This is a genomic window from Romboutsia faecis, from assembly GCF_014323405.1.
GTDB classification, from domain to species: Bacteria; Bacillota; Clostridia; order Peptostreptococcales; family Peptostreptococcaceae; genus Romboutsia_E; species Romboutsia_E faecis.
This window is the reverse complement of sequence record NZ_JACRWE010000006.1, coordinates 1-115,343: the sequence shown is the minus strand read 5'-3', so window position 1 is coordinate 115,343 and position 115,343 is coordinate 1. Positions and strand designations below refer to the sequence as shown.

At 26.7% G+C, this 115,343-nt stretch carries 109 protein-coding genes, 1 pseudogene, 1 CRISPR repeat array, 1 riboswitch and 2 other annotated features (1 of these 114 running past the window's edge); of the genes and pseudogenes, 87 read left to right on the top strand and 23 right to left on the bottom strand.

Going from position 1 to position 115,343, the window contains the following annotated elements:
• Nucleotides 1-633, top strand: partial view of a Nif3-like dinuclear metal center hexameric protein gene (locus H8923_RS13130; protein WP_153972344.1) — the 3' portion only. The gene continues 465 nt to the left of window position 1, outside the view; only the last 633 of its 1,098 coding nucleotides appear in the window; its start codon lies beyond the left edge, outside the window; it ends in the stop codon at nt 631-633.
• 220 nt (nt 634-853) lie between these two features.
• Nucleotides 854-2,794 (top strand): sensor histidine kinase, encoded by a 1,941-nt coding sequence (locus H8923_RS13125; protein ID WP_153972345.1) that lies wholly within the window; start codon nt 854-856, stop codon nt 2,792-2,794.
• Between the two features lie 173 nt (nt 2,795-2,967).
• Here H8923_RS13125 and H8923_RS13120 read toward each other — a convergent pair whose 3' ends face one another.
• Together H8923_RS13120 and H8923_RS13115 are read right to left on the bottom strand one after the other, a co-directional pair.
• On the bottom strand, nt 2,968-4,026 hold the full coding sequence (locus tag H8923_RS13120) for a uroporphyrinogen decarboxylase family protein (protein WP_147540211.1): 1,059 nt from the start codon (nt 4,024-4,026) through the stop codon (nt 2,968-2,970).
• A 28-nt stretch (nt 4,027-4,054) separates the two neighbouring features.
• A complete protein-coding gene (locus tag H8923_RS13115) occupies nt 4,055-5,554 on the bottom strand; it encodes a PucR family transcriptional regulator (protein ID WP_153972346.1) in 1,500 nt (499 codons plus the stop codon).
• Nucleotides 5,555-5,810: 256 nt separating this feature from the next.
• On the opposite strand from H8923_RS13115, the gene H8923_RS13110 reads away from it, so the two are divergent.
• From H8923_RS13110 to H8923_RS17390, 4 genes are all read left to right on the top strand, one after another.
• Nucleotides 5,811-6,860, top strand: a complete 1,050-nt coding sequence (locus H8923_RS13110) for a uroporphyrinogen decarboxylase family protein (protein ID WP_153972347.1) — start codon at nt 5,811-5,813, stop codon at nt 6,858-6,860.
• A gap of 138 nt (nt 6,861-6,998) precedes the next feature.
• Nucleotides 6,999-8,198, top strand: coding sequence for an MFS transporter (locus H8923_RS13105; RefSeq protein ID WP_153972348.1), 1,200 nt, complete (start codon nt 6,999-7,001; stop codon nt 8,196-8,198).
• Between the two features lie 27 nt (nt 8,199-8,225).
• Nucleotides 8,226-8,621, top strand: coding sequence for a uroporphyrinogen decarboxylase/cobalamine-independent methonine synthase family protein (locus H8923_RS17395; RefSeq protein ID WP_243139973.1), 396 nt, complete (start codon nt 8,226-8,228; stop codon nt 8,619-8,621).
• Between the two features lie 21 nt (nt 8,622-8,642).
• On the top strand, nt 8,643-9,215 hold the full coding sequence (locus tag H8923_RS17390; protein ID WP_243139974.1) for a uroporphyrinogen decarboxylase family protein: 573 nt from the start codon (nt 8,643-8,645) through the stop codon (nt 9,213-9,215).
• Nucleotides 9,216-9,309: 94 nt separating this feature from the next.
• On the opposite strand, the gene H8923_RS13095 is transcribed toward H8923_RS17390, so the two are convergent.
• Nucleotides 9,310-10,863: a PucR family transcriptional regulator gene (locus tag H8923_RS13095; RefSeq protein WP_147540215.1), complete on the bottom strand. Its 1,554-nt coding sequence runs from the start codon at nt 10,861-10,863 to the stop codon at nt 9,310-9,312.
• A 227-nt stretch (nt 10,864-11,090) separates the two neighbouring features.
• Between H8923_RS13095 and H8923_RS13090 the strand changes: the two genes are divergently transcribed.
• From H8923_RS13090 to H8923_RS13035, 12 genes are all read left to right on the top strand, one after another.
• Nucleotides 11,091-11,906, top strand: a complete 816-nt coding sequence (locus H8923_RS13090; protein ID WP_153972349.1) for a methyltetrahydrofolate cobalamin methyltransferase — start codon at nt 11,091-11,093, stop codon at nt 11,904-11,906.
• Between the two features lie 78 nt (nt 11,907-11,984).
• Nucleotides 11,985-12,638 (top strand): corrinoid protein, encoded by a 654-nt coding sequence (locus H8923_RS13085; RefSeq protein ID WP_153972350.1) that lies wholly within the window; start codon nt 11,985-11,987, stop codon nt 12,636-12,638.
• A gap of 151 nt (nt 12,639-12,789) precedes the next feature.
• On the top strand, nt 12,790-13,329 hold the full coding sequence (locus tag H8923_RS13080) for a DUF2284 domain-containing protein (protein WP_147540218.1): 540 nt from the start codon (nt 12,790-12,792) through the stop codon (nt 13,327-13,329).
• Between the two features lie 34 nt (nt 13,330-13,363).
• A complete protein-coding gene (locus H8923_RS13075) occupies nt 13,364-15,172 on the top strand; it encodes an ASKHA domain-containing protein (RefSeq protein ID WP_153972351.1) in 1,809 nt (602 codons plus the stop codon).
• Between the two features lie 250 nt (nt 15,173-15,422).
• Nucleotides 15,423-17,330 (top strand): endonuclease MutS2, encoded by a 1,908-nt coding sequence (locus H8923_RS13070; RefSeq protein WP_153972352.1) that lies wholly within the window; start codon nt 15,423-15,425, stop codon nt 17,328-17,330.
• 179 nt (nt 17,331-17,509) lie between these two features.
• On the top strand, nt 17,510-18,568 hold the full coding sequence (locus H8923_RS13065; RefSeq protein WP_153972353.1) for an ABC transporter substrate-binding protein: 1,059 nt from the start codon (nt 17,510-17,512) through the stop codon (nt 18,566-18,568).
• Between the two features lie 176 nt (nt 18,569-18,744).
• Complete coding sequence (locus tag H8923_RS13060) at nt 18,745-19,620, top strand: GNAT family N-acetyltransferase (protein ID WP_153972354.1); 876 nt, start codon at nt 18,745-18,747, stop codon at nt 19,618-19,620.
• 62 nt (nt 19,621-19,682) lie between these two features.
• Nucleotides 19,683-19,925, top strand: coding sequence for a hypothetical protein (locus H8923_RS13055; RefSeq protein ID WP_153972355.1), 243 nt, complete (start codon nt 19,683-19,685; stop codon nt 19,923-19,925).
• A gap of 237 nt (nt 19,926-20,162) precedes the next feature.
• Nucleotides 20,163-20,684, top strand: coding sequence for a sigma-70 family RNA polymerase sigma factor (locus H8923_RS13050; protein ID WP_153972356.1), 522 nt, complete (start codon nt 20,163-20,165; stop codon nt 20,682-20,684).
• A 9-nt stretch (nt 20,685-20,693) separates the two neighbouring features.
• On the top strand, nt 20,694-21,875 hold the full coding sequence (locus tag H8923_RS13045; protein WP_153972357.1) for a DUF4179 domain-containing protein: 1,182 nt from the start codon (nt 20,694-20,696) through the stop codon (nt 21,873-21,875).
• A 24-nt stretch (nt 21,876-21,899) separates the two neighbouring features.
• A complete protein-coding gene (locus tag H8923_RS13040) occupies nt 21,900-22,385 on the top strand; it encodes a VanZ family protein (protein WP_153972358.1) in 486 nt (161 codons plus the stop codon).
• Between the two features lie 151 nt (nt 22,386-22,536).
• The gene (locus H8923_RS13035; protein WP_153972359.1) at nt 22,537-23,004 is read left to right on the top strand and encodes a hypothetical protein; all 468 of its coding nucleotides are present in this window, start codon (nt 22,537-22,539) and stop codon (nt 23,002-23,004) included.
• A gap of 141 nt (nt 23,005-23,145) precedes the next feature.
• On the opposite strand, the gene H8923_RS13030 is transcribed toward H8923_RS13035, so the two are convergent.
• A complete protein-coding gene (locus H8923_RS13030; protein ID WP_153972360.1) occupies nt 23,146-24,342 on the bottom strand; it encodes a pyridoxal phosphate-dependent aminotransferase in 1,197 nt (398 codons plus the stop codon).
• A gap of 111 nt (nt 24,343-24,453) precedes the next feature.
• Between H8923_RS13030 and H8923_RS13025 the strand changes: the two genes are divergently transcribed.
• On the top strand, nt 24,454-25,290 hold the full coding sequence (locus tag H8923_RS13025; RefSeq protein WP_153972361.1) for a sulfurtransferase: 837 nt from the start codon (nt 24,454-24,456) through the stop codon (nt 25,288-25,290).
• Between the two features lie 228 nt (nt 25,291-25,518).
• A complete protein-coding gene (ilvA, locus tag H8923_RS13020; protein ID WP_153972362.1) occupies nt 25,519-26,727 on the top strand; it encodes a threonine ammonia-lyase in 1,209 nt (402 codons plus the stop codon).
• A gap of 613 nt (nt 26,728-27,340) precedes the next feature.
• Here the strand turns inward: ilvA and H8923_RS13015 are convergent.
• Nucleotides 27,341-27,748, bottom strand: a complete 408-nt coding sequence (locus tag H8923_RS13015) for a hypothetical protein (RefSeq protein ID WP_153972363.1) — start codon at nt 27,746-27,748, stop codon at nt 27,341-27,343.
• A gap of 185 nt (nt 27,749-27,933) precedes the next feature.
• Between H8923_RS13015 and H8923_RS13010 the strand changes: the two genes are divergently transcribed.
• The 7 genes and pseudogenes from H8923_RS13010 (at nt 27,934) to hcp (ending at nt 32,647) form a co-directional block, all read left to right on the top strand.
• Nucleotides 27,934-28,488: a sigma-70 family RNA polymerase sigma factor gene (locus tag H8923_RS13010; RefSeq protein ID WP_153972364.1), complete on the top strand. Its 555-nt coding sequence runs from the start codon at nt 27,934-27,936 to the stop codon at nt 28,486-28,488.
• Nucleotides 28,489-29,532, top strand: coding sequence for a DUF4179 domain-containing protein (locus H8923_RS13005; protein WP_153972365.1), 1,044 nt, complete (start codon nt 28,489-28,491; stop codon nt 29,530-29,532).
• 304 nt (nt 29,533-29,836) lie between these two features.
• Entirely contained in the window at nt 29,837-30,286 is a 450-nt protein-coding gene (locus H8923_RS13000; RefSeq protein WP_153972366.1) for a MarR family winged helix-turn-helix transcriptional regulator, read from the top strand.
• Nucleotides 30,287-30,299: 13 nt separating this feature from the next.
• Nucleotides 30,300-30,953, top strand: coding sequence for a YczE/YyaS/YitT family protein (locus H8923_RS12995; RefSeq protein WP_153972367.1), 654 nt, complete (start codon nt 30,300-30,302; stop codon nt 30,951-30,953).
• An 11-nt stretch (nt 30,954-30,964) separates the two neighbouring features.
• Nucleotides 30,965-31,468: a GNAT family N-acetyltransferase gene (locus H8923_RS12990; RefSeq protein ID WP_153972368.1), complete on the top strand. Its 504-nt coding sequence runs from the start codon at nt 30,965-30,967 to the stop codon at nt 31,466-31,468.
• 379 nt (nt 31,469-31,847) lie between these two features.
• Nucleotides 31,848-32,036, top strand: coding sequence for a hypothetical protein (locus H8923_RS17700; protein ID WP_334298849.1), 189 nt, complete (start codon nt 31,848-31,850; stop codon nt 32,034-32,036).
• Nucleotides 31,997-32,647: pseudogene (gene hcp / locus H8923_RS17765) on the top strand (hydroxylamine reductase). Before H8923_RS17700 ends, hcp begins: the two are co-directional and overlap by 40 nt.
• Here the strand turns inward: hcp and H8923_RS12980 are convergent.
• The gene (locus H8923_RS12980; protein ID WP_153972369.1) at nt 32,634-33,446 is read right to left on the bottom strand and encodes a delta-lactam-biosynthetic de-N-acetylase; all 813 of its coding nucleotides are present in this window, start codon (nt 33,444-33,446) and stop codon (nt 32,634-32,636) included. The pseudogene hcp and the gene H8923_RS12980 sit on opposite strands and share 14 nt — an antisense overlap.
• 263 nt (nt 33,447-33,709) lie before the next feature.
• Here H8923_RS12980 and H8923_RS12975 point away from each other — a divergent pair, with 263 nt between their 5' ends.
• The 12 genes from H8923_RS12975 to cas2 all read left to right on the top strand — a co-directional run bounded on the left by H8923_RS12975 (nt 33,710) and on the right by cas2 (nt 46,605).
• Entirely contained in the window at nt 33,710-35,314 is a 1,605-nt protein-coding gene (locus H8923_RS12975) for a VapE domain-containing protein (RefSeq protein ID WP_153972370.1), read from the top strand.
• A gap of 546 nt (nt 35,315-35,860) precedes the next feature.
• Nucleotides 35,861-36,037, top strand: coding sequence for a hypothetical protein (locus H8923_RS12970; protein ID WP_153972371.1), 177 nt, complete (start codon nt 35,861-35,863; stop codon nt 36,035-36,037).
• Between the two features lie 57 nt (nt 36,038-36,094).
• Complete coding sequence (locus tag H8923_RS12965; RefSeq protein WP_153972372.1) at nt 36,095-36,802, top strand: protein kinase domain-containing protein; 708 nt, start codon at nt 36,095-36,097, stop codon at nt 36,800-36,802.
• 184 nt (nt 36,803-36,986) lie between these two features.
• Entirely contained in the window at nt 36,987-37,454 is a 468-nt protein-coding gene (locus H8923_RS12960) for a hypothetical protein (RefSeq protein WP_243239225.1), read from the top strand.
• Nucleotides 37,455-38,041: 587 nt separating this feature from the next.
• Nucleotides 38,042-38,734 carry a CRISPR-associated endoribonuclease Cas6 gene (gene cas6, locus H8923_RS12955; protein ID WP_153972374.1) on the top strand — a complete coding sequence of 231 codons (693 nt, stop codon included), beginning with the start codon at nt 38,042-38,044 and terminating at the stop codon, nt 38,732-38,734.
• A 12-nt stretch (nt 38,735-38,746) separates the two neighbouring features.
• Nucleotides 38,747-40,486: a type I-B CRISPR-associated protein Cas8b/Csh1 gene (gene cas8b / locus H8923_RS12950; protein ID WP_187127946.1), complete on the top strand. Its 1,740-nt coding sequence runs from the start codon at nt 38,747-38,749 to the stop codon at nt 40,484-40,486.
• A 2-nt stretch (nt 40,487-40,488) separates the two neighbouring features.
• Complete coding sequence (locus tag H8923_RS12945; protein WP_153972375.1) at nt 40,489-41,427, top strand: type I CRISPR-associated protein Cas7; 939 nt, start codon at nt 40,489-40,491, stop codon at nt 41,425-41,427.
• Between the two features lie 3 nt (nt 41,428-41,430).
• On the top strand, nt 41,431-42,189 hold the full coding sequence (cas5b, locus tag H8923_RS12940; protein WP_153972376.1) for a type I-B CRISPR-associated protein Cas5b: 759 nt from the start codon (nt 41,431-41,433) through the stop codon (nt 42,187-42,189).
• A gap of 43 nt (nt 42,190-42,232) precedes the next feature.
• Nucleotides 42,233-44,812 (top strand): CRISPR-associated helicase Cas3', encoded by a 2,580-nt coding sequence (gene cas3, locus H8923_RS12935; RefSeq protein ID WP_153972377.1) that lies wholly within the window; start codon nt 42,233-42,235, stop codon nt 44,810-44,812.
• The gene (locus H8923_RS12930; RefSeq protein WP_187127945.1) at nt 44,812-45,306 is read left to right on the top strand and encodes a CRISPR-associated protein Cas4; all 495 of its coding nucleotides are present in this window, start codon (nt 44,812-44,814) and stop codon (nt 45,304-45,306) included. The genes cas3 and H8923_RS12930 overlap by 1 nt, the downstream gene beginning before the upstream one ends.
• A gap of 8 nt (nt 45,307-45,314) precedes the next feature.
• Nucleotides 45,315-46,313 (top strand): type I-B CRISPR-associated endonuclease Cas1b, encoded by a 999-nt coding sequence (gene cas1b, locus H8923_RS12925; protein ID WP_153972378.1) that lies wholly within the window; start codon nt 45,315-45,317, stop codon nt 46,311-46,313.
• A 1-nt stretch (nt 46,314) separates the two neighbouring features.
• A complete protein-coding gene (gene cas2, locus H8923_RS12920; RefSeq protein WP_153972379.1) occupies nt 46,315-46,605 on the top strand; it encodes a CRISPR-associated endonuclease Cas2 in 291 nt (96 codons plus the stop codon).
• A 174-nt stretch (nt 46,606-46,779) separates the two neighbouring features.
• Nucleotides 46,780-47,996: direct repeats of the CRISPR family, unit length 30 nt; unit sequence GATTAACAGTAACATGAGATGTATTTAAAT.
• Nucleotides 47,997-48,143: 147 nt separating this feature from the next.
• Here cas2 and H8923_RS12915 read toward each other — a convergent pair.
• Genes H8923_RS12915 through H8923_RS12905 form a run of 3 tightly spaced genes read right to left on the bottom strand, consistent with a single transcriptional unit; the run spans nt 48,144 to nt 48,777 of the window.
• Nucleotides 48,144-48,290, bottom strand: a complete 147-nt coding sequence (locus tag H8923_RS12915) for a YvrJ family protein (RefSeq protein WP_153972380.1) — start codon at nt 48,288-48,290, stop codon at nt 48,144-48,146.
• 11 nt (nt 48,291-48,301) lie between these two features.
• Nucleotides 48,302-48,529: a DUF2922 domain-containing protein gene (locus tag H8923_RS12910; RefSeq protein WP_153972381.1), complete on the bottom strand. Its 228-nt coding sequence runs from the start codon at nt 48,527-48,529 to the stop codon at nt 48,302-48,304.
• 32 nt (nt 48,530-48,561) lie between these two features.
• Nucleotides 48,562-48,777 carry a DUF1659 domain-containing protein gene (locus H8923_RS12905; RefSeq protein ID WP_153972382.1) on the bottom strand — a complete coding sequence of 72 codons (216 nt, stop codon included), beginning with the start codon at nt 48,775-48,777 and terminating at the stop codon, nt 48,562-48,564.
• Between the two features lie 273 nt (nt 48,778-49,050).
• Here H8923_RS12905 and H8923_RS12900 point away from each other — a divergent pair, with 273 nt between their 5' ends.
• The 5 genes from H8923_RS12900 to H8923_RS12880 all read left to right on the top strand — a co-directional run bounded on the left by H8923_RS12900 (nt 49,051) and on the right by H8923_RS12880 (nt 51,295).
• Nucleotides 49,051-49,275 (top strand): LexA family protein, encoded by a 225-nt coding sequence (locus tag H8923_RS12900; RefSeq protein ID WP_153972383.1) that lies wholly within the window; start codon nt 49,051-49,053, stop codon nt 49,273-49,275.
• Nucleotides 49,276-49,291: 16 nt separating this feature from the next.
• On the top strand, nt 49,292-49,681 hold the full coding sequence (locus tag H8923_RS12895; RefSeq protein WP_153972384.1) for a hypothetical protein: 390 nt from the start codon (nt 49,292-49,294) through the stop codon (nt 49,679-49,681).
• A 215-nt stretch (nt 49,682-49,896) separates the two neighbouring features.
• A complete protein-coding gene (locus H8923_RS12890) occupies nt 49,897-50,163 on the top strand; it encodes a Mor transcription activator family protein (protein ID WP_153972385.1) in 267 nt (88 codons plus the stop codon).
• 167 nt (nt 50,164-50,330) lie between these two features.
• A complete protein-coding gene (locus H8923_RS12885) occupies nt 50,331-50,966 on the top strand; it encodes a hypothetical protein (RefSeq protein WP_153972386.1) in 636 nt (211 codons plus the stop codon).
• Between the two features lie 32 nt (nt 50,967-50,998).
• The gene (locus H8923_RS12880; protein ID WP_153972387.1) at nt 50,999-51,295 is read left to right on the top strand and encodes a cupin domain-containing protein; all 297 of its coding nucleotides are present in this window, start codon (nt 50,999-51,001) and stop codon (nt 51,293-51,295) included.
• A 71-nt stretch (nt 51,296-51,366) separates the two neighbouring features.
• Here H8923_RS12880 and H8923_RS12875 read toward each other — a convergent pair whose 3' ends face one another.
• A complete protein-coding gene (locus H8923_RS12875) occupies nt 51,367-52,296 on the bottom strand; it encodes an ArsR/SmtB family transcription factor (protein WP_153972388.1) in 930 nt (309 codons plus the stop codon).
• A gap of 213 nt (nt 52,297-52,509) precedes the next feature.
• On the opposite strand from H8923_RS12875, the gene H8923_RS12870 reads away from it, so the two are divergent.
• The 3 genes from H8923_RS12870 to H8923_RS12860 all read left to right on the top strand — a co-directional run bounded on the left by H8923_RS12870 (nt 52,510) and on the right by H8923_RS12860 (nt 56,866).
• Nucleotides 52,510-54,327, top strand: coding sequence for a glycoside hydrolase family 2 protein (locus tag H8923_RS12870; RefSeq protein WP_153972389.1), 1,818 nt, complete (start codon nt 52,510-52,512; stop codon nt 54,325-54,327).
• Between the two features lie 48 nt (nt 54,328-54,375).
• Nucleotides 54,376-55,737: an MFS transporter gene (locus tag H8923_RS12865; RefSeq protein WP_153972390.1), complete on the top strand. Its 1,362-nt coding sequence runs from the start codon at nt 54,376-54,378 to the stop codon at nt 55,735-55,737.
• A 91-nt stretch (nt 55,738-55,828) separates the two neighbouring features.
• The gene (locus tag H8923_RS12860; protein ID WP_153972391.1) at nt 55,829-56,866 is read left to right on the top strand and encodes an aldose epimerase family protein; all 1,038 of its coding nucleotides are present in this window, start codon (nt 55,829-55,831) and stop codon (nt 56,864-56,866) included.
• 74 nt (nt 56,867-56,940) lie between these two features.
• Here H8923_RS12860 and H8923_RS12855 read toward each other — a convergent pair whose 3' ends face one another.
• Complete coding sequence (locus tag H8923_RS12855; protein ID WP_153972392.1) at nt 56,941-57,939, bottom strand: LacI family DNA-binding transcriptional regulator; 999 nt, start codon at nt 57,937-57,939, stop codon at nt 56,941-56,943.
• 315 nt (nt 57,940-58,254) lie between these two features.
• Between H8923_RS12855 and H8923_RS12850 the strand changes: the two genes are divergently transcribed.
• The 14 genes from H8923_RS12850 to H8923_RS12785 all read left to right on the top strand — a co-directional run bounded on the left by H8923_RS12850 (nt 58,255) and on the right by H8923_RS12785 (nt 73,322).
• A complete protein-coding gene (locus tag H8923_RS12850) occupies nt 58,255-59,526 on the top strand; it encodes a sugar ABC transporter substrate-binding protein (protein ID WP_153972393.1) in 1,272 nt (423 codons plus the stop codon).
• Between the two features lie 56 nt (nt 59,527-59,582).
• The gene (locus H8923_RS12845) at nt 59,583-60,893 is read left to right on the top strand and encodes a sugar ABC transporter permease (protein WP_207707766.1); all 1,311 of its coding nucleotides are present in this window, start codon (nt 59,583-59,585) and stop codon (nt 60,891-60,893) included.
• 1 nt (nt 60,894) lies between these two features.
• A complete protein-coding gene (locus H8923_RS12840; RefSeq protein WP_153972394.1) occupies nt 60,895-61,779 on the top strand; it encodes a sugar ABC transporter permease in 885 nt (294 codons plus the stop codon).
• A 15-nt stretch (nt 61,780-61,794) separates the two neighbouring features.
• On the top strand, nt 61,795-63,840 hold the full coding sequence (locus tag H8923_RS12835) for a beta-galactosidase (protein ID WP_153972395.1): 2,046 nt from the start codon (nt 61,795-61,797) through the stop codon (nt 63,838-63,840).
• Nucleotides 63,841-64,308: 468 nt separating this feature from the next.
• Entirely contained in the window at nt 64,309-64,608 is a 300-nt protein-coding gene (locus H8923_RS12830) for a hypothetical protein (RefSeq protein ID WP_153972396.1), read from the top strand.
• 148 nt (nt 64,609-64,756) lie between these two features.
• Nucleotides 64,757-65,074 (top strand): GNAT family N-acetyltransferase, encoded by a 318-nt coding sequence (locus H8923_RS12825; RefSeq protein ID WP_153972397.1) that lies wholly within the window; start codon nt 64,757-64,759, stop codon nt 65,072-65,074.
• A 301-nt stretch (nt 65,075-65,375) separates the two neighbouring features.
• Nucleotides 65,376-65,951, top strand: a complete 576-nt coding sequence (locus H8923_RS12820) for a helix-turn-helix domain-containing protein (RefSeq protein ID WP_153972398.1) — start codon at nt 65,376-65,378, stop codon at nt 65,949-65,951.
• A 494-nt stretch (nt 65,952-66,445) separates the two neighbouring features.
• Nucleotides 66,446-66,793 (top strand): PadR family transcriptional regulator, encoded by a 348-nt coding sequence (locus H8923_RS12815; protein ID WP_153972399.1) that lies wholly within the window; start codon nt 66,446-66,448, stop codon nt 66,791-66,793.
• A complete protein-coding gene (locus H8923_RS12810) occupies nt 66,777-67,568 on the top strand; it encodes a permease prefix domain 1-containing protein (protein WP_153972400.1) in 792 nt (263 codons plus the stop codon). The genes H8923_RS12815 and H8923_RS12810 overlap by 17 nt, the downstream gene beginning before the upstream one ends.
• A gap of 244 nt (nt 67,569-67,812) precedes the next feature.
• On the top strand, nt 67,813-68,328 hold the full coding sequence (locus H8923_RS12805) for a hypothetical protein (protein ID WP_153972401.1): 516 nt from the start codon (nt 67,813-67,815) through the stop codon (nt 68,326-68,328).
• A gap of 228 nt (nt 68,329-68,556) precedes the next feature.
• Nucleotides 68,557-69,489, top strand: coding sequence for a M14 family zinc carboxypeptidase (locus tag H8923_RS12800; protein WP_153972402.1), 933 nt, complete (start codon nt 68,557-68,559; stop codon nt 69,487-69,489).
• 70 nt (nt 69,490-69,559) lie between these two features.
• Nucleotides 69,560-69,767: a binding site (T-box leader), on the top strand.
• 254 nt (nt 69,768-70,021) lie between these two features.
• Entirely contained in the window at nt 70,022-71,560 is a 1,539-nt protein-coding gene (locus H8923_RS12795; protein ID WP_153972403.1) for a Na+/H+ antiporter NhaC family protein, read from the top strand.
• 14 nt (nt 71,561-71,574) lie between these two features.
• Nucleotides 71,575-72,891 carry an argininosuccinate lyase gene (gene argH, locus H8923_RS12790; protein ID WP_153972404.1) on the top strand — a complete coding sequence of 439 codons (1,317 nt, stop codon included), beginning with the start codon at nt 71,575-71,577 and terminating at the stop codon, nt 72,889-72,891.
• A gap of 155 nt (nt 72,892-73,046) precedes the next feature.
• A complete protein-coding gene (locus H8923_RS12785) occupies nt 73,047-73,322 on the top strand; it encodes a hypothetical protein (protein ID WP_153972405.1) in 276 nt (91 codons plus the stop codon).
• 163 nt (nt 73,323-73,485) lie between these two features.
• On the opposite strand, the gene H8923_RS12780 is transcribed toward H8923_RS12785, so the two are convergent.
• Nucleotides 73,486-73,740, bottom strand: a complete 255-nt coding sequence (locus H8923_RS12780) for a hypothetical protein (RefSeq protein ID WP_153972406.1) — start codon at nt 73,738-73,740, stop codon at nt 73,486-73,488.
• Nucleotides 73,741-73,945: 205 nt separating this feature from the next.
• Here H8923_RS12780 and H8923_RS12775 point away from each other — a divergent pair, with 205 nt between their 5' ends.
• From H8923_RS12775 to H8923_RS12740, 8 genes are all read left to right on the top strand, one after another.
• Nucleotides 73,946-74,275 carry a PadR family transcriptional regulator gene (locus H8923_RS12775; RefSeq protein ID WP_153972407.1) on the top strand — a complete coding sequence of 110 codons (330 nt, stop codon included), beginning with the start codon at nt 73,946-73,948 and terminating at the stop codon, nt 74,273-74,275.
• A gap of 10 nt (nt 74,276-74,285) precedes the next feature.
• On the top strand, nt 74,286-74,459 hold the full coding sequence (locus H8923_RS12770) for a hypothetical protein (RefSeq protein ID WP_153972408.1): 174 nt from the start codon (nt 74,286-74,288) through the stop codon (nt 74,457-74,459).
• Complete coding sequence (locus tag H8923_RS12765) at nt 74,441-75,265, top strand: pentapeptide repeat-containing protein (RefSeq protein WP_317982877.1); 825 nt, start codon at nt 74,441-74,443, stop codon at nt 75,263-75,265. The genes H8923_RS12770 and H8923_RS12765 overlap by 19 nt, the downstream gene beginning before the upstream one ends.
• Nucleotides 75,266-75,707: 442 nt before the next feature.
• Nucleotides 75,708-77,693, top strand: a complete 1,986-nt coding sequence (locus H8923_RS17645; RefSeq protein WP_172976741.1) for a glycosyl hydrolase 53 family protein — start codon at nt 75,708-75,710, stop codon at nt 77,691-77,693.
• Between the two features lie 127 nt (nt 77,694-77,820).
• Nucleotides 77,821-78,076 (top strand) — a binding site (T-box leader).
• A 146-nt stretch (nt 78,077-78,222) separates the two neighbouring features.
• On the top strand, nt 78,223-78,789 hold the full coding sequence (locus H8923_RS12755) for a tryptophan transporter (protein WP_153972410.1): 567 nt from the start codon (nt 78,223-78,225) through the stop codon (nt 78,787-78,789).
• A 117-nt stretch (nt 78,790-78,906) separates the two neighbouring features.
• A riboswitch (glycine riboswitch) is annotated at nt 78,907-79,012 on the top strand.
• Nucleotides 79,013-79,174: 162 nt separating this feature from the next.
• A complete protein-coding gene (gene gcvPA / locus H8923_RS17695; RefSeq protein ID WP_153972411.1) occupies nt 79,175-81,700 on the top strand; it encodes an aminomethyl-transferring glycine dehydrogenase subunit GcvPA in 2,526 nt (841 codons plus the stop codon).
• 19 nt (nt 81,701-81,719) lie between these two features.
• On the top strand, nt 81,720-83,180 hold the full coding sequence (gcvPB, locus tag H8923_RS12745; RefSeq protein ID WP_153972412.1) for an aminomethyl-transferring glycine dehydrogenase subunit GcvPB: 1,461 nt from the start codon (nt 81,720-81,722) through the stop codon (nt 83,178-83,180).
• A 166-nt stretch (nt 83,181-83,346) separates the two neighbouring features.
• Nucleotides 83,347-84,588, top strand: a complete 1,242-nt coding sequence (locus tag H8923_RS12740) for a hypothetical protein (protein ID WP_153972413.1) — start codon at nt 83,347-83,349, stop codon at nt 84,586-84,588.
• A 108-nt stretch (nt 84,589-84,696) separates the two neighbouring features.
• Here the strand turns inward: H8923_RS12740 and H8923_RS12735 are convergent, their stop codons facing one another.
• Nucleotides 84,697-85,950, bottom strand: coding sequence for a GntP family permease (locus tag H8923_RS12735; RefSeq protein ID WP_153972414.1), 1,254 nt, complete (start codon nt 85,948-85,950; stop codon nt 84,697-84,699).
• A 215-nt stretch (nt 85,951-86,165) separates the two neighbouring features.
• Here H8923_RS12735 and H8923_RS12730 point away from each other — a divergent pair, with 215 nt between their 5' ends.
• Both H8923_RS12730 and H8923_RS17365 read left to right on the top strand, forming a co-directional pair.
• A complete protein-coding gene (locus H8923_RS12730; protein WP_153972415.1) occupies nt 86,166-86,444 on the top strand; it encodes a MarR family transcriptional regulator in 279 nt (92 codons plus the stop codon).
• A gap of 216 nt (nt 86,445-86,660) precedes the next feature.
• Complete coding sequence (locus H8923_RS17365; protein WP_243139975.1) at nt 86,661-86,942, top strand: GNAT family N-acetyltransferase; 282 nt, start codon at nt 86,661-86,663, stop codon at nt 86,940-86,942.
• A gap of 227 nt (nt 86,943-87,169) precedes the next feature.
• Here H8923_RS17365 and H8923_RS12720 read toward each other — a convergent pair whose 3' ends face one another.
• The 3 genes from H8923_RS12720 to H8923_RS12710 all read right to left on the bottom strand — a co-directional run bounded on the left by H8923_RS12720 (nt 87,170) and on the right by H8923_RS12710 (nt 89,351).
• A complete protein-coding gene (locus H8923_RS12720) occupies nt 87,170-87,718 on the bottom strand; it encodes a cupin domain-containing protein (protein WP_153972416.1) in 549 nt (182 codons plus the stop codon).
• 144 nt (nt 87,719-87,862) lie between these two features.
• A complete protein-coding gene (locus H8923_RS12715; RefSeq protein ID WP_153972417.1) occupies nt 87,863-88,969 on the bottom strand; it encodes a DUF5808 domain-containing protein in 1,107 nt (368 codons plus the stop codon).
• Nucleotides 88,962-89,351 carry a GntR family transcriptional regulator gene (locus tag H8923_RS12710; protein ID WP_153972418.1) on the bottom strand — a complete coding sequence of 130 codons (390 nt, stop codon included), beginning with the start codon at nt 89,349-89,351 and terminating at the stop codon, nt 88,962-88,964. Before H8923_RS12710 ends, H8923_RS12715 begins: the two co-directional genes overlap by 8 nt.
• Nucleotides 89,352-89,531: 180 nt before the next feature.
• Between H8923_RS12710 and H8923_RS12705 the strand changes: the two genes are divergently transcribed.
• The 7 genes from H8923_RS12705 (at nt 89,532) to H8923_RS12675 (ending at nt 97,735) form a co-directional block, all read left to right on the top strand.
• A complete protein-coding gene (locus H8923_RS12705) occupies nt 89,532-91,175 on the top strand; it encodes a sensor histidine kinase (RefSeq protein ID WP_153972419.1) in 1,644 nt (547 codons plus the stop codon).
• Complete coding sequence (locus H8923_RS12700; protein ID WP_187127950.1) at nt 91,166-91,504, top strand: ATP-binding protein; 339 nt, start codon at nt 91,166-91,168, stop codon at nt 91,502-91,504. Before H8923_RS12705 ends, H8923_RS12700 begins: the two co-directional genes overlap by 10 nt.
• Nucleotides 91,505-91,645: 141 nt before the next feature.
• Nucleotides 91,646-92,092, top strand: a complete 447-nt coding sequence (locus H8923_RS12695) for a hypothetical protein (protein WP_153972421.1) — start codon at nt 91,646-91,648, stop codon at nt 92,090-92,092.
• A 334-nt stretch (nt 92,093-92,426) separates the two neighbouring features.
• Nucleotides 92,427-93,128 carry a response regulator transcription factor gene (locus H8923_RS12690; protein WP_153972422.1) on the top strand — a complete coding sequence of 234 codons (702 nt, stop codon included), beginning with the start codon at nt 92,427-92,429 and terminating at the stop codon, nt 93,126-93,128.
• Complete coding sequence (locus H8923_RS12685; RefSeq protein ID WP_243139976.1) at nt 93,100-94,356, top strand: sensor histidine kinase; 1,257 nt, start codon at nt 93,100-93,102, stop codon at nt 94,354-94,356. Before H8923_RS12690 ends, H8923_RS12685 begins: the two co-directional genes overlap by 29 nt.
• An 85-nt stretch (nt 94,357-94,441) precedes the next feature.
• Nucleotides 94,442-95,119 (top strand): ABC transporter ATP-binding protein, encoded by a 678-nt coding sequence (locus H8923_RS12680; RefSeq protein WP_153972423.1) that lies wholly within the window; start codon nt 94,442-94,444, stop codon nt 95,117-95,119.
• Nucleotides 95,120-97,735, top strand: a complete 2,616-nt coding sequence (locus H8923_RS12675; RefSeq protein ID WP_153972424.1) for an ABC transporter permease — start codon at nt 95,120-95,122, stop codon at nt 97,733-97,735.
• A gap of 128 nt (nt 97,736-97,863) precedes the next feature.
• On the opposite strand, the gene H8923_RS12670 is transcribed toward H8923_RS12675, so the two are convergent.
• From H8923_RS12670 to H8923_RS12660, 3 genes are all read right to left on the bottom strand, one after another.
• Nucleotides 97,864-98,382 (bottom strand): ECF transporter S component, encoded by a 519-nt coding sequence (locus tag H8923_RS12670; protein WP_153972425.1) that lies wholly within the window; start codon nt 98,380-98,382, stop codon nt 97,864-97,866.
• A 45-nt stretch (nt 98,383-98,427) separates the two neighbouring features.
• Nucleotides 98,428-99,018, bottom strand: a complete 591-nt coding sequence (locus H8923_RS12665) for a class I SAM-dependent methyltransferase (protein ID WP_172976742.1) — start codon at nt 99,016-99,018, stop codon at nt 98,428-98,430.
• 161 nt (nt 99,019-99,179) lie between these two features.
• Nucleotides 99,180-101,327, bottom strand: coding sequence for a YhgE/Pip domain-containing protein (locus tag H8923_RS12660; protein ID WP_153972427.1), 2,148 nt, complete (start codon nt 101,325-101,327; stop codon nt 99,180-99,182).
• Between the two features lie 360 nt (nt 101,328-101,687).
• Between H8923_RS12660 and H8923_RS12655 the strand changes: the two genes are divergently transcribed.
• From H8923_RS12655 to H8923_RS12635, 5 genes are all read left to right on the top strand, one after another.
• Nucleotides 101,688-102,389, top strand: coding sequence for an ABC transporter ATP-binding protein (locus H8923_RS12655; RefSeq protein ID WP_153972428.1), 702 nt, complete (start codon nt 101,688-101,690; stop codon nt 102,387-102,389).
• Nucleotides 102,380-104,836 carry an ABC transporter permease gene (locus tag H8923_RS12650; protein WP_153972429.1) on the top strand — a complete coding sequence of 819 codons (2,457 nt, stop codon included), beginning with the start codon at nt 102,380-102,382 and terminating at the stop codon, nt 104,834-104,836. Before H8923_RS12655 ends, H8923_RS12650 begins: the two co-directional genes overlap by 10 nt.
• A gap of 207 nt (nt 104,837-105,043) precedes the next feature.
• Nucleotides 105,044-107,449: a PAS domain S-box protein gene (locus H8923_RS12645; protein ID WP_153972430.1), complete on the top strand. Its 2,406-nt coding sequence runs from the start codon at nt 105,044-105,046 to the stop codon at nt 107,447-107,449.
• Between the two features lie 393 nt (nt 107,450-107,842).
• The gene (locus H8923_RS12640; protein WP_172976743.1) at nt 107,843-107,944 is read left to right on the top strand and encodes an ATP-binding protein; all 102 of its coding nucleotides are present in this window, start codon (nt 107,843-107,845) and stop codon (nt 107,942-107,944) included.
• Nucleotides 107,945-108,010: 66 nt separating this feature from the next.
• Nucleotides 108,011-108,463 carry a YhcH/YjgK/YiaL family protein gene (locus tag H8923_RS12635; RefSeq protein WP_153972431.1) on the top strand — a complete coding sequence of 151 codons (453 nt, stop codon included), beginning with the start codon at nt 108,011-108,013 and terminating at the stop codon, nt 108,461-108,463.
• A 310-nt stretch (nt 108,464-108,773) separates the two neighbouring features.
• Here the strand turns inward: H8923_RS12635 and H8923_RS12630 are convergent, their stop codons facing one another.
• Nucleotides 108,774-109,352 (bottom strand): manganese efflux pump MntP, encoded by a 579-nt coding sequence (locus tag H8923_RS12630; RefSeq protein WP_153972432.1) that lies wholly within the window; start codon nt 109,350-109,352, stop codon nt 108,774-108,776.
• Between the two features lie 230 nt (nt 109,353-109,582).
• On the opposite strand from H8923_RS12630, the gene H8923_RS12625 reads away from it, so the two are divergent.
• On the top strand, nt 109,583-110,134 hold the full coding sequence (locus H8923_RS12625) for an NADH peroxidase (RefSeq protein WP_153972433.1): 552 nt from the start codon (nt 109,583-109,585) through the stop codon (nt 110,132-110,134).
• A 98-nt stretch (nt 110,135-110,232) separates the two neighbouring features.
• Here the strand turns inward: H8923_RS12625 and H8923_RS12620 are convergent, their stop codons facing one another.
• From H8923_RS12620 to H8923_RS12610, 3 genes are all read right to left on the bottom strand, one after another.
• Nucleotides 110,233-111,000, bottom strand: coding sequence for a PucR family transcriptional regulator (locus H8923_RS12620; protein WP_153972434.1), 768 nt, complete (start codon nt 110,998-111,000; stop codon nt 110,233-110,235).
• 249 nt (nt 111,001-111,249) lie between these two features.
• Nucleotides 111,250-112,359 carry an ABC transporter ATP-binding protein gene (locus tag H8923_RS12615; RefSeq protein ID WP_153972435.1) on the bottom strand — a complete coding sequence of 370 codons (1,110 nt, stop codon included), beginning with the start codon at nt 112,357-112,359 and terminating at the stop codon, nt 111,250-111,252.
• Nucleotides 112,360-112,477: 118 nt separating this feature from the next.
• Complete coding sequence (locus H8923_RS12610; RefSeq protein WP_153972436.1) at nt 112,478-113,578, bottom strand: PQQ-dependent sugar dehydrogenase; 1,101 nt, start codon at nt 113,576-113,578, stop codon at nt 112,478-112,480.
• 258 nt (nt 113,579-113,836) lie between these two features.
• Here H8923_RS12610 and H8923_RS12605 point away from each other — a divergent pair, with 258 nt between their 5' ends.
• From H8923_RS12605 to H8923_RS12595, 3 genes are all read left to right on the top strand, one after another.
• Entirely contained in the window at nt 113,837-114,169 is a 333-nt protein-coding gene (locus tag H8923_RS12605) for a hypothetical protein (protein WP_153972437.1), read from the top strand.
• Between the two features lie 235 nt (nt 114,170-114,404).
• Nucleotides 114,405-114,950, top strand: coding sequence for an NADH peroxidase (locus H8923_RS12600; RefSeq protein WP_153972438.1), 546 nt, complete (start codon nt 114,405-114,407; stop codon nt 114,948-114,950).
• 193 nt (nt 114,951-115,143) lie between these two features.
• Nucleotides 115,144-115,343 (top strand): rubredoxin-like domain-containing protein (locus H8923_RS12595; protein WP_408639064.1); only part of this gene is annotated, 200 nt, incomplete at its 3' end.

The window sequence follows — 115,343 nt, the reverse complement described above, 5'->3', positions numbered from 1 at the left end:
GGAGCAGGTCATATAGGTAATTATAGTGACTGTACATTTAATACAGACGGAAAAGGAACGTTTAAACCTTTAGAAGGAACTAATCCATTTATAGGAGAACTTGATAAACTAGAAGTAGTTGATGAAGTAAAAATAGAAACAATAGTTCCACAAAGAATTTTAGGTGGAGTAATAAATTCTATGGTAAAAGCTCATCCATATGAAGAAGTTGCATATGATTTATATAAGCTTGAGAATAAAGGAAACTCAGTAGGTCTTGGAAGAATAGCATCACTTAAAGAAAGTATGAGTTTAAAAGAGCTTTCGATGATGATAAAAGAAAAGCTTAATATGGATGCTTTAAGAGTTGTAGGAAATTTAGATGCTAACATTAAGAAGGTTGCTGTAGTAACTGGTTCTGGTGCAGATCTGGCTAAGAAAGCTCAAAGGTCTGGAGCTGATGTGCTTATTACTGGAGATGTAAAATATCATGACGCACAAGATGCAGTAGATGCTGGTATGTGTATTATTGATTGCAATCATTTTGAAAGTGAAGATATATTTAAGGATGTTATGAAGAGATTCTTAGATGATATTGAAGATATTAGTGTAATAAAAAGTAGTCTTAATATAAATCCGTTTTCTATATTATAGATAAAAGAAGAACTTAATTTTTTATAAATGAAATTTCGCTTTATTAATTTAGGGCGAAGTTTTTTATTTCTCAAAATATAAAATTACATTAATCGAAACTCATATATAAAATTAACTAATAGAATTATGTATAAAATTAACTTACTTTGTCGAATGTCTAGAAAAAATAAATGTATATGCTATAATAGGCATATATTTTTCACATAGAAGGAGCATTAAAATGGGGAGCAAAAGTGAGCATAGCATAATTAAATTGATGCTTATATTATGTTTAGTTTTAATACCAAAAGAAGTATGGTCTGAGTCTGTAGACAAGAAGGATATACTATATATAAATTCATATAGTCCTAGATTTGAGTTTTTTGATGAACAGTTAAATGGTATAAAGAGTGTGTTAGGTGACAGTGTAGAGTTACAAGTAGAGTACTTAGACCAAGGGAATTTTTATGGTGTCAAAAATGAGCTGAATTTTTATAATTTAATAAAATATAAAATAAATAATTATAAGACATATGATGCTATATTAATAGGAGATGATCCAGCATTAAATTTTATAAGAAAACATAAAGAAGAGCTATTTAAAGGAATTCCCATAATTACATTTGGTGTAAATAATAAAACTAATATAGAATATATAAAAAATAATGATGATACATATGGTGTTGAAGAAGGAATATCTCTGAAGAAGAATTTAGATTTGATTAATAAATTATATAAAAATAAAAATGTAGTAGCTATAAACTTTAAGTCGAGGGAAAATAATATTGATTTAGATAATTTTTATAAATTAGAAAGTTATTATCCAGATTTAAATTTTAGCCATATTTCTTATGAAGAGGAAGATACAGTTGAAACAATTAAGAAGAAAATAGATAAAATAGATGAAAATAGTATTATTTTACTTACTTATATTTATAGTTATTCAAGTATATCATACAATGAGTTATTTGAACTTCAAGATTACCTTGATGCAGAAGTGGATTTACCTAAATTTAGTACATTAAAGCATGAATTATATTTTGATACAATTGGTGGATATATGACATCACACTATGAACAAGGGAAAATGGGTGCTGAAATTGCTATGGATATAATAAATGGTAATGAGCCGACGTCTAAGTTAGTAAGCTACGATGAAGTAAATAAATATATATTCAATTATGAGCATCTAAAAAAGCATAAGATCAAAGAAAAGTATTTGCCTAAAAACTCTAAGATAATAAATAAACCAGAGACATTTTGGAGTAAGCACAAACTTGTTATAATTCCTGCAGCGATTATAGTTGCTTGTTTAGTAGTTACAATTATAATATTTATAATAAATAATAAGAAAAGACGAATGTATTCAGAAGGTATATTTAAAGCTAAGGAAATTGCAGAAAGTTCAATTAAGGCACAAAATAATTTTATATCAAATATAAGTCATGAACTAAGGACACCAGTAGCAGTTATAATATCTGTAATTCAGTTATTAGAAAAACAAAATAAAGATAAAGAATTTGATTTAACATCAAGTATTAAAATTATTAAGCAAAATTGTTTAAGACTAACAAGACTTACAAATAATATAATAGATGTAGCAAAGATGGATTTAGGATTTATAGATATGAGACCTGTGAATATAGAAATAGTAAGTTTATTAGAAGATATAGTTTCATCAATAATTCCGTATGCTAAAAGTAAGAATATTAATGTGATTTTCGATACTGAAATAGAAGAACTTGTTATGTCAGTAGATCCTGATAAGATTGAAAGAATGATGTTAAACTTATTATCAAATAGTATAAAGTTTAATAAAAATGATGGTTCTATAATAACTATGGTAAAGGTTAATGATAGTTATTTAAATATAGAAGTTATCGATACTGGAATAGGTATATCTAAAGAATATATGTCAAAAATTTTTGATAAGTTTACTCAAGTTGAAGATATTATGATAAGGCAAAATGAGGGAAGCGGAATTGGTTTATCATTAGTTAAATATTTTACTGAGGCTCATGGAGGAACTATTAGTGTAGAATCAGAATTAAATAAAGGAAGTAGGTTTATTGTAAGAATACCTATGATTAAACAATCTGAATTATCGATGAGCTACTATGAGAAAAATCAAAATTATGTAGTTGTAGGAGCAGAGGTAGAGTTTTCGGATATATATGCATAAAGTTATATAATAATCTTAATTAATTATTTACTTGATAAAAATTAAAGTTAATTAAATATAAAAGAATAAACAATAAGAGGTTTATTTTTAATTGTATATACTAATTTAAAACAAAAGGAGTAATAGTTTATATACTAAACTATTACTCCTTTTGTATTATATAAATTTAATACTTATTTGCTATACATCTCACGACTTAGAGTATAAATTAATTCATCTCCATTAATCTTACGGTTAGGATTTAAATCGCTAAACCAAGTTATATATCGTCCAGTTTTTCCTACTGTATTAAGTTTTTCTTTTATGGCTTCTATCAATTCATCATCTGAAAGTGTAGGCTCAGGCATAAACATGCTTACTTGACCTAGTTTATCACCATATTGTTCCATCAAGGTAGACTTATCATTACAAGCGTCCTGACCTTCCCAAAAATCGAATCCAGCTTCACAGAAGTTTTCAACTTGGTTTGCAACACTACCACAAGAGTGGAAGTTTACGTAAAGTCCCATTTTATGAGCTTCATTATTTAATTTTTTGTAATGAGGTAGCATAATTTCTTTAAATGTGTCAGGAGAGAAGAATGAACTTCTTTGTGTACCCATATCATCATGGAATGTTATTATATCAGCTCCATAAATATCTTTAGCAATTTTGAATAATTCCAAATGCCAGTCAACTAATTTATCATAAAAAGCATGAAGTGCTTCTGGTTCCTCTAGTAAATAGCAGAAAGTATCTTCAAAGCTAGTTAAGTCTGCAGTACGCTCAAATAATCCATTAACTATAACAAACATAGTAGCACGATTTGGACTAAGAACATCTTTATAATTATCATCATAGTCTTTTTGCCAGTCTATTTCATTTAGATCAGGAAAGACTAGTTCATTTTCCCATTCAGTTATGTCGCTAAGTCTTCTAGTACCAGGCTTAACCATAGCAGCATTAGTTTGTGGTTCATATTCCCACTCAATGCCAAACCAGTCTACACCACCTTTCCATCTAGCTAAGGCATCAGGCATTACTAAAGGCTGAATTATATTTATATCATTTGCTATATTTGGAAGCCAAAGAGGTTTTTCTTTTCTACACATTCTAAGTACATTTTCTTTTGGAGTAATAGGAGTATTAAATTTTCTAGATGGAAAACTTGGCATACCATAAATTCCAGGAATTTGAGGATATGTACCTACATCTTTTAATTCTTCTTCTTTATTAAATGGATACTTACTCATTATAATTATTCCCCCTAATTAAATATTTTTATTTAACAACAGAATATGAATTCTGTGTTTTTTCTAAATTTAATTTATCTTTATATTTATTTTGATATAGTTTCAAAACCTTAATAGATAATATTATATAATCTCGGGTATATACATCATTAATATCGTATTCTAATAAATCTATTATTTTTTTTATTCTATATATCAATGTATTACGATGAAGGTACATTTCTTGAGCTGTATTAGTTATAGATCTTTCATTAGTTAGATATGAGTATAGGGTATCAATTTTATTACCAGAGGATCTTTCATCAATTTGCCATAAATTAAGAACATCAGGATGACAGGCATAAAGGATATTTATTGAAAAACTTGATTCAATTATATAATCCATAGCATAGTCATAAAAGTTTATTAAACAACTAGATGGATTGTATGATTGAGATGAATTAAAGGCATATAATGCTTGATTATAAAATATAGCAAGATTTTTTAAATCTTTTAGAGGTAGACTAATACTTAATTTCATATATGCTTCAATAGCAATATTTTTTAAAATTTCTATTGCATTTGAATAAGGTGTTTTTCTTTCATTAAAAATAATTACAATCTTTTTATTTTTTACAAAGGCGTGACTATAACTTAAATTACTTTCTATCACCCCACAATACATAGATATCAATGATTTAGGTATTTTATCTAAGTTATGAGATAGTATACAAACCCTAAAGTTATCGTTATCCTTCCAATCAATATAATCTAATTGAGTTTGTAAATCTTTTAAATCAATTTCTTCGTTATTGATAATAGATAGAAATATATTACAAATCGGAGGTGAATCATTATTTAAAGCTAGAGTGCTGATATAAGGTGTAATGATTGAAACTAAATAATCTAAAAGTTGAATATCACCATTATTTAGCTGACGGTCTTTTTGTAATATGTTAATTCGACCACAAAACATGTCATTATTATATAGTGAAGATGAAATGCAAGGAGTTTCTAACTCTTTATTGATAAAATTAAAATATTGAGCACCTTGTTCATAAAATGTGGATGTATAAGTATATGTGCCACGTAAATATCTAATTGCATTAATAGAGCTATAACCACATTTTTTTAGATGGGACCATTCAGAATCCACATCGTTTTCATCATATTGATTGCTAATAGCTAAAACTTTGCAATTTGCATCCATGAGTACAATAGGATTGTTAAATGCACACCAACAAAAATCAATTAGTGATTGAAAATCGAGTTTACTAGCTAAAGTTAATATATTATCAGACCAGTCATTATAAAAGTCAAATATTGATTGAACAATTTCAAATCCTTGAGAAATATTAATATCTTTTATTCTTATATAATCTCCTTCTCCATTGCATATAACATCGTTTCCAGATTGAAAAATATGAACACAATTAGTAGCATACGCACGTCTAGCACTTTTAAGTATTATTGGAGCATCTTTTTTAATATTTAATTCTAAATCCATTTGATTTAATCGATTAGCTATCATCCACATGCTAAGCTTCATATCTTTATACCAACTTTCATTTATAACTTATATTAATATTTTAAATTGTAATTATAAAACTCTTGTTATTTTAAATATAACATATCTATCAAACTAGAGGCAATAAATATGATTAGTTGTTAAGTACAAAAAGTTGACACTAATTATATTTATTTTTGTATTCTCATACCGTAGAAAATTTATTTATATAAAATTATCATTTTTATAAGAAGAAAAAATTGAGTGAAATTTATTTGATATATGAAAGGGTGATAAGATGAAAACTAAGAAAAATAAATCAATTTCATCAAGACAACGTCCTAATTCATTTGGTTATATGATGCAACAAATAAAAGAACCAATCTTAGGAAGACCAATAAGTCCTAAGGAAAACTTAAGAAGAGTATTTGCAGGAGAAAAACCAATGTGGATGCCGGCATGGCTGTATGAAGTTGATTATTGTTGGTCAGATGAGGTATTAGAACATCCAAAATATGAGTATGATGGATTTGATTGGTTTGGTGTTGAATGGGTATGGGTAGAAGTTGCTGGTGGGATGATGGTTAAGCCTGGAACAAGAACCTTAAGTGATATTACAAAATGGAAGGAAGAAGTAATATTTCCAGATTTAGATTCTATAGATTGGGAGTCTGATGCAGCTATACAAACATCCAGATATGATAATGATAGGATGCATGTATTTCATCTTACTGAAGGTATATTCGAGAGATTACATGAACTTATGCCTTTTGAAGATGCATTGGCAGCTATGATTGAAGATCCAGAATATGTTTTAGAATTCTTTGAAGCTATGGCGGATTATAAAATAAAATTACTTAGTAAAATATTTAAATATTATGAGCCTATAGATTTCGTAATATATGGAGATGATTGGGGGACACAACGTGCAGGATTTTTTTCAAATGAAATGTTTAAAGAAATGATTTATCCATCTGCCAAAAGAGTAATGGACTATATTAAGAGCCAAGGAAAATTTATTGAACTTCATTCTTGTGGGTTGAATCAGCAGTATGTACCTTTTTTTAAAGAAATGGGCATAGATTTATGGACTCCTCAATCAATTAACGATTCAGATATGCTAAAAAATAAATATGGGTCTGAAATAAGTTTTTGCTTTGTAGTAGAAGGATTAGATGATCCAAATATTACAGAAGAAGGAGCTAGACAAATAATTAGAGACTTTGTTGATAAATATGCTAAAGGAGGTAGAGCTATGGCACAAATTTTTGCACCGCCTGAAGTATTAAAAGTTTGCTTAGATGAATTATACAATTATTCCTTAAACTTCTATCTTAGAGAAAATTAATAATTTGTTAGTTATGTGATACGAAAAAGTAAGTCTAAATTAATATTTTTTCGTACTTACATACCGTAGAAATTACTGTTATAGATAAATATTATTAATTATATAAGAAGAATTATATAAAAAATAGGAGGTATAAGCATGAAACAACATAGCCAAGATAAAACAGGCTTTATGGCAACAGCTGCTATTATGTCAATATTTTTGCTAGCAATGGGTGTAGGTACTATAACGCCAGCAATACAGAATATAGCAGAAGCTTATCCAAATGTACCTTACACAACAATAATTTATATTTCTACATTGCCAACATTGACATTATTACCAGCATCTCTTATCACTGGTGCTGTAGCAGGTAAAAAGGTTAAATACAAAACTTTAGCTTTAATTGGTGTATTATTATTTATAATTTCAGGATGTGCGCCAGCATTTATAAATAGCACATTTACATTAGTATTAATTTCAAGAGCTGTATTAGGAATAGCCTTAGGTATAATAGCTCCTTTAGGAAATGCAATAATATTTGGATTATATGAAGGGCAAAAAAGAGCAAATCTAGTTGGTATAGGTACTGTTGTAACTAATTTAGGTGGAGTTGTTCTTCAGATGCTAGGAGGAACATTAGCAGGGATAAACTGGAGTTACTGTTTTTTAGGTCATGCACTTGGAATTATATCATTTTTAATAATACTTTTCTTCTTACCAGAGCCTAAGAAGATTGAAGAACCAAGTGTAGATATTAAGAGTGGAAAAAAAGAAAAACTTGGTGTTGGAGTATGGGTTATTTGTATATTATTTGGTGTGATTAACATTTTAAACTATCCTACAATGATGAATATGTCAACATTACTTGTAAACAGAGGCCTTGGAGATGCAACTGTGGCTGCAACAGTATTATCATTATTCACAGTTGGTGGAATGATAGGTGGAGCAATATTTGGTAAGGTATTCCAGATAACTAAAAGATTTGTCATTGCTGTAGCTTGTACAATAATGGCTATGGGGGTTGGTCTTATAGTCATAGCTAAAAGTACTTTTGTAATGATGGCAGGAACTACTCTTTTAGGTTTAGGATTCTCAATATGTATGCCTGCAATATTTATGATACTAGGTATGATGACAACGCCATCACAAAATACCTTTGCAATATCATTAGCAACTGCAATTATGAATTTTGGAAGTTTTGTATCAACATACTGGGTAATGGCTATTCAAGGTATAACTGGAGATGGAGTATTTATGCCTATTGTACTTGAATTTATAATATTTGCAGTAGCTGCAGTAATATTCCTTGTAGTTAATCCAATACCAAAGCAAAAAGAAGTTGAAGAAGGGAAATAAGTCTTGATTTTAAGGGGGAGTGTATAGATGGATTTGAGAGAAAGTGTAATAGAAACATTAAAAAATGGGAATCCTAAAGCTTTTGTAAATGAATGGGAACCATTTAGAATGGTGATTGACCCAATATTTCAAAAAGTACTTACAGCAATTCCAGGTAAAACTGTAAAAGACCCATGGGGAGTAACAATATTTTGGGGAGAAAATGAACCTGGAGCTATGCCAATGATAAATGATGAAACAAAAGTATGTCCTGATATTACAGAATGGAGAAAATATGTTAAAGCTCCTGATATAGAAAATTTTGAATATGATTGGAATACAGTAAAAGAAGAAGCAAGAAAAATTCGTGAAGATGGAAAATATGTAATGGCGTTGATGGCTACAGGGCTTTTTGAACAATGCCATTATCTAATGGGATTTTAAGATACATTAGTTAACCTGTTAATGGAACCAGAAGATATGCATGAACTTATTGAATATATAGCAGAATATAAACTAATTTATTTAAAATTATTAATAGAAAATCTTAAACCAGATGTTATTATGTTCCATGATGATTGGGGAGCAAAAACAAATCTTTTTATGAAACCTGATACTTGGAGAGAGTTTTTCAAAGAGCCATATCGTAGAATATATGGATATATGAAGGAACATAATATTATTGCAATGCATCATGCAGACAGCTATTGTCAGCCTATAGTCAAGGATATGGTAGATATAGGTATTGATATCTGGCAAGGAGTTTTACCAGAAAATGATATTCAACAAATTAAAAAAGATACAAATTATAAATTAACTTTAATGGGTGGTATAGATGCCTCTGTTGTAGATAAAAAAGATATAGATGAAGATACAGTAAGAAAAGAAGTTCAACGTGCATGTGAAGCATATTCTGAAGGAGGAATGTTCATACCATGTTTGACATATGGTGGAGAAGGTAGTATATTCCCAGGTGTAAATGATATTATTATGGATGAAATTAATAAGCTAAATAAAAAATACTTCCCAATAAAATAAAATTAAATAATTAATTTTGATAAAGTAAGAGTGAACTTTAATTTAGTTCACTCTTACTTTAATTTTAATGCTTTATCATTTTATTAAATATCTACTATTCGTAATAATCTATAGTTTTTAATTTATTTTCTTCAGATTTATCTAAAATATTAAATGAAATACAAAGATAAAGTATGTTCTGAAAATCATCAAAATTAATATTTATAAGTTCTTTTATTTTTTGTAATCTATATAAAAAAGTGCTTCGATGAATGAAAAGAAGCTTAGATGATTTTACTGCATTTAAATTATTTTCTAAATAAATTTTTAGTGTTTTGTAGTATTCGGTATCATGTTCTTTATCATGATTTTTTAATAGTAATATTTTTTGTGAACAGATAATATGAGGAGGAAGGTCTTTAGTACAACATTCCATAAGATAAGAAAGTGCTACATCTTCAAAGTGGTAAATCCATTGATATGGTTTATATCGTCTTCCAATATCTAATGAGATGCAAGCTTGAATGTAGTTATATTTTAACTCTGATAGCCCAACAAAACTATTACTAACACCAGCTTTTAAGTAACTATCTCTAAGAAATACAACTAGTTTGCTCATAACATCTTTTATATCACCACCAAATTTTGTTAGATTAACAAATACTGCAATATCATCATTAAAAAATAGTGAACAGGAGTTAGGAATAATTGACTCTATTTGCTTACATATAGAGTTAACAGTTAGGTTTTGAATATCTAAGATACCTATTTTTATGTTTATACAAAAATAGGTATGATTAGAAAACCAGTAAAATTCAGCAAGTCTTTGATTGATAAATGTAGGGTTAACTAGGTCTTCTGATAGTATACTAGATATTATATTGTTTAAAGTGTAGTTAAAGTCAGGTGTAAGGATACTTATTTTAGAAATCATAAGATCTATATATTTAGAAAAATATTCTAGAAGTTTTTTATCGCTAGGATAAAAACTATGAAATTCTTCGCTAACTATTATACGATGAGTAAAACGATTATGGTCAAATAGGTTTATACACAGCATCATAAGACCAGAAATATGGTCATAATAATAAAATGCACCAACAGTATCTCTATGAGAATTAAATTCAGAATCTAATTTAAGTATATTGCTATTTTCATAAATTTTATCAGGGTCAGCAATATGCTCTAAATTAGGATCTTCATCAATTATACTTGAGTAAGAAATTAAAAGGAAGTCTGAGGTACATATTATCATTGGATTATTGAAAATATTAAAGCTACAATCTACCATATCTTTTATTGAGTTATTGTCATTTAAAATTTGTTGAAGTTTATTTTCCCATTCATCATAAGTATCAAAAATTTCTTGTATATAATTAAAAAGTTCAAAAGGACAAGTATCTTTAGTAAATTCCAACAATGTGTTTGATGAGTATAATTTGTCTTTATCAATAGGTCCGATGCTTAATATTAATGATGATTTTAAATCGATACTTTTTAAGGGGATATAATCACTATACATAATGCATACTTTATTATTTAAAATACAATATTCATCTTTAAAAAATACAGGTCTTTCAAGTATCAAATTTGTTGAAAGAGAACCAAATTCTTTAAAAATATATTTTTCATGAAGCTTTCTTGCTATAATTTCTTCACTTATTTTCATAGTTAACCTCCGTTAATACTCCTTACTACATATTGTAGGAAAACCTATTAAGATTATCAATAAGGTTGTAGTATTTATTTAAGTAAGTAAAGCTGATACAATATTATTAAAGAAAAACATATAATAAAAATTCACAATACATATCATCAAAATCAATTCTTAACTTGTCTTAATATAAATATAAAAGTTTCTATATTAATAATAGTTTGTAAAATGGGGGATTAAAAATGATTATAATAGGAGAAAAGATAAACGGATCAATACCGGCAGTTGGGAAAGCGATTGCAGAAAGAGATGCAGATTTTATCCGTAATAGAGCTAAAATACAAGCCGAAGCTAATTCAACATATATTGATGTATGTGCATCTGTAAAAGAAGAAGTTGAAGTTGAAACATTAAAGTGGATGATTAATTTAGTTCAAGAAGTTACAGATACACCAATTTGCGTAGATAGCCCAAGTCCTCATTCTTGTGTAGCAGCTTTACCTTTTTGTAAAAAACCAGGACTAGTAAACTCAGTTTCTTTAGAAGGAGATAAAATAGATATAATATTTCCAGCTATAGCTAATACAGAATGGGAATGTGTAGCTTTACTTTGTGACGATAAAGGAATACCAGATTCAGTAGAAAGAAGAATGGAAGTATTTGAAGGAATTATGAAAAAAGCAAAAGAGTATAATATAGACCCATCAAGACTATATATAGATCCACTTGTAGTAACTCTTGCTACAGATGGAGAAGCCTTAACAGTTTTTGCAGAGTGTTGTAAGCAAATAAAAGCTCAGTACCCAACAATTCATATTACTAGTGGACTTAGCAATATATCATTTGGATTACCAGCTAGAAAAAATATAAATCAAGCTTTTATGGTATTAGCAATGAATGCAGGAATGGATAGTGCAATAGTTGACCCAACAAATAGAGATATGTTGGGAATGATATATGCAACAGAAGCTTTATTAGAAGAAGATGAATATTGTTTAGAATATATAGGTGCATATAGAGAAGGGCTTATTGGCAAATTACCACAAACAAATGCTTAAAAAAGTTCATAATTTTACTATAAATAGTATTTTTTAATAAATTTAGGGTTATTAAAATAAGTGGAGGGGGAAGTAAGTATGTCTAAAATTCAAGAGGTTTCAAATGCTGTACAATCAGGAAAATCAAAGATAGTTGGAGGATTAGTTCAAGAAGCTTTAAAAGAAGGGTATGACCCAACTGAAATTCTTAATTTAGGTATGATAGATGCCATGAGTATTGTAGGAGAAAAATTTAAAAATAATGAAATATTCGTTCCAGAAATGCTTGTAGCAGCAAGGGCTATGAAAAAAGGAGTAGAGGTTTTAAAACCACATCTTGCTGGAGATAATACAGTTTCAGCTGGTAAATTAGTAATAGGAACTGTAGCTGGAGATTTACATGATATAGGTAAAAATTTAGTTGCAATGATGATGGAGAGTGCAGGTTTTGAAGTGATAGATCTAGGTGTTGACGTTCCTGCTGAAAACTTTGTTAATGCAGTTAAAAATAATTCTGATGTAGATATAGTTTGCGTTTCAGCTTTACTTACAACAACTATGCCAGCAATGAAAGATACAGTAAAAGCTCTTACAGATGCTGGGTTTAGAGATAAAATAAAAGTAATGGTAGGTGGAGCACCTATAAATCAAGAATTTGCAGATGAAATTGGAGCAGATGCATACACTGAAGATGCAGCATCTGCAGCTCAAGTTGCAAAAGCTTTTGTTAATAAAGCAGCTACTAATAATTAAGGCAATCCTATAATTTAATATAAAACCCATTGATATAAGGAGTACTTAATTTTATTTTATGGTACTCCTTATACTTATTTTTGAAAAATAGAATAAATATTAATATCATTAAAGATATAATGAAAGCGAATTTAAACCTGGAGGATATATTATGATTGATCTTGAGGTAATTATAAAAAAAGCTCTTGATATGGGATTCACAGTTGCGTCTAAGCTAGATTGTTATACAATAAATCTAATGCCAGAAGTAAGAGATATGTGCGCAGCTAATAAATGCAATATGTATAATAAAAATTGGGCATGTCCACCTGGATGTGGAAGCTTAGAAGAATGTAGGGATAAAATAAAAAACTATAAAGTAGGAATAATTGTTCAAACAGTAGGTGAATTAGAAGATTCTATGGATTTTGAATCTATGCAAGAAATAGAAGAAAGACATAGCAAAATTTTTATGAAGTTCTCTGACGAATTAAAGAAAGAATATGATAGTGTACTTTCTCTTGGTGCAGGTTGTTGTCAAAAATGTAGTAAGTGTTCTTATCCAGATGCACCTTGTAGATATCCAGAGAGAGCTGTTTCATCAATGGAAGCATATGGAATGTTAGTAAGCCAAGTCTGTAGCGATAATAATGTTAAGTATTACTATGGACCAAATACGTTAGCATATACAGGTTGCTTTCTTATAGAATAAGTATATAAAGGTACTTATTTAGAAAGGAGTATCTATGAGTAATAAATATAAATTATGTATTAACTATAAATATAATAAAAGATTGATACTAGAAGTTAATAGCGGGGAAAATTTGTTAGAAATACTTAGAAATAATCAAATTCCAATAGAAAATAGCTGTAGTGGAAAAGGCAATTGCGGAAAATGTATGGTAAAAGTTATAAATAAACCCATACCATATTCTAAACAAGATATAAAACATTTTAGTAAAGAACAAATAGATAATGGATTTAGGTTAGCATGTACATTAAAGATTAATGAAGATTTAGAGATAATAGTTCCTTATAATAATGAAAACATGAAGGTACTAATAAGTGGTGTTAATGGAATGCTAGATGTAGATCCTACTGTTAAGAAACAAATAATCAAACTAGATAAGCCAAGATTAGAGGATCAAAGAAGTGAGCATAATAGATTAAGTGATGCTTTAAGAATTGATGATTTAAAAATAGACATAAATTATTTGTGTAAAATAGAAGACATACTAAAAGAAGAAAACTATTATATTAGTGCAACTACATATAAAAACAAGCTTTTACATTTAGAAGGAAAAAATAAAATAAAAAATAACTACGGATTAGCTATAGATATAGGTACGACAACCATAGCAATGTATATTTTAAATTTAAATACAGGTGAAGAAATAGATGTTGTATCTCAGGTTAATAAACAAAGAAATTATGGAGCAGACGTTATTTCTAGAATATTTTTTACAATGGAAAATGAAGATGGTTCAAAAATTCTAAGAGATAGTATAATAAATCAACTTAATGACATGATAGGAATATTATGTAGTAATAATAATATTAGCTCTAACAATATTTATAATGCAGTAATTGCAGGGAATACGACTATGATACATCTACTTCTTAAATTACCATGTAAAAGTATTTCATTGGCTCCATTTATACCAATAAGTACAAAAGAGCTTGAATATGAAGGTAAGGATCTTGGAATAGATATAAATGGAGTTATAAGTATTATGCCAGGTATTGCAAGTTATGTTGGAAGTGATATAACTGCTGGAATAATATCATCTAATCTTACGAAAAATGAAAAATATTCACTATTATTAGATTTAGGAACTAATGGAGAAATGGCTTTAGGAAATAAGGATGAGGTAATTACATGTTCAACTGCAGCAGGTCCAGCCTTTGAAGGTGCAAATATAAAATATGGTATTGGTGGAGTAAAAGGTGCTATTTGTAAAGTAGATTTGTCAAAAGATAAAGTATATGAGACTATTGAAAATATCAATCCAATAGGAATATGTGGTTCTGGAGTACTAGATGGAGTTGGGCAATTACTAAAGTATAACATTATAGATGAAACTGGAAGAATATATGATATTGATGAGTTGGATGAAAATATATCTAATGATAGAATAGTAGAAATAGATAATATGAAGCAATTTATATTAGAAAATAATAATAATATAATTTCTATTACTCAAAAAGATATTAGAGAAGTTCAACTTGCAAAAGCTGCTATATGTGCAGGGATTCAAATATTATTAAAAGAACGTAACTTAAATGTAAATGATATAGAAAATGTATATATTGGTGGTGGATTTGGTAATTTCATGAATGTGGATAGTTGTATTGAGATAGGAATGATACCTAAAGAGTTAAAAGATAAAATTACTTCTATTGGAAATTGTGCAGGGCATGGAGCTAAGATGTACTTACTTTCTAAGAATATTAGAGATGATACAAAACAAATAATTAATAAGTCAACATATATAGAATTATCAAAAAGACCTGATTTTCAAGAGTACTTTGTTGACTGCATTACTTTGGAATAAGTGTAAAAGGGCATGTCTAAAGAAAATATAAGGCATGTCCTTTTATAATATAATTGAAAGGGATGCCATCACATGATATAATTAGCTATATTAAATAATAAGGAGTGAATTTTTTGAAAAAATTTAAATATATTGAGTCCGTAGAAAGACTTCTTAATAAATAAGGAGTCACTACAAAATAGTAAATCCTTATTTATCGAGAAGTCACCTAAATTAAAGATGATTAGACGATATATAAAGGAGAACAATAATGAATATAGAAACATTTGAAAAGTTACAATTAAAAGAGGTAAAGGAATTAATAAAAAATCACTGTGTAAGTTCGCTAGGAAAAGAACTTATAGATAAGATAAACCCAAGTGGTAATTATAAAATAGTAAAAAGAAGATTAGACGAAAATAAAGAAGCAAAGAAAGTTTTAGAAAATAGTAACCATATACCATTAGAAGGATTATTTAATATAAATCCAACTATTGATAAGATTGAAAAAGGTATGATTCTATCACCAAGCGAGCTTATAAATGTTGAAGATTTTTTAAGAGGTTGTAGAAAAATAAAATCTTTTATGATAGATAAAGAGTTTTATTCACCAACACTAAGTTCATATGCACTTAATATAACAGAATGTGTAAATATAGAAGAAGAAATTAAGTACTGTATAAAAGGTAATAAAGTAGATTCACAAGCTAGTAAAGAGCTTAAGAAAATTAGAAGAAGTATAGAAATAACAGAAGGAAGAATTAAAGATAGGTTAAATAAATTTTTAACTTCAAGCACCAACAAAAAATATATTCAAGAAGCTATAATAAGTAAGAGAGATGAGAGATACGTTATACCTATTAAGGCTTCTTATAAAAATGAAGTAGATGGTGCAGTTTTAGATACATCTTCTAAAGGAACTACTGTATTTATAGAGCCAAGCAGTGTTTCTAAATATAGTTTAGAACTAATTTCGCTAAAATCAGAAGAATCTATAGAAGAATATAAGATATTATCATATTTAACAGAGCTAATATATAATCAAATACAAAATATAAAGCTAAATATGGAAATAATATCTGAATATGATATGGTATTTGCAAAAGCAAAATACAGCCAAGCAACTAATTCTATTACACCAAACTTAAATGATCATGGATTTATAAAAATAGTTAATGGAAAGCATCCACTTTTAAAGGGAAATGTAGTCCCACTTAACTTTGAAATAGGCAAAGATTATAGAAGTTTAATAATTACTGGGCCAAATGCAGGTGGAAAAACAGTTACTTTAAAAACTGTTGGTATATTAACACTTATGACACAATGTGGTTTTGATATATGTGCAGATGAAGAAAGTAGTATAAGTGTATTTGAAAAAGTGTTTGTAGATATTGGTGATAACCAAAGTATAGAAAATGCTTTAAGTACATTTTCGTCTCATATAAAAAATATAGCTAACATTATGAAAAACTCTAATAATAAGACTTTAGTTTTATTTGATGAAATAGGTTCTGGAACTGAACCAAATGAAGGAGCTAGTCTTGCTATTGCAATACTTGAAGAATTTTATCAAATGGGATGTATAGTAGTAGCATCAACTCATTATGGAGAAATAAAGAAGTTTGCAACTAATCACCCTCATTTTGAAAATGCAGGTATGATGTTTGATAAAGAAACTTTAGAGCCTATGTATAAGCTTACAATAGGAAAATCAGAAGATAGTAATGCATTATTTATATCTAAGAAAATGGGAATAAAAGATAAGGTATTAAGTAGAGCTAAAAGTTATATTAACGAAAAAAATTATAACTTTGACTTAGTAAATGAATCTAAAATAGCTATTAAACCTATGGAAAAAGTAGAAGTGGTTAAAGAATTACCAAACTTTGATATAGGTGATAAGGTAAAATTACTAGATTATGATGACTTCGGAATAGTTTATAAACCTATTGATAAATTTAATAATGTATCAGTATTATACAAGGATGAGTTTATAGATGTAAATGCAAGAAGAATTACCATTGAATTTAAAGCTAAAGATTTATATCCAGATGGATATGATTTAAATACTTTATTTGTAAGTTATGAAGAAAGAAAGTTAGAAAAAGATATCTCGAGGGGTTCTAAGAAGGCTTTGAAAAAGATTCAAAAAGAAATAAGAAACAATAAAAGAAATTAATATATAATTTATATAAGGCTATTTGTAATAAAGTTTTATTATGAATAGCCTTTTTATGTTTATATAAAGTATATTAAAAAAATATATTTGAATATCTTAAAAAATAAAAGTAAAATTTGATTAGTCTTAATTACCTTAGGGTATTAGAAAAATTATATTAAAATGGAAGGAATTATAGCATGAAAAGATTATTTAAACTATTGAATTTATCAATTTGTATAGCAATGATAAGTATTTTCTTTGTAGGGTGTAGTAAAAATAATTACTCTGAAGAAATCAACTTTTTTAACTACGGAGAAAATATAGATGATGAAACTGTAAAAGAATTTGAAAAAGAATATGGTATAAAAGTTAATATTGAAACATTTGATGATATGGAAGCAATGTATCAAAAAGTCAAGGGTGGCGGTGTAAAATACGATGTTGTTTTAGTATCAGACGCTTTTATGCCAAGAATGATTAATAATAACCTTATACAAGAATTAAACAAAGATAATATACCTAACATATCTCAAATGGATGAAGAGTACTTAAACTTAGATATAGACCTAGGAAATAAGTATTCAGTTCCTTATATGTTTGGAACAGTTGGACTTATATATAATAAAGATGTAATAAAAGAAAAGGTAGATAGTTGGGATATACTATGGAATGAAAAATATAAGGGTCAAATTTTTATGTTTGATACATATAGAGATACACTAGGAGTAGCTTTAAAGAAACTAGGATATTCTTTAAATTCAACTAATGAAAAAGAAATAAAAGAAGCTGAAGAATTACTATTAAACCAAAGAAAATTAGTAGATCCAATATATGGAGTTGATAATGGAACTGTAATGATTCCAGCAGGAGAATCAGATATAAATATGATTTGGTCTGGAGAAGGTTTAAATCTTCAAGATGAATATCCTAATTTAGAATATGTAGTTCCTAAAGAAGGAGCAAACTTCTGGATTGATAGTTTATGTATACCATCTAATGCTACAAATGTAGAAGGTGCAGAAAAGTTTATCAACTTTGTAAGTGATAAAGAAAGTGCGCTAAGAATAGCTGATGAAATTGGATATACAACTCCAAATAAAGAAGCTAGATTAGAACAACCTAAAGAAGTTAGAAATAATCCTAATGCATATATGACTAAGGAAGTTATGGATAGATGTGAAATATATGTGGATTTACCTAAAGATGTAAAAAGATTATACGATGATGCATGGATAAATATAAAATCAAATAATTAATATTTTACTTATTAAAAATGTCTTGAGATGTTAGGTCTTAAGGCATTTTTTGTTTAAATAAAGAAATTTTTATATATAAATTTTCTTATTAATCTGGGTTTCATATTAAGAATGATAAAATGGATTTATTGAAAAAAATATAGAAAAATAAACTAATTTAAAAAAAGGGGAAAAATATGGGGCATATAAAATTATACAAAAATTTAAATGAATATGAAAAGAAAAGTGTATATGAATTTATGAAGCTAGAAACAGATTACATAAATTCTTTTGATGAAATAAATAAATTATATGATTCTAAGATATATGATTATGGAAATGGAGCTTTATTTTACTTTATAGATAATAAGGTAGTAGCTAATTTATGTTTAGTTCTTGAAGTTGCGAAGGTATTAAAGAGTGCATATATCCATAAAATCGTTTTAAATAAAGAAATAGTAAATATAAATGAGATTTTAGAAGAACTTATACAAAAGTCAATTTTAATAGCAAAAGGCTATAAAGTAAGTAATTTGAAATTAGGGCTAGATGAAAATACTTTTAATCACTTAAAAAGATATGGATTTAATTATGAATATAGAGCCATTGAAATGAAACTAGAAGAAACTATAAAAAAATATGAGACACTTAGCTTAAAAGAGTTAAGTCATTTTAATAAAGAAAGATACGTTGAAATATATAACGATTCTTTTAGTGATATGCCACATGGTACATTTATTGAAATAGAAGATGTAAATGAGCTTTTAGAAAATAATAAAGATAAAGAAATATATTCATTCATTGTACATGATAACGATATAGAAATTGGATTTATGGAAATAAGTATTGAAAATAATAAGGGAAAATTTGATATAGGTTTGATGAAAAATTATAGAGGAAAAGGATATGGAAATAGAATATTGGAAACTGCCATACAGTTTTTAGTAAATAAGAAAGTAAGTGAAATAGCGTTAGTTGTCATAGAGGAGAATAAATTGGCACATAAAATATATAAAAAAAGAGGATTTATAGATAATTTTGTAATTGGCTATTGGTCAAACTTAATAATATGAGATAAGTAAAAGAAATTAAGAATGTTAAAAAGGAAGAGTTAAGTTATGTAAACTTAAATACAATGGTTAATAATTTAAAAGTAGGGCAAGAAATAGAGTTCTACACTAATGCATTAATGAACACTGGAGAAAGTGTAGACTTAAAAGACTGTGAAGTTGATTATAAGATTTCAAATCCTAAAACTCTTTCAATAAAAGATGGAAAGATGATAGCTAAGAAAAAAGGAACTTCTCAAGTATTTGTAAAAGTAAAATACAAAAATAATGTTGTTATGTCTAACAAGGTAGATATAAACGTTAAATAAATTAAATGCTGAACTCATATTGAGTTCAGCATTTTTGCGTTTAATTAAAGATTATAGTATTTATATCATTGTTATTATTCAGTAGTAGTTAATTGTAGGCTTATAATGTCTATGATATTATACTAACGCAAGGTTATTTTTAGTTTAATAAAAATTAAAAAAATTTCTCAAAAATGTTAGAAAATATAAATACAATACGAATGTTTATGTGTAAGGGCTTTTACGAGGAGGTACACATTGGAAGATAAGATTATAATCAAATATATAAAAAAGAAAAAAGAAGAAGGTCTAAGATTGTTAATAGAATCTTATGGTGATTACATAAATACCATAGTAAAAAATAATCTTAAGGATTTAAATTATTATCAAGAAGAATGTATTAATGATATACTTTTATCCATTTGGAATAACATAAACAGCTATGATAAAGATAAAAATACTTTGAAGAACTGGATAGGAGTTATATCAAAATACAATACCATTGATTATAAAAGAAAATACTTAAAGTATAAATTAGATGAAAATATAAATGAAGAAATTATAATGATAGATAAAAATCTATTAAAAAAAGAAATTGAAGAAGAAATAGATGAAATACTTAGCAATTTAAAAGAGCAAGATAAAAATCTTTTTAAGATGTACTACATTGAAGAATTAGAAATAGAAGACATATCTAAAGAGATGAATATAAAGCCTTTTAATATTTATAGTAGATTGTCTAGAGGTAAGAAAAAATTAAGAGAATTATATAAAAGGTAAGGAGGATATATGAAGAATAAATATGAACTTTTCAATGATATGAGTATAAATGATGATTATGAAATACATAAACTATCACAAGATGATAAAGATAAATTATTTTATAATTTAGTTAAAGATATAAATAAAGAAAAAAAAGATAATAAAAAGACTTATAAAAAGGGGATAATAGCATCAGTAATTTGTTTATCAATTTCTGCTGCTTTACTTAGTAATGATAATGTTTTAGCATTGGTTCAAAATATAGGAAAGCAAATAGAAAGCTTTTTAGGAAAAAAAGAAGATGAGTACAACGGATACAAGGTAGAAGTTAATAAAAGTTGTGAAGATAAGGGTATAAAGGTTAGCTTATTAGAAGTATTGTTAGATGATGAAAATTTATTATTAAGTATGAATATAGATACTTCTAATTTTGATGAAAGTAAGTTAAAAAAAGGTCTATTTTCAAATAAAAATTACTACTTACCAGAAGCTACTGTGTATATTGATGGAAAGAAGTTTGTAGAAACTGGTGGAGCAACTAGATATGAAAGAAAACAAAATAATAGTCAAAACTTCTTAACTTCATTAAGTTTAGAAAATATAGATACTAATAATGATGGGAGATCTGATATAAATAATTATCATATTCTTGATAATTTAGATCCAAATAAAGATTATGATGTTAAAGTTGTTTTTGACGAAGTTGGTGTTCAAAAATATGGACTAATTCCAAGAGTTATGAATGATAAGTTTGAATTTATAAAAGGCAATTGGGAATTTGATTTTACTGTTAACGGAAAGAAGATTATTGGTGAAACTAAGGTTTTTGATATAAATAAAGAAATAAGTATAAATGATAAAGATTTTAAAGCTTTAATTAATATTGAGCAATTAAGAGTATCTCCAGTTTCAGTTAAGTTAAGCTATACAAGCAAAATTGGTGAGGGATATAGCTTTGAAAACAGAGATATAGAAATTGAGTTATTAGATCAAGATGGAAAAAGTATAAGTTATGGTGGATCTGGTAGGTATAATAAAGATGAAAATTATATGGAAAATGTACTTGAAGGAAATCTAGAAGATAATCAAAAGCTAAAGAGTATAAAGATTTTACCTTATCAATATTATAGGGAGAAAAATTCTGATAATCCTAAATATCATCACAGAATAGAGTATGAAGATAAAGCTATAATAATTGATTTAAATTAATAGGATCTAAAGTTGGAGGAAGAAATGAGCGAAGTAAAATTTACTAATAAAAGTAATATTAGAAATAAGATAAATATTGTTAAATGTATTGGGAATTTAATTTTTTTAGTTTATATAGTAGTTGTATTATCAATAACACATGTATTATATATAAAACCTAGTGACTTTACAGATATGCATATGGCACCTAATTTAGTTCCACTTGTAAATACAATAAGTGATTTTATGGTAAGTCCTCAAAGTGTGTTAAGACAAGTTGTATTAAATATTATATTTTTTATGCCATTTGGATTTTTATTTACAATGCTATATTTAAAAAAGAATAAAAAGCTTTTAAAGGTACTAATTATATCATTGGTGTTTTCAACGTGTATAGAGACTTTACAGTTTTTTGTTGGAAGGTTTATGGATATTGATGATATAATATGGAATACTTCTGGGGCAGTAATAGGTAGTATAATTTATTTTTTAATTAATAATTTAAGATGTATGAAAAAGTTAAATATGTAATGAAAAGTTTGAAATTGTTATATAATGCGAATTAAGAATAATTATGATAACATGTATATAAATAGAAATTTATTGATATGATTATTCTAACTAAATAGCAATTGTTATATAGCTAAATCGAAATGAATATAAATTAATGGGGGATAAACAAATGAAATCAAAAGGTAAAAGAATAAGTATAGTTATAGGGTTATCCTTATTAATTGTAGCAACTATAATTAAAGTTAAAGGCTTTCAATATTCAGGCATAGATAAAATAGCAATTCTTAAAACAGAAGATATTAAAGAAGTTAATGAAGAAAAAATGCAATCACAAAATACAGGAAAATCAGATGCAATAAAAGATACAGAAAGAGGTCACTTTCCTACCAATAAAAATGGTGAGACATATGGCTCAACTATAATTACTGAAGATGGAGAGTATATTGACCCAGATTTAATTGAAGCGATAGGTGAGGATAATGTTGAAGGTTATGTAAGATATGAGGATATATTTGGCCATGATAACGAATATAGCTATAAAAATCCTGAAAAAATATCTATTCCATTATACGAAACAGATGGAACTACAGTTATCGGTGAGTTTATTGTCGAGAATAAAAATATAATGGAACGCTAAATATTTTAATCAAAGTTGAATATTCATTAACGGAAAAAGGTCGAGATTTTTAACTTGTATTTATGGAAATGAAAGAATGGAAAAAAGTGATGATTCTTAGATTGAAATATGAATACTAAGAATTATCACTTTTTTATAGATTTATTTTTTATTTAACTTTAAATAAGTTTCAAGTCCTTCTTTAAGTAAACGTGCAGCTTTTGATAAGTTTTCAGAATTAAGAACATATGCAAGTCTTATTTCATCAACTCCAAGCCCAGGTGTCATATAAAAACCTTCTGCAGGACAAGGCATTACAGTTTCTCCATTTACATCAAAATCACTCAAAAGCCATTTAGTAAAATCATCTGCATTTTCAACAGGAAGCTTAGCAACTATATAAAAAGCACCAGTTGGTTTTTCGCATATAACTCCAGGAACTTTTATAAGCTCATTATATAGAACATCTCTTCTTTGTCTATACTCTTCATTAACATCTGTAAGATAAGATTTATCAGTATTATAAAGCTCTATTGCTCCTAGTTGTTCAAGAGTTGGAACAGATAATCTTGCTTGGCATAATTTAAGTATAGCTTTGATATAATCTTTATTTTTAGAAGCAACACACCCAATTCTAGCACCACAAGCACTATAACGTTTAGAAACACTATCAACTATTATTACCCTATCTTTAACTTTTTCAATGTTACCTAAACTAGTATACTCACCTTCGTAAATAAATTCTCTATAAACTTCATCTGCTATTATCCATAGATTATGCTCTATTGCAATGTCTGCTAGCATATTTATTTCTTCTTTAGTATAAACAACACCAGTTGGATTACCTGGATTAGAGAATAATATTGCTTTAGTTTTACCATCTATTTTAGACACTATTTCTTCTTTATTTGGTAAATGGAATCCATTTTCTGCAAGAGTAGTTATAGGATTTATATTAACTCCAACTGATTTTGAGAAATTATAGTAATTTGAATAAAAAGGCTCTGGTACTAAAATATTATCACCATCATCACATATTGTAAGCATTGTAAAAAGTAAAGCCTCACTACCACCATTAGTTATAATTATTTCATCATCATCAAATTTAATATTATAGTCCTCATAATACTTTCTAATAGCTTCTATAAGCTCTGGTAAACCTTCAGATAAAGAATATTCTAAAATTTCTCCTTTAAATTCTCTTATAGCTTTATAAAAACCTTGTGGAGTTTTAATATCTGGTTGTCCTATATTTAGATGATAAACTTTTTTACCACTTTTTTTAGCTTTAGCTGAAAGAGTTAACAATTCCATAATAGTTGAAGTTGGAACTGACTCTATTCTTTTTGATAAATTCATTGTGATGTCCTCCTAAATATATAGCGTATTAATTTTAGAATCTCCATATCAAAAGTATAGTATGTTAAAAAAGGTGAAAAATAATAAAAATCTATATTTAGGAGTAAAATTATGAGCAATTTAGTAAATGCAAAATGGTTAATAGATAATTTAAATAATGAAAAATTAGTTATAGTTGATTGTAGATTTAATTTGATGGATAAAGAATATGGTAAAAGAAGTTATGAAGAAGGTCATATAAAAGGTGCTAAAAGAGTTGATATAGAAAAAGATTTATCAAGTGTTGTAAAAGCTCACGGCGGAAGACATCCAATACCTTCTATAGAAGAATTAAAATCTACTTTTGAAAACATCGGCATAAATGATGATTCTATAGTTATATCTTATGATGAAGGTGACCTATCAGGTGCATCAAGATTATGGTGGATTCTAAAATACTTAGGACATGATAAAGTATATGTACTTAATGGAGGTCTAGAAGCTTATAAAGAAGAGGGGGGAGAAATATCTATAGAAGAAACTAAATCAAAAAAAGGGGATTTAACCATAAATGTTAAAGAAAATATGAAAGTAGATATGAATTATGTTAAAGAAAGAGTTAATAATGAGAAAATTGCACTTGTAGATTCTAGGGAATATCAAAGATATATAGGTGAATTTGAGCCAGTAGATAAAAAGGCAGGTCATATACCTGGTGCATTAAACTTCTTTTGGATGGACATACTAAAAAAAGTAGACGACAAATACTATTTAAAATCATCAGAAGAACTTAAAAAACAATTTAATGACTTAAATAATTATGATGAAGTTATAGTTTATTGTGGTTCTGGTATAACTGCATGTCCTAATAGCTTAGCACTAAGTGAAGCAGGAATTAATCACAAATTATATGCTGGTAGCTTTAGTGATTGGATAAGTTATGATGAAAATGAAGTAAGTATTAAGTAAACCTTCCTAAAATAGGCGTTGACTAATTCAACGCTTATTTTTATGCCTTTATAATTTAAATCTAAAAACTACTAAAATATTTTTTGGATTTTTAGTATATACATAAATGGCATTTTCTTATCAATATATAAATTAGATTATTGGAAAAAATATTATAAGGATTGCAGATCCTTATTAAAAATATAAAAATTAAATATACCTATTATATAAACAGCTAGGAGTGAAAATATGACAAAAGTGACCTTAAAAGACGTTCAAGAAGCTAAAAAAACAATAAAAGACATAGTAAAAAAAACAGATATACTTGAGAGTGTAAAATTAAGTGATATGACAAATGCAAATGTATTCTTTAAATGCGAAAATTTACAAAAAACAGGTTCTTTTAAAGTTAGAGGTGCTTGTAATAAAATAGCAAATCTTACAGAAGAAGAAAAAGCAAATGGAGTTATAGCATCTAGTGCAGGCAACCATGCTCAAGGTGTGGCATTAGGAGCAAAAATGAATGGTATAGATGCAACAATAGTAATGCCTGCAACAGCTCCTTTATCAAAAGTAACAGCAACTAAAGGTTATGGAGCAAAGGTTGTATTAGAAGGTGTAGTTTACGATGATGCTTATGCAAAAGCTGTAGAAATACAAAAAGAAACAGGAGCAACATTCTTACATCCATTTAATGATAAATATGTTATAGCGGGTCAAGGTACTATTGGTCTTGAAATATTTGAACAAATGGATCACAATGTTGATACAATATTATGTCCAATTGGTGGTGGTGGACTTATTGCTGGAGTTGCAGTAGCTGCAAAATCACTTAATCCAAATATAAAAATAGTAGGTGTACAAACTGCAAATATTCCTTCAATGCATGAATCTATCAAGCATGGTAAGGTAACAACAGCTTTTAAATCAACTACAGTTGCAGATGGTATAGCAGTTAAAACTCCTGGAGATATAACTTTTGATATAATAAAAGAATTAGTTGATGAAGTTGTTTTAGTTGAAGAGGATGAAATAGCAGAAGGTTTATTATTCTTAATGGAAAATCAAAAAGTTATATCAGAAGGTTCTGGAGCAGTTACTACTGCTGCTTTATTAAGTAAAAAATACAAACCTAAAGCAAATGAAAATGTTGTTTGTATAATATCTGGTGGTAATATAGATGTTAATACGTTAAGTAAAATAATTTTATTAGGATTAACTAAGAGTGGTAGACGTTTTACATTTTATACCAATATCAAAGCTCAACCAGGTGGTCTAGCTGAATTAAGTAAGATAATAACTGGTCTTGATGGAAATTTAATATCAGTCAACTTATCTGCAGAAGGTGTAATTGGTAAATTAGATGCTAAGATGGTTATAGAAACATTTAACCATGAGCATATAGAAAAAATTAAAAATGCTGTAAAAGAAGCTGGTTTTGAAATGGTTGAAGTGTAGACGATTATCATATCAGTTTAGAAATAAATAGTATAAAAATTAACCTTGATTTACACAATGAAAAAGTAATAATTTTTGTTGATTTATAACATAAAATTATTACTTTTTCATTAAAGTTACTAATTACTCATTCCTTGCGTAAAGCATAGATATATATAATGATGGCATAAATAGATTATCAATTCTTAGTACCAATCCTAACATAGACAATATAAAGTAAACACCACCTATAAACGAATAAAAGGCCATAGTTTTTACTCTTTAATTATAATTAATCCCTTTCATTATCTAATTCCCTTTAAGTTTAATATAAACTAATCTTTATCCTTAGTTTACTATAAATTTATATTTTGATAAATTGATTTATTGAATATTTATAAATTAACTAAGAGAGCTTTAAATTTAAAAGTGAATCTCAATTAGAAATATTTGTGAGAAAAATAAAACTAAATAGAAGGTTATGTGTAGTTATTTTAAATTTTGTGATTAATTTGAAATATTTCGAATAAAGAATTATGATTAAAGTATTTGTTATAGATATTTTATTATAATTAGAATTCTTTAGATATCATATTTTTTACCTCTTCAGTACTATGAAATTTTAAGTAAGCATTTATAAAAACTCATTTTCTTCATTACTCAATTCATAAATCTTATTATCATTTTCATTTTTAATGTACCCCTTATTATTACCAAACCACAAGTTATAATCAAATGACTTAGTAGATACTGATTCAATTTTATTATCTATAGACAATTTCATAGTATTAGTCGGTCTTCCTAGGTTTTTGGCAGTTTCAGAATTTATATCAATCCCATTTTTTCGTTTTGCAAAGCAAATTTTAGTAAGAGATTCTTTATCTTCTTTTGAAAACTTTTCATTATTATGAAAGGTAATCCCACCGATACTTCCACTTAATGTTGCACCATCAAATTGTTCATTAATTTTTATGAAAAAATTAAGTACTAAAAAGAATACTATTACAATGAATATTGATGTAGTTAATTTATTTTTATACAATTATTTTCCCCTCCTGAATAATCCTGATTTTAAGAATATATTATTTTAATCAATTAATATATGATATATTATAACAAAATATTCCATATATATGAAAAGTAAAAAATAATCTAATTTTTTTATTTGTTGAAACTTTATGTCTGACATATACAACTAATATATATAATCGATTTAAGGAGTAAAAGATGAAAAAACTAATTAGTTTAAAAATAATCAAACAGAGAAAAAAATCTAATGAATTAATAGAAAAGATTAAAAAAGGGGATAAAAAAGCATTTGAAATTCTTATTAATGACTACAAGGAGTACCTGTATAGCACGGCATATATTCACTTAAAAAATGAGCATGATGCAAAAGATGTATATCAGGAAACTATCTATCAAGCTATTATAGGTATTGATAAATTGAAACACCCAGAATATTTTAAAACCTGGATTACAAGGATTTTATTAAACAATATTAATCTTTTACATAGGAAAAATTATAAAACCAAAGATGTATTAAATGAAATAGAAATAAAGGATGATATATCTTATGATTTGATAGAAGAAAAATTAGATTTATATAACGCAATTGAACAATTAGATATTAAGTACAAAACACCTATAATACTTCAATATTTTCAAGATATGCCTATAAAAGATATTTCAAAAGTACTTGAATGTAATGAAAATACAGTGAAAACAAATATTAGAAGAGGTAAAGAAATGCTATATAAAATTCTTAAGGAGGATAAATAAATGAAAAAGTACGATATAAAAATGCCAAAAGATTTAGATGATATAACAAAGGAATCTATAGATAGAGGCATGGAAGCTAGAAGAAATATTAAGTTTAAAAAAGTATCAAAACTTGCTATTGCTAGTTGCTTGACTATAGTTACAATAAGTAGTTTATTTATTTTTAGAGAACCTGTGTATGCAAATATGAATAAATTTATATACGATATAAAGGAAGCTTTAGGCATAAGCAAAAACATAGACAACTATAAAACTACATTAAATAAAACAAATACTGATAATGGACTAAAAATTACATTAAATGAAGTTGTTTTGAATAATGATGAATTGATAGTTCACACATCATATAATTCAAAAAAGAAAATGAACTGGGATTTATTTAATTTAGATACTGAATTATATATAAATGGTGAGTTAATTTTAAGTTCTAGTGGAGGGGGATCATCTCCAATAGATGATAATAATATGGAAGAAGTTATAACATACAAATTACCTTCTGATTTAGAAGGAGATGTTGATGTGAAGTTAGTATATTCAGGTTCTAACTTTAAAAATAATGATATAGAACTTTATATTAATGATGAGAAGGTGGAAAGTAAAACAGAAAGTGTAAATGGAAAATGGGTATTTGAATTTAAAACTAATGGAGATGAATTATCAAAAGATACAAAATATATGGAAATAAACAAAACAATAGATCTTGGCAATGGAGAATCAATTACTTTAACTCATATGACTATTAATCGTATTAGTCAAAGAATTTTTTATACTAGAAAAATGAATAATTTAGAACAATATGATTATGAATTTAAATTATGTGGAGAGGATGAATCTTTTAATCATATTGATGTGTGGGGTTATAATAAAGATGAAGTAAACGGAGTATTTGAGTTTAGTGAAGATAGAGTTGATGAAAGTGCAAAAGAGTTAAATTTCACTTTATATTTTGCAAAGGTTCTTAATAATTACGAACTACAAACACTAAATTATGAACCTATAGGAGAGTTATTCGTAATAAGTTTAGATAAATTAAAAATGGATTAGATGAAAAAGTTATTTATAAAATTCGATATAAAAAGTCCAATAGTTTATATATTGGGCTTTTTAATATTAAATAAGATCTAATTTATTTAGAAATAAATACAGAATGTAATAATCAATTTATATTACCTTAGTTTAATGAAAACATTTTATAATTGGATATTTTATATAATACAATCAAAGTTTAAAATTGTTATATAATACCAAGTGAAATAAATCTCTAAAAAGGTTGAACTTTCAACTTAAATGATATATTATAAAGTTATAGTTGAAAGTTCAACTATAACTTTTTTTAGGAGGCATAAATATGAAAGAGTTAGATTATAAAGTATTAAGATATGTGGGAGCATTATCTCGTGCTATAAACTCAACAGCTGATACAAAGTATAAAGAATTTAATTTGCAAAAAGGTCAGTACTTATTTATAACAAGGGTTTGTGAAAATCCTGGTATAAACTTTATAGAGTTATCAAATATGTTAAAAGTTGATAAAACAACTACTACAAAAGCTGTAAAGAAGCTTATTGAAATTGGTTATATAAATAAAGAACAGGATGAAAACTACAAAAGATCATATAAATTAACGCCAACTGAAAAAGCTTTAGAAATATATGAAAAAATAATAAAAGAAGAGGCTAAACAGTTGGAGATAAGTTTTCGAGGATTTAGTGAAGAGCAAAAAAAATTATGTACAGACTTAGTTGAAAAAATGAGTAAAAATATTGAGGATTATTGGCTTGATGTTAAGAATAAATAGTTAAGGAGAGATTATGAAGAAAATAATGAGTATTATATTTAGATTACTACTTGGATTTATATGTTGTGCATTTGGAACTGTAATGGCTATTCAGTCTAACTTGGGGCTAAGTCCATGGGATGTATTCCATCAAGGTTTATCAAATATAACAGGATTAACTATTGGTCAAGCAAGTATAATAGTAGGATTAATCGTAGTAACTACAACCTTATTATTAAAGTTAGAAATAGGTCTGGGAACCATAGCAAATATGATAATAATTGGATTTTTTATAGATTTAATAATTTATATAGATATTATTCCTTTAAGTTCAACTTTATTTTCAGGAGTATTAATGTTAATTGGAAGTTTAGTTATGATGGCTATAGGAAGTTATTTTTATATAAGTTGCAAAATGGGATGTGGACCAAGGGATGGATTAATGGTTGTTCTAGTTAGAGTAACAGGTAAATCTGTGGGAGTGATTAGATTTTTTATAGAGTTATCAGTTTTAATTGTAGGTTGGTTGCTCGGAGGAAAAGTTGGTATAGGAACATTAATTACTGTTATGACAGTTGGCTCTTGTGTTCAATTAGTATTCAAAATATTTAAATTTGATGTAAAAAAAGTAAGACATAAAAATTTAAAAGAAAGTTTTGTATTTTTAAACAAGTATATAAATAATTAAGGAGAAAAGAGATGGAATTTAGAAAATCAGTAAAATCAGATATACCTAAAATAATGGTTATTATTAAGCAAGCACAAGCTTATTTTAAAGAGCAAAATATAGACCAGTGGCAAAATGGATATCCTAATGAGGAAGTAATAAATAATGATATAGAAAAAGAAGAAAGTTATGTAATGATAAAAGATAATGAAATACTTGCAACAACAGTAATTTCTTTTGATAAGGAATCATCTTACAAAAATATAATTGATGGAAAATGGCTTACAAATGAAGATTATGGTGTAATTCATAGAGTAGCTGTAGATAGTAATTATAAAGGCTTAGGTCTTTCTCATAAAATAATAAAATATACAGAAAAGGTTTGTTTAGAACATGGAATTCATAGTATAAAAGTGGATACTCATGAAGAAAACATTCCTATGCAAAGTCTACTTAAGAAAAATGGATTTGAATATTGTGGACTTATTTATTTGGAAGATGGAGGCAAAAGGGTAGCTTTCGAGAAGAATTTTTAGTATTAAAATGAAAATATTAGAGAAGCATATTATATAACTATAAATAAATGTAATATTTAATTTATGATAACATTAGATAAAGTTTATATGCACTACTTCGAATCAAATTATATAAAAATAGCCAGATATGTTGGTACTATCAAATGTCTAGCTATTTTTACTTTATATTTATCACATAATTATCTAACATAGCTTAATTATTAAGAAAAAATAAGACTAATAAAGCAAAGATATATATTTTTTACTATATTAAGGGAATCATAATATATAGAAAATAAATATATATGGAGGAAGTAGCATGGAAAATAACATGGCAATAGAATATCCTATGTTTTGCTAGCAATGTGAGCAAGCAGTAGGAGGAAAAGGCTGTACTAAGATGGGTGTATGTGGTAAAACACCAGAAATAGCAGCACTTCAAGATTTACTTATATATCAAATAAAAGGTATAAGTTGTTATGCAAAAGAACTACTTGAAAAAGGAGAAAGTATAGATAAAGATATAATTAGCTTTATAGAAAATAGTTTATTTACAACATTAACCCATGTCATGGATATCCAGAGTTAAAAAAATACTCTCACTTAGTAGGAAATTTTGGTGGAGCATGGCAAGATCAACAAAAAGAGTTTGATGATATACCTGGATGTATACTTATGACTACAAACTGTCTTATGAGACCTAGAGAAACTTACAAAGATAGAATATTTACAACAAGTGTAGTTTGATGGGATGGAGTTAAGTATATTGGCAAAGGTGAAGATGGTAAAAAAGATTTTAGCGAAATAATAAATAAAGCATTAGAACTTGGTGGATTTGAAGAAGATGAAGAACCACATGAAATATTAGTTGGATTTGGTCATCATGCAACTTTAAGTCATGCAGATACAATTGTTAGTGCAGTAAAGGATGGAAAAATAAGACACTTCTTCTTAATAGGAGGATGCGACGGGGCTAGACCAGGTAGAAATTATTACACAGAGTTTGCTAAAAAAGTTCCTAAGGATTGTGTAATACTTACATTAGCTTGTGGTAAATATAGATTTAATAAATTAGACTTTGGCGAAGTTGCAGGACTTCCTAGACTTTTAGATGTAGGACAATGTAATGACTGTTATTCAGCTGTTAGAATTGCAACTGCACTTGCAGATGCTTTTGATACTGATGTTAATGGTATATAAAGTATAAATAAAATTCATATCCAGAGTTTCTTGCTTCATCTATAACATCATCAAGTATATCAGCATTAGTTTTAGATATAGCATGTAACAATAATATAGAACCGTCATGAAGATGACATAATATATGTTTTTTAGCATATTCATGTGAAGGCTGATTATTAGGCTCATAATCTCCATAAGCAAAACTCCAAAATACAGTTTTATAACCTAAATCTTTAGTCATAGCTAAGCTTTTTTCTGAATACTGTCCCATAGGAGGTCTAAAAAATTTAGGCATATTCTCACCTGTTAATTCTTTAAATCTATCTTCAACATCACTAAGCTCCTTATTAAAAACTTCACTAGAATAAGTAACACTTGGCATAGAGTAGTGATGTTTAGTATGATTGGCTACAATATGACCTTCAGCTACCATTCTTTTTACAGTATCAGGAGAATAAGCAATATAATGTGAAGTAACAAAGAAAATAGCCTTAACATTCTTTTCTTTTAAGACATCTAAAATTTGCTCAGTATATCCATTTTCATAACCTTCATCAAATGTTAAATATAAGCTCTTATTTTCAGGTGATTTAGGACCATTATAAATAGCATCGTAATCACTTAGCTTAAAGTTTAACTTATCATTAACTTCAGGTGTCATAAATTTATCATTGGGAATAAAAAACCAGTTTATGCAAGTATTATCCAAATAAGTAGAATTACTTTTTAATCCTTTATTATTTACACTGGCAGTAGCAAAATCAGACAATGAAATACATAAAAATAATATAATTAAAAGTGAAGTTAATTTTCTCAAAAAAGCACCTTCTTTGTTTAAATTTAAATACTTATATCAATTATGATTCCAATCAATAATCAGATTATAAGTGGAAAATTATTAATAACTAATACATTTTGATATATAAGTTTTAATTTCACTATAATAAAATCTTATAAAGTAAAAACTCATGTAAGAAAAACTTTTTATCATAAATTTATAACATAGATTAAAAGAAGTGAAGAAGTATTATTGATAATATGTACTTATAAACAAATATTACTAAAAGGGGTTCAGAGAATATGTATAAACAATATATAGAAAACATTAGAAGTACTAATGATTTACAAAATGTAATAAGTTATTATTATCCAAATCAACTAAAGAAAAACAAAATGAACTGTCCATTTCACAAAGAAAGTAGTCCAAGCTTTTCTATAACTAATAAAGGAAATGGTGCATTTTATAAATGCTTTGGATGTGGTGAAGGGGGAAATGTAATAAACTTTATACAAAAAGTAGAAGACATTAATTTTATAGAAGCTTTAAAAAAAGCATATGAAATATTAGGTAGACCATTAGAATTACCAAAACAAGAAAAAAGAAATTTAAGTGTTACAAATAAAAATAAAGCAATAGAATACTATGAAGAAAAATCTAAAAAAGCTCTAGAAGAAGGAGATATAGATAAAGCTTTTGAAATGAGCTGTGAAGCAGATAGAGAAAAGGAAAGAAATTATTATATAAAATTCCCAAAACTAGATAATAAAAATAAACCACAAAAAGTATGGGAAAACCTTGAGGCTATTTTAAAAGAAAATAAAATTATTGCTTATTATAACGAAATAACTAAAGAAATAGAGATAGAAGGATTAAATATAGACAATTTTGAAAGTCAGATAATAGATATACACTCACTTTCTATAACTCATGGTCTTAATTTAAGTATAGAAAAAATAGGAAAATTTGTAACTAGAATAGGTATGGGTTATTCTATTAATCCAGTGAAAGATTATCTACTAAATTGCTTAGATGACTATGAAGGTGGTAAACATTACATAAAAAATCTGTGTGATGCTTTAATAACTCCAAAATGTTTTGATCAAAAACTAAAAGAAACCTTAATAAAAAAGTGGCTTTTAAATACAGCATCAATCGTATTTAATGATGGAACTTCTAATATAGAAGGAGTATTAACTTTACAAGGTAAACAAGGAATAGGAAAGACAAGGCTCATAAGAAAACTTGTGCCAATGTATGTAAAAACAGGTCTAGAACTAGATCCAAGTGATAAGGATAAAATAAATCAATGTATAAAATACTGGGTAGTTGAACTTGGGGAATTAGATTCAACACTTAAAAAAGATATAGCTAAAATAAAAGCATTTATAACAGAGCAAGTAGATGAATTTAGAAAACCTTATCAAGCAGCACCTATGAGATATCCTAGAAAAACATCTTTTTATGCAACTGTTAATAATGAAGCGTTTCTAAAGGATGAAACTGGTAATAGAAGATATTGGGTTATACCTGTTGAGAAAATAGATTTTGATATTATAGATAAAATTGATATAGAAAAGTTGTGGGGAGAGGTTATGTACTTAAAAGAATATAGTGAAATGAACACTTACTTAGAAGATTGGGAGTTAGAAATGTTAAATCAAAGTAATAAGGGATTTAAGGTATCAGGATATGTTGATATAGCAGTAGCTAATGATTTAGACTGGTCAGTAGATAAGAAAAATTGGACCTGGAAGAGTTCTGATGAATTAGCTTATAAATTGAAAATTAATAATACAAAAATGCTAAAAAGTGTAATGGAAAACTACGGTGCAATTTATAAGAAAACAAGTAGCAAAAGAGGATATATATGTCCTCCTTATAAATCTTTCTTTGACGTTAATTAGTATTAGATATACGTCACTTCATGACAGGCGTCATAAGTTTAATAGAAAAAATAGATAGATTAAGTTAAAAAGTATGATACTATGGCAGCAAATGGCATCGAAATGACTTCACATTTTAAGGGGCGATACATTGATAGGTATAAGAATTTCCAACGGATATAAATAATAATGACATAAATGACATAATAGATTATAGAGGGTAAAAATTTTATGTATTTATTAGTATTTACTAAATATACGTCATTAGGTGGAAGTGTCTAAAATCATAACAAATTGTTATGTTATATAACTTAATTATAATATATACCCATATAAAACAGAAGGGTATACAGAAGTCAGTTAAAACAAAGAAGAAAGAATACATTTAAAATATAATGCTATAAAGTAATACTTATGAGCTGTATAGAATTTATTCTAATAAGAGGATTTCTGATGTGAAATAGGCGATATATGTCAATAAATGTAGCAAATTGTATTAATGGCACATATATTATACTGATAACTAGTATATTTTAGTTATTAATATAATAATAAAGGAGAGATATAATGGATTCTTTAAAAAATCAATCAGATAGAGGTTATGAATATTATAAGCAAAATAAAAAAAGAAGATCAAGCGTATCAGGTAGCGGATCAAGCGTATCAGGTAGTGGATCAAGCGTATCAGGTAGTGGATCAAGCGTATCACAAAGTGGATCATACAGTAGACCATATAGTGAATAATTTATAAAGAATAGATGAAATGTCACACTAGGAGGAGATAGTATAGACAAATATTGTATGCCTGGTGAAAATATAAAAGGTTACACTATTATAAGTATAATAGGAGAAGGTAGATATGGAATAGTCTATCTATGTAAAAAGGATACAAATAAAAAGTATGTAATAAAACAATTAAAGAAAGAAATGATGGAGAAAAGCAGAAAAAAATTATTTTATGAAGAGGAAATAATGAAATCTTTAGATGATAAAAAGTTTCCTAAGTTTATAGAAAAATTTAACTATAATAATACACAATATTATGTAATTGAGTTTATTGAAGGAAAAGACTTTTATGAGATATTATCCTTTGATGGATATGAATTTTCAAGGAATGAAATATATGATATTGCAGAAAAGATTTTAAATATTATCGTAGCTCTTCAAGAAAAAAATATAGTTCATAGAGATATTAGGATTCCAAATGTAATAATGACTGAAAAAAAAGATTTAGTACTAATTGATTTTGGGCTAGCTAGATATATAGACAATGAGAGATACAAAAAAGAAATAGATTATTGGTATATGGCAGATTTTCTGTTGCATCTGTATTATTCATCTTATGATGATGAAAATGTTGAATTAGAAGATCAGCCATGGTATGAAGAACTAGATCTGAAGAAAGAAGAATTATTTTTTTTGAAAAGATTAATGGGAATGGAAAAACCATATGAAAATACAGACGAAATAATGACAGATCTTTTTAAGATTAAAAATATAACTCTGTAGATAAAATAATAAACCATATAGCTTTAAATTTTAAAGTTATATGGTTTATTATTAATAATTTATAATAAGGAGGTGTCTTATTATAAGAAACGTTATTAAAATACTAAACATATATGAAGATACATTTAGAGTAAATAAGTACTCTAAAAAACCATTTAGAATGATTGGACTAATAGATGTAGACATGGAATTTTATTATGGCATAGAGAGAGTTACCTTAGCTTTTTACAGATCTTCTGGAACAAATAATAATAAGATTAAAGGTTTATGGTATCCTATTGCAGGAATAAAAATTAAAGAAGGAGAATTTACAGAATTTAGTGAGTATATAAATTATGTTCTTTATAATACTACCTTAGATGGTAGAGCAGTAAAAGGTTGGCTTGCAAAATCAATATTCTTTGGTAAACAGGATGAGGATTGGCAAATACCAGGTTTTTCAAATACTGAACATTATGAACCACTTTACTTCATAGGTAAGACTTTACGGAATCTTTATGATACAAAAAATTATAACCTAATGAAAGACTTAAATGCTATGGAAGTAAACAGGGTCTTATCATTAACAGAAAAATATCGTGGAAATAATCATACACAAAGAGAAAATTTTGAAAGATTTATTGAAGATATATTTCTAGAGTACAGATACTAAGGATATATGATAAAGCTTAATCTATATACTAAAAAATAAATATATAATTTGAACTATCATATAGGAGTTAATTTATGATAGTTTAAATTATATATTTATATAAAAGTTAGCGGATTATAGAATAATTGAAGAATTTGAATAAAATCTACTTAAATTTTGTTTAATTCTAATATTTAATCTATATACTACAATTATTAAAATAAAGAAAAAATAAGAAACTTGGTGATTTTAATAAAAGTATAAAATATTGAATTTACCTAATTTTAAAAGGATGGGACAATAAGTCCCACCCTTACTTTCGTTTACTTAAAATTAACTAAAGGGGTATGTAAAAGTAATTTCATGTCATTTTTAATAGTAAAATAGATAAGATAAGTGAGAAGTTATGATACAATGGTAGGGACAGCATATAGTTGAAACTCATATGATAAATCTTGCTTTATATTAATGAAAAAAGAGAAGCTTATGATTTTATATCTAATTAACTAAATAACAGAAACGTGTAGATGAATTTAAATTTAATTTAAAGAAAAAGAATAAAATTTAACTGTAACACATGGTGTGAAAATAATAAGGGGGGGAAGTTGATGAAAGTACATGAGATTAAAGTAAAATCGTATCTTTTAAAAGATATACATGTAGATAATATTCAAAATGAAATATGCAAGATTATAGACCAATCTTTGGCAAAAAATACTAAATGGTTAAATTTTCATAAAAGTAATATGTTTAAGAATTACTGTTTTGATTCAATGTATCCAATAGAAAAAGATAAACTTTATAAGTGTGGGAATATATATACATTTACTATTAGAAGTATAGATAAGGAACTAGCAAATTATTTTAATGAAGTGCTAGCTCATGAATATAGTGACTCAATAAAATGTCTAACAACAGAAATAAGAATAATTCCTAAAAAATTTATAGAAAAAATATATTCATTGACACCTGTGATTATTAAGGATAGTACAGGGTACTGGAGAGAAAATATATATTTTGATGACTTTGAAAGGAAATTAAAAGAAAACGCTATCAAGAAGTACAACCAAATAAATCAAATCAAAATAGATGAAGATTTTGAGCTGTACACATCAATTGAGTTTAAGAATAAAAAGCCATACGCTGTAAGTTATAAGAATATAAAACTTCTAGGAGATAAAGTATCTTTAAATATTTCAGATAATGAGATAGCTCAAGAGATATCATATATGTTACTAGGAACAGGTGTAGGAGAAAATAATGGCAGAGGGGCTGGATTTATGGGATATAGATGGATATAAGGGGGTGAGGATGTGTTACATGATTGTATTGAAGTTTTTGAAAAACAATTAAAAGTTAGTGGAGATAAGTTGATTATTGACACATATGTACCAGCAGATGGTACTTATATAATAGTATCTTTAATAGATGGAAAATTCTCTATAAAGGAATTTTTTGATATAAAATACAACAAAAAATTAGGTGAGTTAGAAGGTAGAGCGAATATTTATTTTGAAGATATTTGCAACTATGATTACAATAGTAAACTTATTGATATGAATAAACCAATAGATAGTAAAAAGATTATTCATAGCAATAATTATTTATCATTTTTTATAAAAAAAGAAAGCTTAAGCAATGAAAAACTAACTCAAGATATTATTGATAATTACTATAAAATACTATCTAATCCATATCTTAAATATACTAAACCTAAAGCAAAAGAAATTTATAAGTATGTTGAAGCTGATTTAGAATATATAGACCAGGATTTATTAAATAAAATAAAAGAATGGATAAAGCTTAATATATTTAATCTAGAAGAGTTAGGTATAAAAATTACAGGAAAAGATTATCTTAAGGTATTTTTTGAATTACCTATAGAAAAATATCAAACTGAGGGAAGGAGGTATTTGATTCCGAATATATACAATAGTAATGATTTTAATGAAAAACTTGAAGAAATACTTTATGGTTTGCCAAATGACAATATAAATTTAAATTCTAAGAAACCATATTTAGAAAATAAAACAAGAAAAGTAAAAGTACCTTATTTAGTTAATGAAAAGCAAGTAATATTACAGAAAAAGTTTTTTGATTACCTAATGGCTCAATGTTCAAAAGGGAATGTAAATATTTATATTGATGAAGAGAAAGTTAGGTCATACAAAAATGGAGAAATGCCTGATTCAGATTTTAATGGAATGTATATGAGAATTAAAAAGGGAAAAGAAGTTGAGATACATAGTTATGACATAGTAACTTCTTATAAATTTAAATTAGATAAGCCATTTAAATTTTTTAATGTATTAGAGTTAGGTGAAAAAGCAATTTTCGACGAAAATTATGGAGTTTGTAATGATAAGAAAATACTACAAGAAATTATAAATAACACATTATTTTCAAAATACCTGGTAAATAACTATTATACAGAATCCAAAGATATATCAATTAAGGACAATATTATAAAGCGAAATCTACTAATTTCAAGAGAATCTATATTTGACTGGATATACAAAGGTAATGAAAAAGGAATATATGAGATTTTAAATAAGACATCACTAGATTTAATTAAAAACTCAATAAAAAATGGTTACATAGTAAAAGCATCACATCAATATAACTTAAAATGTTCACTGGAAAGTTATTTTAAAGGAGGTAAGAGTATGGGGGATATTGTATATGAACTTAAAAATAATCTTAGAGAGAAAATAAATTCAGGAAATACAGAGAGTTTTTCATCTGATGAACAGTACTACTTTGCAATAGGCCAATTTGTGAATTATTTATTATCTAAAAGTAAAGGTAAAAATAAGCCACATTCATTAGCAAATCCATTTATAAATGCAAAGAGCAATACAGTAATAAAAGAGAAATTAAGAAATTTATACAAAAGATATAATTATGATATAGATATGTATAGTAAAAGAGTAAAGAACATATATGGAATGATAGTATCATATGAACCAGAAAAAAAAGTAGATCAAGATATGATTATAGCAGGATATTTACATAGCAACTTAATTTATGAAAGTAATAAGAAGGGGGACTAAAGATGAATAAAAGAGTATATGGAGTAATTGGAATATTATCAAAAATGTCAAACTGGAATGCTGATTTTACAGGATATCCGAAGACAACATCTGATGGAGATACTTTTGGTAGTGATAAAGCACTTAAATACCCAATGAAAAAAATGTGGGAAAATCAAGGGGAAAAAATATTATATATAAAATCAATGAAATTGTCAGAAAGCAAAGGTACAGTATCTTTAGTACCACGCTCATTAAAAGAGAGATATGAACATTTATTTAATGTTGAAGATTTAAAAGATTGTAAAGATAGCAAAGAAGTTTTAATTAATTTATTTAATGCACTAGATGTAAAGAATTTTGGGGCTACATTTGCAGAGTCAAAAAATAATATTTCTATTACAGGAGCAGTTCAAATTGGACAAGGTTTTAATAAGTATGATGGTACTAATCCTGAAGAGCAACAAATATTATCTCCTTTTAGAGATGGTTCAAAGGAAAGTGCTGATTCAGAAGAAGCTAAAAATTCAACACTGGGAACAAAGATAGTGAGTAATGAAGCTCATTATTTCTATCCATTTACAATAAATCCTATGGCATACAATGAATATAAAGAATTAGGTGTTACAGATGGATACACACAAGAGGATTATGAGAGATTTAAACAAGCAGCTTTAGTTTCAGCGACATCATTTGCAACAAATTCAAAGGTAGGTTGTGAAAATGAGTTTGCATTGTTTGTTGAAACAGAAAAGGATTTATATCTTCCTAATTTATCTGAATTTATAAGATTTACTAAAGATGAAAAAAATGTAATTGAAATAAATTGTGATAAATTAATTAATTCATTAAAAGATAGAATTAAAAATGTTGAAATTTACTATAATCCATACACAACTATTATAAAAACTAATATAGAGGGAGCTAAAAAATTAAATATATTTACACAAAAAGAGGTATAAAACATGAAGGCATTAAAGTTTAAATTATCAGGGGAAACAGCATTTTTTAAAAAGCCTGATGTTAACTCATATTTGTATTTTACATATGGAAATATTCATAAAGTAGCATTACTTGGAATATTTGGAGCAATACTTGGATATGGTGGATACAACCAACATAGATACAAGCTAGATAATATAAAAGACTATAAAGAAGATTATCCAGAGTTTTATAATAAATTGAATACTGTAAAGGTTGCAATAGAGCCTCTAAATGATAAAGCATTTACTCCTAAAAAAATACAGGTATTTAATAATTCAGTTGGATATGCATCACAAGAAATAGGTGGGAATCTTATAGTAAAAGAGCAATGGCTAGAAAATCCTAAGTGGAATATATATGTTCTTTTAGATAACGAAGAAGCAGATAAAATATGCGAATATATATTAAACTATAAAGCTATTTACCAACCTTATTTAGGTAAAAATGACCATTATGCTAATATATCAAATATTAAAGTATATGATGTAAAAGAAGCTTTAGAGTCAGATACTGAAAGAGTTCACTCACTGTGTCCAAGAAATTGTGTAAGTTTTGATATGGATGAGGATGATGAAGGAGAAGAAGATTTATTTAAGTATAGTGAAAAACTGCCTATATCCTTAAATAAAGTTACTAATATGTATGAATTAGAAAGTTTTGTATATAGCAATATGTATGTAGAATCTATTAATAGCGATAAATTATATAATATAGATGGAAAAAATATAGTGTTCTTTTAAATTGGAGGTGAAATACCCTCCTTATTTTTTGGGAGGAATATATATGAACTATTTTAAGAAAGATTACATAGTGAATATATCATCATTGATTAATAGAGAGTTAAATTTTTATGCTCATGTGGATGAAAATAGAAAAGAAACCTTACAAGAGCATATAGATTTATGTAATAAATATTTTGATAAGATAAACAAATCAAAAGAAATGGGGAGAATATTTAAAAACTTTGAAGATTTATATTTAAATGACTTAGATGAAGAGTACATTTTACTCTTTAGAAAACTTGTTATAAATACAATAAATTTTCATGATATAGGAAAGATAAATCCAGAGTTTCAACACCGTAAGATGAATAATAAAATATTGGATAAATCTATATTTGAAGGAATAAAAGATAAACATTCTATTATTTCTTCTGTATTATATATAAACTATTTTATTGATGAAATAGATAATATAAAGAAAGTAAACAAAGCTGTAGGTAAGAAATTATCTCAAATATTATTTTTGAATGGATATATTATTTCAAGACATCATAGTAAATTGAGTGATTTTGAAGAGTTTGTAAAATCATTTGATGAAGATTATTGTGGCGATGCAGATAAAGTAATAAGTTCACTTAATAATAGTTACAACTATGTATATAATAAAGAATTTAATAGATCAACAAAAGTTATGCTAAAGAAGTGTAGAAATGTAAAAAAGACATTAATAAAAAATAGTAAAGAAGAAAGTATTTATGTATATACATATGTAAAACTATTATTTTCATTGTTAGTTGCATGTGATTTTTATGCAACTACTGAATTTATGAATAACTTAGAGCTAAATGAATTTGGAGAAATAAGTGATATATCTAATTTTTACGATCTATATAAAGAAAGTGAAATTTATAAAAGTATAAGAAATTATGAAAAAAATGAATATAAAAAAGAAAATGATTTAAAAAATGAAAATGATATAAATGTATTGCGAACAGAAATGTTTTTAGATGCAGAAAATGAACTTTTTAGAAATTTAAACAGTGATATTTTCTTCTTAGAGGCTCCAACAGGTAGTGGGAAAAGTAATGTATCTATAAATCTTAGCTTTAAGCTTTTAGAAGAGAATAAATCTATGAATAAAATATATTATATTTATCCATTTAATACATTAATAGAGCAAAATATAAGTTCATTAGAAATGATATTTATAAATGATGTAAATCCAATAGACAATGTATTTAATAATATAGCAGTAGTAAACTCCATTAATCCTATTAAAGTTGAAAATGAAAAAGATATTAATGAAGATATTACAGAAGAGTTTGATTACAAATATTATGCAAAAGCATTATTAGATAGGCAATTCTTAAATTATCCTATGATATTGACTACACATGTTAGTTTATTTAACACAATGTTTGATAGCCGTAAAGAATCATTATTTTCATTTCACCAACTAGCGAATAGCGTAATTGTATTAGATGAAATTCAGAGCTATAAAAATACAATATGGTCTGAGATAATAACTTTCTTGAAGGGATTTTCAAAAATACTAAATATGAAGGTAATAATAATGTCTGCAACCCTTCCTAATTTAAATTATCTTACAGACTCAGATGAAGATACGACTACTCTTATTAAAGATAGAGAAAAGTATTTTAGTAATCCATTATTCAAAGATAGAGTTGTAGTAAATTATGATTTAATAGAAAAAGAAATTGAAGAAATTTATGACCATGTAAAAAATAGCAGTCTCAAAGGCAAGAAAATACTAGTTGAATTTATAAAGAAACAAAGTGCATATGAGTTTTATAATAAACTAAAAGAAGACGAAGAAATTAACTCTAAGATAGAACTTATAACTGGAGATGATAACTCCATAGAAAGACAAAGAATAATTAATATTGCCAAAAACTCTAATAATATTATACTAATAGCTACTCAAGTAATAGAGGCTGGAGTAGACATTGATATGGATATAGGCTATAAAGATATATCAAAATTAGATAGTGATGAGCAATTTATGGGAAGAATAAATCGTTCATGCAAAAAAAGTGGAATTGTATACTTTTTCAATGTAGATAAGGCAGATCTTATTTATAAAAATGATATTAGAATGAATAAAAAGTTTACCTTAGAAGATGAAAATATGAAAAAGATATTAGTAAATAAGTATTTCAAAGACTACTATCTACCGATATTAAAAGCTCTTAAAACTTACTATAACGATTCATTATCTGAACTTAATCTAAATGAATTTTTCTCTGAAGATGTTGGTGGATTAAAGTTTGATAAAATAACATCACGAATGAAACTGATAGAAGAAGATATGTGGAGTATATCTGTATACTTATCAAGAAATATAGAAAAAGAAGATGGGACTATATTATATGGAAATGAGATTTGGGATAGCTACAAGACTATATTATTAGATAAAAACTTAGATTATGCTAAGAGGCAAATCAAATTGTCAGAAGCTAGAAGTCTACTTAATTATTTTATATATCAAGTAAAGAAATGTGATTTAATTTATAATGATAGAATTGGAGATTTATATTTCATAGAAGATGGTGAAAAATATTTCAGAGATGGGAAAGTGGATAAAGAAAAATTAATAACTGGAATAGGAGATTTTATATAGTGAAAGTAAATGGAACATTGGTAAATTACTATTTTCATTGTAAGAGACAATGTTACCTTCATGGCAATAGGATTAACTTAGAAGATAATAGCGAAATTGTTAAGATAGGTAAATCTATTCATGAAAGTAAATCAGAAGAGAGCAAAAATACAGAGATATCAATAGATAATATAAAGTTAGATAAACTAACTTCTGAATATCTTACAGAAATTAAAAAATCAGATGCAGATATTGAAGCTGCAAAATGGCAATTGATATTTTATTTGAAAGTCTTAAAAAATAAAGGAATACTAAGAAAAGGGAAACTAGAATGTATAGAGAAAAATAAATCGGATAAAAAAGTATTATATTATGACTTAAACGAAGATATAGAAGTAGAGCTAGAAAAATATATAAAAGAGATTGAAACTCTTTTAGAATGTGATACTATACCTGATGTTTTAAATAAAGCGAAATGTAAAAGATGTGCATATTATGAATATTGCTATATATAGGAGGTAATATGGGAAGTACAAGATACATAGCTTCAATGGGAGAACTAACAAGAAAAGATAACTCATTATGTTTTAGAAAGAATGGTAAAAATGTATATATTCCAGTAGAAAATACAAAAGAAATATACTGTTTAAATGAAGTAAGTATTAACACTAAGTTATTAGATTTCCTATCACAAAATAATATAATAGTTCATTTCTTTAATTACTACGAGGGATATAGTGGGACTTATTATCCTAAGAATCAATACAACAGTGGTAAATTATTAGTAAAGCAGGTAAGTAAATTTGAAAACAATAGACTGGATATTGCAAAATCGATTGTAACAGGTATAGGTATCAATATCAGAGAAGTATTATATCACTATTATAAACACAATAAAAAAGAAGTAAAAGGCACTATAGATTGGATAAAAAATACCTTTTTTGATAGAGTTGAGAAAAGTAAGGATATAAAAGTGCTGATGTGTGTAGAGGGAGAATTATGGGAGAGATTTTATCGTGAATTTAAAAACTTTTTACCAGAAGATTTTATTATGAATAAGAGAGTAAAAAGACCACCTGATAATCCTATTAATGCACTAGTTTCCTTTGGGAATAGCTTATTATATACGAAAACAATATCATCGATATACAGAACACATTTAGATCAGAGAATCAGCTATTTACATGAACCATCAGAAGGGAGATTTTCTTTAAGTTTAGATATAAGTGAAGTATTTAAACCAGTCTTAGTATATAAAACAATTTTTGATTTGGTAAACAATAAAAAAATTCAAGTTTCCAAGCACTTTGAAAAAAAGGTAAATTATTGTTTGCTAAATGAAGAGGGAAGAAATATATTTATTAGTGCATTTGAGGATAGAATGGAGTCAGTATTTCTTCATCCAAAGCTAAAGAGAAAAGTATCATACAGGACTGCGATTAAGTTAGATTGTTATAAGCTTATAAAATATATCATGGAAGATAAGGATTTTATCCCTTTTAGTTTAAAGGAGAAGATGTAGTATGAGTAAAAAAATGAATTATAATTATGCATTTGTTTTTTATGATGTGGGAGAGAAGAGAGTAAATAAGGTTTTTAAGGTATGTAAAAAGTATTTGTCTCACTTTCAGAAATCTGTTTTTAGAGGAGATATGTCTCCTTCTAAACTTATTAATTTTAAGAGTGATTTGAATAAAGTCATAGATAAAGAAGAGGATTTCATTTGTATTATTAAGTTGATGAATGATAGTGTATTTGGGGAAGAAGTAATTGGACATTCTAAAAACTCTACAGGAGAAGATTTGATAATTTAAATTTACCAAGTGGGTTATGAATTTGAATTTATTAGGATTAGCAGTACCAATGAACAGAGCTGAATTGTGAAAAATATTAGAAAATTAAATTTTAGTTGGTAAATTTACATTATAATGAGTTATTTACTTGAGTTAGCTATTATTATATAATGTAAGAATATAGTATTTTAGTAGGATTAACAGTAACATGAGATGTATTTAAATAGATATCATATCTAAACCAACTTCTAGTGAATCTCAAGATTAACAGTAACATGAGATGTATTTAAATTTCCAAGAGCGAGGGTTAAATAAAATTTGACATTCAGATTAACAGTAACATGAGATGTATTTAAATGAACTCATTTTAACGCCATCTTTAAGAAAATCAGAAGATTAACAGTAACATGAGATGTATTTAAATGTACCATTCCAACCACTAGGAACAACAGGCTTTACAGATTAACAGTAACATGAGATGTATTTAAATATATCTTTTGCCCACATATTGTTAGCATTATCAAAAGATTAACAGTAACATGAGATGTATTTAAATCATTGATACAATATGTGATATAATAATCATAAATTGATTAACAGTAACATGAGATGTATTTAAATTTATCTAAACAAATAGGTTTTATAGATAATAAAATTGATTAACAGTAACATGAGATGTATTTAAATGAGGAAAACAAGTGGCGAACAAGACAGATAAAGTTGGATTAACAGTAACATGAGATGTATTTAAATACAAAACATACCTCTATAAGTATTGCAGGACAATTAGATTAACAGTAACATGAGATGTATTTAAATGTTACACCCGTAAGATAAAGAGGACTAAAATCCAAGGATTAACAGTAACATGAGATGTATTTAAATAGCAAATGGGTTGCAATACTGAAAGAAAGGGGATCTGATTAACAGTAACATGAGATGTATTTAAATAATACATTAGGTGTAAAGTCCTTTGTCTTACTTGCAGATTAACAGTAACATGAGATGTATTTAAATAAATCAACTTGAACCTCAACAAACTCCATATTTTCAGATTAACAGTAACATGAGATGTATTTAAATTATAATACGTCATATAAGCACCAACATTATCGCATGATTAACAGTAACATGAGATGTATTTAAATTTGAGAGCATCACATATAACTTTTACTACATTGTCTGATTAACAGTAACATTAGATGTATTTAAATGTGTAGAAGAATTGAAAGAATCGTATTATAAGAAAGATTAACAGCAACATGAGATGTATTTAAATTCTTTATAGATTTAATCTTAGCTGGATCATCTGCTCCGATTAACAGTAACATGAGATGTATTTAAATTGTCATTATAGTTATACTTTCTTATCCTTGCGCCCGGATTAACAGTAACATGAGATGTATTCGAAACTATGTTTTTAATGAAGTTTTATTTGATGGATATATTTTAATAAAATAGTATTATTAAATGAACCATACTTAATATTAAAAATATGTATAAATTAATAATAACAAAATGTAAAAAAGGCAGGACAATAAGTCCCACCCTTAATTTTATTACTTAAAATTAACCAAAACAGAAGATAATTCATTTATACTATCAGATAACACCTGTAGCTTTCCTTCAATCCTAACTAAAAGATACATAGAAAGAGCAATTGGAAAACCAACATTAGCTATAATAGTCAAGAAATTATTATCCATAAAACTACCTCCTATAACTTAAGGTCAAATTCAGTAGTATCAGTTTGAACAACCTTAGCTTTTACAACTTCCTTTAAATCAACATTATCTGGAGAAAAAATATTTTTCTCAATTATTAAATTCATAGCATCTATTATCTCAGATTCAGTCAAACTATCCTTAGGATCATCAACTGTTAAGTTAACAGTTTTATCACCTTTAGATTTAAAAGTCATTATTAATTTTAAAACAGTATCCATTATCAATTACCTCCTTATATTTTTATATTGTTTTATGATATTGATGTATAGTCGATTTTCACGACGTCGTATAAATCGTGCTTTTGTAAGTTTCCAATTGCATTTGCAACTTCTAAAATATCATCAGCTGATGAGCTTTCCTTTAAGTTAGAGAAAGTTTTACTTCCCATAACTGCCTTTCCATTTGGACCTAGTCCTTTGTTAAATTGTAATTTTAGTGAAGAAGCATTTTTTATTTCTGTTGCCATTGTATCTACCTCCTTTTTATGTAAGGCTTTTGCCTTTGATAAAAGAATACTATTTTAATTTTTTCTGTAGTTGTAATTTATGATAGGAATATTGGTAGCAATAAATTATCAAGAAGTTAGAAATAAATAATAAAAAATAAAATGGAATGAAAAAAAATGTAGAAAAATGTAAAATGATTATACGAACGTATGTTCGTATAATTTCACCAAAAATATTGTAATTTGTTTTTAATACTGATATTATTTAATTAAATTGGTAAAGGAGGTATAAAAATGAAGAGATTAGATAAAGAGCTTGTAACAAGAGAAAAGGTTTTTACAGAGATAAAGGGATATATAGATGAATTTGGGATATCTCCAACTGTTAGAGAATTAGTAAAACTAGTGGGGGTAAAATCTCCAGCAACAATTCAAAGACATATAGATGGTTTAGTGGAATCTGGAAAAATAATAAGAGAAAGTAATAAGCCAAGAACAATAAGAATAGGAAGAATATAAATAGGGGGGGATAAGTATGGGCATGTTAAAAAACTTATTTAATAAATCAATGAATGATAATAAGTATCCATTTGGAACAAAGGAATGTGGGCAATTTTTAAAAGAGGTATATAAGGAATCTATAGATGAAACTATTATTTTAAAAGACGATATTTACGAAACTATAGAGCAATATGATGAAATTATTGATAACATATCGAGGTTAGAATTTAAGAAAGCATACATAGAACATTTTTTACAAAATGAAATGAAAGAATATGAAACTGCATTTTGTAAGGAAAGAAAAATCACCTGGAAATCAGTTAGTAGGAATAGTTTAGATTTAAAAAAATTTAAATTAGATAATCCGGATTTGGCTAATAAGTATTTAAAAACTAATAAAGTTAAGGTTTTTAAAGTTTTTTAATCGGACAAGTAGATAGGGCGAATACCTACCTGTCCATGGCAAAAACTTATCTTGAAATAAAGTTTGTAAAATATATGCCATTTAGTTTATTATAACATAAATTGGAAAATGGTGTTATAAAGATAGTATAGTTGAATGATTAAAGTAGAGAATTTTTATATAAATATGATAGATTAGTGAGATAATTAATTTTATGGTAAGAAAGGGGAGTTATTATGAGAGATAGTATGTTAGAAGAAGTAACTATAAAGGATATACCAAAAAGCTTTAGGGATATAGCTGAAGTTATAGGAATAGATGCATATAAAAAATTAGTTAGATATGTGGGTGGAAGTACTGTATATGTACCAGTAGAAGGGTGTTTAACTAGAGAAGTTAGAAATAGAATTCTTAAGGACTCTTTCAATGGGGATTATAAAAGTATCGCTAGAAAGTACAATATTAGTGAAGCTCATGTTAGAAGAATAATTAATCAGCAATAATTTAACTTATATATAAAGGAAATGCTTAAAATAATGGATGGAATTAATATTTCATTCATTATTTTTTATTTGTAACCTGTGTTACAGTAAGTTAAATGTAATTACTTTATACTGTAGATATAGCAACACAATAGATACAAATCAACTTAAAAATAGGAGGAATTAAAATGAGTTTATTTTTAGGAAAGATACATTATTGGTTATTTAATAAAATTTTATGGTTTGAAGGATTAGAAAGTGAAATAATAAATTTAGCAAATGAACAAAATCTAGATATAGAAAAGTTAAGTAATGAAATTAATTTAAAGTATGGTGAAAAACTTCCAAACAAAAACCTAGAAGATATGATAGATACAAAAAACATACATGGCTGGCTACAAAGTAAAATACATTCTGCAGAAGGAAGAATGGCTACGTGGACTACTACTATACTAAATAGTAATGAACAATCTATTATAAAAATGGAGAAAATATATATAGAACAAGGTATAAAAGCAGCAAAAGAAGTAAAATCTAATCAAGTAATTGAAAATGCAAAGGAAATATACAATAGCATTAATGACTATATATTAGATGGTATGCCATGCGATAGGGTAAATGAAATTATTATATCTGAAGATGATTGTGTAGAGTACAGAAGAAGAATATGTGTCCATAAAGATATATGGAATAAAGAAAATGGAGATGTTAATATATTCTATAAATTAAGATGCTTATGGATAAAAGCTTTTGTAAATGAATTGAATAGTGATTTTGAATATACTGAAAATAGTGATGGAATTAGTATAATAAAGAGAAAGTAAATATAAAATACAAATGACATGGAGGTATTGCTATGAAAATAATAAATATTAATGAAATAGATACAAATAGAGAATTTTTAGTAGTTAATGAAAAGTTTAAAACATTATTTTTTAAATTTGAAGAAGGCAAAGGTCTACCTAATCATTCACATAATGGATTTGCAACTATTCAAGTTGTAAGTGGAATTTTAGATATAGAGTTTGAAAATGGTGAAAAATTCGAGCTTAAAGAAGGCGATTTTTTACCTTTTGACGCAAGAATTACGCATAATGTTATAGCTAGAGTTTGTAGCAAGGTGTTGGTTACTATATCACAACCACTAGATTAATAATAAATAAACAATATTTATAATAAAAATGTACTATTCATGGCTAAATAACACATGTATAGTACATTTCTTTATTTATAAAGGCATTTAATTTTAATATTTTGATCAAAATTACCAAAATTCTTACCAAAAATATTAATACCACCAGGATTTGGAGTATCTACAGGACATTCGATTTTAAATGTTAGATTATCGATGTCTTCTTTAAAAAACTCACTTAAAGGAGTATCAGATAGAACTATTCCATCTAGGTATACACCGTTACCGTTTATTTTTATTGTTTTAAGTAAACCGTATTCGCTTCCAAGATCCCACCAACTTGGCGTGAAAACACCTTTTCTATCACCAAAATCACCAGGGCTTGTCCATTTTCCTAAAAGCATATCATTTAAATAAAAATAAATATCAGATTTAAATGAGTTATTATATCCAGGAAACTCTGAGCAAACTTCTAAAGAGATTTCTATTTCATCTAAATTACTAAAATTAATATCATAAGTTGGTATAGGATATTCTATATATCCACAAGTAAACCAAATTATAGATAAATCCATTCTATTTGGTGATGCAAAATATCTAGGGTCATCTAAAACACCAAATAATTTATCTTTTGAAGCAAGACCACAAGGTGGAAATATTTTAAATGATGAATATGCTCCTATTGGAATATCTATTTCTGTAAATTTTCTAGTATCTTCTTCGTAATTATTATTTAGTATAACTTGAACTTCACTAGTTTTTATTTTACATAATTTCAGTAGACCTCTTACGCCAGGTTGGGAGTAAGATTCTACGATGTCAACTTCTTCTAATATATTTATATGTTTAGTAACTACGGCAGATGAAATATTAAGGGCAGCACTTAGCTCTTTAATAGACATTTCTTTATTTTGAATTAAAGAAATAATTTTTAATCTAGTTTCACTAGCAAGTGCCTGGAAAAAAGGTAAGTTTTTTTCTAAAGCTTTTATGTACTTTTTATCACCATGTATATTTTCCATATATCTACCTCCGTTTCATATTCCTATTATATCATACATAATATTATATTTATTCTTTCGAGGAAAAAATTAGAAAAATACAAAGGAAAACGTTGACAAAAATAAAAAGTGAGTTTATATTTAAGATATAAGATTAACTAAAAAGTTAATAGAATACCTATTAAGTTAATTACAATAGTGAAATATGCGAATATAGTAATTAAAATAGGATATTTGATTAATGATTTAGTTAATGAAAATAAGGAGGGGATTATTATTTTAGATAAGTTACATTATCCGAGACCTCAATTTATAAGAGGCAATTGGATAGATTTAAATGGGGAATGGGAGTTTGCCTTTGATGATGAAGATAAAGGACAATTTGAAAAAAGTTTTATGAACAATAATTTCTTTGATAGAAAGATTATTGTTCCTTATAGTTATCATACGAAAAACTCTGGTATACATCTAAATGAAGACCATCAAATTGTATGGTACAAAAAGGATTTAAAAATAGATATTAAAGAAAATAAGAGATATATACTAAACTTTGGAGCAGTAGATTACAAATGTGATATTTGGATTGATGAAAATCATATAGCTACACATATAGGGGGACATACTCCTTTTACTGTTGATCTAACAAATCATTTAAAAGAAGATAGCACAATCTATATAAGAGTTGAAGATAGAAACTTATGCATTCAGCCAATAGGTAAGCAATCTTGGAAAAAAGAAAACTTTTTATGCTGGTACACAAGAACTGTTGGAATATGGCAACAAGTTTGGATAGAAGAAGTTGGAGAAATATACTTAACAGATATTAAGATGACTCCACAAATAGATAATGCATCTATAGATTTAGATATTTTAATAAGTGATGATGATAAAGATGTAGATCTTTACGGTGAAGTATATTTTGATGGTGAGTTAATAAATAAATTTGTAACTAATTTTAAATCAAATAGAGCAAGGTTAACAGTTGATGTAAGTAGTGAATCTCCTGATTTTAGATTGAATTTTTGGACTCCAAATACACCAAATTTATATGATATAAAGTTTAAGTTATGCAAAAATGATAAAACACTTGATTATATAGATAGTTATTTTGGAATGAGAAAAGTAGAATCTATAGGAAGAAAAATATATTTAAATAATCAAGAATTTTACCAAAAATTAATATTAGACCAAGGATACTTTAAAGATGGTGGATTAACTGCAACGCCAGAAGAATTAAAAGATGATGTATTAAAGATAAAGGAAATGGGATTTAATGGAGCTAGAAAACATCAAAAGATTGAAGATAATAGGTTTATGTATTTATGTGATACTTTAGGTCTTGTTATGTGGGCAGAAATGCCAAGTACATTTGAGTATAGTAATAAAACAAATGAAAATATAACTAAGGAATTATATTCATTTATAGATAAGCATTACAATAATCCTTCTGTAATAGTTTATACACTTTTAAATGAATCATGGGGAATAAATGAAGTATATAGTGATAAAAAGCAACAAAACTTTGTAAATGCATTAGTATATTTAACAAAGTCTTTAGACAATTCAAGGCTTGTAGTAGGTAATGATGGATGGGAACATACAATAAGTGATATATTAACAATCCATGATTATAATTCAGATAAAGATACTATGGCTAAAAGCTATGAAAATATAGATGAAGCAACAAATGGATCACCATCTAAAACGAGCACAAGAAGATGTTATAGCGAAGGCTATAAATACAACAATGGACCTATAATGATTAGTGAATATGGTGGAGTTGCTTATAATACTAATAAAGATGATACTGAGGAGTCTTGGGGATATGGAGAAAGACTAAATAGTATGGATTCTGTAATAAATAAGATTGAAGAGCTAACAAAAGTTGTAATGGATATTAATGATGTTTGCGGATTCTGTTATACACAGCTTTCAGATGTTGAACAAGAAATAAATGGTCTACTAGATCATAATCATCAATACAAATTTGATCCTAAAAAGATAAGAGAAATATTAGAGTACAACCATAATTTAGGATTTATTTTCAAATAATTAATAGATATAAGAAATTTTAAATTATTTAGGGGAGGAAATAAAATTATGGAATGTGTAAAAACTGATAAAAACTATGATGCTGTAAGTAAAAAAGAATATGTTGGATATTTTGCTTATGGCTTTGGACAATGCTTTAGTTACGGAATAGTAGGATCATTTATACTATTTTTCTATACAGATATATTAAAGATATCTGTTGCAGCAGCAAGTGCTATTTTCTTAATTGCTAGAGTTTGGGATGCTGTAAATGACCCTATGGTAGCAGGATTTATGGATACAAGAAGAACAAAATCTGGTAAATTTAAGGGATATATGAAGTTTGCACCCTTACTTATAATTATTTCAACAGTATTATGCTTTGTATCACCGGATGTATCAACAGGTGGTAAGGTAATTTATGCAGGTATTACATATATATTATGGGGAACTGTTTATACAATATCTGATATTCCTTTTTGGTCTTTATCAGCTGTTATATCTGACAATCCACAAGAAAGAACTAGTTTAGTAACAGCAGCTAACTTAGGTGTATTTGCAGGGATTGGTATTGTAGGTTCTGTATTACCTCCACTTGTAGTATTACTTGGTAGAGGTGTAGCATCTAAAGGTTATTTATTAGGTGTAGCTGCTATAATGTTAGTTGGATATGCATTTATGATGTTTGGATACTCTACAATAAAAGAAAGAGTAGAACCAACACAAGCAGAAAAGGTTACAAAAGAAGATGTCATAAATACATTAAAAACTAATAAACATTTATTTAAAATGTTAGGGGTATTTTCATTAAATTTATTTATGAACATAGTAAATGGAATGGTTATATATTTCTTTACATATAACATGAACAATGCAGAGCTTATGAGTATATTTGGATTTGTAGGAACTGCAAGTGCTTTAGGATTCTTTGGAATACCAATGTTAACTAAGAAGTTTAAAAAGAAACATATATTAATGACTATAGTATCAGTAGATATAGTTGTAAGAGTTGGTCTTTATATGCTAGGTTACTCAAATGTAGGAGTGTTAATGATAATGCTTGGAATAACACAATTCTTACATGCAGCAGCTGGACCATTAATGTCAACAATGATAGCTGAAACTATAGAGTACAGTGAAGCAAGAACTGGTAAGAGATGTGAGGCAATAATATTTAGTGGACAAACTTTCACAGGTAAACTTGCAGCAGCTTTATCAGGAGCTTTAAGTGGTGTTATATTAACAATGATAGGATATAATGCTAATGCAACAGTACAGTCAGCACAAACACTTAATGGATTATTTTTAGCAATATCAATTGTACCTATAGTAGGTTCGGTTTTAAGACTTATAATTTTATCAACATATAAGTACACTGAAGATGAGTACAAAAAAGACTTACAAATACTAGAAAGTAGAAGAACAGTATAAATTATATAATTATAATATTTACCTTAATAAATAGAGAGCTGAAAAGTTCTCTATTTATTTTAAATTATAAACATAAATTGGGGGATACGATATGAAGATTAGTAAAAGAAAATTTGGATTAAGTAAAGATAAAGAAATTGTATATGAATTTAAAATAGAAAATAAAAATGGATCTTATATTACAGTTTTAAATTATGGGTGTACGCTAACATCAATAGTAGTTCCAAATAAAGATAATAATTTAGTAGATGTATGCTTAGGATATAATACAATTCAAGAGTATGAAAATAATGATGGATATTTAGGTGCAGTAGTTGGAAGACACGCAAATAGAATAAGATATGGGAAATTTATACTAAATAATAAAGTTTATAATATAGCTATTAACAATGGACCAAATCATTTACATGGAGGGGAAAAAGGGTTTGATAAATATATTTGGGATTATAGCATAAAAGAAAATGGGTTAATCTTCACAAGAATATCGAAACATCTAGAAGAAGGATATCCAGGTAATCTAAATGTAAAGGTTGAATATGAATTTAATAATAATAATGAGTTGACTATAAGTTATGAAGCTTTTAGTGATTCAGATACAATAGTAAATTTAACTAATCATTGTTACTTTAATTTAAATGGAGAGAATAAAGGAAGTATATTAAATCATTATTTAAAATTAAACTCAAGTTTATACACTGAAAATGATAAAAATTGTTTACCTACAGGTGAGCTGTTAAATGTTGAAGATTCTCCATTTGATTTTAGAAGATGTAAAAAGATTGGGCTTAATATAGAGGACGATCATGATCAATTAAAAAATGGTTTAGGATATGACCATAACTTTGTTTTAGATTCTAAAGATATGTTAAAGTATGTAGGTTTTCTTTTAGGTGATGAAAGTAAGATTAAAATGGATATTTACACTACATGTCCTGGAATTCAATTTTATAGTGGAAATGTTTTATCTGGAGATTTAGGAAAGAACAATACTAAATATACTAAAAGAACAGGATTATGTCTAGAAACTCAATATTTCCCAAATTCATTGGAATGTACTAATTTTCCTTCAGTAATATTAAAAAAATCAGATATTTATAAAGAAAAAACTATATACAAATTTTCTATTTAAGATTAAATAAATGGTTAATAGCTATAGTGAAATTAATATATAAAGGCTACTAGAAAATATCTAGTAGCCTAATTTTATTCTAAAATAAAACTTTTTCTTAAAACCAACTCTGAATTTAAAAGAACAGTCTTTTTACATTTTCTTTCTTCAATTATTTGTTCAGACAACAATGAAATAGAAGTCTTACATAATTCGGGGATATCTATATGGAAAGTGCTAAGAGGAGGAGAAACATATTTTGCAATATCAATATTGTTTATACTGATAATACTAACCCTTTGAGGGATAGAAATATTATTTTCATTAAGTGCTTGAAGTACGCCAATAGCTATTGCATCAGATGCAACAAAGAAAGCAGTTGGCAAATCTTCTTTTAAATCCTCAATAGCTTTTTTCGTTAATTCATATCCATTATTAACAGAGAATTTTGGTCCTATAAATATATTATTTTCATTAAGTAGATTTAATTTTGACATATAGTCTCTAAATGAAATTTCTCTTATATCTTTTTCATGTGTATTTGTATCGTGATTGAAATATGTACCACCGATAAAACCAATATTAGTATGGCCACATTTTACAAAGTATTCAATTGCTTTTTGCGTTATTCTAGGTGTATTAGGTTGTATAGAATCAAATAAATCCGGATTTGGATTTGAGTCTATAAAAACACCATTTTCAGTAATTTCATGTAGCTTTTTTATTTCTTCATTAGAAAAACCACCAACAGCAATAAAACCACTTATATCATTTGGTATTTTATTAATACCATCTTGTTGTTTAACAACAACTAATTCCATATTCTTATCATTTGCATATTTTTCAAGTTGAATACGCATCTCTTTGAAGTATACATCTTCTAGCTCCTCTGTATCAGTAATCCAAAATAGTAATGCAATTTTTTCTATAATAGCTTTTATATACTTTCTTTCATATCCTAGCGAAAGAGCAGTATTTAAAATTTTTTTCTTAGTTTTAGGTGAGACTGATAAAGAGTTATCATTATTTAATAATCTTGAAACTGTAGATGTAGAAAAACCAGATTTTTCAGCAATTTCTTTTATAGTGACCATGATAACCTCCGTTAATTTTTTATTTATAAGTATATTATAACTATATTATGTATATTTAGTAAAGTAATTTCCTTAAAGAATTTAGTAAATATATTTACTAAAAAGACATAAGCTTAGACAGATATTTTATAAAAATATTGATTTTTAATAAGAAAATTGCTTGATAATAGTTAGAATATAATATTATAATTAAGTTGTAAGTTAAAGTATTTACTAATTTATAGAAAAAAATTAGTAAATATATTTACAAAATATAATTACTTAATATATACTTATATTAGAAAACGATTTCAAAATAACTAGGGGGAATAAAATATGTTCAAAAGAATTTGTTCATTAATATTATGTGGAGCTTTAGTAGTAGGTATGACAGGATGTGGACCTACAACAGGTGATGATGATAATAAAACTTCATCAGGAACTAAAAACAACTCAGAATATGACTTATTAGTTTGGGAAGACCAAAGTAAGTCTAAAGGAATAGAAGAAGCAGTTAAGAAGTTTGAAGAAGAAAAGGGAGTAAAAATAAAAGTAGTTGAAAAAACTTATGCAAATCAAATAGAAGATTTAAGGTTAGATGGACCAGCAGGTTCTGGGGCTGATGTAATAACAATACCAGGAGACCAAATAGGAACAGCAGTTACATCTGGATTACTTAAAGAATTAGATATAGATGAAAAAACAAAAGAAATGTACACAGACTCAGCAATGGAGTCTCAAATAATAGATGGAAAAGTTTATGGTCTTCCTAAGGCTGTCGAAACTCAAATATTATACTACAACAAAGATATAATATCTGAAGAAGAATTACCTAAAACTACTGATGAATGGTTAGAGTATTCTAAAACAGCAACTAAAGATGGAAAATACGGATTATTAGCATTATGGGATCAAATATACTATGCACAAGGTGTTATGAGTGGATTTGATGGATATATATTTGGAAAAAATGCTGATGGAAGCTTTAATGCAGAAGATTTAGGACTTAATAATGAAGGAGCTGTAAAAGCAGGAGAGTATATAGCAGAGTTTTATAATAGTGGAGTATTCCCTAAAGGAATAGTAGGGGAACAAGGTATAAACACTTTAGATTCATTATTTACTGAAGGTAAAGCAGCTGCTGTAATATCTGGTCCTTGGAATATAGATCCTTATAAAGAAGCTGGAATAAACTATGGTGTTAAAGAATTACCTACATTACCAAATGGAGAACATATGGGATCATTAATAGGAGTAAAAAGCTACAATGTAAGTTCATATAGTAAAAATCCAGAGTTAGCTGAAGAATTAGTTGAGTTCTTAGCAAATGAAGAAAATTCAAAAGCTAGATACGAAATAACTCAAGAAGTTCCAGCAATAAAAGCATTAGCTGAAGATGAATCAGTAACAAGCAATGAAAGTGCTAAAGCAGTTGCAGAACAATCTCAATATGCTGAATTAACACCTGGTATAACAGAAATGAACTCTGTATGGGAGCCAATTGATGCAGCTCTTCAAACAATAGCTACAGGAAAAGCTAATGCTAAAGATGCTTTAGACAATGCTGTAACAACTATTAAAAACACAATATCTGCAATTAAAAAATAATATATAAATAATAGACATTATTTTTACTTTTTACTAAATAAGGGGGGATATAAAACATGGTAGGAGAACATACTAGCCAAGTACAATCTAAGTTCGATAACATAAAAAAATCTAAGCATGGAAAAAAAGCAATGTTATTGTCTTTAGTACCTGGACTAGGTCAGATATATAACAAACAAATAGTAAAAGGATTAGTTTTCTTAGGATTTTTCTTATCATTTATATTTGTATTTAAAGATTTATTTAATATGGGATATTGGGGAATTTTTACCCTAGGAGAACAAGTACCAAGAGATAATTCAATATTCCTTTTGGCTGAAGGCTTAATTGCTATTATAGTAACTGCATTTGGATTACTATTTTACTACTTAAATTTAAAAGATGCTTATGCAAATGGGAAAAGAAGAGATGATGGATTTTCAGTATACTCAGTTAGAGAACAATATCAAATACTTTTAGAAGAAGGCTATCCATACTTTATAACAAGTCCAGCTTTTATACTTCTAGTATTTTCTGTAATATTCCCTATATTATTTAGTTTTGCTTTAGTATTTACAAACTATGATTTATATCACAGTCCACCAGCTAGCTTAGTTAGCTGGGTAGGGCTTGAAACATTAAAAGATATATTTACAGTAGAAATATGGAGAACAACATTCTTTGATGTACTTGGGTGGACAGTAGTTTGGACTTTAGTTGCATCAACGATTCAAATAGCAATAGGAATATTTTTAGCAGTTGTAGTTCATCAAAAAGGAATAAGATTTAAGAAGTTTTGGAGAACTATATTAGTATTACCTTGGGCAGTTCCTGGATTTGTAACGATACTTATATTTACAGGAATGTTCAATGATACATTTGGAGCTATGAATAATGTAATACTTCCTATGTTAGGATTAAGTGAAGTACCTTGGTTAACAGATGCTAACTTTACAAGACTTGCATTACTTATGGTACAAGGTTGGTTAGGATTCCCTTATATATTTATAGTAACAACAGGTGTACTTCAATCAATACCTGAAGAATTATATGAAGCAGCAACAATAGATGGAGCTACGGCTATACAAAAGTTTAAGAATATAACACTACCATTAGTTTTATATTCAATGGCTCCAATACTAATAACACAATATACATTTAACTTTAACAACTTTAATATAATATATCTATTTAACGCAGGGGGACCAGCTGTACCAAACTCTACAGCAGGTGGAACAGATATATTAGTATCTTGGATATATAAATTAACAATGCAATCTGGTCAATATGCACTAGCAGCTGCATTAACTCTTTTACTGTCAATATTTGTTATAGGAATAGCTATATGGCAGTTTAGAAGAACAAAATCATTTAAGGAGGTAGTATAAAATGGATGCTTTAAGCAAAACACCAAAAACAAGTTCAAAACTTAGCTCAAAGAGCAAAAGAAATTTAAAAAAAGCATTAACGTATTTACTATTAATTGTAGTATGCGTAATAATTATCTACCCTCTTTTATGGACAATAGGAGCTAGTTTTAATCCAGGAAATAGTTTAGTAAGTACAAGTCTTATACCTGAAAATCCTACAACTGAGCATTATACACAATTATTTGCAGGAGAAGGTAACTTACATTATAAACAATGGTATTTAAACTCATTAAAGATAAGTATATTTACAATGATATTTTCATTAATATCAGTATCATTTACAGCATATGCATTTTCTAGATTTAGATTTAAAGGAAAGAAAAATGGTTTAATGTTATTTATGCTTTTACAAATGATACCACAATTCTCAGCACTTACAGCGATATTCGTTTTAGGACAGATGTTAGGTTTAATTAATAGCCATTGGCTTTTAATACTTATATACGTAGGAGGTCAAATTCCTATGAATGCATATCTTTTAAAAGGATATATGGATTCAATACCAATGGATTTAGATGAAAGTGCTAGAATAGATGGAGCTAGTAGAACAAGAATATTCTTCCAAATAATACTACCTCTATCAAGACCAATGTTAGCAGTTGTAGCTATGAATGGATTTACAGGACCACTTGGTGACTTTGCATTATCATCAGTTATATTAAGAGAGCCTGAAGCTTACACTCTTCCAATCGGTCTATATAAATTAGTAAGTGATAAAATGGGAGCTAGTTATACAACATTTGCAGCAGGGGCAATATTAATTAGTATACCTATAGTAATAGCATTCTTATCATTACAAAAACACTTTGTATCGGGATTAGCAGCAGGTGGAACAAAAGGATAAACGGGGGATATAAATATGAATTATACGTATTATAAAGAAAAAAGATTACTACATGGTGGAGATTACAATCCAGATCAATGGCTAGATTATCCAGAGATTTTAGAAGATGATATGAGATTAATGAAATTGGCTAATGTAAATACAATGTCTGTAGGTATATTTGCATGGAGTGCACTTGAGCCAACTGAAGGTAACTATAATTTTGAATGGCTAGATAAAATTATAGATGATGTACATAAACAAGGTGGTAGGATTATACTTGCCACTCCAAGTGGAGCAAGACCAGCATGGATGTCTAAAAAATATCCAGAAGTATTAAGAACTAATGAAAGAAGAGAAAAAATGCATCATGGTGGAAGACATAATCACTGTTTTTCTTCACCAGTATATAGAGAAAAAACACAAGCAATTAATAGAGAATTGGCTAAAAGATATGGTAATCATCCAGCACTTATAATGTGGCATATATCAAATGAATTTAGTGGAGATTGTCACTGTGACTTATGCCAAGAAAACTTTAGAACTTGGTTAAAAAATAAATATAAAACTATAGAAAATGTAAATAAAGCATGGTGGGGACCATTCTGGAGTCACTCATATTCAGATTGGTCAGAAATAGAGTCACCTTCATCTATTGGAGAAGGTGCAGTACATGGATTAAACTTAGATTGGAAAAGATTCGTAACTGATCAAACTATAGATTTTTATGAAAATGAAATAAAACCACTAAGAGAGATAACACCAGAAATAGCAATAACTACAAACTTTATGGCAGATACAGATGACCTAATACCATTCCAAAGTCTTAATTATGAAAAGTTTTCAAAGCATGTAGATATATTAAGTTGGGATTGCTATCCTGCTTGGCATAATGATTGGGAAGAAACTCAAGACTTAGCAGCAAAAGTAGGATTTATAAACGATTTATATCGTAGCTTAAAGCAACAACCATTCTTAATAATGGAATGCACTCCAAGTGGAGTTAACTGGCATAATGTAAATAAAGCAAAAAGACCTAAAATGCATAAACTTGCATCTATGCAACTTTTAGCTCATGGTTCTGATAGTGTATTATACTTCCAATGGAGAAAATCTAGAGGTTCTTCTGAAAAATTCCATGGGGCAGTAGTTGACCATGATAATTCTTCTGAAAATAGAGTATTTAAAGAAGTATCAGAGGTAGGTAGTGCACTTAATAACTTACAAGATATAAAAGGAAGTATGAAAGAGTCAAAAGTAGCAATTATATACGATTGGGATAATGACTGGGCATTAAAAGATGCACAAGGATTTGGATTAGAATCAAAAAGATATCCTCAAACATTACAAGAACACTACAAATACTTCTGGAATAAAAATATATCTGTAGATGTAGTAACTCCAAGTGCAGACTTATCAAAATATAAATTAGTAGTTGCACCAATGATGTATCTTATGACTGAAGAAACTATTAAAAACTTCAAATCATATGTAAAAGATGGAGGGAACTTAGTTGGTTCTTATCTTAGTGGATTAGTTAATGAAAATGATTTAACTTATCTAGGAGGATGGCATAAAGATCTTAAAGATATATATGGAATAGAGGTTAAAGAACTAGATACTTTATATCCAAAAGATAGAAATAGTATTGAATTTAATAATAAAAAATTTGAAGTAAAAGATTATTGTAGCATTATAGATTTATTAGGAGCTAAATCTTTAGCTGAGTACAAAGATGATTTTTATAAAGAAACTCCAGCTATAACAAAGAATATTTTAGATAATGGTAAAGCTTATTTTATAGGTGCTAGAACCAATCAAGATTTCTTAAGTGAATTCTATGATAGTATAGTAAATGATTTAGATCTTATAGAAACTAATGACTTTGAATCCCCAAAAGGTGTTTCTATACAAATAAGGGAAAATGAAACTAACAAATACTATTTTGTAATGAATTTCACTGAAGAAAATCAAGATGTTATAATAAATAATTTATATGAAGACTTACTTACTAATGAAAAAGTTTTAGGTAGTAGAGTACTAAAACCTTATGAAGTATTAGTATTAAGAAAGTCTAAATAAAATTTGATGAATCCCTTTCTCAGAAGCTGTGTTTAAGTAGAAATACTTAGATACAGCTGTTTTTTTATAGAAATTATGATAGTTTAAAATCTATTCAGAGCTTGTGAATTAAAGTTATATTAACTATATGTATAAAAATAAACAGTGATAAAACTTATAAAAATAAGTGTTCTAGAAAATATTTGTTTTAGTGTACAATATCTTCAACCTGTATATCATGTAAAAATGTCTATACTTTAAATGAATTATTTTGAGCATTTATATTATCTGGGAATATTAATTACAATTGCACCTATAAAAATAAATCTATATGCTCACAGAATACTTAAATTAATACAATGTATTTTACTTGAAATTTAAAGAAACCTTTTATAATTGGAAGATAATTGAATATTGTATATAATAAAAGTACACAATTGTTATAAATTATATATAAAAAAAGTGAAGCAAGTGGAGGGTGTATGGGAAATGATAATATCTACAATTTTATCACGACTAATTTTTAATTTTTTATTTTACATATTAAATTACAAAATATATGGTGTATTTGAGTCAATGCAAAGAGATTTAGAAAAATTAAGTAATATAAATAGAAGTATCTTAAATCTTGTAGGTCATGCCTTAGCAATATCAATAACAGTTTTACTAAGTATTAGATTAGGTATTAGTAATGCTATGGCTGGTTTGATTTTAGGTTTTTTGATGGCTCTAATAGATATATGCTTTGGGAATTGTATTATAGGAAATGTTCCGAAAAAAAATGTATAATAATATATTATGAAATAAGAAAATAACTGTATCTTATAGCTAAAGTATTGAAATTGATAAGATTCAGTTATTTTTGTTGTATTTATCAATAGATAAGCTAATATAGCATAAAAATAAACTTATATACGAATTTAATAGGAGAATTGATATGGAAATAAGAGAATATAAAACAAGTGATTGTAATGAAATTGCTGATTTATTTTACAATACTGTTCATTACATTAATTCAAAAGACTATACAGAAGAACAGTTAAATGTATGGGCTGTACATAAGGATTATCAAAATATTGGTATTGCAACAGCACTTTGCGATATATTAGAAAAGAAATATGATGTGGAACATATTACAACTCATGCATCAATAACCTCGAAATCATTTTTTGAGAAGCGAGGATATATAGTAATAAAAAAACAATTTGTAGATAGGAATGGTGTGAGATTAACAAATTATATAATGAAAAAATAGGATTGGATTAAATGAATAATATTAATATATTAAGAATATAAAGGGGTCAAATTAATATGATCCTATTTTTATGTTCAAAAAATACCTGTTTTAGTGCACACTTTACAAAATAAAAGTTATGTTATAATTAAGATAGAAATTATTGTTCAACATAAATATGATAGTATTCGTTTTATTGTATAAATACAGGTATCTTTACCATGTAAAATACTTTTGACATAGTAAAAATAGGCAATATCAAGGACTTTTGATAGTGAAAATTTACTCAAAATTATAGAATAATAGTGCAGGAGGACATTGTATGGAAATTGGAAAACAGATAAAAAAATATAGAACTGAAATGAAGTTTTCACAAGAGGAATTATCTGAAAAGATATTTGTATCTCGTCAAACTATATCAAATTGGGAGAATAATAAAAACTACCCCGATGTGAAAAGTTTATTATTATTAAGTTCGCTTTTTAATGTCTCTCTTGACATATTAATTAAAGGAGACCTTGAGGAAATGAAAGAGCAAATTAAAAAAGAAGATATTGACAAATTTAAACGTGATGGTAATATTTTCACTATACTGTTTATTTTAACTATGGTATCCGTTGTTCCACTTATAAAATTTATGGAAAAATACGGTTTTATAATTTGGAGCATCATTGCTATAGCAGCAATGTATTACGCTATTAAAGTTGATAAATATAAAAAGAATAATAACATCCAAACATATAGAGAAATAGCTGCTTTCCTAGATGGAAAGAATTTGGATGAAGTTCAAAAACATCAGGAGTATGGAAAGCGACCATACCAGAAATGTGCAATTGTAATAGGTTTTAGTTTATTAACAATAGTCATAGCAATAATTATGGTATATATATTATTCTAATAGCTAAGTTAATAAGAAGTTGTTAAAGAAATAAAAATGATGAGGCTTTGAACAACTTCTTGGATACACAATTTTAATATATTAAAAAGTAAAAGGATGAGAGCTATGCTCTCATTTTTTTATGGATTTAAATGAGGAAATAAATTTATAAATAATAAAATAAGGCTTAGAATTGAATTTAGAGCCTGTAAGGGGGATAACTCAAACAGAATAATTAATAATCTAAAAAAAAGGGCTAACTTAAATTAATTAAGTTTCCCTTTTGCTATATCTCTTTAAACTATTCCATAAACCTAATTTAAGGAGAAGTTAAGTGAAAATATATAAATTAGCAAGTTTTTTATATCTTAACTTTATTTACTTTAGAAATATATAACTAATACTTGCATTACAAGTATTGGTTATAGTATTATAAGAATATAATACTAGTTAAGCGAGGTATTAGTTTTTAACATTAAACCTCGTAATACAATGATTAGAAAGGGAGTGAAATGATGGAGTTAAATAAAGAGATATTGAAAGGTCATATAGATACTATGATACTTGCAATATTAGAAAAAAATGATTCTTATGGATTTGAAATTGCTAAAAATGTTTTGGAACAAACAGCCTTTGAACTAAAAGATGGAACATTATACATATCATTAAAAAGACTTGAGTCAAAAGGTTTTATTGAATCTTACTGGCAAAGTAGTCAAGGTCCAGGGAATAGACGTAAGTACTATAAAATAACACAATATGGTATAGAAAGTTTAGATAAAAAAGTTGATGAATGGAATTTTGTAAAAAATATTATGGATAAATTCTTAGACGGGAGAGATGGTAATGGGAGTAATAAATAACTATATTGATTCATTATATAAAAATGATAATAGTCAAGAAATACTAGAGCTTAAAGAAGAGTTAAAAGAACACTTAATAATGTCAGCAAATGAATTTATTAATGAAGGATATGAAGAACAAGACGCTTGCGAAATGGCTATCAAAAAATTTGATGGTGGCTCTGAGATGTTAAAAGAACTCTACTTTACTCTTAAAGAAAATAAAAAAGAGATTAAAGAGATTAATAAGGTTGCAAAGATAATAACTAGAATATCAGGTGTAATGTTTATTATATGTTTAATAACATCTACAATTCTTACATATCATAAAACCGTTAATTACATATATGATAAGCCGTTTACATATTGGGATCAAGTAAATTCAAATATATCAAAAGAGTTAAATAAAATTATTAAAGATAAAGATGTGAAAAAAGATATAGATAGTTACAAAGATGATATATCAAAACTATTATCATCTAGTAAGTTCAATAAAGATGTTATAGTAATGCGTGGTTATGAAAGTGCACATAAGCAAATTGGGGAAACTTATGAGCCATCATCTATTTTATATACTTATGGTAAAGATGTAACTAAAGATTATATGTTTATGAATGGAGAAACTGTTGAAAATGATAGAGGCCAAAAACTTTATTATAATTTAAAATTAACAAAACCACTTTATTTAAAAATTTATGAAAATACAAGAGTATCAGCTATAGTAGCAACTCCAATTTTCTTTATAATCTATGTAGTTTTAAAGATAGCTTTTAGAAAAAAGAAAGTTAAGTTTTAACTAACATTATTAAGATTTTAGTTTGTATATTATTATGTTTGATTATGAATCTATTTATAATTTATTTAATATTGAAACTTATTATGGTTAATTCAAAGTTATAGAATAAAATTCTATGACTTTTTTATTGTAAGAAAATAAAAAGATTTGATATAATCAAATTAACAATTGATATTAAGAAAATGGGAACAAGTGTTATCAATTAGGATTTAATATATTTTTGATATATAATATGGGGGAAGAAATGGATAAGAATAATAAAAAGAGATATATATTTATAGTAGCAATGACGTTTTGCCTTATAATAGGAACATTTAAAGTAAGAGAGTATTATATATTAAAAGATAGCTTTGTATTTTCTAAAGATAATGTAGTTAGGGCGTGGACATCTAAAGAAGACGCATTTTCTTATAATTATGATTGTCATATCTCAGAAGAAGATATAACTTACTTAAGTAAACTATTAACGAATGCACAATTAGAAAAATCTAGTATTAAAGAAGCTCCAGATAATATGGGCAATATATTATTATTTTTGGATGGTAATATTAGAGAAGATGAAGATGGTAGTTTTACAGTTGAATACAAAAGAAGCATAAACTTGAGTAAAGTAAATAATGAGAAAGTATATGTAATTTTAGAAATAAATAAACTTAGAGATGATGGCAGTTTCAATATGGATAATATAGCACAGAAATTTTACACTATAAGTTCTAAAGAATTAGTAAAGTTTATAGAAAATGTAGATAGTGAATATTAAGATATTATATAATATCATATTTGGGTACTAGAGGAAATTTAGTTGGTGATTACATTAGTTGATTAGTCAACAAATAAGAATAGTTTTGTGTTTTAAGTGACCTATTTTAGGTCATTTTTCATTTTTTTAGAACTAAAGTAAGTTAATTGAATATATTATAGTAGAGTATTTTTGTATAAAAGTTCGCATTAGGTTGTTTAAAACTGACGATTGGAGGTATGACTATATATGTTTACTAGAAGTTATATCAATTTATATGATTCAAAGCCTTTTTCAAGGCATATTAATATAGCTATATGTGAATTAGCCAAATATAACAAAGATATACTATCTTATTTTCAAATAGGTTCATCTGTTCAAGGAACTCCTATTTTAGCTGTTAGACTAGGGTGTGGAAGTACAAAGATACTTGTGCAAGGAACTCATCATGCTAGAGAGGCTATTAATACAATTTTATTGTTAGATCAAATAAATTACATGGTAAATTTATATAATAATCCTACTATTGTCTGTGGAATAAATATAAGAGAACTTTTAAATCGGGTTACATTCGTTTTTGTTCCACTTGTAAATCCTGATGGAGCTGACTTGGTTTTAAGTGGTAAAGAATTTATTTTCAAAGAATATCAAGTTAAAGATTATTTACAAAGAGAGTCTTTTTTGCCTTGGAAGTCTAATATAAATGGAGTTGATTTAAATAGAAATTATCCAACATCTAATCCAGCGACTGATTTAGCTAAAATCCCAGGATCTGAAGGATATCCTGGACCTTATTGTTTTTCAGAACCAGAAACATATGCACTTAAAATTTTAACCGAATGTTACAAGTTTGATGGAACAATATCATATCATTCATCTGGAGAAGAAATCTACTGGTATTTTAATCAAATTAATGAAAATAGAGATTTAATTATTGCAAAGAGTATTGCTTTACTAACTGGATATAAATTAATTCCTAAGGAAGAATCTACTACAGGCAATGGATACAAAGATTGGTTTATAGAAAACTACCAAAAACCTTCATTAACTATAGAGGTATCACCTTATGTTGGACCTACAATAGTGCCTGTTGAAAATTATTATGTTATACTTCAAAAAAATATAAATGTACCTATTGTATTTGCAGACCTAGTATATTGCATAAAAGAATGTGAAAATTAAGAAAATAAATACAAAAGTATTGACATATGAAATTTAGTGTATTACTATAATAACTAACAAAATATACCAATCAAATTCTGTGAAAAAGAGAGTAGCTTAAGTTGATTTTATAGAGAGCTTAGGATGGTGGAAGCTAGGCATTGAAATTTATGTGAAAAGAGCTTTGGAGAAGACTGCAGGAAATTAAGTATAGCAGTAGGTGTTCTCGCCTTAAGAGATAGAGTGGGTAAGTTATTTTACCAATAAGAGTGGTAACGCGGATAGTATTCGCCTCTTGGATTTTATTCCAAGGGGCTTTTTTAATACAAAGGCTTATTTCTTAGAAGTTTAATTTCTTACTAATAAGAGTGGTACCGCGGAAATTCGCCTCTTAGCATATTGCTAAGGGGCTTTTTTATTTCTAGATAAAGAAGTAAGGTTATTGGTTATAAAAAGAGATTCACAGATGTATTGATTTAATTAAATTAATTCTTATTATAAATATAAGTAAATAAGTCGGAATATTTTGAAAAAATAGAGGGGAGATTTAATTATGGAACATTATGGAGTATTAAGTTTAATTCCACCATTAGTGGCAATTATAATAGCAATTTTAAGTAAAAATGTAGTAATATCATTATTTACAGGAAGTTTTTTAGGAGTATTAGTATTGAGTAGCTTTAGCCCAATAACAGCAGTAAAATCACTTATAGGAGACTACTTCTTTGTACAGCTTACAGATAGCTATAATGCAGGTGTGTTGGTACTATTAATGTTTATAGGTGGATTTATAGCTTTAATAGAAAAATCAGGAGGGGCTCAAGCATTTGCAGGGAAAGTAACAAAATTAATAAATACAAAAACAAAGGCCCAAATGAGTGCTTGGTTTGGAGGAATATTAATATTCTTCTCAGATTTAGGAACACCACTTATAGTAGGTCCAATATTTGAACCTATATTTGATAAATTAAAAATATCTAGAGAAAAACTAGCTTGGATAATAGATTCAACAGCATCACCAATAGCAGTATTAGTACCATTCATAGGGTGGGGAGTATATGTAATGGGGCTTATACAAAAAGAATTTGAAGCACTTAGTATAACTCAATCAGACTTTACTGCATTTGTAAAAGCAATACCATTCCAAATATATCCTATACTAGCAGTAACAATGGTTCCATTAATAGCATCTTCAAAGCTTGACTTTTCAGCAATGCTAAAAGCAGAACAAAGAGTTGAAAACACTGGGAAATTATATTGGGATAGTTCTAATCCTCAAAGAAAATCAGAAAAAGTTTCAGAATATGAAGCTTCAAATTCAAAGGCTTCACTTGTAATAGCACCACTTGTAGTTTTATTTATAACATTATTTTCAATATTAATACCACTAGGTTTTCCAATGAAGCCAGTTGGAGGTAGTGATTTTAGAATAGCTTTAACAACAGCATATTTATTTGCAGCTATAGTTTTAATAGGTCTTATGGTTTATTATAAAACAAAAACTTTTAATGAATCGTTTAGCATTTATATAAATGGAATGCAAAAAATGGTTTATGTATCGATAACTTTAGTACTTGCGTGGTCACTTGGAGCAACTATTAAAAATTTAGGAACAGCAAATTATATAATACAATTACTTAGCGGTAATGTTCCAGTTGCATTAATACCAGCAATACTGTTTATATTAGGAGCTTGTGTATCTTTTGCAACAGGAAGTTCTTGGGGGACTTTTGCAATAATGATGCCACTTGCAATACCTATGGCAGTTTCTTTAGATGCATCTATATATGTATGTATAGGAGCGGTTTTATCAGGTGGATTATTTGGAGACCATTGCTCACCAATATCTGATACAACAATTTTATCATCTACAGGAGCCGGTTGTGACCTTGTAGACCATGTGAAAACACAGCTACCTTATGCAGTGTTAAATGGAAGTATAACTTTAGTAGGATTTTTAATTGCAGGTGTAATTAATAGCGAGATAAGCGTAGTTATATCATTTACAATCTTATTAATAAGTGTATTTTTATTAAGTAAATCAAATAAAAATAAATCAGAAGTTAAAACTATAGAAATTATTCAAAATTAATGGAGGTTAAAGATATGAAATTATGGGGTGGACGTTTTAGAAAAGAAGAAAATAAATTAATGGAAGAATTTAATAAATCATTTGAATTTGATAAAGTATTATATAAACAAGATATAGAGGGAAGTATCGCTCATGTTTATATGCAAGGGGTATGTGGTTTATTAAGTAAAGAAGAATGTGAGACAATCACTAAAGAATTAATAAAGATAAAAGCAGATATTGAAAATGGAGATTTAATATTAGAGGGAAATTATGAAGATATACATAGTTTTATAGAGATAAATTTAATACAAAGAATTGGAGAAGTAGGTAAAAAACTTCACACAGGTCGTAGTAGAAATGACCAAGTAGCAACAGATATGAGATTGTATGCAAAAGAGAAAACACAAGAATTAATAGAACTAATATCAAGTTTTAGAAATACAATTAAAGAAGTTGCTAATAATAATTCAGTTTTAATGCCAGGATATACTCATTTACAAAGAGCTCAAGTAGTAACTTTTAAGCATCATTTAATGGCTTATTATAGTATGTTTACTAGAGATGAGAAAAGACTAAAAAATGCTTTAGAAATACTTGATGAAAGTCCTTTGGGATGTGGAGCATTAGCTGGAACAACTCATAGTATAGATAGAAATGTAACCATGGAAAAATTAGGATTTAAAAGAGTAGTAGAAAACTATATGGATGGAGTTAGTGATAGAGACTATTTAATAGAGTTAATGAGTGACTTTTCTATAATAATGATGCACTTAAGTAGATTAAGTGAAGAATTAATACTATGGAGTAGTCAAGAGTTTAAATTTATTGAAATAGATGATTTATACACTACAGGAAGTAGTATAATGCCTCAAAAGAAAAACCCAGATGGTGCAGAGCTAATAAGAGGGAAAACTGGTAGAGTATATGGTAATTTAATGGGGCTTTTAACTGTTATGAAAGGTTTACCATTAGCATATAACAAAGATATGCAAGAAGATAAAGAAGGATTTTTTGACAGTGTAAAACAATTAAAAATGTGTATTCAAGTAATGGAAAAAATGATAGCTACACTAAAAGTAAATAAGGATCAAATGAAGTCATGTGTTAAAAGTGGATTCTTAAATGCAACAGAGGTTGCAGATTATTTGGTTAAAAAAGGAATTCCATTTAGAAATGCTCATAGTATAGTTGGAGCTATAGTAATTTATTGTGAAGATAATAAAAAATCAATAGAAGAGTTAAGTCTTGATGAGCTTAGTAAGTTTGCAGATGTATTTGATGAAAGTATATATGACTTTATTGATTATGATAAAATTTTAGATAAGGGAATAAAAGAGCTGATAAAATAAGATTAAATATAATTTATAACATATACATCAATTGTATTTTACAATATTTTGAAAAATGGTACCCAAATTACGCTTAAAAGGTTTATAATTATGATAAGGTTTTTAACTTTTATATATCATTAATAATAAATATAAACTTACATGGGGGTGCGACAATGTTATTATGGATTATGATGTTTACAGGGATTTTGATATTTGTTTGTGGACTTTATTTTCTTATAAAAAATTATAAGGATGGAAAGTACATAAAAAAATATGGATTATTGTCTTATATAGGATTAGCCATAGTTGTTCTTGGAGCAATATTATTAATGGAGCCTGTATTTACAAATTTACCTGGGAATTTACCTAAAGTTATGCCATTTGCTATATCTTTACTTACTTTTATGATATCAGCTCAATTACTGTTAAAGCCAGTATTCAAAAGATAAACTAATTTATGAAGCCAATTTAATATATTATTAATTAAAGTATATAAAGATAGCTAGATATTGTATGTTCCAATATTCTAGCTATTTTAATTTTCTATGTATAATTAAATTTTATAACAGAGTTAAGTTTATTATATAAAATCCTATATTTGTAAATATATTGCTATGAGGTAAATCCAAATAACACAGCAGCAATATTTACAACTAATATTATTGCACCAGTTGTATAAAATAGAGTTGATACAATCTTATTTTTATTTGGGGATTTATTTTCTAACATCATTGTTATCCAAAATGTAATAAATATAATTCCTCCAAATATACGTTGTAAGTTACCTAGATATATAGCAGTTGCAAAGCTCATAAGTAATATTACTAATACAATGTATTGAAGTACTATCCAAATCTTTTTTAGCATAAAACAACCTCCCTCTTAACAAATCCTACTTTAATCATACATTATGAATATTCATTTCTCAACTTTTAACAATTAAAACTTTGATTATATTATAATGGTTTTATTGAATTGACATAAAAATACATAGAGTTAACCTTACTATATTAAGTACATTGACACACATAGTAATGTGTCATATACTGTTTATGAAGAGAGGAGAGTTACTATGGCAGAGAAAAAGATGACTTCGGATTTATTGAGAGGAAATACAGATACAATGATTTTGAAGTTATTACTAGAAAAAGATTATTATGGATATGAAATAATAAAAAAAATATTAGATTTAACTCAAGGTGAATATGAACTGAAAGAAGCTACAATGTATTCTAGTGTAAGAAGACTTGAAGCAGATAAAGATATAGAATGGTATTGGGGAGATGAGTCTCAGGGTGGAAGAAGAAAATATTTCAGAATTACGGAAAAAGGTAGAGAAACATATTTACAAAATAAAGCTAACTGGGAATATGCAAAAAATATATTAGAACGTATAATATAGGAGAATAAAAATGAAAGAAAAAATTAATATATACTTAAATGAAATTATTGCAAATTATGAAATGAATGATGAGGTTGCAGATATAAAAAATGACTTATTATTAGATTTAGAACAACGATATGATGACTTAATTATGAGTGGAAAAGACAGTGAACTGCTTATTATATTTGCATTAAAAGTATAGGTGATTTAGATGAATTATTAAGTTCTATAACAAATAAAAAAGAAGAAAATAAATTAGTATTAGATTTTAGCGGAAGAAATTTAAATGATAGTGACTTATCTAATACTAGCGTAAAAGGTAGTTCATTTAACGGAAGTATGCTGAATGAAGTTAATTTTGAAAATAGTGACTTAGCAAATACATCATTTAATGGTAGTTCCATAAATAGTGCTAATTTTAAAAATGCAAATGCAATTAATAGCAAATTTAAAAGTAGCTCTTTAGTAAATAATGACTTCTCTAATTCTAATCTATCAGGAAGTGTTATTTTAGCAAGTGCCTTAAGTAATTCAAACTTTACAAATGCTAATTTATCTAATTGTAACTTTAGTAAAAATGACCTAACAAACTGTATTTTTGAATCTACAATTATAAATGATGCAACTTTAAGTATGAATGATTTTTCAGACTCTACTTTTAATAAAGTTGTTTTCAATAATGTAAATATAAAGATAACAGATTTAAGAAAAGTAAATTTTATTAAGTGTACTTTTAATAGAGTGGATTTTTCTAAAAGTGACTTACGAAAAGTAAACTTTGATGGTATGGAATTTAGCAATGTTAAGTTTGACAAAGCGGTATTAAGTGATTGTACTTTCAACAATGCAACTTTAAGAAATGTATCATTCTTATCAGGTTTTATGCTTAGTAATAAATATTATCGAGCACTTAAGGAAATAAAATTTGAAGGAGCTAATATGGATAAGACTACATACAATTCATTAAAGGGAATTGGTGTTAATCTTAATAATATTAATATAATTTAAAATTTTTTATCAAAATACTATGATAGGCACAGTAGTATGTCAAAGAAATCAAAGGAATCAAAGGAATAATTATGAATGATTTATAAGGTCTTGTTCAAAATACTATTATGATAGATCATATGTATTTTAATATATAATGAATTAATATATATAATAGCTAGATATTGGATACTCCAGGATTCTAGCTATTTTTACTATCATCTTTTTTATATTTAGTAAATTTATTTACTTATCAAGTGAGTCTTAAAAACAGTTAATATATTATATATTTTATTAATAAACTAACATAATACCCATATAAAAAATAATAGTATAAAATATTTAGTTATTATTTTTAGTAATGAATATATATAATATAGTAAATATATTTACAAACATATTTACTTGCTATATACTTAACTTAGAAAACGATTTCATATAAATTTAAGGGGGTTAGATTATTATGAAAAGAAAAGGTGTATCGTTATTATGTAGTTGTGCTATTGCACTGACAACTATGCATTCGGGTTTAAGTGTATCAAATGCTAGTTCAGATGAAGTAAGTAAAAGTGTAAAAGCAGGTATTAATGTTACAAAGGTTGAGGGTATATCCGAAGATACGATAAAAGGTGTAGATATATCAAGTATAATATCATTAGAGGAAAGTGGAGTTAAATTTTATAACTTTGACAATAAAGAGCAAGATATATTTAAAACTTTTTCAGAAGCAGGAGCTAATTATGTTAGAGTAAGGGTGTGGAATGACCCTTATGATAGTGATAAAAATGGTTATGGTGGGGGAAATAATGACCTTGAAAAAGCAATAGAAATAGGACAAAGAGCAACTGCAAATAATATGAAGGTCTTAATAGATTTTCATTACTCAGATTTCTGGGCAGACCCTGCAAAGCAAAAAGCACCAAAATCTTGGAAAAATTATACTTTAGAAGAAAAAGAAAAAGCAGTATATGAATACACAAAAGATAGTCTCAAAAAACTAATCAATGCAGGTGTAGATGTTGGTATGGTTCAAATAGGAAATGAAACAAATAGTGAGTTTGTTGGTGAACGTGGTTGGGATAATATGTCTAAATTATTCAACGCAGGAAGTAAGGCTGTACGTGATATAAATGAAGATATTTTAGTAGCACTTCACTTTACTAATCCAGAAAAAGTAGGCAATTATGAAGGTATTTCAAAGAAATTAAACACTTATAACGTGGATTATGATGTATTTGCAAGTTCTTATTATCCATTTTGGCACGGAACATTAGATAATTTAACAACACAGCTAAAAAATATAGCTGATAAATATGGGAAAAAAGTAATGGTTGCAGAAACGTCTTATACATATACAGCTGAGGATGGAGATGGTCATGGAAATACATCACCTTCTAGTGGCCAAACTCTTGATTATCCAATCTCAGTTCAAGGACAAGCAACGTCAGTTAGAAATGTATTCCAAGCTGTTTGTGATGTAGGAGAAGCAGGATTAGGGGCATTTTATTGGGAGCCAGCTTGGTTACCTGTAGGAAGTGCTGATAATTATGAAAATAATAAAACATTATGGGAAAAGTTTGGATCTGGATGGGCTTCAAGTTATGCTAAAGAATATGATCCAGATGATGCTGGTGTATGGTATGGTGGAAGTGCTGTAGATAATCAAGCATTATTTGATTTTAGCGGTAAGCCTTTAGAATCACTAAATGTATTTAAATATATGATGACTGGGGCAACTTCTCCTAAGGCAGTAGAAGAAGTTAAAGAAACTAACATAGTAGCAAACTCATATAAAGAGATAGATTTACCTAAAGAAGTAACAGTTAAGTATAATGATAATTCTAAGAAAAAAGTTAAGGTAAGATGGGATCAAAAAGATTTAAAAGAAATAAGAAAAAATGGATATGGTAGTTATGAAGTAGATGGAACTCTTATTAGTAATGAATCTGACCTAAAAAAATTACCAGCAAAAGCTAAAATAGAAGTAAAAAGCATAAACTATGTAGTTAACTCTAGTTTTGAAGAAGAAGATACTAGTTGTTGGGTAGTTGATTATAAAAATGATAATAATGGATATGTAAATATTAAAAATGAAGACCCTAAGAGTGGAAGCTTAGCAGCACACTTTTATAGTGATTCTGATATGGATTTTGAAATTTATCAAAATATAAGCAATTTACCCAAAGGTACTTATGAACTAAAAGCTAATATTCAAGGTCTGTATTTTGATTCCTCTAGTGAGGAAGTTAAAATGAAGTTAATAGTTGAAACTTCAAATGGTAGATACGAGAAAGAATTTTTGACTAATGGATGGTGTAATTGGCAAGTTCCAGAGATTAAAGATATTCCCGTAGCTGATGGTAATGTTAAAATAAGTGTTGAAATAAAAGCTCCATCTGAGGCTTGGGGAACTATTGATGATTTTGAATTAATAAGAGTTAATAATTAAAAATTATATAGTAACAAGTTAATAAAATTTGCATATAAATAAAACAAATAAAAAATTTATTTAAAAAATTTAGAAAATAATATTGACTATATTAAAAATTTAAAATATTATTAATATAAATTAATAATAAATTCCTAAGAAAAGGGATAGTAGCTAAGTTTAGGTTCAACATAGAGAGTTGAGGATGGTGGAATCTCAACAAGAAGAAATTTAGTGAATGGGCCTTTGAGGAGTAAATTGAAATCATTTTATATGAGAGTAGACTTTACCGTCAGTCGCACGTTATAGCGAATAGGGTATGATAGTACCTGAGAATGAGTGATGTATAGTATTTTTTACTGTACATAAATTAGGTGGCAACGCGGATAATCTCCGTCCTATTAATTTAGGGCGGAGTTTTTTTATTGCATAAAATTTTAATTTAAGGTGGTGATAAGTATGATGTGAAGAGATAGCTCAAAGGAAAATGATATAGAACATTGGTTAAAAGAAAATAAAAATTATTTAAATATTCTAGGAGGAATAAATTATGAGAACAAATACAAAAAAATTAACTTTAAATGCATTACTTTTAGCAATAGGACTACTACTTCATCAACTTACACCAGCAATGGGACTTCCAATGCAGCCTGATATGTCATTAATAATGTTATTTACAATAATGATTATAAATAAAGGTGATTACAAAACTTCACTAGTATGTGGTATAGTAACAGGAATATTTACTGCATTAACTACAAAATTCCCAGGAGGTCAACTTCCAAATATAGTAGATAAAATCATAACTGTAAACTTAGTATATATTTTAATGTTTATAAGCTATAAATTACCATTTATGAAAAAAATAAAAGAAAAAGCACAAGATTTTATAGTATCTATAATAATTTTACCAATAGGAACATTAATAAGTGGAATTGTATTTTTACTATCAGCTAAATTAATAGTAGGTTTACCAGGCTCATTTGAAGCACTATTTTTAGTAGCAGTAGCACCAGCAATAATAATAAATTTAGTATTTGGAATTTTCTTCTTTAAAGTAATAAGCATGTCTGTAAATAGACTTGGATATAAGAACTTAAAGAGTTTAAACAAATAGAATAAAAATAAATTTGCTAGTAGAAATTTTAAATTTATAATATAAAATAAGGTTTTAATTAATTGACTTTTAAGTATTAACTTCATATAATTTAAGTGAAAAGTAAATAAATTCCAAGTGAGATTAATGGGAGATATCTTTAATATATAAAGAAGCCGAAGAAGCAATCTAAGTTATGCCAATACCTAGAGAAACTTTCAGGCACAAATACCTTTAATTGATGGATCTCTGGAAAGATTTATAGAAATATAAATCACCGAAGAAGTAACGCTTTCAGGTATACAAACAGAGGATATATAGGCAACTTTAATTTAAGTCGTCCGTATATCCTCTTTTTATAGTTAGGAAAACATATTTAATATATATATTATTAGGAGGTATACTAATGGAGAGTTTAAGAAGAACTGCTTTATATGATAGTCATCTAAAATGTGGAGCAAAGTTTTTTGAGTTTGCAGGGTGGGAGATGCCACTAGAGTATGAAGGTATGGTAAAGGAGCATCATAGTGTAAGAAATAGCTGTGGTTTATTTGATGTATCTCACATGGGTGAGGTGATAGTAAAAGGGAAAGATGCCAAAGAATTTATACAATATTTAATTACCAATGATATAAGCATTATGAATGATAACCAAGTTCTATATTCTCCTATGTGTTATGAAGATGGTGGAGTTGTTGATGATTTATTAGTATATAAGTTTAATAAAGAATATTATTTATTAGTTTTAAATGCAGGAAATACTGATAAAGATGTTGATTATATTTTAGATAAAAGCTCAAAGTTTGATGTAAAAATAAATAATGTAAGTTCTAAAATAAGTCAATTAGCAATTCAAGGACCTAAGTCAGAAAAGATACTTCAAGAATTTATTGATATAGATTTAAATACAGTTGAATTCTTTTATATGAATTCAAATGTAAAAGTGTGTAATAAAAATTGTTTGATTTCAAGAACAGGTTATACTGGAGAAGATGGATTTGAAATTTATTGCAAAAATGAAGATGTTAAAGAAATATGGGAAAGTATTCTTGAAAAAGGAAATGAAGATATAAAGCCTATAGGACTGGGAGCTAGAGATACTTTAAGGTTTGAAGTTTGCTTAAGTCTTTATGGAAATGAAATAAGTGAGAGTATATCACCATTAGAAGGTGGAATATCTAGTTTTGTTAAGTTAAATAAATATAATTTTATAGGAAAAGAAGCATTAGCAAAGCAAAAAAATGATGGAGTAAGAAGGAAACTTATAGGATTTGAAATGATAGGTAAGGGAATTGCTAGACATGGATATGAAATAAAGAATGGAGATAAAACAATAGGATTTGTAACAACAGGAGTAGTATCACCATGTTTAAATAAAACTCTAGGTCTTGCGATTATAGACAGTGAATATGCAAGTTTAGGAAATGAAATAGAAATAGCAATTAGAAAAAAAACATCTAAAGCAAAAATAATAAAAATGCCATTTTATAAAAAGCAATATAAAAAAGAAGTAGAAAGTTCAGACAACAATTCTAATAATAACTATTCATATATACCAGCAACTAAAAATGATAAAGAAAAAATGCTCAATGAAATAAGGCTAAACTCTATAGATCAACTATTCTTAGATATACCAGATAATTTAAAATTAAATAGACCTTTAAACTTAGAAAATTCAAAATCAGAGTTAGAAGTATCATCTAAAGTAAAAAAATTAGCAAAAGAAAATATAAATTTAGAAGACTTAACTTGTTTTTTAGGGGCTGGTGCTTATGACCATTACATCCCAGCAATTATAAAGCATATAACTCAAAGAAGTGAATTTTATACAGCTTACACACCTTACCAAGCAGAAATTAGCCAAGGAACACTTCAAGTAATATTTGAGTTTCAATCTATGATAGCAGAACTTACAGGAATGGAAATATCAAATGCATCAATGTATGATGGAGCGACTGCAGCAGTTGAAGCTTGCTTTATGAGTATGGCACAAACTAAAAGAAATAAAATTGTAGTATCAAAAACAACTGCACCAGAAACTAGAGAAGTATTAAATACTTATACAAAATATCAAAACTGTGAAGTGGTAGAAGTTGATTTTTGTAATGAATACGGAATTACAGATATAAATAAGTTAAAAGAGGTGGTAGATAAGAATACAGCTTGTGTTCTTATACAAAATCCGAATTTCTTTGGAATCATAGAAGATATTGATGAGATAGAAGAAATAACACATAAAAATAAAGCGATGCTAATTATGAGCGTAGACCCTATTTCTTTATCTATATTAAAAACACCTGGTGAAATTGGTGCTGATATAGCTGTTGGAGAAGCTCAAAGTTTAGGGAATTCGTTAAATTTTGGTGGACCATATGTTGGATTTTTAGCTACTAAATCAAAACTATCAAGAAAAATGCCAGGAAGAATAGTAGGAGAAACTATAGATTCTGAAGGTAAGAGAGCTTATGTTTTAACATTACAAGCAAGAGAACAACATGTAAGAAGGGAAAAAGCAACTTCAAATATCTGTTCAAATCAAGCATTAAATGCTTTAAATGCAGCAATATATATGGCTACTATGGGTAAAGATGGTATGAGAGAAGTAGCAGAAGTTTGTACTAAGAAAGCGCACTATGCTTATAAAGAACTTATAAATAATACAAATCTAAAACCTTTATTTAAGGGAGTGTTTTTTAAAGAATTTCCACTTAAAGGAGATATAGAAGTAGAGAATATTAATAAAGAATTATTGAAAGAAAATATATTAGGAGGATATGATCTAGGCAAAAATTATAGAGAACTTCAAGATTCAACATTATTTTGTGTAACAGAAAAAAGAAGTAAAGAAGAAATTGATAAATTGGTTAAGTCCATAAGTAATATAAGTAAAGAATTAGAAAATGTTGATAAAGAAGCTAGTAGTTTAGCTTAGGTTAAGGGGGAGCATATTAATGATAGAATATAATTATCTGTTAAAAGATATTTCTAAAGATGGAAGAAAGGCTTACTCACTTCCAAAGTTAGATATTGATGATATAGATATAAATGAAATATTTGATAAAAAATCAATTAGAAAAAGTGAATTAAATTTGCCTCAGGTCAGCGAACTAGACTTAATAAGACATTATACACTTTTAAGTAATAAGAACTTTGGAGTAGATACAGGCTTTTATCCATTAGGTTCTTGTACTATGAAATACAATCCAAAAGTCAATGAAGACATGGCAAATATATCTAAGTTTACAGAAATACATCCATATCAACCAGAAGAAACTGTTCAAGCATCTCTTAAATTAATGTATGAATTATCTAATATGCTAGGTGAAATAACAGGAATGGATGCTGTAACTCTTCAACCATCAGCAGGTTCTCATGGAGAGTTTACTGGACTTATGATGATAAAAGCATATCATGAAAATAAAGGAGACTTAAAAAGAACTAAGGTAATAATACCAGACTCTGCACATGGAACAAATCCTGCAAGCGCAGCAATGGCTGGTTTTAAAGTAGTTCAAGTTGAATCAGATAAAAATGGAGCTATAGATATAAATAAATTAAAAGAAGTATTAAATGATGAAGTAGCAGCTTTAATGCTTACAAACCCAAGTACATTAGGATTATTTGAAAGTAATATAGAAAGTATAGCAAGTTTAGTTCATGAAGTAGGAGGACTTTTATATTATGATGGAGCAAATATGAATGCTATAATGGGAATAACTAGACCTGGTGATATGGGATTTGATGTAGTACACCTTAATCTTCATAAAACTTTCTCAACGCCTCATGGTGGAGGAGGTCCAGGAAGTGGCCCAGTAGGAGTGAAGAAAGAATTAATACCATTTTTACCAGTACCAGTAGTAGAAAAAACAGAAGCTGATAATGATAGTTATATACTGAATTACAATAAGCCACAGTCCATAGGAAAAATTAAAAATTTCTATGGTAACTTTGGAGTATTAGTTAAGGCTTATACCTATATTTTAACTATGGGTAATGATGGATTAAAAGAAAGTAGTGAAGTGGCAGTATTAAATGCAAATTATTTAAAAGAAAAATTAAAAGAGTTTTATTATTTGCCAATAGATAAAATTTGTAAGCATGAGTTTGTATTAGGAGGATTAGGAAAAGATAATAAGGAAGTTAAAACAATAGATATAGCTAAGAGGTTGTTAGATTATGGATACCACCCACCTACAATTTACTTTCCATTAATAATAAGTGAAGCTTTGATGATAGAACCTACAGAATCTGAAAGTTTAGAAACATTAGATAGATTCATAGAGGTAATGAAGAGGATAAGCGAAGAAGCTAAAGAAAATCCAGAACTTTTAAAATCAGCCCCACATAATACAATAGTAAAAAGAGTAGATGATGCAAGCGCTGTTAAAAATCCTATATTAACTTGGAAATAAAGTAAAAACACCAGATAAGTAGTTATCTGGTGTTTTTGTCTAATTATAGGATTGTTTAAGGTACACTTTTAACTTACAATATTTATAAAGAGAAAATTTAGTATGGGAATATAATGCTTTATATAAAGTTAATAGATAAAAGCAGATAATAATTAGGGGGAGCTAAATGAATAATATATTTAAGTTTTTAGAATATATAAATGAAAGTAGTATATTAAATATACTTACAATTTTGCTTATAGCAGGATATCTTATATACATATATTCTAAAAAAGAAACAGAAGAAAAATACCTAGTTTTAAAAATTATAGGGTTTTACTTGCTTGGAGGATTTAGAACAGTTTTTAGTTTAGGAAGTATATCAATTATAATTCCTATAGGATTTTTTATGTACCTTATGATATTTAAATCTAAATATAATAGAGTGAATTATAAAATAAAAGATAGAGCAGTAGTTATTGGCTTAGTTATGATTTATATAAGTCTTTTAAGTAATAAAATATACGAGTTAGTAGAGTATAGAGATAGGACAGCTACAGTACAATCATTTAGTATTAATGAATTAAAAGACAAATATGAATTTATAAAGAATGACCTTGATATTTCGAAAAATACATATGTTGATAGCTTTAATATTAAATATTCTAGAGATAAGAAGATAATAAGCCTAAACTGTTCTATTGCAGATGTATTAAAAAATAAACTATACTATATTAATTTGAGTGATGGACAATGTGATATAAGTGTAAATAAAGTAAATGAACATGATGGTTATATAATTTATCACGATAATTATAATGGGAATGATTTAAGAGTAGAAAGTCTACTAGACATATTAGATAAAGTAAAATTTAAAGAGTATAAAGATGCAGAAAGCTATATAATAGGATATGAAAAAAATAATCAATATTTATCAGAAACAAGTCTATATGGAATCAATTTAAATGATTACTCTACAACTAAGTTGCCAGATGAATCTCTAATTATAGGAGGAGTATCATTAGAATATTTTCCTATGAGGAAAAATGATAATGGGATTGAGAGTATAAAAACTAGTACTTATTTAATAGACTATACTATAGATGAAACAGATTTAGAATTTAATGAAATGGCCTATGAAGGGATAAACTTAACTATAAAAAATATTGAAACAAATAAAAGTAAATATATAACAGATATAAATGAAGTAGCATACATAGGGGAATTGTTAAAAAGAGAAGATTGGCAAGATGTTAATTTTAAAGTGAATGTATCACCTGATTTATTTATAGAAGATAATAAGGGAAATAAGTTTGGATTATGTGAAGAAGATAAATGCTTTATTTTAAGAGAAATTAACGGAACTAAAGCATGGTATTTAATATCAACTGAGTTATATGATAAAATAAATTATTATACTTTTGAATAAAAAATATAACTTTAATTTTATAGTATGAGATATAATAAAAGAATAAAAATAGGAGTGTATTATGTTAAATAAACATAGTATACTCCTATTTTATTATAGATTAATTTTTTAAAAACCAAAAACAAATTGAATTATAGTAGATACAATCACTATAATAATACCTATAAGTATCTCATAATGAATTAACTTAAAACGTTCAGTTATATCCATTGAAACACTTTTAGAACTTGCATGGAATAATGCACCATGAGGTAAATGTTCAAATACACATGCCCCTGCATTAACCATAGCAGCACCAGAGATTCCAGACAAACCAGAATCTAAAATTACTTCTGAGAATGTAGATGATGCAATAGTTGATCCACCAGTAGTAGAAGCAGTAGCAAGTGACATTACCATACCAGAAATAGGTGCTAATAAAAATTGAGGTATATTCATAACTTCTAATAACTCTATAGTACTATGTTGTAAATTAGACATTTGAATAATTCCAACTAAAGTACCTGTTCCAAGTAGCAAAATACATACGCCTTGCATTTTTGTTACTCCAAAAGCTAAATACTCCTTAGTATTTTTTAGATTATTTGTAGCAATAATACTTACAACAGCACCCACAGGTAATGCTACAAGTGGATCAACTACAATACTAGAAATATTCCCTAAGAATAACAAACAAATAGAAACTATAGGACCTATTAAAGAAGCAAATAAACTTGGTAAATTTTCATTTTCTTCTATATTTATCTCCATGTCAATTTTACTACCTTTATTAATTAATGTTCTTGCTAAAATAGTAGTTACTAAAACTCCACATATAGCAGGAATTATATTTGCAAGCATAACACTTGATAATTCTACATTGAAATTACTTGCAGCTGCTAAGGTATTTGGATTTGGAGAAATAATATTTCCTGCTTTTCCCCCACCTAGTGCTGCTAAAAGTATCGCAAGTTTTGAGTATCCTAATTTATGACCTATAGACATTCCAATAGGTCCAACAGTAAGGACAACCACATCTAAATCTACTCCTACACCAGCAAGTACCATAGATGACAATACAATACCTAATATTGCTTTTTTCATGCCAAGTATTTTTATTATCTCCTCAGAAATTCTTTCAACTGCGCCAGTTTTAATCAATGTTGCAGCTAAAAAACCTGATGTCATTACTCTAAGAATAGCAGGAGCCATACTTTGAGCACCGCTAGCCATATATTCAACAGTATCAACTAAATTAGCACCACCTGCTAGTCCTCCAACTAATGCACCGAATACTAAACAATAAAATGGTTCAAATTTTTTTATAATAAGTAAAATTGCTACTATTAAGCCAATAATTGCTCCAAATGTTGTTATTATCATATTGTCAATCTCCTTATTTATTAAAATTATTAACTATATAATTATAGTACAAAAAAAGTTTAAATGTGTCAAATGCAATTTAATTAGTTTAATTACATTGAACAAGGTAAATATAAAATTATAATTAAATCAAGTAAAGGAATTATCATATCATATTTTTTATGGATATAATAGTTAAGCAAATTAATTAATTTAATTAACTATTAGGAGGATTTATGAAGAATTTTATTTTTGTATTTAATGAAATATATAACAATTTCATGGATAAATATTATGATAGTTCTGATATATTAAACTACTATTATTTAACAGAAAAAGAATTTCAGTATCTAGATATTATATATAATTCAGAGCAAATAACACTATCTGATTTTGCATCAAAGTCAAAAGTTTCAAAGTCTGGTGCTACTCAAATAATAAATAAATTTATTAAATCAGAATATGTTGTAAAAACTTTATCTAAAACGGATAAAAGAGTATATTATGGATATTAAAATAAAAGAGTTGATGAAAAAAGACTTTAATAAAGCTCGAAAATTTGCAATTGAAGGAATGAATTTAAATTGGTATACAAGTAATAAACTAGAATTATAACTATATAGTAAATATTTTTGGTATTTAGAAATATCTAAAGCTACCAAAGCACTAGGTGCTTATATTGATAATGAGTTAGTGGGTGTTTTATTAGTTGATATGATAATGCTAATATTATGCTTTTAGAAGAGTTTAAAAAGAATAATAAGGTTGATGGAGAAATTAATTTCTTTGCAGTTGACCCTACTATCAAAGGAAAAGGTATAGGCTCTTTATTATTAAAGGAATTGGAAAAACAAGAAAAAGATAAATTAATATATTTATATACAGATAGTGGCTCTACTTATCAGTTTTATTTACATAGAGGATTTATACAGTCTGGAAGAAAAGATATACTGCTTAAGATGAATAGTGAAGATGTACATCTAATATGCTTTTTATTTAGCAAAAGGTTATGATAATATGTTAAAAGTAAAAAGTATTAATAAAAGGTTAAGTGAATACAAGAAGAATATGAAATGTTAATTAAAAAGTTTTCATTTGGTTTTATAACACTAAAACTTAAATGATATATAATACTTTGTAATATTAATATAGTGATAACTTGTAAGTAGGAGCAAATGCTCCTACTTTTTTGTATCAAAATAGTTTATAATATGAACACCATATTAAATCTAGTTTATTATTACAATACAACTGCAAATATAACTTTACTTTCCTTATCTGATTGGTTTTCCCATTTATGATTAACACCTACAGGTACTTTTACACTATCACCTTTATTTAAAATAAACTTATCTTCATCCATATAAAGTACAGCTTCACCTTCTAGGATATAAGCAATTTCATAACCTCTATGATGAATAGGATCATTACAAGATGAAGTATTAGGAGCTAAATTCATAATTGCAAACTCCAAATCATTAGAATTATCATTAGGAGATAAAATCTCATAAATGACATCATTGCTTCCTGGCAATATAACTTTTTTTCTATTATCACTTCTAACTATTAACTCCTCTTTGTTAACTTCAGACATAAAGAATGTGAAAAGAGGGACATTTAAAGCAGAAGAAATTGATTTTAAAGAGTTTACTGAAGGATTAGCAAGACCTCTTTCTATCTGACTAAGAAGAGAAGGTGTAACCTCAGCTAGTTTTGCCAAATCACGAATGCTTAAATTTTGTTTTTTCCTAATTAGAGATATTTTTTCGCCTATATTTATATCACTCATATGTACACTCCAATACTAAATTATATAAATTTATTATATCATAAGAAATAAAAAAGAGCTGTTATTTAAAAGATTAGCTTATTTAATCATTATAATACAACTCTTTTATATGATAATTTTAATAAGAGCTAATAATAGTTCTAATTAAAACATATTTTTTATCAAACTAAATAATGAAAATCCAAGGGCTACTATAGTAGTTATAAAAAATAACTTTCCTAAAGGTGAACCTATATTTATAGTCCATCCTATACCAAATCGTTTTTGAACCATAAAAGATGGATCATTAGGATTGTTATATACCATACCAAAAATCCAATTTTTCTCATCATCTTCAGAAGAATAAGAAGATGTATATTTTGAATTAGGAGATTTAACAAAATTTAAACATAATAAGACCACTGATGCTAAAGTAATAAATGTTGTTATTTTAAATATAAAAGGATTTATACTTATACCAAACATACTTATAAATGAGCAAATAGCAAGTAGCGTAAATGAAATCACAAGTATGAAAAAACCGTAACCAGTTTTTCTTAAATACTTAATATTTTCAGATTTACTTATTTCGATATTTTCAGTATCAACCTTTAATCTAGATTTTAAAGAGCTAATACTTATGAAGCTTATTAAAATTACTGAACCTAACATTGATAATAAGCATCCTAATAAGTTTATAGTAGTATTAGGTATAAAGTCTTGAACAGAGCCATTGTAATCAAATTGCGTTGGTATATATTCACCTAAATTATCTTTATTTATAAAAGTAAATATACATCCTACTAAAACTATAAGTATTGGTATTAGATATAAGTATTTAAACTTATTTATCAATTTATCCCTTTCATTTAAAAATTCCATATCTACAAAAACTTGAGCAGTTTTTCTTTCTGAAACTACATTGTTTTTTAATAACTCAGATTTAATATTTTTTATTTTACTATGAAGTATTACATAAATAATAGAGCTATATACTAAATAAGCAATTAAAGCAAAAGTAAATCCTATCTCGATATTATTTGAAAAAAACATAAACATAATAAATAAAAGTAGTACTACAATAAATCCTATAGTATGATAAAATTTAAACTTTTTATTAAAAGCCTTTATTTGATTCTCATCAATGTAATTCTTATCTATATTCACACCGTACAAATACTTATTACCATTAAGAATATTCATGTTGCTAAAAATAAGATATAAAATTATTAATGGAAGAAAATATGAAGATAAATATAATATATTATTCATAATGTTTCACCTCATAAGAATCAAATAATTTGCTACTTAACTCTAAAAACTCTTCTTTAGTCATGCCAGATAAATAAGATTTAGCAGTTAAAAGTTCTAAGTCATCTTTTGTAGATTCTCTTGTTTTACTATTTTCTTTCATAGGTAAATTCGCAATGATAGCACCTTTTCTTCTATCAATATTTAATAATCCATCATCTTTTAACTGATTATATGCTTTGTTAACTGTATGAAGATTAACACCTATACTTTCTGCCATACTTCTAACTGAAGGTAATGATTCATTAATTTTAAGTTCCCCTTTAGCTATTGCTTTAGTTATTTCCTCTGTTATTTGTATATATATAGATTTATCACTATTAAAATCTAATTTTAAAATCATAAAGTCACCTCAATCTATTTAATAGTTGTTATATAGATAGTATAACAGAAAAAAGAAAATTTCTTAAGCCTTATAATATAAAAACTTAATTACAAACCTTTAAATATTGAAAATAGATTTCATGTAGAAAATTACCAGTAAATGTATTATTATTAATATGTCAGGAGGTATTAGAATTGTATGAGTGAAAGTATTAAAAGTATAAGTAAAATATATTTATTTATAATAATTATAGGCTATTTATTATTTGAGGGAGTTGATACAAGAATACTATTTAATATGATATTAATATTAAATAGTTGTATAGCTATATGCTGCTTTTTAGTAACTGTATCAAATTTCGACTTGAATAAAGATAAAATTTATAAGCAAATAGCAATGTTATTTACAATTAAGGGAATAATGAATATAGTTGGTGGATTTAGTATTTTAACAAATTTAAATAAACCCATTGATTTAAATAAGGATTTGCAAATATATGTATTAGCAACTACTATAGAGGTTATATTATTAATTTTAATAACTAAGAGTAAGAAAATAGAATTAAATATAAATAAAATAATTAATATATGTCTTATATCTACATCTATAGGTGTACTTCTTATTTATAACACAACAATATTCCCTAAATTATACACAAAAAAAGGCGTGACTATATTATTTTATGTAATAACATTCACATTTATATTAGGTCTGTTATATGCTTTAAAAAATTTTAAAAATATAGATAAAAGAGCATCAAAAAGAACTTTAAAAGATTTGTATATATACTATATAGCTAGAGTTTTTCATATATCTATAGTATTTTTATCAGAAATATTAAGAAAATCCATGAATATAGATGGGAATTTTACATATTTAGTTTCAATAATAACTAGCATTATTTATTTTATATGCGTTACTAGAATATATTATTTTGATATTATCAAAAGACCTAATCAAATACTTTATAGAAATCTATTAAAGGAAAAAGAAAAATTAGAAGAAGTAAGCAAAGGTCTTAAAGATTATAAACATAGGTATGAAAAAGTATTGATGTATATTCCTGATGGTGTAATAGTATCAGAAGATGGAAAAATAGTATTTATAAATAAAAAAATTAAGGAATATTTTAATATAGAAAATAATGATAGTATTTTAGGAAAAACAATTGAAGAACTAGTGGATGAAAGTGAAAAAGAATGTGTTAAAAATCTTAATGATATAAGTAATTCTTTACAATATTTAAATTTGAAATATAATTTCAATAATACTGAATTTTATGGAGAGCAAACTACTATATTAAAAAATAGAAATAATAAAATATTAAATATATCAATAATAAAGAATATGGAAGATAAGATTAAGCTAGCAAAAATAAAAGAAGAACTAGAATATAATAAAACGAAAGAAGAAATAAAAGATCAAGTGCTAGCAAATATTTCGCATGATTTTAAAACACCAATAAATGTAATTTACTCTACAGTACAAATGCAAGACTTAAATATTAAAAATAGAAATTATGGGAACTTATTAGAATTTAATAATATTATTAAGCAAAATTGCAATAGAATGATTAGACTTACAAATAATTTTATAGATTCTATTAAATTAGAAAGTGATATAATTAATGTTAATTTAAAATATGTAAATATAGTTAACTTGGTAGAAGAAATCACTTTATCCGTTTTAAATTATGCTGAAGATAAAAATATAGAATTAGTTTTCGACACAGAACAAGAAGAGATATATTCATTAATAGATACTGATCTAATGGAAAAAATAATGCTAAATATATTGTCTAATTCAATAAAATATAACAAAAAAATGGACATATTGATGTAAATATTAAAGATACAGAACAGCTTATAATTATATCTATTAAAGATACTGGTGTAGGAATACCTAAAGAAAAATTAAAAAATATTTTTGAGAGATTTGAGAGAGCGGATAGAAGTACAATAAAAACAAGTGAAGGAAGCGGAATTGGTTTAAGTATTGTAAAACAAATGGTAGAAGCTTTAAATGGAACAATAGACATAAGTAGTGTAGAAAATAAAGGAACAATTGTAAAGATAATATTACAAAAGGATAATTCAAAAGATTTAGAAGTTACAGATTTTAGTATAGATCATTTAAGTGAAAAAGTAAAATTAGAGCTATCAGATATATAATATATTTATAGTTAATTTGTATCAGATATTTAATCTAGGAAATAATAACAATATATGTATTTTATAATATAATATAATTTTTATTTTAATAATACAAATACTATATCTAGTAGAAGAAAAATACTAGGAGAGTGAAGTCTAATGATTAAATATCTTATAACTAAAGTAGCTGAAGAAGAAGTTGAAAGAAGAATGAAAGATAAAAAAATGATGATGTATGCAGCTGTTGGTGTTTTAGCAGGTGTAGGAGCATATGTTTCATATAGAGCCATAAAAAACTGTATGGCTGATAGAGAATTAGATGAAGATTTAGAATACCTACAATCTTATGAAGATGAATTAGATCAAGACTATTATGAAAATGAATATATAAAAGAAAAAGTTAAAAAAAGAGAAGAAGCTGAAGATAAAGAATTAAGAGAAAAGGTTGATGAGTTTAACTCAAGAAGATTAAATTTTGAAAATGAAGATATAGTATCGCCTAAAGAGTTAAGTCATTATGTCGAACAAATAAAAGTAGATAAAGATGAAACTAATATAAATGAAGATGATATAAGTAAAGATAAATATGATGAGTATGAAGAATAAAAAAAGTTGATGTGGTCAATAAAAAAATAATGAAATTAGTTGACAAGGTCAACAAAGATATAATATAATAATTTTAGATGTAAAATGTGAAAAAGTTATTAAATATCCTATTAAATTTAGTAACTTTCCTTTGATAATTTTTATGATACGGAAAAGAGGCTTAAAAGAAATGTATAGTTGCGCCAATCAACTATTTCTTTAGGCCTCTTTTTCCGCGTTTTTGAAAACTAAACAAAGTATATTATGTGACTAATATGTAATTTTATTTAGACTATTATATTAATGAAGCTATTGTATAATAATTATAGATAATAAATATTAAATGGAGGACATTATGACAAATATATTAATGGTAGAAGATGATAGTACAATAGCCTTTGGTGTAAAATATGCTCTAGAGCAAGAAGGCTTTAATGTGGATATATGTAAGGATTTAGAAAGTAGCAGACAAAATATAGAAAAAAAAGAATACGATATAATTCTTTTAGACGTAATGTTACCTGATGGAAATGGTTATGATTTATGTAAGGAAATTAGAAAGACTCAAGATACTCCAACAATATTTTTAACAGCATGTGATGAAGAAGTAAATATTGTTATGGGATTAGATATTGGTGGTGATGATTATATAACAAAACCATTTAGAGTTAGAGAACTTATTTCTAGAATAAAAGCAGTACTTAGAAGAAGAGGTAAAAATAGTGAAAGTAAAAAAGTCTTAAAGTTTGGAAATTTAAGTATACATACTTTAGAAGCTAGAGTTTATAAAAATGGAGAAGAGATTTTCTTAACTTCTGTAGAGTACAAGCTATTATTAATTTTAATACAAAATAAAAATACAGTATTAAGTAGAAGCCAGATATTAGAAAAGTTATGGGATGTTACTTATGATTTTGTAAATGATAATACACTTACAGTTTATATAAAAAGGCTTAGAGAAAAAATCGAAGATGATTCTACTGATCCACAACATGTAATAACAGTAAGGGGACTAGGATATAAGTGGAATGGATGTGAAAATGATGTTTCTATCTAATGTGGAAATAAGAAGATTTATAAGAGGATTTATAGGATTATTTTTAATTACAATAATATTATTATTAGGTGTTAGTTATATAAATGTAAATATAATTAAAGACAAGGTTGTGGAAAATAATCAAGCAATATTAGGACAAATACTAGCTAAGAATCCTGATTTAGAAAGTGATATAGTAGATATAATAACTCAAGGTAAATCAAAAGAAAATGTAGAATTAGGAAAACAAGTACTTAACAAGTACAATTATGATTCTAGTATTAATTTAAAGTATGAACCAATTATAAGTTCAAGTATTAAGGATATATTTAATGTAAATATTTTATTTGTAATAATAGTATTTCTTTTATTTTTAATTTTAACTTTATGCTACTTCAAGAAAATATATAAAGATATAAAGGATATGACTGACTATGTTTATCACAGTTCAGAAGGAAGAAATTATGAAATGAAAAATAGAAATCAAGAAGGTCAAATAGGTCTTTTAAAGACAGAGCTTTTAAAGATGACTACTATATTAAAAGAGAAGGTAGAGCTTTTAAACGCTGAAAAGGTATTTTTAAATAATACAATATCCGATATATCACATCAGCTAAAAACACCTATGACATCACTTATTATACTAAATGATTTAATGTATGAGGATTTACCAAAAGAAACTAAAATAGAATTTTTAGATAAAATAAAGTCTCAGCTTACAAGGATGGAGTGGCTTATAAAAAGTATGCTAAAACTTTCTAAGGTTGAAGCGAAAGTAATTGATTTTAAAAATGAAAAAGTTAATATTAATGAATTAATAAGAAAATCTGTACAGCCAAGTTTAATTCCAATTGAACTTAAAAATATAGACCTTACTATATTTGGAAATGAAGAAGCTTATTATAATGGTGATATTAACTGGTCTACAGAGGCATTAGTAAATGTAATTAAAAACTGTGTTGAACATACTCCGGTAAATGGAAGCATTAAAATAAACTTTGAACAAAACCCACTGTACTCTGAAATAGTAATAAAGGATAGTGGCGAAGGTATAGACAAAAAAGATTTACCAAATGTATTTAAACGATTTTATAAAGGCAAGAGTAGTTCAAAAGAAGATAGCGTAGGAATAGGACTTGCTATGGCAAAATCAATAATTGAAAGTCAGCATGGAGATATTTATGTCAAAAGTGAAAAAAATAAAGGTGCTGAGTTTCATATTATCTTTCATAAAACCTATAGTGACTAATATGTCATTTTTAAATTCACCTTAGTGTAAGAGTAAATCTGTAAACTTAAGAGTATAAAGTCAAGGAAAATTTATGGAGGATAGAATGGAAATTTTAAAAGTAGAAAACTTAACTAAAAGTTATGGTAGTGGTGAGGCAAAAGTAGATGCCTTAAAAAATGTAAATTTATCTATAAAAAAAGGTGAATTTGTGGCTATAGTAGGTCCAAGTGGTAGTGGTAAGAGTACACTTTTACATCTATTAGGGGGAGTTGATAGACCGACTGATGGAAATGTTTATATTAATGACGTAGATATATATAGCTTAAAAGAAAAAGATTTATCAATATTTAGAAGAAGAAATGTAGGACTTATATATCAATTTTATAATTTAATACCAGTATTAAGTGTAAAGGAGAATATATTACTTCCAGCAGAATTAGATAATAGAAAGATAGATAAAGAATTTTTAGATGATTTATTAAAAACTCTAGGACTTAAGGAAAGAGAAAATCATCTTCCAAATGAGCTAAGTGGAGGTCAACAGCAAAGAACATCAATTGGTAGAGCTCTTATAAATAGACCATCAATAGTTCTTGCAGATGAGCCAACAGGAAACTTAGATAGTAAAAACTCAAAAGAGGTTTTAGAGTTATTAAAGTTATCAGTTAAAAAATATAATCAAACATTAATAATGATAACACATGATAATAATATAGCCCTTCAAGCAGATAGAGTTATAACTATAGAAGATGGAATTATAAAAAGTGATGAGGTGATATAAATGAATTTATATACATCTCTAACTTTAAGATATTTAAAAGAAAATAAAAAAAGAACAATAGTTACTATTGTAAGTATAATACTGTCTACTGCACTTATATGTGGTATAGGAAATATATACGAAAGTTTTATGGACTATCAAATAAGACAAACTATAGAAAATGATGGAGATTTTCATGCGACTTTTTATGATATAAAAAAGAGTGATTTAGATTATATAACAAAGTCAGCAGGACTTACTAAATCAGGTCTTAGTGATAACTTGGGGTATGCAAAGATAAATCCAGAGAAAGATAATTTAATGCAAGTTAAAGCATATGACAAAACTACTTTTGATGGTTATCAAATAAAACTAAAAGAAGGAAACCTTCCCACTAATAATAAAGAAATAGTATTAAGTGAAAATATTGCATCAAAAATTAATAAAAAAATAGGAGATACAATAACTCTTGATATAGGAAAAAGAGTAGATGAGAATGGAGAAGAAATAAGTGGATGGCAAAGTGAAAATGAAACTTTAAAAGATATTAAAAGCAAAAGTTTCAAGATCGTAGGAATAATCAACAAACCTGGCTTTGAATATGAATCTGGTATTTTAACAGCCATAACTTATTTAGATATAAATAATCAGCCAGCTAATGATGACTTTAATGTTTCTATTGCTGTAAAAAAACCAAAAGAAGTATATACTATAGCATCACAAATATCAAAAAATCTAGGACTAAAAACAGGAACTACAGAAGAAAATACTGAAGAAAATAGTTCAATGCATTATAGTAATGATACAGATGAATTCTATGAAAATTTAAGCTTCAATGAGCACTTATTAAGATTACAAGGTGCTAGTGCTTATGCCAATATAAATAATGGTATGACATCAATTATAGCTTTAGTTACTTCATTAGTTATAGTTTGTACTATTGCAACGGTATATAATTCATTTAGCATATCTATAAGCGAACGTAAGAAACAATTTGGAATACTTAATTCTATTGGAGCTACAAAATCTCAAGTAATGAAGCTTGTATTTATAGAAGGTATTTTAGTTAGTATAATTGCGATACCTATAGGATTAATCTCAGGAACAGTTGCAATAGATTTAGTATTTAAAACTATACAAGCATTATTTGAAACTTCATTTATAGCTGACATGAACTTAAGAGTAGTTTATAACCCATATATAATGATATTTAGTACAGTTATAGTTTTAATAACAATACTTATATCTGCATTATTACCAGCTATAAGTGCTGCTAAAATATCACCACTAGAAGCAATAAAAAATAGTGGAAATTATAAATTAGGAAAAGTAAAAGACTCTAAATTAGTTAGACTATTATTTAACACGGAAGGTGTACTTGCTTATAAGAACTTAAGAAGAAATAAAAGGAAATTTAGAACAACATTATTTTCTCTAATAATTAGTATTGTAATTTTTATATCATTTAGTGGTTTTATGACATTATTTTTAAAAGCAAATACAGTTCATATGGGTCAAATGAATCATGATATTTATATATATAAAAATGGAAGCAATGAAGGTAGTAAAATAATAAATGAATTAAAAGATATTAAAGGTATAAATAATATTGCTATTCAAAATGATTATGGAATTGGATTAAATGTTAAAGAGAAAGATATAAATCAAACATATAAAGACTTAATTGAAAATTATTACACTAAAGAAAAAGTAGGCAATGAATACTCATATGATTTTATTAATTCAATGGTGAAGATGCCTGGAGATATAGCAATAAATAATCTTAAATTAAAAGATGGAAGCTTTGATAAAGAAACTGCCATAAGGGAAAATGGAGTAATCTTAGTAAGAGAAAGTTACTATGAAGAAAAAGGGAAAAAAGGGGAAGTTATATTAACTAATTATAAGGTAGGAGATACAATAGATGCTTATGTTAGTTATTATGATGAAGAAAATGATAAAGAAGTAAAAGAAACTATCAAACTAAAGGTAATGGCTATAACTGATGACTTAATTCCAGGAGCTTATAGCTATAATTATATGGGGATTGACTTTATTACTTATGATGAAGTTGGAGAAAAATTTAATTTTGAATCATATGGTAACTCTGTATATATGAGTACAGATAAACAAGAAAATACAAGAAATGAAATAAAAGAAATTGCTAATAAAGAAGGTTATAAAATAGTCGATGAAATAGAAGAAGCAAAAGCAATGGAGCAGTCGATTATGGCAATGCAGGTATTCGTATATGGGTTTATAACAGTTATATCTTTAGTAAGTGTAACTAATATTGTAAATACAATAAGTACAAATATAAACTTAAGAAAAAGAGAGCTTGCTATTATTAAATCAATAGGCGTCACACCTGGTGGGTTTAATAAAATGATATGTTTAGAAGGGATATTATATGGAATTTTATCATTATTATATGGACTTCCTATCGGTATAGGTATGGTAGTACTTATGAATAGCATACTTGGAGATATTATTCAATTTGGACTTGTACTTCCTTGGAGTAGTATTATTATATGTATTATAGGTATATTTGTAATAACATTTATCGCATCATATATACCAATGAAAAAGATAAATAAAGAAAATATAATAGAAAATATTAGACAAGAAAGTATATAGTATAATCAAAATAAAAAGAATGCTGAATCAAATTTAATTTGATTCAGCATTTTTTTTAGTAAAAAGGGATATTTACTGCGATTAATTTATAATTATATGTAAAAAATACATAGAATTATCAATATAAACTAAGCAACTGCTTTTGCAATTTCTTTATTTTTTAATAATAAATTAACTAAAATAGGTATAAATATAATTTGAATTATCATACCAGGTATTGCAGTAGAAAGTCCACCAACTACATAAGTAATCGCACTTATTTGTGGTGCTAAAGTTAAAGATACAAGATAAGCACCTACTATTGCAAATAATCTACCAGTTATCATTGCGCATATCAAAGATATATAAATTTTACTAGTTTTAGAGAAAACTAGACCAGTTATAAGTCCATATCCGCAAAGTTCAAAAGCCATTATAGGCATTACAGGAACAAGTGGTGGCATTCCAGTCAGTAAACCACTAAGTATAGGTGTTATTATACCAACTACTGCACCATACACAGGTCCTAAGAAGAATCCTGCCATTAATACAGGTATGTGCATTGGTAAGAATATAGATCCTCCCATACTAAACATATGAAAAACCATAGGTAGTATGATTCCAAAGGCTATAAAAAGTCCTGATAAAGCTATTTTTTTTGTTTTCATGATAAATCTCCCCCTGACAATAAGTCTTTAAATTTATAATTGATATTATTTCTTATGTATTACTACATAATACATTTCATCATTTTCAAAAGCTTCAATTACATTTAGTCCAGCATTTTGAAATATTTGTTTTTGCTCATTTACTTCAAGCAATAAAGAATCTTTTACTCTTTTATCTGCATTTGAGTGAAGATTATTTAAAAAATCTCTACTATTAGAATGAGCAATCATAAGAATACCATTATGTTTTAAATTGTTACATACTAACTTTTTAATAGTGTCGGTTTTATTTTCTAGATGAGGATACATAGAATAAAGAATAATTTTATTATATTCATTATTAATTTCATCATTTTCAATGTCAACTAAATCAAAAGTTATATTTGATCTGTTGCCATACTTCTCAATGGCAACTTCAAGCATTCCTTTAGATATATCAACACCTCTTATAATTCCCTTTGGAGCTAGCTTGTCTAAAAATGGTATTAACACACCAGTGCCAGTACCAATGTCTAAAATACTATCATCTTCTTTAATTTCTAATTTGCTTAAGAGATAGTTTATTTTGGAATCATTAATTTCAATCATATTATCCCAATTTTTTGCTACAGTATTAAAAAAATCTACTTGACCCATAAAATCCCCCTTTTTCGACATAAAAAAAGGCCACGAAGATTAAAAACCTTCATGGCCTTATTACAAATATTTTATTAATTAAATAGTAGCACTATTTAAAATCATAATCAATAAAATTACAAAAATATTTAAAATAAGTATTTATAATTATTATTTTTATATTAATGCTCAGTTAGTCCGCTTTCACCCATTCTTTTGACAAAACCAGAAGTTGCTTTATTTATAGGCCCTTTCAATAATACATTTAAGATGATAAACACTGCTAAGAAAATTAATAGCATAATTATATCTTTGTTTAAGTTAGGCATATAAACTCCTGCAACAGCCTCTCTTTGTGCCGAAATTGCATAGGTAAATGGCAAGAATGGATTTAGAACTTGGAAGAACTTAGGTGTTACTTGAATAGGGAATGTTCCTCCAGAACCAGCAACTTGAATTACTAATAATACAACTGCCATTGCTTTACCGATATTACCAAATACTGATACTAGTGAGTAAACTATGAATGTAAATACTAGAGCAGTAAATAGTGAAATTAAAACGAATAATAATGGATTTATCATACTTACTTTTAGTAAGAATATATCTCCTAAGCTAACTATAAGTGCTTGTACTAAGGTTATAGCTAAGAAAGTAAGCCCTCTACCAAAATAAACTTCATATGGTTTATATTCACCATGTACTTCTGTTGAAAGTAAAGAGCAAAGTAATAATACTCCTACCCATAAAGAAAGTACAGTATAGAATGGTGTCATTGCAGAACCATAGTTTGCAACTGGATATAATGTATTTGTTACTATATCAACTGGTTGCTTTAAGAAATCAGAACGAGATACAATATCATTTTTTAATAGAGCTATTAAATCAGCCATATCATCACTATTATTAACCTTTGATACTGCATCGACTAATTCATTTACTATATTTTTAGCCATAGGCATTTTTTCTTTTATAAAGTCTACAGTATCATTTGCACTTCCAGAGAATTCTAAAGCAGTTCCAAGTATATTATTAACTTTAGGAAGTTTTTCTTCAGCTCTATTTAAAACATCTAAAACATTATTAGCAACTGTAAAGCCTTGATCAAATATATTATTTATAGGAGTAACTATTTTTGAGTCAAAGTTATTTAATATATTTGATGTTATATTGTTAATATCTTTAGTTACTTTTAGTATACCATTTAAATTAGTTAAAGATGGTTTTTGTCCATTAGCTATTTGATCTTTTACAGTGTTTAATCCACTTATAGCAGTATCTAATTTAGAGTTGATGCTTTGTAATTGTGCTATAGCATCTTTTAGAGAATTACCTGGAGTTATTTTATCTAGCTTAACTAAAAACTCTGTTAAAGTTTTTGAAGTTGAAGATAAGCTAGAAAGTTTATTAGCCAAGCTATCAACTAATTCAGGCGCATTTTCATAACCTTTATCTAAAGCGGTTATTAAATCAGATACAGCACTAGAAGCTGATGCTGATACACTATTGATTATTTCTAAGTCACTTTTGATAACAGGACTAATGCTGTTAATACTTGACTTTGTATCAGTTAAAAATGTTTTAACATCATTAGATAAATTAATTGAGTTATTTAAAGTTGTTTGTATAGCAGGCATATCTTTTTGGAGACTTTTAACTATATCTGCTATTTGCACTGTAGCACTAGAAGCTAAATCTATAGTTTTATCTATATCTTTAAACTTACTTTGTACTTCAACAAGAGAACTTTCTACTTTAGTTAATTTAGGAAGTTCTGTTTCAAGAGTAACTCCTATTTCATTAAGAGCTTCGAACATTACTTCACTAACTGTTTTTACAACTGTTTGGTTTACTTCTAGCTGAATTGTAGAAGCACCTTTATCAGTAATCTTAGGTGCAATAGCATTTATTTTTTCATTTACTGTATATATTATTTCACCTTTTTTAACATCTTCGCTAACTAAAGAAGTTAAGTTATCAGAAAAGTTGGATGGAATTTCTATTGAAGCATAATATGTACCATCTTCAACGCCTTTTGAAGCTACTTCTTTACTTACAAATTGCCATCCTAAGGATGTATTATCTTTTAGTTTATCAATAAGTTTATCACCTATATTAACATCCTTATCAAATATTTTACTTCCTTTATCTTCGTTGATTACAGCAACTAGGATATTTGAAGTGTTTCCGTAAGGGTCCCAAGATGCTTTGATATTAAACCATGCATATAAAGAAGGTAAAATTGCAAGACCAATTATTACTGTTAGTAAAGCAAAATTAGTAAATACATCTTTAAGGTCCTTTTTGAAAATTTTAAATATATTTTTCATTTAGTCATACCTCCGACCTTTTAACTCTATAATTAATAAAAAACTATTAATTATAGAAATCATAATATTAAAATTGATAACATTAGTATTCAAAATCATTTTATATTATAACAGTTTTTTCTACATTGTAAATACAAAAGAAGAAATTTGTAGATTAAAACAAAGATTTGTCTACAACAACTAATATTTACATGAATTTATTTTATGTAAATATTAGATTTTTTAATCTAAAAGGAGTTATATTTTAAACAATTTTACTATTAATATTTTTTACAGGTGTTAAATATAAGTTTTTTCAAACTAAGATTGTTCAAATTTTATTAAGTATGACCATTAGGTCGAGTGATTGGAGGAATTATTATGAGTATTACATTAAAAAATGTAAGCAAAATTTACAAAACTGGTGATGTAGAGACAGTAGCATTAAAAAATATAAACTTAGAGATAAAAGATGGAGAATTTATCGTAATACTTGGGCCAAGTGGAAGTGGAAAGAGCACGCTTTTAAACGTAATTAGTGGATTAGATACTCCAAGCACAGGGGAAATATATTTTAATGATATAAAAATAAGTGATTATAATGAAGACAAATTAACTAAATTTAGAAGAAATTATTTAGGATTTATATTTCAACAATATAACTTATTGCAAAATCTTAATGTAAGAGAGAATGTAGAGATAGGCTCAGCAGTAGGAAAAAATCCTCTGGGTATAGATGAGGTATTAAAGTCAGTTTCTATGTATGAAGAAAGAGATAAATACCCATATCAATTGTCTGGTGGTCAGCAGCAAAGAGTATCTATAGCTAGAAGTATTGCTAAAAATCCCAAAATATTGTTTTGTGATGAGCCTACAGGTGCTTTAGATGAAAAGAATGGAAAACAAATATTAAATATTATCCAAGTAATGAATAATAATTTAAAAACTACAACAGTAGTAATAACACATAATACAAATATTGCTTATATGGCAGATAGAATTATAAAAATGAATTCAGGTGTAATTGTAGATATTATAGAAAATCAAGATAAAAGAAAGGCAAGTGAAATACTATGGGCGTAAAAATTCTTTTAAAAAACACCTTGAATATATTCAAGAAAAAGAAAATACAACTATTAGCTATAGGAATTATTATAGGGCTTAGTTCTTTTTTATATACTATGATGTTTTACACCTTAGATAGTTTAAAATCGCCTTTTGAAAAATTTGTATTAGATTATAATCAAGAGGATTTTTCAGTTGAAATAATAGATGGGATAACTGAAGGAGATATAAAAAGCTTAAGCAAAGAAGATAAGGATCTTATAAATAGTATACTTGCTTATAGTTTAGGTGATATAAAAAGAGAAAATGAAAGTTTATACAATAAAATTATAAGAAATAGAATTGATGAATTTGAATCAGAATATAATGAATTTCAATTAGAAGAAAGAAATTATAAAACTGTAAACTATGAAAGAGAATCAAAAGGAAATAAAGTAACTTTTGTGAAGGATGGAGAAAATATAAATCGTTCATACATAGAAAAAGGAAATAAGCCTAGTAATGATAATGAAATTGCGATAACTCAAATTTATGCAAAGAAAAACAATTTAGAGTTAGGGGATAAAATAGATATCAATAACAAATCTTATACTATTACAGGTTATGTATTATTTCCAGATATAACATTACCCGTAAATGGAAAAGACTTTATTATAGATAACTCAAGAATAACAGTTGCTCTTATAACAAATAATGAATATGAAAATATTAAAGGAAAAGAGTCAATTTATTTTTCTGGTATTGTAAAAAATAAAAGTTCTGAAAATATGGAAAATGAAAAATATAAAGATAATTATAATAAAGTAATAAGGGATTTTGATAAAAAAGTAGTAAATACATTTAGTAAAAAAGAAAGGCTAGATTTTGTAACTAATATTACATCAACGAAAAATCAAATAAGAAGTGGAGCTATATATGAGGAGTTAAAAGCAGGTCAACAAGCCACAATAGTCTTAAGTGCAATTATTTCTAGTATAGCAGTTATGATAATACTAATCTTAATTTATAAGGTTATAAAAAATGAAAAAACTCAAATAGGGTTATTAAAGGCTATAGGTTATTCTAAAAATGAGATAATACTTCCTTATTTAATAGTATTATTACTTATATCTTTTCCAATGTTGATATTAGGGTATATTGGAGGAATGCATGCATCCAATCCTATGAAAAATTTTTACTTAGACTTTTATTTGCTTCCTAATGCTTCTATACAAACCAATATATCTGTATTATTAATAGCTATATGCTTTCCAATTGTTATTATTTTAGGGCTTTCATATATTGTAATAAAAAAAATATTATCTAAGAAGGCTGTTAGCTTACTTAAAGCAAGTGAAAAAGAAAAGATAAGTAAGTTAAATAAATTATGTAATAAACTTTTTAAAGATGCAAAAGCTCAAACTAAATTTAAGTACTCTTTTATATTTAATAATACTAGTAAATTTGTAGTATTCTTTATAGGTATATTCTTATCTTCTATGCTAATAATTATGAGTTTCATGATGATTGGATTTTTTGAAAAAATGACAACAGATTATTATAATAATGTAGATTATGTTTATGAAGGTTATGTGGATTTTACAAAAGGATTACCAAAGTTAAAAGATAATCAAGAACCTTTTATAAGTATTGATAGTGTTAAATATAAAGATAAGAGTATTAATATAAAAGGTCTCTTAGCAGAAAATAAACTTCATAAGTTATATAATAAAAAAGGTGCAGATATAACCGAAGATCTAAATAATGGTGTAGTAATAAATACAAGTTTTAGTAAAATTCACAATATTAAAGCAGGCGATATAATAGAGCTTGAGGTAAATGATCAAATTTTAAAAAGAAAAGTTGCTAATGTATCTAAGGATTATGGAACAGAAACTATTTATTGGAGATTAGAGGATATTGCAGAGGTAGTCACTAAGGGAAAAAGTTTAGGAATAGGAATAAATGAAAATTTTTTCAATAGTGTATATTCAAAGCAAAAGTTAGACGATGAAGTTTATTTAAGCATTATAAATAAAAATGACATAATGGAACAAAGTAAGCTAATGCAAAAATTCATAGAAATAGCTGTATATGGAATGATTGGATTTGCTATGTTTATTGCAGTATTAGTGCTTTATATGCTTACGACATTAACTATTGAAGATAATTATTATAATATATCTTTATTAAAGGTAATGGGATATTCTAAAAAAGAGGTTAATTCCATGATCCTGAAAAGCTATTTAATATACGCTATATTATCTTACTTTGTAAGTACTTATTTAACAGTAATAGGATTTGACTATATTATAAAGTATCTGGGAAGAATGTTTGGTATGGTTATGCCGTTTGAATTTCATATATGGCATTTATTTGCAGGTTTAATAATTATTATTGTTATATTTATTATTGGAACTTATGCTGCTAAAAGAAGAATAAATAAAGTATCTATTCAAGAAGTATTAAAGGCATATAGAGAATAATAAAATATTAAAATAATTATAAATTGTAAAATTCAAAAATCATGTTGATAAAATTATCAACATGATTTTTATCTTATTATTAAGTAATAAAAATATTTACGAATGTTATATAAATAGTTTAATATTAATTATGTATTATATTACATAAAATGATAAAAAATTACAAATATTCATATATACGATATTACAATTTGTAAAGGGGAAAGCATGGAAAAAATATTAGACCTAATAAATGATTATATTATAATTTTAGATTCAAGCGGTGAGATAAAATTTTGTAATAAAAGTGTCTTAACAAAGCTTGAATATACTTTGGAAGAATTAATAAATATTGATATAAAAGAAATTCTTTATAATGAAAATGAAAAATTAAAAAGATATATAGAAAAAAATAATAAAAAAGCTAAACTAGAACTAACTTTTGATTTATGCTCGAAATATGGTAATAAAATTTCTATATATGGTGAAGTTGTACTAGAATCTTTTAATGATAAAAAATATATATTTATCGTAGCTAAAGATAGTTGTGAAAAAACATATAAAAGAGAAGAATTAGAGAAAATACTAGATAATCTAGATATTAATTGTTGGCTAAAAAATACAAAAGGTGAGTACATATATGTAAACAAATCTTATGCAAAAGAATTAAAAGATGAGAGACTAAATATACTTGGTAAAACAGTAAAGGATTATTGGAGCAAAGATGAATGTGATTCTTTTACAGCAATGGATAGAGAAGTTATTGAAAGTAAAAAGATTCAGTTAACAGAAAATTATACTAGCCAAGAAGATTCTGAATCATGGGTTGAGATTTATAAAGCTCCTATATTAGATAAAAATAATGATGTTGAGTATATTATTGGTTATACAAAAGAAATAACTTTACAAAAAAAGTTAGAAAATGAGATGTATTTAAATCATAAAGAAATGAATAACTTAAATAATCTACTTATGAATACTAATTCAAAGAATAGTATTCAGGACTTAATAAGAAATATTGGTGAAAATATAATAAATCATTTTAAGTGTGATGGAGTATCTGTTTTATTAATAAATAAGGAGAAGTCGTGTTTAGACACAGTTTTAAATCTTGGTCAAGCAAATAATTATAAGCATGATGATGAAATTGATTTAGATATTCTTAGTGATTTAAGTAATGTAAAAAATTTAAATGGTATTTTTAATATTAATGATGTATGTAATGAATATTTAAAAAATCATATGTTAAAAAACGAAATAGAAAACATAGGGATTTATAATATGGAATTTAATGATGAGTCTATTGGTTTTTTAGTACTTAAATTTTTAGGAAATGATACTTTAAGGTTTAATAAATTCGATTACCTAAAGACTATATCAGGAAATATTGCAACTATGATAAAAAGTCACACCTTGTCAAAGGAAGTTAAAGACGAGTTTGAAAAAAGAAAATTAATAGAAAGTGAATTAGAACTATTAATAGAAATCTCAGTAGACCTTATAGCTAAAATAAGTGCAAACGGAGATATAAAACATATAAATAGTAATTGGTCAAAAAACTTGGGATGGTCCCAAGAAGAGTTACTATCTATGAATATGCTTGACTTAGTTCATGAAGAATATAAAGATGAGTATAAAAAAGCCATGAATGATTTAAAAGATGATACAGGTTGCATAGTTATTAAAATGATTTGTAAAGATGGTAGTTATAAGTGGACAGAACTTAACTATAAGATACTTAGAGATGAAGATGAGTTTATAATTACAGCAAAGGATATTACTGATCAGCGAAAACAAGAACATGAAAGAAAAATTTTACAAGAAGCTGTTCATATGGAAAGCCTAAAGAATGAATTTTTTGCAAATATATCTCATGAATTTAGAACTCCACTTAATATAATATTAGGAACAATGCAGCTTATGCAAAGAAATGTTGATAAGAATAAAATAACTTGGGATGATAGTTTAAATTTGGAATCTCATATAAACTATATCAAACAAAATTCATATAGATTATTAAGACTAGTAAATAATCTTATTGATATTACTTGTATAGATTCAGGTTATTATAAGTTACAGCTTGGGAATTATAATATTGTTGATATAGTAGAAAATATAACATTATCAGTAGCACAGTATACAAAAGATCATGGAGTAGACCTTATATTTGATACTAATTGTGAAGAAAAGATAATTGCTTGTGATCCAGATAAAATAGAAAGAATAGTTTTAAATTTATTATCAAATGCTATAAAATATACTGATAAAGATGGATGTATATACGTAGAATTAATAGCAGATGATGAAAAAGTAAAAATACATGTTAAGGATAACGGAGTTGGTATGTCTAATGACAAATTAGATGTAATTTTTGATAGGTTTAAAAAAATAGATAACAACTTAAATAGAAAATGTGAAGGAAGTGGAATAGGATTATCTTTAGTAAAATCCTTAGTAGAACTTCAAAAAGGAAATATATATGTAAATAGCGAAGTAGGTATAGGTTCAGAGTTTACTTTTGAATTACCGAACAGAGTTATTAATGATAGTTCAGATATTACTTCAAATAGAGAAATATCAAAAATAACACAGATAGAAAAATGCAATATAGAATTTTCTGATATTTATTCATAGAAACTATTTATTGAAATTAAATAAAAAGAATTAAAAACTTGTGAGATATTTTTAATATTTTGCAAGTTTTTTTTATGAATATTTAAAGTGTCAAACATTGCCTAAAAATAGGAAATAATGTAGTGTAAAGTATAAGAAATCAAAAATATACGAAGGGTAAAAATATGAATTTAAATAGATTTTTTAATAAATTTATAATAGCAATACTACTAAATATTACTTTATTTATGGCTATGGAGGAAAAGTCATATGCTCAGTTACGTAAGATAGCACAACTGAAGTTATTGTGACTAAAGAGTTTGAAGTTTTAGAGACATATCCAATCAATTAACTTATATCATGAGCTAAGAACTCCCTTAATGGTGTGATCCTTATGAAATTGAAAGATGTATAGTGAATTTAGTTGGCAATGCAGCTAAATTCACATCAGAAGGAGGTTCTATAACTTTAAGTATTAATGATTTAGATGACAAAGTTATGATTAGTGTAAATTAAAAAGAGGATATATAACTCAATATGTGGAAGATATTGTAGTAAAATACAATATAGGGGGAGTCTATCATGATATTTGGAAGTATAAACCATGAAAAAACTTATTCAAATTTAAATAAAGATATACTAACGTGCTTTGAGTACGCAAGGAAAAATGACTTAGTAGATTTTGAAAAAGGAAGTTATGTAATAGATGGAGATGAAATTTTCGTAAATATAGTAGGATATGAGACTTGTGAAAAAGAAGATAGATTTTGGGAAGCGCATAAAAAATATATAGATATTCATTTGCTTCTTGAAGGAAGTGAAAAAATTGCATTAAATTTTATAGAAAATTTAATGCAAAATGAGTATAAAGAGGAAGATGATTTTCTATCCTTAGATGGTGAACCAAATTCATATGTTGAATTAAAAAGAGGCGACTTTTTAGTATGTTATCCTGAAGATGCTCATATGACAGCATTAAAAGTAAAACAAAAAGAGAATGTAAAAAAGGCTATTTTTAAAGTATTAGTAAGATAATTACTTTTTTAATGATATAATAGTATTATAAAAAAGATATATTATTTAATCAGAAAGTCATAAATCATTAATAAAATAAAATGCAATGATTACAAGAACATACTAATGATTAAGGGGGAGATTCAATGAATCAATTAACTTCATACAAGATAGCTTTAGCAGTAATATTAGGAGTAGGTACAGTAATGTCAGTGATTTTCAGATTAAATAAAAAAGGTGTAGTTTCTAAATAGAAAGCATACAAATAATTAATAAAAAATAGATTAAAATAAAATTTTAATCTATTTTTTATTGTTCATATGTAAAAATATTAAAAAAAGCTTGTAATAATTCCTGTATGACCGTTCAAAATATTAAATCCTATTAAAATTAATATAATACCTCCTACTATTTGAGCGTAGTTTTTAAATAAAGAGCCTATAGATTTACCTAACAAAACTCCTAAAAAACATAATATAAAAGTAACAATTGCTATTGTTGAGCTTATCGAAAATATAGGTTCGTTTAAAAATGCAAAGCTAACACCAACAGCTAAGGCATCAATACTAGTTGCAATAGATAATACAATAAGTTCTTTTATTCCTAATTTATCATATGAAATATCATCTAAAGAATTGTCATTTTTAGCTTCAAGAATCATCTTTAGCCCGATAAATCCAAGTAGGAATAAGGCTATCCAGTGGTCCACTGTCTTTATATATGACTCAAATCGAATACCTATAAACCAACCAATTAAAGGCATAATACCTTGAAATATTCCAAAAAATAAAGCTATCTTTGATGCAATTGAGAAATTTATTTTTCTTAGTGTCATGCCCTTAGTCATAGAAACTGCAAAGGCATCCATGGCAAGTGCAAAGGACATAAGAAATACACTTATAAAGCTCAATTTTGTTTCCTCCTTTATAAATACGATTTTATATTTATATTGCATAAACTACAAAGTTAAAAATATACATGCCATAAAAATAAACATAAAAATCACTTTAGTATAAATTGTAAAACTAATAGTCATAATATAAATATGATTTTTTTTATTTGATTATTATTAATTAAATTAAATTTTTACACTTAATAAAAAATACATAAGAATCAAAAGGTTTTAAGGAGGAAGTAAAAATGAAAAAATGGGTTTGTACTGTATGCGGTTATATTTATGAAGGTGATGCACCACCTACAAAATGTCCAGTATGTAATGTTGGTCCAGAAAAGTTTGAAGAAATGAAAGGTGAATTAAAATGGGCAGATGAGCATAGAATTGGAATAGGTCAAGGATTAGATGATGAAATACTAGAAGGATTAAGAGCTAATTTTATGGGTGAATGTACAGAAGTAGGAATGTACTTAGCCATGGCTAGACAAGCAGATAGAGAAGGATTCCCAGAAGTTGCAGAAGCATATACTAGAATAGCATATGAAGAAGCTGATCATGCAAGTAGATTTGCAGAAATGTTAGGTGAAGTAGTGGAAGCAAGCACAGAAAATAACTTAAAAGCAAGAGTAGAAGCAGAATATGGTGCAGCTGAAGGTAAATTAAAACTTGCAAAAATAGCTAAAGAACAAGGGCTAGATGCTATACATGATTCTGTTCATGAGATGTGTAAAGATGAAGCTAGACATGGAAGAGCTTTCCTTGGATTATTAAATAGATATTTTAATCATAAAAAATAAAGTATATTATTAAAAATAAGAGTATCTAAGTATAAGTAATTTGAGAAGAAAAATCAAATTTATTTATACAAAGATACTCTTATTTTGTTTATATATTTTTAAATACTTTTAGATATAAAATAAGCATTAATACTAAGGTAGAAAACCATAGCATCTTTAAAATTCTTTAAATCTAAGTTTAGAAATTCCTTTATTTTCTCTAACCTATAAATTAGTGTATTTCTATGTAAAAATAAAGATGAAGATGTTTTTGATATATTTAAATCATTTTCAATGAAATTGATTCCGGTATATAACAAGTTTTCATCAATAGTTTTTATTTTATTAAAGTCAATTAATTTACAAATAGACATGTCTTTAGAAGATATGTATATATCTCTATATAATATTAAATCCTTCGTAGTTATAAATTTATTCGAAGTATTATTTTTCAAGATAGTAGGTAATAATTTATTAAATAGCTCAATTTTTAAATCTAAAATTTCATAATTATCTACTTTATCTAAGTCAAAAATATAAGTATTAGAGTAAGTCTCAGCCTCTATTATTTCAGTAGTATTAATATTAATATCTAGCTTTGTTTTTGAATCTATTAATAAATGTTTTTTGTACTCTACAATGTTTATATCTTCGTATAAATTGAAGAGTATATCTTTTAGAATGTTATGATCTAAGTTTTGTTGATATACTAGATAAAAATAATTAGACATGTTTAATAAAAAATTTTCATTTTCCATCTCAATTATATATAATGAATTGTTAAATGTAATTAATTCTTGGTTAGTTTTTAATTCTTGGTTTTTATATTCAAATATATTTACTTTCTTATTAGTTTGTTTCTCTATAAAATTCGCAAGATTTATCATGATGAATATCCCCCTTTTGAAAATATAAAGTAAATTATTACCTCAGTTAAATATATCACTAATTGATACCGAAATACTATAGCTTTTGATTAAAATATCTTTATAAAATAATATAAAAATTACTTATAGATGAAGAATATCTATAATAAATTTCGAAAAATGTGGCGAAGTGTCAAAAATAAAAAAGTAAGGCAAATTTGCCTTACTTTGCAATATATAAACGTATACTTATATCTTATCTAAATTATACTATATTATTGTTAACTCTGTATCTTTATCAAAGATATGTAAGTGCTCTTTATCCATAGCAAGCTTTATCTTATCACCGAATCTTACTCTGTATCTACCATCAAATCTAGCAGTTACAGTTGAATTTCCTAATTTTAAGTAAGCATAGATTTCTGCTCCCATTAATTCACTTATTTCAACTTCAGCTTCAAAAGTAGTATCTAAACTATTATCGATAAATAAATCTTCTATATGTATATCTTCAGGTCTTATACCAAGTACAACTTCTTTTCCAATATATCCATTCTTTATAAGTGGTTGGCATTTGCCTTTGCTTAAATGTATATTTATTTGATTATTAATTGCATATATTTCCCCATTTTTTTCTTCTATTTTTACATTTATAAAGTTCATCTGAGGAGCGCCTATAAATCCTGCAACGAACATATTAGCTGGATGATCATAAATTTCTTGTGGAGTAGCTATTTGTTGAACTATACCATCTTTCATAACAACTATTCTATCAGCCATAGTCATAGCTTCTACTTGGTCATGAGTTACATATATGAATGTAGTTCCAAGAGATTTGTGTAATTTACTTATTTCTGTTCTCATTGATGTTCTAAGTTTTGCATCTAAGTTACTTAAAGGCTCATCCATTAAGAAAACTTGAGGATTTCTTACTATAGCACGACCAAGAGCAACCCTTTGTCTTTGCCCACCAGATAAAGCTTTAGGTTTTCTATCTAAAACTTTTTCTAAATCAAGTATTTTAGCAGCTTCTTTTACCTTTTTATCTATTTCATCCTTAGGCATTTTTCTAAGTTTTAAAGCAAATGCCATATTATCATAAACTGATAAATGAGGATATAAAGCATAGTTTTGGAAAACCATAGCTATATCTCTATCTTTAGGGTCTACATCATTAACTAATCTATTCCCTATATGTAATTCTCCTGAAGAAATTTCTTCAAGTCCAGCTATCATTCTTAAAGTTGTAGATTTACCACATCCAGATGGACCTACTAAAACTACGAATTCCTTATCTTGTATATCAATGTTTACATTCTTAACAGCATTAAATCCATTGCTGTAAGACTTACAAATATTTGTTAAAGTTACATTAGACATTTTTATTCCCCCTGATAAATTAATTATATACTATGATTAAATGATACTCTGAAAATGTTTTTTTAACAATGTTTATAATAACTAAAAACCTTTGTACAAATTGCACAAAGGTTAATTTTTATTTAGGTGTAAGACGTATAATTCTATCATCAGATATATCAGGGTTTCCTCTACCATCTCTATTACTCGTTGTTAGATAAATGGACCCATCTTTAGTTTGAATAACATCACGTAGACGTCCATATTCATTATTTAACCATGATGTTATATCCTTTACTACTGTACCATTTTCATTTAGGGATATGGCAAGAAGTTGCTGTCCACGAAGAGTAGCAACAAGCAATTTTCCCTTCCATGCTCCTTGAAGTACAAAGGCAATACCAGAGGGTGCCCATGTAATTTCTCCACTGTGTACTAAAGGTTTTTGAACTATAATATCTGTGGAATCTTCATTTCCTTGAACTAGAGGCCAACCATAATTCGATCCTGGCCTTACAATGTTTATTTCATCATGTGCAGACTGGCCATGTTCTGAAGCATACATTATATCATTGATATCCCATGATAACCCTTGAGGATTTCTATGACCTAAACTATAAACCGGTGAATTTAGAAACGGATTATCATTTGGAATACTACCATCTAACTCTAATCGCAGTATCTTACCAGCAGTACTTGTTATATCTTGAGCTAAGGCAGGATTTCCAGCATCACCTGTTGTTATATAAAGTTTTTTATCTGGACCTATCTTTATTCTTCCTCCATTGTGAATTTGACCTCCAGGTATTCTATCTATAAGAGTACGATCAATAGATGCTTTGTTTTTATTTTCAACTAATCTAATAACTCGATTATAGATTCTATTATTCTCTGAATAGGTATGCATAACATATATATAATTATTTTGTGAAAAATTTGGATCTAGTGCAATGCCCATTAGACCGCCTTCACCTTGGCTTATAAATGGAAAGTTAAATGTGATAAGTGGCTCTGGATTAAGTTTACTATTTTCAATAGTTCTAATTGAGCCAGAACGTTCAGTAAAATATAATTTACCATCATTACTTATATCTATTGCCCATGGTACATATAATTTTTCAGCAACAATCTCAATATCAAAAGGAAATTGCCTTGAAGTAGTTGATTTTATTTTGATACGAGTTGTATTATGGTTATGAAATATAATATTATGCAAGATATTAGAAATTTTATTTTTCATAAATATCCTCCAAATTTAAATATATAGATTAAGAGTATGTTAGTGGATTTAGACTATATTATTTACCTAGTTCCATAGTATTCATTTTTAAGTTTAAAGACACTATTTTTATCAATATTAAACATATACAATCAAGTAGTATGACATAACCTATAATAAAAATATTTATTATAATAAACCGTCCCATATTTTTTTAGAATGAATATTATGATCTAGTAGAGGTTATAAATATCATCATTATAAAGGGGAGATTAATATATGGCTTTAGAAAGAAGTGGTTATAACAGAAATCAGCAACAATTATATGAAGAATGTAAAAAGTTAATGAATTATCATATTATACTAACAATGTCAGATGGAAGTATGTATGATGGGATTATTGTAGAGGTTAATGATGATCGTATTACTATGTTAGTAGGCGAGGATGTGATGGACCAAGAATGTGATAGTCAACCTAGACAGCAGGGGTCATATGAACGTCAGAGAAGATTTAGACGTTTTAGACCTAGAATTTTCCCACTAGGTGCTTTAATTGGATTGTCCTTATTACCATATCCTTACTTTGGTTTTCCATTCTATCCTTTCTTTTAAAGAATAGCATTTAATAGGTAGATTTGATAAAACAAATAAAAATTTTATTATAAATAATATCAGGCTATACTCGAGTTAAACAGAGTATAGCTTTTTATAATTAAAAAAATATAAAAAGGTGTTTGAATATATTAGTCACGGGTATATATTTATTATCTTATAAAGTAAATAAATGTAAAGTACACATTGGAATATATAATTAAAAATTAAATTAAAATCAGGAGGAGAGAAAATTATGAAAAAATTTGTATGTACAGTATGTGGATATATCCATGAAGGGGAAAATGCACCAGAGGTATGTCCAGTATGTAAAGTTGGAGCTGATAAGTTTGAAGAAATGTCAGGGGAAATGAAATGGGCAGATGAACATAGAATAGGTGTTGCACAAGGTGTAGATGAGGAAGTAGTAGAAGGATTAAGAGCAAACTTCGTTGGAGAATGTACAGAAGTAGGAATGTACTTAGCAATGAGTAGACAAGCAGATAGAGAAGGGTATCCAGAAGTAGCAGAAGCATACAAAAGAATAGCTTTTGAAGAAGCAGAACATGCAGCTAAATTTGCTGAATTACTAGGAGAAGTAGTTGTTGCTGACACTAAAGAAAACTTAAGAGTAAGAGTTGAAGCTGAGTATGGTGCAACTGATGGAAAATTAAAATTAGCTAAGAAGGCTAAAGAATTAGGATTAGATGCAATACATGATACAGTTCATGAAATGTGTAAAGATGAAGCTAGACATGGTAAAGCATTCTTAGGATTATTAGAAAGACATTTTGGTAAGTAAGTTTAAATTATTATATAAATTGTTTAAGTGATATCTCATTGGGTATATATACCAATGAGATTACATTTGAAATATATAAGAAATAAAAAATTGTTTAAAGTTAAATTTAAGTGGTATATATATGCCATAACAAAATAGTAAATAATGTAAGATAGTATATAAATCAAGTTAAAAATCAGGAGGAGAGAAAATTATGAAAAAATTCGTATGTACAGTATGTGGATACATCCACGAAGGAGAAACTATAGAAGGATTTGTATGTCCAGTATGTAAGGTAGGGGCTGACAAGTTTGAAGAAATGTCAGGAGAATTAAACTGGGCAGATGAGCACAGAATAGGTGTAGCACAAGGTGTAGATGAAGAAGTAATAGAAGGATTAAGAGCAAACTTCGT

Bases quoted from the DNA above. Each gene is read 5' to 3' on its own strand.
- H8923_RS12740 (WP_153972413.1), top strand. From the start codon at position 83,347: ATGAATAATATATTTAAGTTTTTAGAATATATAAATGAAAGTAGTATA.
- H8923_RS12695 (WP_153972421.1), top strand. From the start codon at position 91,646: ATGATTAAATATCTTATAACTAAAGTAGCTGAAGAAGAAGTTGAAAGA.
- H8923_RS17700 (WP_334298849.1), top strand. From the start codon at position 31,848: ATGGGTGTATGTGGTAAAACACCAGAAATAGCAGCACTTCAAGATTTA.
- H8923_RS12880 (WP_153972387.1), top strand. From the start codon at position 50,999: ATGAAAATAATAAATATTAATGAAATAGATACAAATAGAGAATTTTTA.
- H8923_RS12885 (WP_153972386.1), top strand. From the start codon at position 50,331: ATGAGTTTATTTTTAGGAAAGATACATTATTGGTTATTTAATAAAATT.
- cas6 (WP_153972374.1), top strand. From the start codon at position 38,042: ATGAAAGTACATGAGATTAAAGTAAAATCGTATCTTTTAAAAGATATA.
- gcvPB (WP_153972412.1), top strand. From the start codon at position 81,720: ATGATAGAATATAATTATCTGTTAAAAGATATTTCTAAAGATGGAAGA.
- H8923_RS12755 (WP_153972410.1), top strand. From the start codon at position 78,223: ATGAGAACAAATACAAAAAAATTAACTTTAAATGCATTACTTTTAGCA.
- H8923_RS17390 (WP_243139974.1), top strand. From the start codon at position 8,643: ATGGAACCAGAAGATATGCATGAACTTATTGAATATATAGCAGAATAT.
- H8923_RS12605 (WP_153972437.1), top strand. From the start codon at position 113,837: ATGGCTTTAGAAAGAAGTGGTTATAACAGAAATCAGCAACAATTATAT.
- H8923_RS12820 (WP_153972398.1), top strand. From the start codon at position 65,376: ATGGAAATTGGAAAACAGATAAAAAAATATAGAACTGAAATGAAGTTT.
- H8923_RS12855 (WP_153972392.1), bottom strand. From the start codon at position 57,939: ATGGTCACTATAAAAGAAATTGCTGAAAAATCTGGTTTTTCTACATCT.
- H8923_RS13110 (WP_153972347.1), top strand. From the start codon at position 5,811: ATGAAAACTAAGAAAAATAAATCAATTTCATCAAGACAACGTCCTAAT.
- H8923_RS12670 (WP_153972425.1), bottom strand. From the start codon at position 98,382: ATGAAAACAAAAAAAATAGCTTTATCAGGACTTTTTATAGCCTTTGGA.
- H8923_RS12900 (WP_153972383.1), top strand. From the start codon at position 49,051: ATGAAGAGATTAGATAAAGAGCTTGTAACAAGAGAAAAGGTTTTTACA.
- H8923_RS12780 (WP_153972406.1), bottom strand. From the start codon at position 73,740: ATGCTAAAAAAGATTTGGATAGTACTTCAATACATTGTATTAGTAATA.
- H8923_RS12660 (WP_153972427.1), bottom strand. From the start codon at position 101,327: ATGAAAAATATATTTAAAATTTTCAAAAAGGACCTTAAAGATGTATTT.
- H8923_RS12645 (WP_153972430.1), top strand. From the start codon at position 105,044: ATGGAAAAAATATTAGACCTAATAAATGATTATATTATAATTTTAGAT.
- ilvA (WP_153972362.1), top strand. From the start codon at position 25,519: ATGACAAAAGTGACCTTAAAAGACGTTCAAGAAGCTAAAAAAACAATA.
- H8923_RS12995 (WP_153972367.1), top strand. From the start codon at position 30,300: ATGAAGAAAATAATGAGTATTATATTTAGATTACTACTTGGATTTATA.
- H8923_RS13055 (WP_153972355.1), top strand. From the start codon at position 19,683: ATGGTTAATAATTTAAAAGTAGGGCAAGAAATAGAGTTCTACACTAAT.
- H8923_RS12850 (WP_153972393.1), top strand. From the start codon at position 58,255: ATGTTCAAAAGAATTTGTTCATTAATATTATGTGGAGCTTTAGTAGTA.
- H8923_RS12675 (WP_153972424.1), top strand. From the start codon at position 95,120: ATGAATTTATATACATCTCTAACTTTAAGATATTTAAAAGAAAATAAA.
- H8923_RS13070 (WP_153972352.1), top strand. From the start codon at position 15,423: ATGAATATAGAAACATTTGAAAAGTTACAATTAAAAGAGGTAAAGGAA.
- H8923_RS12685 (WP_243139976.1), top strand. From the start codon at position 93,100: ATGGATGTGAAAATGATGTTTCTATCTAATGTGGAAATAAGAAGATTT.
- cas1b (WP_153972378.1), top strand. From the start codon at position 45,315: ATGGGAAGTACAAGATACATAGCTTCAATGGGAGAACTAACAAGAAAA.
- H8923_RS12720 (WP_153972416.1), bottom strand. From the start codon at position 87,718: ATGAGTGATATAAATATAGGCGAAAAAATATCTCTAATTAGGAAAAAA.
- H8923_RS12690 (WP_153972422.1), top strand. From the start codon at position 92,427: ATGACAAATATATTAATGGTAGAAGATGATAGTACAATAGCCTTTGGT.
- H8923_RS13060 (WP_153972354.1), top strand. From the start codon at position 18,745: ATGGGGCATATAAAATTATACAAAAATTTAAATGAATATGAAAAGAAA.
- H8923_RS12735 (WP_153972414.1), bottom strand. From the start codon at position 85,950: ATGATAATAACAACATTTGGAGCAATTATTGGCTTAATAGTAGCAATT.
- H8923_RS13105 (WP_153972348.1), top strand. From the start codon at position 6,999: ATGAAACAACATAGCCAAGATAAAACAGGCTTTATGGCAACAGCTGCT.
- H8923_RS13045 (WP_153972357.1), top strand. From the start codon at position 20,694: ATGAAGAATAAATATGAACTTTTCAATGATATGAGTATAAATGATGAT.
- H8923_RS12860 (WP_153972391.1), top strand. From the start codon at position 55,829: ATGAAGATTAGTAAAAGAAAATTTGGATTAAGTAAAGATAAAGAAATT.
- H8923_RS12705 (WP_153972419.1), top strand. From the start codon at position 89,532: ATGAGTGAAAGTATTAAAAGTATAAGTAAAATATATTTATTTATAATA.
- H8923_RS12960 (WP_243239225.1), top strand. From the start codon at position 36,987: ATGGAATTTTATTATGGCATAGAGAGAGTTACCTTAGCTTTTTACAGA.
- H8923_RS12655 (WP_153972428.1), top strand. From the start codon at position 101,688: ATGAGTATTACATTAAAAAATGTAAGCAAAATTTACAAAACTGGTGAT.
- H8923_RS12975 (WP_153972370.1), top strand. From the start codon at position 33,710: ATGTATAAACAATATATAGAAAACATTAGAAGTACTAATGATTTACAA.
- H8923_RS12805 (WP_153972401.1), top strand. From the start codon at position 67,813: ATGGATAAGAATAATAAAAAGAGATATATATTTATAGTAGCAATGACG.
- H8923_RS12835 (WP_153972395.1), top strand. From the start codon at position 61,795: ATGAATTATACGTATTATAAAGAAAAAAGATTACTACATGGTGGAGAT.
- H8923_RS12810 (WP_153972400.1), top strand. From the start codon at position 66,777: ATGGGAGTAATAAATAACTATATTGATTCATTATATAAAAATGATAAT.
- H8923_RS13065 (WP_153972353.1), top strand. From the start codon at position 17,510: ATGAAAAGATTATTTAAACTATTGAATTTATCAATTTGTATAGCAATG.
- H8923_RS12775 (WP_153972407.1), top strand. From the start codon at position 73,946: ATGGCAGAGAAAAAGATGACTTCGGATTTATTGAGAGGAAATACAGAT.
- H8923_RS13115 (WP_153972346.1), bottom strand. From the start codon at position 5,554: ATGAAGCTTAGCATGTGGATGATAGCTAATCGATTAAATCAAATGGAT.
- H8923_RS13080 (WP_147540218.1), top strand. From the start codon at position 12,790: ATGATTGATCTTGAGGTAATTATAAAAAAAGCTCTTGATATGGGATTC.
- H8923_RS12710 (WP_153972418.1), bottom strand. From the start codon at position 89,351: ATGATTTTAAAATTAGATTTTAATAGTGATAAATCTATATATATACAA.
- H8923_RS12945 (WP_153972375.1), top strand. From the start codon at position 40,489: ATGAATAAAAGAGTATATGGAGTAATTGGAATATTATCAAAAATGTCA.
- H8923_RS12680 (WP_153972423.1), top strand. From the start codon at position 94,442: ATGGAAATTTTAAAAGTAGAAAACTTAACTAAAAGTTATGGTAGTGGT.
- H8923_RS12615 (WP_153972435.1), bottom strand. From the start codon at position 112,359: ATGTCTAATGTAACTTTAACAAATATTTGTAAGTCTTACAGCAATGGA.
- H8923_RS12800 (WP_153972402.1), top strand. From the start codon at position 68,557: ATGTTTACTAGAAGTTATATCAATTTATATGATTCAAAGCCTTTTTCA.
- H8923_RS17395 (WP_243139973.1), top strand. From the start codon at position 8,226: ATGGATTTGAGAGAAAGTGTAATAGAAACATTAAAAAATGGGAATCCT.
- cas3 (WP_153972377.1), top strand. From the start codon at position 42,233: ATGAACTATTTTAAGAAAGATTACATAGTGAATATATCATCATTGATT.
- gcvPA (WP_153972411.1), top strand. From the start codon at position 79,175: ATGGAGAGTTTAAGAAGAACTGCTTTATATGATAGTCATCTAAAATGT.
- H8923_RS12650 (WP_153972429.1), top strand. From the start codon at position 102,380: ATGGGCGTAAAAATTCTTTTAAAAAACACCTTGAATATATTCAAGAAA.
- H8923_RS12815 (WP_153972399.1), top strand. From the start codon at position 66,446: ATGGAGTTAAATAAAGAGATATTGAAAGGTCATATAGATACTATGATA.
- cas5b (WP_153972376.1), top strand. From the start codon at position 41,431: ATGAAGGCATTAAAGTTTAAATTATCAGGGGAAACAGCATTTTTTAAA.
- H8923_RS12715 (WP_153972417.1), bottom strand. From the start codon at position 88,969: ATGAATAATATATTATATTTATCTTCATATTTTCTTCCATTAATAATT.
- H8923_RS12865 (WP_153972390.1), top strand. From the start codon at position 54,376: ATGGAATGTGTAAAAACTGATAAAAACTATGATGCTGTAAGTAAAAAA.
- H8923_RS13085 (WP_153972350.1), top strand. From the start codon at position 11,985: ATGTCTAAAATTCAAGAGGTTTCAAATGCTGTACAATCAGGAAAATCA.
- H8923_RS12905 (WP_153972382.1), bottom strand. From the start codon at position 48,777: ATGGCAACAGAAATAAAAAATGCTTCTTCACTAAAATTACAATTTAAC.
- H8923_RS12610 (WP_153972436.1), bottom strand. From the start codon at position 113,578: ATGAAAAATAAAATTTCTAATATCTTGCATAATATTATATTTCATAAC.
- H8923_RS12825 (WP_153972397.1), top strand. From the start codon at position 64,757: ATGGAAATAAGAGAATATAAAACAAGTGATTGTAATGAAATTGCTGAT.
- H8923_RS12915 (WP_153972380.1), bottom strand. From the start codon at position 48,290: ATGGATAATAATTTCTTGACTATTATAGCTAATGTTGGTTTTCCAATT.
- H8923_RS13040 (WP_153972358.1), top strand. From the start codon at position 21,900: ATGAGCGAAGTAAAATTTACTAATAAAAGTAATATTAGAAATAAGATA.
- H8923_RS13095 (WP_147540215.1), bottom strand. From the start codon at position 10,863: ATGAAAATAAGTGAAGAAATTATAGCAAGAAAGCTTCATGAAAAATAT.
- H8923_RS13125 (WP_153972345.1), top strand. From the start codon at position 854: ATGGGGAGCAAAAGTGAGCATAGCATAATTAAATTGATGCTTATATTA.
- H8923_RS12990 (WP_153972368.1), top strand. From the start codon at position 30,965: ATGGAATTTAGAAAATCAGTAAAATCAGATATACCTAAAATAATGGTT.
- H8923_RS13090 (WP_153972349.1), top strand. From the start codon at position 11,091: ATGATTATAATAGGAGAAAAGATAAACGGATCAATACCGGCAGTTGGG.
- H8923_RS12840 (WP_153972394.1), top strand. From the start codon at position 60,895: ATGGATGCTTTAAGCAAAACACCAAAAACAAGTTCAAAACTTAGCTCA.
- H8923_RS12910 (WP_153972381.1), bottom strand. From the start codon at position 48,529: ATGGATACTGTTTTAAAATTAATAATGACTTTTAAATCTAAAGGTGAT.
- H8923_RS12625 (WP_153972433.1), top strand. From the start codon at position 109,583: ATGAAAAAATGGGTTTGTACTGTATGCGGTTATATTTATGAAGGTGAT.
- H8923_RS12620 (WP_153972434.1), bottom strand. From the start codon at position 111,000: ATGATAAATCTTGCGAATTTTATAGAGAAACAAACTAATAAGAAAGTA.
- H8923_RS12895 (WP_153972384.1), top strand. From the start codon at position 49,292: ATGGGCATGTTAAAAAACTTATTTAATAAATCAATGAATGATAATAAG.
- H8923_RS12795 (WP_153972403.1), top strand. From the start codon at position 70,022: ATGGAACATTATGGAGTATTAAGTTTAATTCCACCATTAGTGGCAATT.
- H8923_RS12600 (WP_153972438.1), top strand. From the start codon at position 114,405: ATGAAAAAATTTGTATGTACAGTATGTGGATATATCCATGAAGGGGAA.
- H8923_RS12970 (WP_153972371.1), top strand. From the start codon at position 35,861: ATGGATTCTTTAAAAAATCAATCAGATAGAGGTTATGAATATTATAAG.
- H8923_RS12770 (WP_153972408.1), top strand. From the start codon at position 74,286: ATGAAAGAAAAAATTAATATATACTTAAATGAAATTATTGCAAATTAT.
- H8923_RS12845 (WP_207707766.1), top strand. From the start codon at position 59,583: ATGGTAGGAGAACATACTAGCCAAGTACAATCTAAGTTCGATAACATA.
- H8923_RS12890 (WP_153972385.1), top strand. From the start codon at position 49,897: ATGAGAGATAGTATGTTAGAAGAAGTAACTATAAAGGATATACCAAAA.
- H8923_RS13030 (WP_153972360.1), bottom strand. From the start codon at position 24,342: ATGAATTTATCAAAAAGAATAGAGTCAGTTCCAACTTCAACTATTATG.
- cas2 (WP_153972379.1), top strand. From the start codon at position 46,315: ATGAGTAAAAAAATGAATTATAATTATGCATTTGTTTTTTATGATGTG.
- H8923_RS13010 (WP_153972364.1), top strand. From the start codon at position 27,934: ATGAAAAAACTAATTAGTTTAAAAATAATCAAACAGAGAAAAAAATCT.
- H8923_RS12730 (WP_153972415.1), top strand. From the start codon at position 86,166: ATGAAGAATTTTATTTTTGTATTTAATGAAATATATAACAATTTCATG.
- H8923_RS13005 (WP_153972365.1), top strand. From the start codon at position 28,489: ATGAAAAAGTACGATATAAAAATGCCAAAAGATTTAGATGATATAACA.
- H8923_RS12635 (WP_153972431.1), top strand. From the start codon at position 108,011: ATGATATTTGGAAGTATAAACCATGAAAAAACTTATTCAAATTTAAAT.
- H8923_RS13120 (WP_147540211.1), bottom strand. From the start codon at position 4,026: ATGAGTAAGTATCCATTTAATAAAGAAGAAGAATTAAAAGATGTAGGT.
- argH (WP_153972404.1), top strand. From the start codon at position 71,575: ATGAAATTATGGGGTGGACGTTTTAGAAAAGAAGAAAATAAATTAATG.
- H8923_RS13025 (WP_153972361.1), top strand. From the start codon at position 24,454: ATGAGCAATTTAGTAAATGCAAAATGGTTAATAGATAATTTAAATAAT.
- H8923_RS13000 (WP_153972366.1), top strand. From the start codon at position 29,837: ATGAAAGAGTTAGATTATAAAGTATTAAGATATGTGGGAGCATTATCT.
- H8923_RS12875 (WP_153972388.1), bottom strand. From the start codon at position 52,296: ATGGAAAATATACATGGTGATAAAAAGTACATAAAAGCTTTAGAAAAA.
- H8923_RS12785 (WP_153972405.1), top strand. From the start codon at position 73,047: ATGTTATTATGGATTATGATGTTTACAGGGATTTTGATATTTGTTTGT.
- H8923_RS17365 (WP_243139975.1), top strand. From the start codon at position 86,661: ATGCTTTTAGAAGAGTTTAAAAAGAATAATAAGGTTGATGGAGAAATT.
- H8923_RS12965 (WP_153972372.1), top strand. From the start codon at position 36,095: ATGCCTGGTGAAAATATAAAAGGTTACACTATTATAAGTATAATAGGA.
- H8923_RS13035 (WP_153972359.1), top strand. From the start codon at position 22,537: ATGAAATCAAAAGGTAAAAGAATAAGTATAGTTATAGGGTTATCCTTA.
- H8923_RS13075 (WP_153972351.1), top strand. From the start codon at position 13,364: ATGAGTAATAAATATAAATTATGTATTAACTATAAATATAATAAAAGA.
- H8923_RS12830 (WP_153972396.1), top strand. From the start codon at position 64,309: ATGATAATATCTACAATTTTATCACGACTAATTTTTAATTTTTTATTT.
- H8923_RS12665 (WP_172976742.1), bottom strand. From the start codon at position 99,018: ATGGGTCAAGTAGATTTTTTTAATACTGTAGCAAAAAATTGGGATAAT.
- H8923_RS17645 (WP_172976741.1), top strand. From the start codon at position 75,708: ATGAAAAGAAAAGGTGTATCGTTATTATGTAGTTGTGCTATTGCACTG.